At 63.2% G+C, this 114,908-nt stretch carries 101 protein-coding genes and 1 riboswitch (2 of these 102 cut by a window edge); of the genes, 55 read left to right on the forward strand and 46 right to left on the reverse strand.

Annotation, left to right across the window (positions count from 1 at the left end):
• From RPF88_RS15110 to RPF88_RS15120, 3 genes are all read right to left on the reverse strand, one after another.
• Positions 1-726: the 5' portion of an ABC transporter permease gene (locus tag RPF88_RS15110; protein WP_063167637.1), read on the reverse strand. It extends 144 nt beyond the left edge of the window; the window shows 726 of its 870 coding nt (coding positions 1-726); its start codon is at positions 724-726; its stop codon lies off the left edge, out of view.
• Positions 723-1,607: an ABC transporter permease gene (locus RPF88_RS15115; RefSeq protein WP_063167636.1), complete on the reverse strand. Its 885-nt coding sequence runs from the start codon at positions 1,605-1,607 to the stop codon at positions 723-725. Before RPF88_RS15115 ends, RPF88_RS15110 begins: the two co-directional genes overlap by 4 nt.
• A gap of 104 nt (positions 1,608-1,711) precedes the next feature.
• Positions 1,712-2,992, reverse strand: a complete 1,281-nt coding sequence (locus tag RPF88_RS15120; RefSeq protein WP_063167635.1) for an NAD(P)/FAD-dependent oxidoreductase — start codon at positions 2,990-2,992, stop codon at positions 1,712-1,714.
• Positions 2,993-3,229: 237 nt separating this feature from the next.
• On the opposite strand from RPF88_RS15120, the gene RPF88_RS15125 reads away from it, so the two are divergent.
• The 6 genes from RPF88_RS15125 to RPF88_RS15150 all read left to right on the forward strand — a co-directional run bounded on the left by RPF88_RS15125 (position 3,230) and on the right by RPF88_RS15150 (position 9,320).
• On the forward strand, positions 3,230-4,387 hold the full coding sequence (locus RPF88_RS15125; protein WP_063167634.1) for a fumarylacetoacetate hydrolase family protein: 1,158 nt from the start codon (positions 3,230-3,232) through the stop codon (positions 4,385-4,387).
• 76 nt (positions 4,388-4,463) lie between these two features.
• Entirely contained in the window at positions 4,464-5,009 is a 546-nt protein-coding gene (locus RPF88_RS15130) for a hypothetical protein (RefSeq protein WP_064995104.1), read from the forward strand.
• Between the two features lie 321 nt (positions 5,010-5,330).
• Entirely contained in the window at positions 5,331-6,266 is a 936-nt protein-coding gene (locus tag RPF88_RS15135) for a substrate-binding domain-containing protein (protein WP_337122662.1), read from the forward strand.
• Between the two features lie 114 nt (positions 6,267-6,380).
• Positions 6,381-7,367: an ABC transporter permease gene (locus tag RPF88_RS15140; protein ID WP_013532869.1), complete on the forward strand. Its 987-nt coding sequence runs from the start codon at positions 6,381-6,383 to the stop codon at positions 7,365-7,367.
• 3 nt (positions 7,368-7,370) lie between these two features.
• The gene (locus RPF88_RS15145) at positions 7,371-8,162 is read left to right on the forward strand and encodes an ATP-binding cassette domain-containing protein (RefSeq protein WP_063167632.1); all 792 of its coding nucleotides are present in this window, start codon (positions 7,371-7,373) and stop codon (positions 8,160-8,162) included.
• Positions 8,163-8,297: 135 nt separating this feature from the next.
• A complete protein-coding gene (locus RPF88_RS15150; protein WP_063170185.1) occupies positions 8,298-9,320 on the forward strand; it encodes a LacI family DNA-binding transcriptional regulator in 1,023 nt (340 codons plus the stop codon).
• A 330-nt stretch (positions 9,321-9,650) separates the two neighbouring features.
• Here the strand turns inward: RPF88_RS15150 and RPF88_RS15155 are convergent, their stop codons facing one another.
• The gene (locus RPF88_RS15155; RefSeq protein ID WP_013532873.1) at positions 9,651-10,241 is read right to left on the reverse strand and encodes a TetR/AcrR family transcriptional regulator; all 591 of its coding nucleotides are present in this window, start codon (positions 10,239-10,241) and stop codon (positions 9,651-9,653) included.
• Between the two features lie 241 nt (positions 10,242-10,482).
• Here RPF88_RS15155 and RPF88_RS15160 point away from each other — a divergent pair, with 241 nt between their 5' ends.
• Genes RPF88_RS15160 through RPF88_RS15170 form a run of 3 tightly spaced genes read left to right on the forward strand, consistent with a single transcriptional unit; the run spans position 10,483 to position 15,074 of the window.
• Positions 10,483-10,737: a hypothetical protein gene (locus RPF88_RS15160; RefSeq protein WP_024502614.1), complete on the forward strand. Its 255-nt coding sequence runs from the start codon at positions 10,483-10,485 to the stop codon at positions 10,735-10,737.
• The gene (locus RPF88_RS15165) at positions 10,731-13,907 is read left to right on the forward strand and encodes an efflux RND transporter permease subunit (protein WP_024502613.1); all 3,177 of its coding nucleotides are present in this window, start codon (positions 10,731-10,733) and stop codon (positions 13,905-13,907) included. Before RPF88_RS15160 ends, RPF88_RS15165 begins: the two co-directional genes overlap by 7 nt.
• 15 nt (positions 13,908-13,922) lie before the next feature.
• Positions 13,923-15,074: an efflux RND transporter periplasmic adaptor subunit gene (locus tag RPF88_RS15170; protein WP_013532876.1), complete on the forward strand. Its 1,152-nt coding sequence runs from the start codon at positions 13,923-13,925 to the stop codon at positions 15,072-15,074.
• Between the two features lie 22 nt (positions 15,075-15,096).
• Here RPF88_RS15170 and RPF88_RS15175 read toward each other — a convergent pair whose 3' ends face one another.
• Entirely contained in the window at positions 15,097-15,522 is a 426-nt protein-coding gene (locus RPF88_RS15175; protein ID WP_275955645.1) for a LysR family transcriptional regulator, read from the reverse strand.
• A gap of 132 nt (positions 15,523-15,654) precedes the next feature.
• On the opposite strand from RPF88_RS15175, the gene RPF88_RS15180 reads away from it, so the two are divergent.
• The 7 genes from RPF88_RS15180 (at position 15,655) to RPF88_RS15210 (ending at position 24,569) form a co-directional block, all read left to right on the forward strand.
• Positions 15,655-16,347 (forward strand): GntR family transcriptional regulator, encoded by a 693-nt coding sequence (locus RPF88_RS15180; RefSeq protein WP_063167630.1) that lies wholly within the window; start codon positions 15,655-15,657, stop codon positions 16,345-16,347.
• 35 nt (positions 16,348-16,382) lie between these two features.
• The gene (locus RPF88_RS15185; protein WP_063167629.1) at positions 16,383-17,489 is read left to right on the forward strand and encodes a mandelate racemase/muconate lactonizing enzyme family protein; all 1,107 of its coding nucleotides are present in this window, start codon (positions 16,383-16,385) and stop codon (positions 17,487-17,489) included.
• Position 17,490: 1 nt separating this feature from the next.
• Positions 17,491-18,675, forward strand: a complete 1,185-nt coding sequence (locus RPF88_RS15190) for a mandelate racemase/muconate lactonizing enzyme family protein (RefSeq protein WP_063167628.1) — start codon at positions 17,491-17,493, stop codon at positions 18,673-18,675.
• Positions 18,676-18,922: 247 nt separating this feature from the next.
• On the forward strand, positions 18,923-20,587 hold the full coding sequence (locus tag RPF88_RS15195; protein WP_013532880.1) for an ABC transporter substrate-binding protein: 1,665 nt from the start codon (positions 18,923-18,925) through the stop codon (positions 20,585-20,587).
• 100 nt (positions 20,588-20,687) lie between these two features.
• Complete coding sequence (locus tag RPF88_RS15200) at positions 20,688-21,671, forward strand: ABC transporter permease (RefSeq protein WP_181172681.1); 984 nt, start codon at positions 20,688-20,690, stop codon at positions 21,669-21,671.
• Positions 21,668-22,546: an ABC transporter permease gene (locus RPF88_RS15205; RefSeq protein ID WP_027163828.1), complete on the forward strand. Its 879-nt coding sequence runs from the start codon at positions 21,668-21,670 to the stop codon at positions 22,544-22,546. Before RPF88_RS15200 ends, RPF88_RS15205 begins: the two co-directional genes overlap by 4 nt.
• Positions 22,539-24,569: a dipeptide ABC transporter ATP-binding protein gene (locus tag RPF88_RS15210; protein ID WP_063167627.1), complete on the forward strand. Its 2,031-nt coding sequence runs from the start codon at positions 22,539-22,541 to the stop codon at positions 24,567-24,569. Before RPF88_RS15205 ends, RPF88_RS15210 begins: the two co-directional genes overlap by 8 nt.
• A gap of 33 nt (positions 24,570-24,602) precedes the next feature.
• Here RPF88_RS15210 and RPF88_RS15215 read toward each other — a convergent pair whose 3' ends face one another.
• Positions 24,603-25,505: a LysR family transcriptional regulator gene (locus tag RPF88_RS15215; protein ID WP_063170184.1), complete on the reverse strand. Its 903-nt coding sequence runs from the start codon at positions 25,503-25,505 to the stop codon at positions 24,603-24,605.
• A 112-nt stretch (positions 25,506-25,617) separates the two neighbouring features.
• On the opposite strand from RPF88_RS15215, the gene RPF88_RS15220 reads away from it, so the two are divergent.
• From RPF88_RS15220 to RPF88_RS15250, 7 genes are all read left to right on the forward strand, one after another.
• Positions 25,618-27,273 carry an ABC transporter substrate-binding protein gene (locus RPF88_RS15220; RefSeq protein WP_063167626.1) on the forward strand — a complete coding sequence of 552 codons (1,656 nt, stop codon included), beginning with the start codon at positions 25,618-25,620 and terminating at the stop codon, positions 27,271-27,273.
• A 17-nt stretch (positions 27,274-27,290) separates the two neighbouring features.
• On the forward strand, positions 27,291-28,160 hold the full coding sequence (locus RPF88_RS15225) for a DUF427 domain-containing protein (RefSeq protein ID WP_063167625.1): 870 nt from the start codon (positions 27,291-27,293) through the stop codon (positions 28,158-28,160).
• An 80-nt stretch (positions 28,161-28,240) separates the two neighbouring features.
• A complete protein-coding gene (locus tag RPF88_RS15230) occupies positions 28,241-29,005 on the forward strand; it encodes an SDR family oxidoreductase (RefSeq protein WP_013532887.1) in 765 nt (254 codons plus the stop codon).
• A gap of 419 nt (positions 29,006-29,424) precedes the next feature.
• Positions 29,425-30,399 carry an ABC transporter substrate-binding protein gene (locus RPF88_RS15235; RefSeq protein ID WP_027163833.1) on the forward strand — a complete coding sequence of 325 codons (975 nt, stop codon included), beginning with the start codon at positions 29,425-29,427 and terminating at the stop codon, positions 30,397-30,399.
• Between the two features lie 77 nt (positions 30,400-30,476).
• A complete protein-coding gene (locus RPF88_RS15240; RefSeq protein WP_063167624.1) occupies positions 30,477-31,562 on the forward strand; it encodes a quaternary amine ABC transporter ATP-binding protein in 1,086 nt (361 codons plus the stop codon).
• Positions 31,559-33,541, forward strand: a complete 1,983-nt coding sequence (locus tag RPF88_RS15245) for an ABC transporter permease (RefSeq protein ID WP_337122663.1) — start codon at positions 31,559-31,561, stop codon at positions 33,539-33,541. The genes RPF88_RS15240 and RPF88_RS15245 overlap by 4 nt, the downstream gene beginning before the upstream one ends.
• Positions 33,542-33,570: 29 nt before the next feature.
• Entirely contained in the window at positions 33,571-33,948 is a 378-nt protein-coding gene (locus tag RPF88_RS15250) for a GFA family protein (protein WP_063167622.1), read from the forward strand.
• A 13-nt stretch (positions 33,949-33,961) separates the two neighbouring features.
• On the opposite strand, the gene RPF88_RS15255 is transcribed toward RPF88_RS15250, so the two are convergent.
• The gene (locus RPF88_RS15255) at positions 33,962-35,320 is read right to left on the reverse strand and encodes an NAD(P)-binding domain-containing protein (RefSeq protein ID WP_013532892.1); all 1,359 of its coding nucleotides are present in this window, start codon (positions 35,318-35,320) and stop codon (positions 33,962-33,964) included.
• 318 nt (positions 35,321-35,638) lie between these two features.
• Between RPF88_RS15255 and RPF88_RS15260 the strand changes: the two genes are divergently transcribed.
• On the forward strand, positions 35,639-36,355 hold the full coding sequence (locus RPF88_RS15260) for a helix-turn-helix domain-containing protein (protein WP_013532893.1): 717 nt from the start codon (positions 35,639-35,641) through the stop codon (positions 36,353-36,355).
• 54 nt (positions 36,356-36,409) lie between these two features.
• Here the strand turns inward: RPF88_RS15260 and RPF88_RS15265 are convergent, their stop codons facing one another.
• The 4 genes from RPF88_RS15265 to RPF88_RS15280 form a co-directional block, all read right to left on the reverse strand.
• Positions 36,410-37,450 (reverse strand): heme-dependent oxidative N-demethylase family protein, encoded by a 1,041-nt coding sequence (locus RPF88_RS15265; RefSeq protein ID WP_063167621.1) that lies wholly within the window; start codon positions 37,448-37,450, stop codon positions 36,410-36,412.
• 9 nt (positions 37,451-37,459) lie between these two features.
• A complete protein-coding gene (locus tag RPF88_RS15270) occupies positions 37,460-38,425 on the reverse strand; it encodes a PDR/VanB family oxidoreductase (RefSeq protein WP_063167620.1) in 966 nt (321 codons plus the stop codon).
• On the reverse strand, positions 38,422-39,018 hold the full coding sequence (locus tag RPF88_RS15275; protein ID WP_063167619.1) for a dimethylamine monooxygenase subunit DmmA family protein: 597 nt from the start codon (positions 39,016-39,018) through the stop codon (positions 38,422-38,424). Before RPF88_RS15275 ends, RPF88_RS15270 begins: the two co-directional genes overlap by 4 nt.
• A gap of 142 nt (positions 39,019-39,160) precedes the next feature.
• Positions 39,161-40,294: an aminomethyltransferase family protein gene (locus RPF88_RS15280; RefSeq protein WP_063167618.1), complete on the reverse strand. Its 1,134-nt coding sequence runs from the start codon at positions 40,292-40,294 to the stop codon at positions 39,161-39,163.
• Positions 40,295-40,580: 286 nt separating this feature from the next.
• On the opposite strand from RPF88_RS15280, the gene RPF88_RS15285 reads away from it, so the two are divergent.
• The 16 genes from RPF88_RS15285 (at position 40,581) to RPF88_RS15360 (ending at position 58,158) form a co-directional block, all read left to right on the forward strand.
• A complete protein-coding gene (locus tag RPF88_RS15285) occupies positions 40,581-40,868 on the forward strand; it encodes a hypothetical protein (protein ID WP_013532898.1) in 288 nt (95 codons plus the stop codon).
• 12 nt (positions 40,869-40,880) lie between these two features.
• Complete coding sequence (locus RPF88_RS15290) at positions 40,881-41,258, forward strand: hypothetical protein (protein ID WP_013532899.1); 378 nt, start codon at positions 40,881-40,883, stop codon at positions 41,256-41,258.
• A gap of 35 nt (positions 41,259-41,293) precedes the next feature.
• On the forward strand, positions 41,294-41,455 hold the full coding sequence (locus tag RPF88_RS15295; RefSeq protein ID WP_013532900.1) for a hypothetical protein: 162 nt from the start codon (positions 41,294-41,296) through the stop codon (positions 41,453-41,455).
• A 14-nt stretch (positions 41,456-41,469) separates the two neighbouring features.
• Positions 41,470-42,873, forward strand: a complete 1,404-nt coding sequence (locus RPF88_RS15300; protein ID WP_024502594.1) for an APC family permease — start codon at positions 41,470-41,472, stop codon at positions 42,871-42,873.
• Between the two features lie 45 nt (positions 42,874-42,918).
• Entirely contained in the window at positions 42,919-43,608 is a 690-nt protein-coding gene (locus RPF88_RS15305; protein WP_024502593.1) for a hypothetical protein, read from the forward strand.
• Positions 43,605-43,928 carry a hypothetical protein gene (locus tag RPF88_RS15310; RefSeq protein ID WP_063167617.1) on the forward strand — a complete coding sequence of 108 codons (324 nt, stop codon included), beginning with the start codon at positions 43,605-43,607 and terminating at the stop codon, positions 43,926-43,928. The genes RPF88_RS15305 and RPF88_RS15310 overlap by 4 nt, the downstream gene beginning before the upstream one ends.
• 105 nt (positions 43,929-44,033) lie before the next feature.
• Positions 44,034-44,930: a class II glutamine amidotransferase gene (locus tag RPF88_RS15315; protein WP_063167616.1), complete on the forward strand. Its 897-nt coding sequence runs from the start codon at positions 44,034-44,036 to the stop codon at positions 44,928-44,930.
• Positions 44,931-44,934: 4 nt separating this feature from the next.
• A complete protein-coding gene (locus tag RPF88_RS15320; protein WP_013532905.1) occupies positions 44,935-45,660 on the forward strand; it encodes a GXGXG domain-containing protein in 726 nt (241 codons plus the stop codon).
• 6 nt (positions 45,661-45,666) lie between these two features.
• Entirely contained in the window at positions 45,667-46,995 is a 1,329-nt protein-coding gene (locus tag RPF88_RS15325; protein WP_063167615.1) for an FMN-binding glutamate synthase family protein, read from the forward strand.
• A gap of 61 nt (positions 46,996-47,056) precedes the next feature.
• Positions 47,057-48,364 carry a type III glutamate--ammonia ligase gene (glnT, locus tag RPF88_RS15330; RefSeq protein WP_063167614.1) on the forward strand — a complete coding sequence of 436 codons (1,308 nt, stop codon included), beginning with the start codon at positions 47,057-47,059 and terminating at the stop codon, positions 48,362-48,364.
• A 36-nt stretch (positions 48,365-48,400) separates the two neighbouring features.
• A complete protein-coding gene (locus RPF88_RS15335; RefSeq protein WP_013532907.1) occupies positions 48,401-49,654 on the forward strand; it encodes a sarcosine oxidase subunit beta family protein in 1,254 nt (417 codons plus the stop codon).
• Between the two features lie 16 nt (positions 49,655-49,670).
• Entirely contained in the window at positions 49,671-49,946 is a 276-nt protein-coding gene (locus RPF88_RS15340) for a sarcosine oxidase subunit delta (protein WP_024502588.1), read from the forward strand.
• Positions 49,946-52,927, forward strand: a complete 2,982-nt coding sequence (locus tag RPF88_RS15345) for a sarcosine oxidase subunit alpha (RefSeq protein WP_063167613.1) — start codon at positions 49,946-49,948, stop codon at positions 52,925-52,927. Before RPF88_RS15340 ends, RPF88_RS15345 begins: the two co-directional genes overlap by 1 nt.
• A complete protein-coding gene (locus RPF88_RS15350) occupies positions 52,920-53,543 on the forward strand; it encodes a sarcosine oxidase subunit gamma (RefSeq protein WP_337122664.1) in 624 nt (207 codons plus the stop codon). Before RPF88_RS15345 ends, RPF88_RS15350 begins: the two co-directional genes overlap by 8 nt.
• A gap of 146 nt (positions 53,544-53,689) precedes the next feature.
• The gene (locus tag RPF88_RS15355) at positions 53,690-56,059 is read left to right on the forward strand and encodes a DUF1989 domain-containing protein (protein ID WP_063167612.1); all 2,370 of its coding nucleotides are present in this window, start codon (positions 53,690-53,692) and stop codon (positions 56,057-56,059) included.
• A gap of 389 nt (positions 56,060-56,448) precedes the next feature.
• Positions 56,449-58,158 (forward strand): APC family permease, encoded by a 1,710-nt coding sequence (locus RPF88_RS15360; protein ID WP_337122665.1) that lies wholly within the window; start codon positions 56,449-56,451, stop codon positions 58,156-58,158.
• Positions 58,159-58,226: 68 nt separating this feature from the next.
• On the opposite strand, the gene RPF88_RS15365 is transcribed toward RPF88_RS15360, so the two are convergent.
• The 4 genes from RPF88_RS15365 to RPF88_RS15380 form a co-directional block, all read right to left on the reverse strand.
• Positions 58,227-61,373 (reverse strand): efflux RND transporter permease subunit, encoded by a 3,147-nt coding sequence (locus tag RPF88_RS15365; RefSeq protein ID WP_013532913.1) that lies wholly within the window; start codon positions 61,371-61,373, stop codon positions 58,227-58,229.
• 199 nt (positions 61,374-61,572) lie between these two features.
• Positions 61,573-62,724, reverse strand: a complete 1,152-nt coding sequence (locus RPF88_RS15370) for an efflux RND transporter periplasmic adaptor subunit (protein WP_063167611.1) — start codon at positions 62,722-62,724, stop codon at positions 61,573-61,575.
• Positions 62,725-62,780: 56 nt separating this feature from the next.
• Positions 62,781-63,386: a TetR family transcriptional regulator gene (locus RPF88_RS15375; protein ID WP_013532915.1), complete on the reverse strand. Its 606-nt coding sequence runs from the start codon at positions 63,384-63,386 to the stop codon at positions 62,781-62,783.
• A 453-nt stretch (positions 63,387-63,839) separates the two neighbouring features.
• A complete protein-coding gene (locus tag RPF88_RS15380) occupies positions 63,840-65,480 on the reverse strand; it encodes an acyl-CoA synthetase (RefSeq protein WP_063167610.1) in 1,641 nt (546 codons plus the stop codon).
• Between the two features lie 190 nt (positions 65,481-65,670).
• On the opposite strand from RPF88_RS15380, the gene RPF88_RS15385 reads away from it, so the two are divergent.
• Together RPF88_RS15385 and RPF88_RS15390 are read left to right on the forward strand one after the other, a co-directional pair.
• Positions 65,671-66,636, forward strand: a complete 966-nt coding sequence (locus RPF88_RS15385; protein ID WP_013532917.1) for a sugar-binding transcriptional regulator — start codon at positions 65,671-65,673, stop codon at positions 66,634-66,636.
• A gap of 91 nt (positions 66,637-66,727) precedes the next feature.
• Positions 66,728-68,782, forward strand: a complete 2,055-nt coding sequence (locus RPF88_RS15390; protein ID WP_063167609.1) for a bifunctional aldolase/short-chain dehydrogenase — start codon at positions 66,728-66,730, stop codon at positions 68,780-68,782.
• Positions 68,783-68,834: 52 nt separating this feature from the next.
• On the opposite strand, the gene RPF88_RS15395 is transcribed toward RPF88_RS15390, so the two are convergent.
• From RPF88_RS15395 to RPF88_RS15410, 4 genes are all read right to left on the reverse strand, one after another.
• Entirely contained in the window at positions 68,835-69,680 is an 846-nt protein-coding gene (locus RPF88_RS15395) for an acyl-CoA thioester hydrolase/BAAT C-terminal domain-containing protein (protein ID WP_063167608.1), read from the reverse strand.
• 101 nt (positions 69,681-69,781) lie between these two features.
• On the reverse strand, positions 69,782-70,834 hold the full coding sequence (locus tag RPF88_RS15400; RefSeq protein ID WP_023808755.1) for a substrate-binding domain-containing protein: 1,053 nt from the start codon (positions 70,832-70,834) through the stop codon (positions 69,782-69,784).
• A gap of 51 nt (positions 70,835-70,885) precedes the next feature.
• Positions 70,886-71,881: an ABC transporter permease gene (locus tag RPF88_RS15405; protein WP_013532921.1), complete on the reverse strand. Its 996-nt coding sequence runs from the start codon at positions 71,879-71,881 to the stop codon at positions 70,886-70,888.
• 79 nt (positions 71,882-71,960) lie between these two features.
• The gene (locus RPF88_RS15410) at positions 71,961-73,472 is read right to left on the reverse strand and encodes a sugar ABC transporter ATP-binding protein (RefSeq protein WP_063167607.1); all 1,512 of its coding nucleotides are present in this window, start codon (positions 73,470-73,472) and stop codon (positions 71,961-71,963) included.
• Positions 73,473-73,607: 135 nt separating this feature from the next.
• On the opposite strand from RPF88_RS15410, the gene mtnK reads away from it, so the two are divergent.
• Both mtnK and mtnA read left to right on the forward strand, forming a co-directional pair.
• Positions 73,608-74,882, forward strand: coding sequence for an S-methyl-5-thioribose kinase (gene mtnK / locus RPF88_RS15415; RefSeq protein WP_063167606.1), 1,275 nt, complete (start codon positions 73,608-73,610; stop codon positions 74,880-74,882).
• Positions 74,879-75,973, forward strand: a complete 1,095-nt coding sequence (mtnA, locus tag RPF88_RS15420; RefSeq protein WP_013532924.1) for an S-methyl-5-thioribose-1-phosphate isomerase — start codon at positions 74,879-74,881, stop codon at positions 75,971-75,973. Before mtnK ends, mtnA begins: the two co-directional genes overlap by 4 nt.
• Positions 75,974-75,983: 10 nt before the next feature.
• Here mtnA and RPF88_RS15425 read toward each other — a convergent pair whose 3' ends face one another.
• Positions 75,984-76,523, reverse strand: coding sequence for an Lrp/AsnC family transcriptional regulator (locus RPF88_RS15425; RefSeq protein ID WP_013532925.1), 540 nt, complete (start codon positions 76,521-76,523; stop codon positions 75,984-75,986).
• A gap of 49 nt (positions 76,524-76,572) precedes the next feature.
• On the opposite strand from RPF88_RS15425, the gene RPF88_RS15430 reads away from it, so the two are divergent.
• The 3 genes from RPF88_RS15430 (at position 76,573) to fba (ending at position 79,803) form a co-directional block, all read left to right on the forward strand.
• Entirely contained in the window at positions 76,573-77,742 is a 1,170-nt protein-coding gene (locus RPF88_RS15430; RefSeq protein WP_063167605.1) for an MFS transporter, read from the forward strand.
• Between the two features lie 66 nt (positions 77,743-77,808).
• Positions 77,809-78,023, forward strand: a riboswitch (FMN riboswitch).
• 77 nt (positions 78,024-78,100) lie between these two features.
• Entirely contained in the window at positions 78,101-78,574 is a 474-nt protein-coding gene (locus RPF88_RS15435; RefSeq protein ID WP_063167604.1) for a 6,7-dimethyl-8-ribityllumazine synthase, read from the forward strand.
• A 164-nt stretch (positions 78,575-78,738) separates the two neighbouring features.
• Complete coding sequence (gene fba, locus RPF88_RS15440) at positions 78,739-79,803, forward strand: class II fructose-bisphosphate aldolase (protein ID WP_013532928.1); 1,065 nt, start codon at positions 78,739-78,741, stop codon at positions 79,801-79,803.
• A 57-nt stretch (positions 79,804-79,860) separates the two neighbouring features.
• Here the strand turns inward: fba and ftsZ are convergent, their stop codons facing one another.
• Positions 79,861-80,898, reverse strand: coding sequence for a cell division protein FtsZ (gene ftsZ / locus RPF88_RS15445; RefSeq protein WP_337122666.1), 1,038 nt, complete (start codon positions 80,896-80,898; stop codon positions 79,861-79,863).
• A gap of 483 nt (positions 80,899-81,381) precedes the next feature.
• Between ftsZ and RPF88_RS15450 the strand changes: the two genes are divergently transcribed.
• A complete protein-coding gene (locus tag RPF88_RS15450) occupies positions 81,382-82,737 on the forward strand; it encodes a glutamine synthetase family protein (RefSeq protein ID WP_063167602.1) in 1,356 nt (451 codons plus the stop codon).
• 6 nt (positions 82,738-82,743) lie between these two features.
• Here RPF88_RS15450 and RPF88_RS15455 read toward each other — a convergent pair whose 3' ends face one another.
• The 4 genes from RPF88_RS15455 to RPF88_RS15470 form a co-directional block, all read right to left on the reverse strand.
• Positions 82,744-83,541: an aspartate/glutamate racemase family protein gene (locus RPF88_RS15455; protein WP_063167601.1), complete on the reverse strand. Its 798-nt coding sequence runs from the start codon at positions 83,539-83,541 to the stop codon at positions 82,744-82,746.
• Positions 83,538-84,809 (reverse strand): dicarboxylate/amino acid:cation symporter, encoded by a 1,272-nt coding sequence (locus RPF88_RS15460; protein WP_245441278.1) that lies wholly within the window; start codon positions 84,807-84,809, stop codon positions 83,538-83,540. The genes RPF88_RS15455 and RPF88_RS15460 overlap by 4 nt, the downstream gene beginning before the upstream one ends.
• A 92-nt stretch (positions 84,810-84,901) precedes the next feature.
• On the reverse strand, positions 84,902-85,741 hold the full coding sequence (locus RPF88_RS15465) for a substrate-binding periplasmic protein (RefSeq protein ID WP_063167599.1): 840 nt from the start codon (positions 85,739-85,741) through the stop codon (positions 84,902-84,904).
• Positions 85,742-85,947: 206 nt separating this feature from the next.
• Positions 85,948-86,637, reverse strand: a complete 690-nt coding sequence (locus tag RPF88_RS15470; protein ID WP_337122667.1) for an SDR family NAD(P)-dependent oxidoreductase — start codon at positions 86,635-86,637, stop codon at positions 85,948-85,950.
• A gap of 371 nt (positions 86,638-87,008) precedes the next feature.
• Here RPF88_RS15470 and RPF88_RS15475 point away from each other — a divergent pair, with 371 nt between their 5' ends.
• Positions 87,009-88,124: an anhydro-N-acetylmuramic acid kinase gene (locus RPF88_RS15475; RefSeq protein ID WP_063170182.1), complete on the forward strand. Its 1,116-nt coding sequence runs from the start codon at positions 87,009-87,011 to the stop codon at positions 88,122-88,124.
• On the opposite strand, the gene RPF88_RS15480 is transcribed toward RPF88_RS15475, so the two are convergent.
• Genes RPF88_RS15480 through RPF88_RS15490 form a run of 3 tightly spaced genes read right to left on the reverse strand, consistent with a single transcriptional unit; the run spans position 88,121 to position 91,886 of the window.
• On the reverse strand, positions 88,121-88,543 hold the full coding sequence (locus tag RPF88_RS15480) for a GNAT family N-acetyltransferase (RefSeq protein ID WP_063167597.1): 423 nt from the start codon (positions 88,541-88,543) through the stop codon (positions 88,121-88,123). The genes RPF88_RS15475 and RPF88_RS15480 overlap by 4 nt on opposite strands.
• Positions 88,540-89,931 (reverse strand): sigma-54-dependent transcriptional regulator, encoded by a 1,392-nt coding sequence (locus tag RPF88_RS15485; RefSeq protein ID WP_063167596.1) that lies wholly within the window; start codon positions 89,929-89,931, stop codon positions 88,540-88,542. The genes RPF88_RS15480 and RPF88_RS15485 overlap by 4 nt, the downstream gene beginning before the upstream one ends.
• Positions 89,928-91,886, reverse strand: coding sequence for a sensor histidine kinase (locus RPF88_RS15490; RefSeq protein ID WP_063167595.1), 1,959 nt, complete (start codon positions 91,884-91,886; stop codon positions 89,928-89,930). Before RPF88_RS15490 ends, RPF88_RS15485 begins: the two co-directional genes overlap by 4 nt.
• A gap of 169 nt (positions 91,887-92,055) precedes the next feature.
• Between RPF88_RS15490 and RPF88_RS15495 the strand changes: the two genes are divergently transcribed.
• Entirely contained in the window at positions 92,056-93,384 is a 1,329-nt protein-coding gene (locus RPF88_RS15495; RefSeq protein WP_063167594.1) for a dicarboxylate/amino acid:cation symporter, read from the forward strand.
• Between the two features lie 67 nt (positions 93,385-93,451).
• Here RPF88_RS15495 and RPF88_RS15500 read toward each other — a convergent pair whose 3' ends face one another.
• From RPF88_RS15500 to RPF88_RS15555, 12 genes are all read right to left on the reverse strand, one after another.
• On the reverse strand, positions 93,452-94,480 hold the full coding sequence (locus tag RPF88_RS15500; RefSeq protein ID WP_024502565.1) for an ROK family protein: 1,029 nt from the start codon (positions 94,478-94,480) through the stop codon (positions 93,452-93,454).
• On the reverse strand, positions 94,477-95,199 hold the full coding sequence (locus tag RPF88_RS15505) for a ribulose-phosphate 3-epimerase (protein ID WP_013532941.1): 723 nt from the start codon (positions 95,197-95,199) through the stop codon (positions 94,477-94,479). The genes RPF88_RS15500 and RPF88_RS15505 overlap by 4 nt, the downstream gene beginning before the upstream one ends.
• The gene (locus tag RPF88_RS15510; RefSeq protein WP_063167593.1) at positions 95,196-96,029 is read right to left on the reverse strand and encodes an alpha/beta fold hydrolase; all 834 of its coding nucleotides are present in this window, start codon (positions 96,027-96,029) and stop codon (positions 95,196-95,198) included. The genes RPF88_RS15505 and RPF88_RS15510 overlap by 4 nt, the downstream gene beginning before the upstream one ends.
• Entirely contained in the window at positions 96,029-96,847 is an 819-nt protein-coding gene (locus RPF88_RS15515) for a sugar phosphate isomerase/epimerase family protein (protein WP_063167592.1), read from the reverse strand. The genes RPF88_RS15510 and RPF88_RS15515 overlap by 1 nt, the downstream gene beginning before the upstream one ends.
• Positions 96,847-97,923 (reverse strand): Gfo/Idh/MocA family protein, encoded by a 1,077-nt coding sequence (locus RPF88_RS15520; RefSeq protein ID WP_063167591.1) that lies wholly within the window; start codon positions 97,921-97,923, stop codon positions 96,847-96,849. Before RPF88_RS15520 ends, RPF88_RS15515 begins: the two co-directional genes overlap by 1 nt.
• An 11-nt stretch (positions 97,924-97,934) precedes the next feature.
• Positions 97,935-98,756 (reverse strand): sugar phosphate isomerase/epimerase family protein, encoded by an 822-nt coding sequence (locus RPF88_RS15525; protein ID WP_063167590.1) that lies wholly within the window; start codon positions 98,754-98,756, stop codon positions 97,935-97,937.
• A 63-nt stretch (positions 98,757-98,819) separates the two neighbouring features.
• The gene (locus tag RPF88_RS15530) at positions 98,820-99,662 is read right to left on the reverse strand and encodes a carbohydrate ABC transporter permease (protein ID WP_013532946.1); all 843 of its coding nucleotides are present in this window, start codon (positions 99,660-99,662) and stop codon (positions 98,820-98,822) included.
• Between the two features lie 5 nt (positions 99,663-99,667).
• Positions 99,668-100,564, reverse strand: a complete 897-nt coding sequence (locus RPF88_RS15535; protein WP_337122668.1) for a carbohydrate ABC transporter permease — start codon at positions 100,562-100,564, stop codon at positions 99,668-99,670.
• Positions 100,565-100,702: 138 nt separating this feature from the next.
• Positions 100,703-101,950, reverse strand: coding sequence for an ABC transporter substrate-binding protein (locus RPF88_RS15540; RefSeq protein ID WP_024502559.1), 1,248 nt, complete (start codon positions 101,948-101,950; stop codon positions 100,703-100,705).
• Positions 101,951-102,060: 110 nt separating this feature from the next.
• A complete protein-coding gene (locus RPF88_RS15545; protein ID WP_063167588.1) occupies positions 102,061-103,206 on the reverse strand; it encodes an ABC transporter ATP-binding protein in 1,146 nt (381 codons plus the stop codon).
• 89 nt (positions 103,207-103,295) lie between these two features.
• A complete protein-coding gene (locus RPF88_RS15550; RefSeq protein WP_063167587.1) occupies positions 103,296-104,246 on the reverse strand; it encodes a PfkB family carbohydrate kinase in 951 nt (316 codons plus the stop codon).
• A 3-nt stretch (positions 104,247-104,249) separates the two neighbouring features.
• Positions 104,250-105,050, reverse strand: coding sequence for a class I fructose-bisphosphate aldolase (locus RPF88_RS15555; protein WP_023756676.1), 801 nt, complete (start codon positions 105,048-105,050; stop codon positions 104,250-104,252).
• Between the two features lie 162 nt (positions 105,051-105,212).
• Between RPF88_RS15555 and RPF88_RS15560 the strand changes: the two genes are divergently transcribed.
• The 3 genes from RPF88_RS15560 to RPF88_RS15570 all read left to right on the forward strand — a co-directional run bounded on the left by RPF88_RS15560 (position 105,213) and on the right by RPF88_RS15570 (position 108,354).
• Complete coding sequence (locus RPF88_RS15560; RefSeq protein WP_013532952.1) at positions 105,213-105,974, forward strand: DeoR/GlpR family DNA-binding transcription regulator; 762 nt, start codon at positions 105,213-105,215, stop codon at positions 105,972-105,974.
• A 267-nt stretch (positions 105,975-106,241) separates the two neighbouring features.
• Positions 106,242-107,390: a Gfo/Idh/MocA family protein gene (locus tag RPF88_RS15565; RefSeq protein WP_013532953.1), complete on the forward strand. Its 1,149-nt coding sequence runs from the start codon at positions 106,242-106,244 to the stop codon at positions 107,388-107,390.
• A 10-nt stretch (positions 107,391-107,400) separates the two neighbouring features.
• Positions 107,401-108,354 carry an alpha/beta hydrolase gene (locus tag RPF88_RS15570; protein WP_082826663.1) on the forward strand — a complete coding sequence of 318 codons (954 nt, stop codon included), beginning with the start codon at positions 107,401-107,403 and terminating at the stop codon, positions 108,352-108,354.
• On the opposite strand, the gene RPF88_RS15575 is transcribed toward RPF88_RS15570, so the two are convergent.
• Complete coding sequence (locus RPF88_RS15575) at positions 108,351-109,385, reverse strand: LacI family DNA-binding transcriptional regulator (protein WP_063170181.1); 1,035 nt, start codon at positions 109,383-109,385, stop codon at positions 108,351-108,353. The genes RPF88_RS15570 and RPF88_RS15575 overlap by 4 nt on opposite strands.
• Positions 109,386-109,724: 339 nt before the next feature.
• Between RPF88_RS15575 and rsgA the strand changes: the two genes are divergently transcribed.
• Complete coding sequence (gene rsgA / locus RPF88_RS15580) at positions 109,725-110,765, forward strand: ribosome small subunit-dependent GTPase A (RefSeq protein WP_063167585.1); 1,041 nt, start codon at positions 109,725-109,727, stop codon at positions 110,763-110,765.
• Positions 110,766-110,784: 19 nt separating this feature from the next.
• Here the strand turns inward: rsgA and RPF88_RS15585 are convergent, their stop codons facing one another.
• Positions 110,785-111,318: a sterol desaturase family protein gene (locus RPF88_RS15585; RefSeq protein WP_027163878.1), complete on the reverse strand. Its 534-nt coding sequence runs from the start codon at positions 111,316-111,318 to the stop codon at positions 110,785-110,787.
• Positions 111,319-111,491: 173 nt separating this feature from the next.
• On the opposite strand from RPF88_RS15585, the gene RPF88_RS15590 reads away from it, so the two are divergent.
• Positions 111,492-111,962, forward strand: coding sequence for an NUDIX domain-containing protein (locus RPF88_RS15590; protein WP_027163879.1), 471 nt, complete (start codon positions 111,492-111,494; stop codon positions 111,960-111,962).
• 10 nt (positions 111,963-111,972) lie between these two features.
• Here RPF88_RS15590 and pobA read toward each other — a convergent pair whose 3' ends face one another.
• The 4 genes in view from pobA to pcaH are tightly spaced (at most 19 nt apart) and all read right to left on the reverse strand, a layout consistent with a single transcriptional unit that may run on beyond the window.
• Complete coding sequence (gene pobA / locus RPF88_RS15595; protein ID WP_063167584.1) at positions 111,973-113,145, reverse strand: 4-hydroxybenzoate 3-monooxygenase; 1,173 nt, start codon at positions 113,143-113,145, stop codon at positions 111,973-111,975.
• Positions 113,145-114,197, reverse strand: a complete 1,053-nt coding sequence (locus RPF88_RS15600) for a 3-carboxy-cis,cis-muconate cycloisomerase (RefSeq protein ID WP_063167583.1) — start codon at positions 114,195-114,197, stop codon at positions 113,145-113,147. The genes pobA and RPF88_RS15600 overlap by 1 nt, the downstream gene beginning before the upstream one ends.
• 19 nt (positions 114,198-114,216) lie before the next feature.
• Positions 114,217-114,831, reverse strand: coding sequence for a protocatechuate 3,4-dioxygenase subunit alpha (gene pcaG, locus RPF88_RS15605; protein WP_063167582.1), 615 nt, complete (start codon positions 114,829-114,831; stop codon positions 114,217-114,219).
• Positions 114,831-114,908 carry the final stretch of a protocatechuate 3,4-dioxygenase subunit beta gene (pcaH, locus tag RPF88_RS15610; protein ID WP_013532962.1) on the reverse strand. 678 nt of this gene lie beyond the right edge of the window, so 78 of the gene's 756 nt are visible here — the last part of the coding sequence; the start codon falls outside the window, past its right edge — the gene reads right to left on this strand; the stop codon is at positions 114,831-114,833. Before pcaH ends, pcaG begins: the two co-directional genes overlap by 1 nt.

The following is a 114,908-nucleotide window of genomic DNA, read 5'->3' on the forward strand; positions in this document are numbered from 1 at the left end:
AGTGCCCAGTGCCATCACCGTCGGCAGCGACCGGGGAAAACGCAGCTGGCTCCAGATGTAGAGCGGCAGCGTCGGCTCGGTGCCGGCCAGGAAGAACACGACGATGAATTCATCGAAGGAGATCAGGAAGGCCAGCATGAATGCCGAGACGATGGCCGGCAGGCTGAGCGGCAGCATGACCCGCCGGAAGGTCGTCCAGTCGGAGGCGCCGAGATCGAGTGCCGCCTCGCGAATGGTTTTCGGGATGGCGGCGAAGCGGCTGCGCATGATCACCACGGTCGTCGGCAGCGCCACCAATATATGGCCGAGAACGATGGCGACGCGCGATGGCCCCAGACCAACGAGGTTGATGAGGATCAGCAGCGATATGCCGACGATGACGCCCGGGATCAGGATCGGCAGCCTTGCGATGGCGCTGATGGTGGCGGCCAGCGGCGAGCGGCCGTAGAGGTCCATGTAGGATACGGTTATGCCGCACAGCGTCGCACCCGTGGCGGCGAAGGCGCCGATGGCGAGGCTGTTCAAGAGTGCACCGGTCAGCGCCGAATTGCCGAACAGCGTCGCGTACCATTGCAAGGTAAAACCTTGCAGCGGAAACGCTGCCTGGATCGAGTTGTTGAAGGAAAACAGCGGGATCAGCAGCACCGGCAGATAGAGAAAGACCAGATAGGCGGCGATATACATGCCGAGCCAGCGGCCACCTCCGTGCGTGCGTGCAGTGCTCATGTGCGGCTGCCAAATCTGCGGTCGGCGAAGCGCGCGACCAGCACCACGCACAGGATGACCAGCATGACGGCGACGGAGAGTGCTGCGCCAAACGGCCAGTCATTGGCCTTGCCGAATTGCGCCTGGATCAGCGTGCCGATCATGGTGCTGGCCGGGCCGCCGACGAGCGCCGGCGTGACATAGTCGCCGACGGTCGGCACGAAGACGACGAGGGCTGCCGCCAGCACGCCCGGCATCGAATTGGGCAGCACAATCCGGCGGAAAGAGGTGAATGGCCGCGCGCCGAGATCGGAAGCGGCCTCGATCAGCGATTTCGGGATGGTGTCCAGCGCCACGTAGATCGGCAGGATGGCGAAAGGCGCATAGGCGTGCGCCAGCGTGACGACGACGGCGGCCGGCGTGTTGAGAAAGGCCAATGTCGGCTCGGACCAGATGCCGCTTTCGATCAGCGCCGAGTTCAAAACGCCATTGTAGGCGAGCACGATCTTCCAGGCGAAGACGCGCAGGAGATAGCTGGTCCAGAACGGCAGCGTCACCAGGAACAGCAGCAGGCCGCGCCGCCGGCCGGTATGGAAGGCAAGGTAGTAGGCGACGGGATAGGCAGTGACGACCGTCGCCAGCGTGACCAGAGCGGCAATGATCAGCGAGCGCAGCGTCACCGTCCAGTACAGCGGATCGGACACCACGGTGACGAAGTTCGCGACGGTGAAACCGGCGCCGAGCAGCGAACCGTCATTGCCGCGGAAGGCGAGGAAAAGCACGAGGCCAAGCGCAAACAGGATCAGCAGGAAGGTGACCAGCGCGCCCGGCAGCAGCATGGCGACCCGGAAGCCCTGGGAAGACCGGGCCTCTGGCGCTGATGTTGCAACTAGGGTCGACATCGACCTGCCTATTGGAAATTTGAAATTGGCCTAGAGTTTTTCATATCCATGAAACTGTCAAGCAGAATCCCCTAACGGAACTCCAAGGAGATAAAGCGCCCTGGTCAGCGCTCCAACGCATCGAGCAGGCGATACCAGGCGATGGTCGCGGCGACGCCGACCTGGCGGAAGGCGTGAAACGGGATCGGCCGGATCGGCGAGACCGGGAAAGGCAATTGCCTGGCGTCGCCACTTTGGAGGTAGCCGGCGATGCGCTCGCCAAGCGCAGTCATCAGGCCGACACCACGACCCTGGCAGCCGACCACGGCGAGCAGGCCTTTCTCCGGCTCGTGGATGTGCGGCAGGTGGTCCGGCGTCATCGCAACCCGGCCGAACCAGCGCTTCTCGATGGGAACGCCGGACAGCGAGGGATAGAGCCGTACCAGCGCACGCTCGAGATGCGCCCAGTCGCCGGCGCTCGTCGGCAGCGCCATGCGGCCCCGTCCGCCAAGCACCAGCCGGCCGTCGGCGCTCTTGCGGTAGTAGACGAGGATGCGCCTGGAGTCCGACACCGCCTGCCCTTCCGGCAGGATCGTGGCCGCCAGATTGGACGGCAGCGGCGCTGTGGCGATCTGAAAGGAATGCAGCGGCACGATCGTCTGGGCGAGACCGGGGATCAGACCGTCCGTATAGGCGTTTGTCGCCAGCACGACCGCCTTTGCCTGCAATTCCAGGCCATTTTCGATCAAAATACGCCAAACACCGGCGGCATTGGCGAGCCGCACGACCCTTTGGCGCTCTGCTATCCTCACGCCAGTCGCGGTCCCGACCCGGGCAAGTTCAGACGTGTAGGCGAGCGGATCGATCACACCGGCGCGGCGGTCGAGCCAGCCGCCGAGATAACCCTGTGCGCCAGTCCTGGCTGCGGTCTCCGCTGCGTTCAGCAACCGGACGTCGGCACCGCGCGCGTGCCATTGCCGGTCGCGGTTCGTCGCCGCCTTCAGCGCGGCCTCGGTGTGCGCCGCCTGGATCCAGCCATTTCGAACGAACGGCACCGCCAGATTCTCGTCGCGGATCAGCTCGAACACCGCGTTGGCGGTCGACGCCGCGAAATTGACAAGCGCCTCGCCGCGCTCCGGGCCAAAATGCTCCAGCAACCATTCCGGATCGTATTTCAGGCCGGGAATGACCTGGCCGCCATTCAAGCCTGATGCGCCCTGGCCGATCTCGCCGGCGTCCAGCACCTGCACCGACAGGCCAAGCCGGGCGGCATGCAAGGCAGTCGACAAGCCCATGATGCCACCGCCAATGATGGCGAGATCGACCCGTTCGCCATTGGGAAGCGATTGAAACGTGGAAGCTGCCTGCGGCCTGCGCCAGATGGGATCGGAGAATGCTGTCGCCAAGGGTCACCTGAATGCGCTGCGATTGGTGAAAATCCTAGTCAGAATTTCACAATTTTGAAAGAGCACCATGGCTTTCGCCTGTGGACTGCCGCCGAGACGACCGGAGACCCAGAGTTCCGATCGCCTGCGACGGGATAGACCTTTGACGGGAATCCGGTGAAAGTGCCACGCCGATCCGGCTAGCCCACATTGTCGATCACTTCACCACATTGCCGATCACTAAGAGGACAGAGCGCCATGACGAACCCGACCCACCTGCCCAGCGAGGGCCTTTTTGTCGGACGCGCCAGAAGCAGCGGTGCTGCATACCCGCTGGTCGTCACGGTTCGCGATGGCACGGTCTTCGACATCACCTCGCGTACGGCACCGACCATGCGCGACCTTTGCGAGATGGCCGACCCGGCTGGGCATGTCCGCTCGGCCGAAGGCAGACCGATCGGTTCGCTCGATGACATCGCCGCCAACAGTTTTGAAACCGGGCGCGATCCAGCAAAACCCTACCTGCTCTCCCCGGTCGACCTGCAGGCGGTCAAGGCATCGGGCGTCACCTTCGTCGTCAGCCTGCTGGAACGGGTGATCGAGGAACAGGCGCGTGGTTCGGCTGAAAAAGCCGATGCCATCCGCGCCGACATTGCCGGACTGATCGGCCACGACCTGTCGAAGCTGAAGCCCGGTTCGCCCGAAGCGATGGAGATCAAGGCCAAGCTGATTTCGCGCGGCGCCTGGTCGCAATATCTGGAAGTGGGCATCGGCCCCGATGCCGAGATCTTCACCAAGTGCCAGCCGATGGCCTCGGTGGGCTTCGGCGCCGATGTCGGGCTGCACCCGGTGTCGACCTGGAACAATCCGGAACCCGAGATCGCCATGATCGCCGCCTCCAGCGGCAGGATCGTCGGCGCCACTATCGGCAACGACGTCAATCTGCGCGACGTCGAAGGGCGTTCGGCGCTGCTGCTCGGCAAGGCCAAGGATAACAATGCCTCGGCCTCACTTGGCCCCTTCATCCGCCTGTTCGACGAGAAATTCTCCATCGATGACGTCAAGCGTGCCGTCGTGCGCCTGAAAGTCGAGGGCGAGGACGGGTTCTCGCTGGAGGGCGCAAGCTCGATGGCCGAGATCAGCCGCTCGCCGGAGGAACTGGTCGCCGCGGCCATGGGGCCGCACCACCAGTATCCGGACGGGCTGGCGCTCTATCTCGGCACCATGTTCGTTCCGTCCAAGGATCGCGGCGAGAAGGGCAAGGGTTTTACCCACAAGGTCGGCGACATCGTCACCATCTCGTCGGAAAAATTCGGCGCGCTGGTCAACCGCGTGCAGCTGTCGCCAGACTGCCCGCACTGGACCTACGGCGCCAGCCATCTGATGCGGGAGCTGGCGAAGGCCGATCTTATTTAGCCAAGCCTTGGCCCAGGGCCACCATCAACGCAATGTTGGCGCCTTATTACTCGTGACCTCGTCGGACTGGAATCCAATGACGATACTTGATGTTCGCCGGCACACCATGAGGCGCAAGCCTGGCGCGCACCTTTCTCGAGAAGGAATCGAACTAGCGCGGTTTGTAGCCCAAGGGGCTGACTCTTATGAACTTGTTGTCACAAGCGAAATTCCACGGGCAATCGAAACCGCAATTGCGATGGGTTTCGAAGTAAATGAGTTGATTGCCGAACTTGGAATTCTTCCCAAAAATATACTCGAAACGATCTCGTGGCCGAGCCCGTTGGCGGAGGTAGAACGTGTACTCCGATCGGACGTAGACTGCATTGCATTTGCTAACACCCAAGTGCGACTGTGGACGAGCATAGCTGCCCGAGTTCCCAACGAAGCGACGGGCTTATTGGTGACGCACGGTGGGATCATCGATCTCGGCGTTGTCGCGTTCCTGATGGCCAGCAAACGTCCTATCGAGGGAGAAGCCATCGGATACTGCGAGGGGCTCCGACTAGAGTTCACCAGCGGAAGACTCACCAATGCCGAAATGCTGCGAGTGCCCGAGCATCTGCATTTGTCGGATACCTAACGGAACAAATCGCCTTGCTCGCCTGGCGGCCGATCGGCTGTGGAGCAACCTGCGCGCCGACCATGACGAGGACTATCTGCTCGGCTAGCCTCGACACCAATTATCCGACAGTCGGAAAATCACCTCAACTGATGCAATCTGATGGGACGGCTGATGACGCCCCGTCAGGCGCCCACTACACCTGCAGATGGAGGCCTGGCAGATGGAGGCTTGCCATCCGTCGAAAAAGGGGATGCTCTGACGCATCCGATCGGCGCTGGCAAAAGACGCAAAACAAGGGACGGATTTTGAACTGACGATCTACAAACGGGAGGAAATCAAATGCTGACACGGCTAAGACGCGTTCTATACGGCCTGTTGGTGGCGCTGATGGTGGTACCAGCAGCGGCACAGGCCAAGACGTTCTACTGGATTTCGCATGGCGGTCCGGCCGATCCGGTCTGGACCTACTTCCTGGCCGGCGCCAAGCAGTGGGCCAAGGACACCGGCAACACGGTCAACACCTCGTTCCACAACGGCGATGTCGCCTCGCAGCAGGAAGCGGTTCGCGCCGCCCTCTCCGCCAAGGCCGATGGCATCGTCACCACGAGCCCCGATCCGGGCAGCCTGATCGAGATCGTCAAGGAAGCGCGTGCGGCGAAAGTGCCGATCATCAATTTCAACACGCCTGATCCGAAAGCCGATTTCAACGCCTATGTCGGCGGCGACAATGTCACCTTCGGCAAGCATTGGGCACAGTATCTGGTCGACAAGGGCCTGGTGAAGAAGGGCGACTTCGTCTGGATGCCGGTCGAAATCCCCGGCGCCACCTATGGCGTGCAGGAAGAGGAAGGCATCAAGAGCGTCTTCGAGCCGCTCGGCATCACCTATGAAATCACGGAAGCGACGCTTGATCAGGCTGAAGTGATCAACCGCATGGTCGACTACCTCACGGCGAACAAGGCCAAGGTCAAGGCGATCATCGGCCTAGGCGACCTCGTCACCGGCTCGATCAAGCGGGTGTTCGACCAGGTCGGCATCAAGCCGGGCGAAATCCCGGTCGTCGGCTGGGGCAATTCGCTCGACACCACCCAGGAAGTGCTGAACGGCTATGTCAATGCCGGCCAGTGGCAGGACCCGCAGGCGACCAGCTATGTCGCGCTTTCGCTGGCCAATATGGCCGCCGGCGGCATTCCTCCGGGCTTCAACGTCATCACCGGCGCGCTCTATGAAAAAGACACCGCGCAGATCTACGACGACATCCTGTCCGTCAAGTAACATCCAATCTCAACAGTCGCGGCCGCCCAACGGTCGCGACTGGCTCTCCATTTCGCCGAGCCCTTCGCAGGCGATGTGCAACGCTCAGCCTTCCACTCATGTCGCGGATTGCCTGTGGAAAATCATTCGCTCGTCCCACGCCTGATCGCACGGCCGGAATTCGGCCCTTTCGTGCTGCTCGTCGTCGAGATCGCCGTTTTCTGGAGTTTCAACCACGACTTCCTGTCGCCGCAGAACATCTCCAACACGCTGGCTTTCACGGTCGAGCTCGGCCTGATCGCGCTGGCGATGACGCTGTTGATGACGTCCGGCGAGTTCGACCTCTCGGTCGGCTCCCTGTTCGGCTTCTCGCCGGTCTTGATGTGGACCCTGTTCAACAGCGGCCTGACCTCGCTCGAAGCCGGCTTTGTCGCCGCGCTGCTGGTCGCCGCCTTCATCGGGCTGGTCAATGGCTGGTTCGTGACGCAGCTCAAGATCCCATCCTTCCTGGTGACGCTCGGCATGCTGCTGGTGGTGCGCGGCACCGCCCTTTTCGTCACCGACGGTTTTCCCCAGCGCACCTGGAGTGCGGAGGGCAGTTGGCTGGCGGAAGCGCTGGTCGGCGACTTCTTCATCGGCCCGTTCCGCATCTACATGTCACTGTTCTGGTTCATCGCCGCGGCGATCGCGCTCGGCTACGTACTGACGCAAAGCCGCACCGGCAACTGGATCCAGGCGGCCGGCGGCAACCCGAGCGCGGCGCGGGCGCGCGGCGTCAATGTCAGCGGGGTCAAGATCGGCCTGTTCGTGCTGTCGTCGGTCATGGCCTCGCTTGCCGGCGTCATCTCTTCGTTGCGCACGTCCGCCGCCAACCCCAACAGCGGTACCGGCTATGAGTTGGAAGTCATCGCCATGGTGGTGATCGGCGGTACCGCACTTACCGGCGGGCGCGGCACGATCATCGGCACCGTGCTCGGCATCCTGATCCTGCGTGTGATGCGCAACGGCATCGTGCTGATCGGCGTGCCTGGTCTTGCCTATAACATCTTCATCGGTGCCATCATCCTCGGCATGATGGCACTGCATTCATGGCTGGAACGCCGGCATCAGGCGGGGACTTGAACCATGGCCGAGCCACTGATCCGCATGACGAACATCCGCAAGTCCTACGGCCGCGTGCAGGCGCTGGAGGATGCCAATTTCCATGTCAATGAACGGGAGATCGTCGGCTTGCTTGGCGACAATGGCGCCGGCAAGTCGACGCTGATCAAGGTGCTTTCGGGTGCCGTTCCGCTGACCAGCGGCGATATCTTCATCCGTGGCAAGAAGGTGAGCCTGCGCAGCACCAGCGACGCCATCGCCCATGGCATCGAGACGATCTACCAGGACTCCGCACTGGTCACGCAACTGTCGATCGCCCGCAATCTGTTCCTCGGGCGCGAGCCGATCAAGCCGCCGCGCTTCCTCAACCGGATGGACCAGGAGGCGATGAACACGGTTGCCCGCGATTTGCTCAAGCAGGTCGGCATCACGAAGAACATCCCGCCGACGACGCCGATCGGTTCGCTTTCCGGCGGCGAGCGTCAGGCGGTGGCGATCGCGCGCGCCATGCATTTCGACAGCGACCTGATCATCCTCGACGAGCCGACCAACAATCTCGGCGTCGCCGAAACACAGGGCGTGCTGAGTTTCGTGCGCAGCGCCCGCGATTCCGGTCACTCCTGCATTTTCATCGCCCACAACATCCACCATGTCTTCCAGGTGGTCGACCGCATCGTCGTCATGCGCCGGGGCAAGGTGGTCGCCGACGACATCGACCCGAAGACGACCAGCGTGGCGGAGGTAGAGCGGATCATCACCGGCATGTCGGACAAGGAAATCCGCGATGCCATCACCGATGGCAAGCCGTCGCACTGACTGTCGGGTGATGGCGGCAATCACCGCTGCCTCAGATCGCATCGCTTGTCTGGCGCGGCATCGCAGGGCGCATAGGTAGCGGCATGAAAGCCACCGTCTCGGATATTGCCCGCAATGCGGGCTGTGGGTAGCGGCATGAAAGCCACCGTCTCGGATATCGCCCGCAATTGCGGGCTGTCGACCGCAACGGTCGACAGGGTGCTGAACAACCGGCCGGGTGCGAGTGCGGCCAACCGCCAGCGCGTCATGGAGGCGGCCAAGCAACTCGGCTACCTGCCGGTCGCCGATCAGGTGACGCTGCCCTCGCGGCCCGCCCACCTCGAATTCCTGCTGCCGATCGGCAGCAATGCCTTCATGCGCGATCTCGCCGGGCATATCGAGGACTACGCCGCGCGTCTGCCGCTTGTCGCCTCGTGCCGGATCCACAATCTCGCCGGTATCTCGCCGAACGCGCTGCAGAGCGCTGTCGAAAACCTGTCGCTCAGGGCCAATGGCGTTGGCGTGATCGCTGTCGATCATCCGCGTACGCGCAACATCCTGCGCGACATCGTCGAAGCCGGCATGCGTGTGGTGACGCTGGTGTCCGATGTTCCGACGGCACCGCGCGCGGCCTATGTCGGCATCGACAACCGGGTGGCGGGACGAACGGCGGCGCTGCTGATGGGACGCTTCCTTGGCGGCCGCACCGGCCATCTGGCGATGGTCGTCGGCTCACGTTCCTATCGCGGCCACGAGGAACGCGAGATGGGTTTCCGCTCGGTGCTCAATGAGGAGTTTCCCAATCTGACCGTCAGCAGCGCCGTCGAGATCAACGACGAGCCCGATGCCAGCTACACCGAGACCATGAAGGCACTGCACGACGAGCCAGAGTTGCTCGGCATCTATTGCGTCGGAGCTGGACATTCGGGCGTTGCAAAGGCGATCCGCGAGGCCAGGCCGAACCGCAAGCCGGTGTTCATCTGCCACGACCTGACCAAGGACACGCGCGGTCATCTCGTCGACGATCTCGCCGATGTCGTCATCGACCAGAATGCGCGGCTGATCGCCGAGCAGTCGGTCATTCGCCTGCTCGGCTCGATTGCCTCCTCCGCACCCTATCTGACGCGCAAGTTCATCGAACCGCGCTTGATCTTCAGGGAAAACGTGCCGGTGCAGTGAAGCAGGCGGCCTGCAAAAATGCCTGTTGCCGGATTTGTATGATAATTGGCACGGCAAATCTGCACAGCAGCTATGCAAGTTTCTTTGTTGCCGAATCGTTGGGCAACTCGTAGGTTCTGGTTGTCGGCCATCTACTCCTCCCAGATGCGATGCCGACGCTGAATGGGGTGCACCTCCTCCCGCGCCACATTCGAAAATCGAGCCCGCTGCCACCTCCTCCCGGCAGCGGGCTTTTTTCGTTTGGCCGCCGGAGTTTCCATACCGCCTGGGTCAACGGCGTACGCGGCCCTCCGTCATAGAGCCGTAACCCGCCAACAATCGTGGCGAATCTCAACCGGCGGCAGCGCCCCGGAACGAAACGATCAGCCCTTCGGCCATGCGCACGAACTGGGTGCTCGGACCTTCGGTACCCACGGTCTGCACGCTGACACGCGCGCCCTCGAACAACAGCGACAGCGTATCGGCGAGCAGTTCGGCCTGACCAATGCCGGCATCCCGACATAGCGTCACAAGGCGCGCGCGCTGGGCTTCCTTGAGCTCCTTGATCACCAGCCTGGCCGGATGGTCCGGCTCGGTCAGCTCAGCGGCGGCGTTGGCCATGTCGCAGCCGCGGCCGTCCGCATTGAGCATGGCAGCCGCCTTGCGAACCCAGGCATGCAGTTGGGCAAGCTTGTCACCAGGGAATTCGGCCTCGAATGCTTCCCACATAGCGCCGGCCTTGGCCGCATTGGCGCGCAGGCATTCGACGATCAGTTCGTCCTTGGATTCGAAGTGACGATAGAGCGTCATCTTGTTCGTGCCGGCAGCTTCGGTGATGGCGTCGACGCCGACGCCCTTGATGCCATGCTTGTGGAACATGTCGCGTGCCGTCTCCAGGATCCGATCCCGGGGACGAGAGCGCTCCACGATGCCGTCTGCCATCATGATCTCCTTTCGTTTCCAAAAAACCCTCGGCCACCTCTTGACTAGGGTGTTACCGGTCTGTAACTTCCAGAATGTTACTTACTGGTAACACCTATATCGTCCACCGTCAATAACAAGGCCGTGAACGGCCCTGCCAGACGAGAGGGGCGAGAAACTGCCAATCATGCGGCCTCGGCCGGTGAAGAGATGAAAACGGTTCGCGAGCACGGGCTGCGAATCGACAGACAAGGAGCCGGCCATGCCACAGCGCCGCGATCTTACCATAGATGAAGCCGTCCGGGATCCGATGATCCGGCTGGTCATGAAAGCCGATGGCGTCGACCCGCGCGCCTTCGAGACGATGTTGCGCTCGCTCGCCGATACGCAGCGTGGCGAGGTGCCGTTGCTGCGTTCGCGGGACGGCCTCGGTGACAAGCGCGGCCAAAGGCTGTCCAGGGTTGCCAGCGCCTTCGGGCGGGCAACAGCAGCCGGAGAGGCGTGCGTGTCGTGGTAAACTTTTTCATTCACCGTCCGATCTTCGCCTCGGCGATCGCCATCATCATGGTGCTCGCCGGGTCGATTTGTTATTTCCTGCTGCCCGTCTCGCAGTTTCCCGACATCACGCCGCCGCAGGTCGTGGTCAGCGCCCATTATCCGGGCGCCAGCGCACAAGTGGTGGCCGACACGGTGACGACGCCGCTGGAGCAGCAGATCAACGGCGTGCAGGGCATGACCTACATGTCGTCGACGAGTTCCAATGACGGCTCCTCGACCATCACCATCACCTTCGATGTCGGCTATTCGCTGAGCACCGCCGCCGTCGACGTGCAGAACCGCGTCTCGCAGGCCGCCTCGTCGCTGCCGGCGATCGTCAACCAGGGCGGCGTGACGATCAAGAAGCAGAATCCGAACTTCGTCCTGATCGTCAACCTGACTTCGCCCGACAGTTCGGTCGATCCGGTGGCGCTGAGCAACCTTGCCTATCTGCAGGTGGTCGACCCGCTGAAGCGGCTGCCCGGCGTCGGCGACGTGCAGATCTTCGGCGAGCGGCGCTATTCGATGCGCGTCTGGCTCGATCCCGACAAGCTCGCCAATCTCGGCATCACCGCCGTCGATGTGCAAAACGCCATCGCCGAACAGAACGTCCAGGTGGCGGCCGGCAAGATCGGCCAGTCGCCGGCACCCGCCGGCACCGCCTTCGAGATGCAGGTCAACGCCGTCGGCCGCTTGAGCGATCCCAAGGAATTCGGCGACATCGTCGTGCGCGCCAACACCGATACCGGCTCGCTGGTCAGGCTGCGCGACGTCGCCCGCATCGAACTCGGCGCGCTGCAATATTCGTCGTCTGCCTTCTTCGGTAAAGACCCGACCGTGGTGCTTGCCGTTTACCAGATGCCCGGCTCCAACGCGCTCGATCTGCAGCAGCGCGTCAAGGACAAGATGCAGGAGCTGTCGGGCCGTTTCCCGAAGGGCGTGTCCTATGCGATGCACTACGACACCACCCGTTTCGTCTCGGCGTCGATGCATGACGTGCTGATCACGCTCGGCGAAGCGCTGGTGCTGGTCGTCGCCGTGGTGTTCCTCTTCCTGCAAAGCTGGCGCACGACGATCATCCCGACCATCGCCATTCCGGTGTCGCTGGTGGCGACGCTGGTCGTCATGGAGATGCTCGGCTTCTCGCTCAACATGCTCTCCCTGCTCGGCATGGTGCTGGCGATCGGCCTCGTCGTCGACGACGCCATCGTCGTGGTCGAGAATGTCGAACGACAGCTGGAGGCCGGGCTCAAACCGCTTGCGGCGACCAAGGCCGCAATGACCGAGGTCACCGGCCCGATCATCGCCACCACCGCGGTGCTGATGGCGGTGTTCGTGCCGGTCGCCTTCATTCCCGGCGTCTCCGGCAAGCTCTACAACCAGTTCGCACTGACGGTGGCGATCTCCGTCGGCATCTCCGCCTTCAACTCGCTGACGCTGAGCCCCGCGCTCAGTGCCGCCTTCCTGCGGCATCGCGGCGAAACGCAGTTCGCCCCGTTCCGCTGGTTCAACACCGGCTTCGACAGGCTGTCGCACGCCTATGCCAATGGTGTGCGCATCCTCATCCGTTTGCGCTGGATCATGCTCGGCCTGTTCGCGGCGGGGCTGGTCGCCACCTACTTCGTCTGGCAGCGCCTGCCCTCGACCTTCCTTCCGGTCGAGGACCAGGGCTATTTCTTCGTCGTCATCCAGTTGCCCGACGGCGCATCGCTGGAACGCACCGACGCGGTGGCGCAGAAGGCACGCGACATCCTGCAGGCGACGCCCGGCGTCGACATCGTCGGCTCGATCAGCGGCCTGAACTTCCTGACCAGTGCCGCGCAATCGAATTCGGCGGTCGAATTCGCCATCCTGAAGCCATGGGAGGAGCGGGGCCCCGACCAGAGCGCATCGAAGCTCGTCGCCGATGTGCGCGGCAAGCTGATGCAGATCCCGGAAGCCTTCGCGCTGAGCTTCGATCCGCCGTCGATCCCCGGTATCGGCACGACGGGCGGCTTCGAATTCGTCGTCGAGGATCTGACCGGCCGCGGCAGTTCAGCCCTCAACGATGCGACGCAAGCCGTGATCGCCGAGGCGCGCAAGCAGCCGGAAATCAACCCGCAGCAGCTGTTCTCGCCGTTCTCGACCTCGACGCCACAGTTCAACTACGACCTCGACCGCAGCAAGGCCAAACTGCTCGGCCTCAACCTGCCCGATGTCTTCAACACGCTGCAGATCTATCTCGGCTCGCTCTACGTCAACGACTTCAACCTGTTTGGCCGCACCTTCCGGGTGACCATCCAGGCCGACAAGGATGCACGTGCAGGTGCCGCCGACATTTCGCGGCTCTATGTGCGCAATGCCTCCGGCGGCATGGTGCCGCTCTCGACGCTGGGCAAACTCGTGCCCTTCGTCGGCCCGGAGACCGTGCCGCACTACAACAACAATGCCTCGGCCTCGATCAATGGCGGCGCCGCACCGGGCTTTTCCTCCGGCCAGGCGGTTGCCGCCATGGAACGGGCCGCTGCAACCGCGCTGCCAAGGGATTTCGGTTTCGAATGGACCGGCATCACCTTCCAGGAGCTCAAGGCAGGATCGATCGCGTCCGTCGTCTTCGGCCTCGCCATTGTCTTCGTCTTCCTGATCCTGGCGATGCAGTATGAGAGCTGGGCGATGCCGTTCATGGTGCTGTTGGCGGTGCCACTGGCCCTGTTCGGCGCCTTCGCAGCGTTGTTGCTGCGTGGCATGCAGATCGACGTCTACTCGCAGATCGGCTTCGTCATGCTGATCGGCCTGGCGGCCAAGAATGCGATCCTGATCGTCGAATTCGCAAGGCGACGGCGCGAGGAAGGCCTCAGCATCGTCGACGCGGCGATGGAGGCGGCACGGCTCAGGCTGCGGCCGATCCTGATGACGGCCTTCGCCTTCATCCTCGGCGTGCTGCCGCTGATGTTTGCGACCGGCGCCGGTGCGGCAAGCCGGCAGTCGATCGGCACCACCGTGTTCGGCGGCATGGTCGCGGCGACCATCCTGTCGCTGGTGTTCGTGCCGGTGTTCTACGCGGTCATCGAACAGCTGCGTGAACGCCGCGGCAAAGACGAGCCCACCTCTCAAGACAATGAACCAACTGCTGAGCACGCTTTACCGCCCCTGGCGGAAGCGGCCGAATAAGATTGGAGACTGATCATGCGTAAATGGAAAATCGCGTTGGGAACGGCTGTCGCGCTGGGTGCGATCTCGGTGGCCAGCGTCCACCTGCTCGATATGGGCAATCTCAGCCTCAATGCCGGCACGGCAGGTGCGGCGCCCGCCCCGGCGGCGTTCGTCATGCCGGTGCCGGTGGTCAGCGTCGTCAAGAAGACGATCCCGATCTACCTCGACTATGCCGCGCGGACAGAGCCGATCCGCAGCATCACCTTACAGGCGAGGATTCCCGGCTATCTGCAGGAGCAGACCGCAGCCGACGGCGTCGACGTCCGGCAAGGCGATCTTCTCTACAAGATCTCGCCTGACGACTTCCAGGCGGCGCTCGACCAGGCCAAGGCCCAAGTGCAGCGCGACACGGCGACGCTCGACTATGCCCGCTCGAATCTTGGTCGCGGCACCGAGCTCGCCAAGAGCGGCTACCTCGCCAAGGACGGCTTCGACCAGCGCACCAGCACCTTGCGCGAAGCGCAGGCATCGCTGGCGCTGAACCAGGCGGCGGTCCGCACGGCAGAGCTCAATCTGAGCTACGCTGAAATCCGGGCGCCGTTTGCCGGGCGCCTTGGCCGCAACCAGGCCTCGGTCGGAACGCTGGTCAGCGTCGCCGGCACCGTGCTCAACACGCTGGTGCAGCTCGACCCGATCTACGTCACCTTCAACCCGAGCGAGACGGATCTGACCGAGATCGAGCAAGCCCGTGCGAACGGCCCGATCGAAGTGGATGTCCTGCTCCCCGGCCAGACCGAGGCAAGCCAGAAGGGCGAGCTTACCTTCATCGACAATTCGGTCGACCGCTCGACCGGCACGATCACGGCGCGCGCGACGATCGGCAATGGCAAGTTCACGCTGCTGCCGGGCCAATATGTCCGTGTCCGGCTGCATGTGAGAGAGCAGGCCGATGCGCTGATGGTGCCACAGACGGCGCTGGGCTCAAGCCAGCTCGGCAAATATCTCTATGTCGTCGGCAAGGGCAATACGGTCGACCAGCGGCTGGTTTCGCTCGGACCGACGAGCGGCGATCAGGTCGCCATCCTCAGCGGCGTCGCCGAGGGCGACCAGGTGATTACGGGCAATCTGCAGAAGATCGGCCCCGGAGCGCCCGTATCGCCGATACCGGAAAAGCCGGCCACCTGAACACCCCCGTCAGGATCCGGCTTCAGCGCGGCGCCCCGGCCTTCCCACAGGTCGCGGGCGCCGCTCGACTGAGCAGTTCCACCAGACCGGCAACATCGGCCCGGTCGGCCTTGGCCGGCGGCATGAATGCACAATAGGGGTGCCCGAGGTGCACCGAGACGAGGAGAGCGCAATCAGCCGACCGGCCTCCAGATCGGCGTGCGCCATGACCCGCTGGCCAAGCGCGATGCCCAGGCCGAGCCTTGCCGAGGCGATCGGCGTCGGTGAGCGCGATGCGGTTGCCGCTGCGCACGAACAGCTGCTTGCCGAACCAGGTTTCGAGATTGCGTATCTGCTGGCTGACCGCCGCCGACGAAACGCCGAGTTCAGAGGCGGCCAAAGTGAAGCCGCCGGCACGGGCGGCAACTTCAAAAGCCTTGATCGCATTCAGCGGCGGCAACCGTTCCACAGCGGCTCCATATGACTCGCCAGAGGGAATTTCGAAACGGTCTCTGCAGCGTTGGCCAATCAATTGAGATAGCCTCTTGTTAGATTGTCGACAATCTGCTTGTCTTGCTTTCGGTTTCCTGGGAGTGGCCGAATGGCGAAAGCGGATTTCAGTCCTATCGCGGATACGACGCGACGCGCCGAGATCGTTGCGCTGTTGCGGCGCGCGATCCTGACCGGCCAGCTCGCGCCCGGCCAGAAGCTCAACGAGCTCCGTATCTCCGAACAGATGCGGGTCAGCCGCGCGCCGCTGCGCGAGGCGATGCGCGAGCTGGTCCAGGAAGGGATCCTGACCAGCATCCCCTATGCCGGCACCTTCGTCATCGAGGTCACAGCCAAGGACATCGACGATGCCTATTCGTTCAACAAGGTGATGGACGAGCTGGCCATCGAGCGGGCGTGGCCGCTGCGTGACCAGCGCTTCTTCGACGAGCTCGACCGGCGCCACGAAGCCGTGAAGCAGGCGACCCGCGCATTGGACACGACACGCCAGATCGAAACCGCGCTGCAACTGCATGGCCTGATCTACGAATGGGCCGACAATTCGGTGCTGCTGGAAACCTGGCAGCGGCTGACCAGCCGGCTGCAGATGTATTTCGCGCTCCACCAGCATGCCCGCAACGAGCCGGTGCCGGCCGAAGACGTTCACGAAACCTATGTGCGGTTGCTGAAGGGCAAGGACATGCGTGCGGCCCAGCGCCATGCCAGGGAGCATATCGATCTCGACTTCGAGGAGTTGCTTGCCTACGCGCGCAGCCTCGAACAACGCCCATCGAGGGGCGCCTGACCCGTTCCCAACACCACAGACAGCGGACAAGACACGTGCAGATCGAGACCATCAAGGCCTACCACGTCATGCAGCCCTTCGTTGACGGGCTATACCGCATGTCGAAGGGGCGCGAGGCCGACGCCTTCGACGCCGTGATCGTGTCCATGACATCAGACAGCGGCATCACCGGCTGGGGCGAGATGGCGCCGCTCGGCAATTTTTACTCGGCCGCCTTCCCCGCCGGCGTTCGCGCCGGCGTGGTCGAGATCGCGCCGCATCTGATCGGCCGCGATCCGCGCGGGCTGGCCAGCATCGGGCGGCTGATGGACACGGTGTTCAAGGGCCATCCCTACATCAAGTCGGCGCTCGACATGGCCTGCTGGGATCTGGCGGCGCGCGCAGCCGACGTGCCGCTGGTCACGCTGCTCGGCGGCAAGGAAAGCGACACCGCGGAACTCTACAAGGTCGTCACGCACGGGAGCGTCGACGCCATGGCCGCGCTGGCCAAGCGCATCGTCAAGGACGGCTTCCACCGGCTGCAGGTCAAGGTCGGCGGCAATGTCCATGACGACATCGAACGCGTCATCGCGGTTGCCTCCTCGGTGCCGAAAGGCACGGTCATCTTCTGCGACGCCAATGCCGGCTGGACTCCCTATCAGGCGCGCCAATTCGCCGATGCCACGCGCGCCATCGACTACACGTTCGAGCAGCCCTGCACCACGATCGATGAAAACATGTCGGTGCGCCGCATGCTCGACAAGCCGATGGTGCTCGACGAATCCGTCACCTCGCTCGAGGCGATGCTGGAAATTCATCGCCTGGGCGCGGCCGACGGGCTGACGCTGAAGATCTCGCGCCTTGGCGGCGTGACGAAGACACGCCAGATCCGCGACATTGCCGTCGACCTCGGCTTCATGATCACGGTCGAGGACACGGGCGGCGCCGAGATCGACACCGCGGCGATGGCGCATCTGTCGCTGTCTACGCCGGAAGAGCGCCGGCTGCACGCCATCGCCTTCCATGAATGGGTGACGGTGCGCACGGCATCGAACATGCCACCGGTCACCGGCAGCCGCATGGGCATTCCAGACGGGCCGGGTCTCGGCATAGACGTCGTTCCCGATCTGCTCGGCGCGCCGTTCTTCGAGGTCGGGCGCTGAGATGAAAATCCGCAGCATCAAAGCCACGCCGATCAATTTGCGCCTCGAAGCGCCCTATGCCTGGGTGTTCGGCGAACTCGACGGATTTTCACCGACCGTCGTCGAAGTCGAGACCGAGGATGGCCTGGTCGGCCTCGGCGAAGCGCCGACGCCAGCGGCGGCCGCGATCATCAATGATGTCCTGGCGCCGCGGCTGGTCGGGCGCGATGCCTTCGACATCGCCGGCGCCGAGCATGTCTGCCTGCCCTTTTGGACCGGCGTGCAGTCGATCAACGACCGCACACGCATCATGGCTTTCGGCGCCATCGAGATGGCTTTGTGGGACCTGCGCGGCAAGGCGTGGAACCAGCCGCTCTACCAGTTGCTCGGCGGCGCCGTACGCAAGGATATCCCGTTCACCGACTATTTTTCGCTGCGCGGTGATGGGCCAAAGGTGAAGGGCGAGACGACGCCCCAGGAAGTCGCCGACTATTGCGTCGAATTGCATGAGACGCATGGAACGACTTTCTTCGAAGGCAAGTTCTCGACCGAAGATCCGAAAATCTCGCTCAGGATGGTCGAGCTGATCCGCAGGAAACTCGGCGACGATGCGATGATCCGTATCGATTCCAACCAGGCCTATTCGCTCAGCACCGCGCGGCGGCTGGCGCGCCCGCTGGAAGAATTGGGCGTGCGCAACTGGGAGGATCCGGTGGCGACCATCGAGGAGATGCGCGAGTTGCGGCGCCATTGCTCGATCCCGTTCTCGACCCACAACATCGACATTGCGCGCGCCATGGAAACCAAAGTGCCGGACGCGTTCGTCGGCAACCCGACGACGCATGGCGGCATCGGCCGGCTGTTGCGCTTCGTCGGCGCCTGCGAGCATGCCGGGATCGATTTCTGGTGCTACAGCGGCGACAGCGGCATCGGCAGCGCCGCCTATCTGCATCTGTGCGCGGCACTCGGCTGGATCAGGGAGCCGAACCAGTCGCTGTTTCGCATGCTGCCGATGGATGTCACCGAGGAAGGACCGTTTTCGCCGAAAAACAATGTCGTGCGCGTTCCGGAAGGTCCCGGTCTCGGCGTCACCTTGTCGCGCGAAAACCTCGCTGCCTGTCACAGAGACTTTACCGAGAAAGGACCGTGCAACAAGTATCATGACCCGGCAAAGCCCGGAACCTATCGCCGTTTGCCGCTGAACTAGATGACGGCTAGCGGCCAAGACCGACGGCCAGACACGAGAAGCCAACCGCCGCGATTTCGGTCGGGAAGGTTGGACAAAGACGGTGGAAGCCGTGCAACCAACAACCCCGAGCGTCCACGCCACGACTGGATGGACCGGACAAAACCGCATGCTAAAGTTCCGGTAGACAGGCCTCCGGTGCCGGGAAAATGGAGCAATCCACGAAAATTTCGTCAACCATAAGAAATAGGGGAAAGGGTAAAAACCCATGAGCAAGAACCACAGCATTCTCGACCTTATCCGGCGCAATCGCACGCCGCTTGAAAATCACCTGATCGACGGCCTCGTCGACGGCCGTGTCAGCCGCCGCGACTTCGTCCGTCACGGCAGCCTGCTCGGCCTGTCGCTGCCGCTGCTGGGCCGCATCGGCATGGCCGCCGGCCTTGGCGGCATGCCGTCGCTGGCGCGCGCCCAGGGCGCGCCGGGCGCCACCATCCGCGTCGCCAGCAGTGTGCCGGCGGCGACGATCGACCCGGTCAGCATTGCAGACGCCGGCGGCCTGCTGATCATGCAGCAGGTTGCCGAATTCCTTTGCGTCGACGGCCCCGATCTGGTGCTGCAGCCGGCCTTGGCCGAAAGCTGGAAGCCGAACGACAACGGCACGGTGTGGACCTTCAAGCTGCGCAAGGGCGTAAAATTCCACAGCGGCGGCGAGATGAAGGCCGACGACGTCGTGGCCAGCATCGACCGCCTTGCCGACCCGGCCAACTCGTCCAATGCGCTGTCGGTGTTCACCGGCATCCTGCAGAAAGGCGCTTCAAAGAAGGTCGACGACTACACGGTGGAATTCCACCTCGATGCGCCGAACGGCAACTTCCCCTACATGCTGTCGTCCGACAACTACAACGCCGTCATCATCCCGGCGAGCTACAAGGGCGACTACGAAAAGAGCTTCGACGGCACCGGGCCGTTCAGAATTGAGAAATACACGGCAAAGGTCGGCGCGTCCTTCGTCCGCAACGAGGACTATTGGGGGCCGAAGGCCTTGCCCGAGCGCACCGAATTCACCTTCTTCACCGACATGCAGCCGCAGATCCTGGCGCTGCAGGGCGGACAGGTCGACATCATCAACCAGATGCCGGTGCTGGCCGGCGTCGCTCTGCTCAACGATCCGAACATCGACATCATCAGCCTGAAGTCGTCGGCCCATCAGCAACTGCACATGCGCTGCGACGAGGGTCCGTTGAAGGATGCGCGCGTGCGCCGAGCCATTGCGCTCTGCCTCGATCGCGACAAGCTGGCCGCCGGCCTGATGAAGGGACGCTCCGCCCTGGGCAATGACAGCCCGTTCGCCGCCGTCTATCCTTCGACCGATACGAGCGTGCCGCAACGCAAGCAGGATATCGCCCAGGCCAAGCAGCTCATGGAAGCAGCCGGCCTTGGCCAGGGCTTCAAGATAACCCTGACCACCGAACGCTACCTGGAAATCCCCGAATACGCCCAGCTCATCCAGAACTGGGTCAAGGAGATCGGCGTCGAGCTCGACCTCAACATCCTCGACCAGAGCGGCTATTACGGAGACGCGGTGTTCGGCAAGTCGAACTGGCTGGATTCGGTGATGGGCATCACCGACTACGGCCACCGCGGCGTGCCGAACGTCTATCTTGCGGCACCGCTGAAGAGCGAAGGCACCTGGAATGCGGCGCATTTCAAGAACAAGGACTATGACGCGCTGGCGACCAGCTACATCGCAGCACTCGACCTCGAGGCGCAGAAGGCCGACGCCGGCAAGATCCAGAAGCTGTTGCTCGAGGAAACGCCTGTTATTTTCGGCTATTTCTACGACTATCTGACGGCGACGGCGAAGGGCGTGGCCGGCGTACAGCCGACCGCCATGTCGCAGCTGTTCCTCGACAAGGCATCGAAAGCCTGAACTAACTCTTTGTTGGAGCATGACCTTTTCCGAAAACCGGTCCCCACTTTTCGGGATCATGCTCAAAGGGAAAGCCAATCCTCTAACAGCCAGCTCCCGCATGGGGCTGGCTCCACAAGGAGTCTTAGCCATTCTCTCCTTCCTTGCCCGGCGTGTCTCGCTGTCGCTGGTGACGCTGTTCCTGCTCAGCATCATGGTGTTCCTGGGCGGCCAGGTGCTGCCCGGCAACGTCGGGCGCGCCATATTGGGTCCATTCGCCGACCAGCGCGCGGTCGACGCGCTCAATCACACGCTCGGCGTCGATCGCCCGCTGCTGGCACAGTACTGGGGCTGGATCTCCAATTTCGTCCAGGGCGACATGGGCACGTCCTACATCTTCCGCTCGCCGGTCGCGCCTTTCGTCATCGATGCGCTCGGCAATTCGATGAAGCTGGCGGCGGTCGCCTTCGTGCTGGTGGTACCGATCGGCATCCTCGGCGGCGTCGTCGCCGCGCTCAACCTCAACCGCCCGCTCGACCGCATCATCAGCCTCGGCGGTCTGTCGGTGACGGTGCTGCCGGAATTCGTCACCGGCATCATCCTGATCCTGATCTTTGGTGTCTGGCTGCGCTGGCTGCCGATATCGGCCGCATGGCCGCGCGACGCCGGCTTCTTCACGCAGCTCTACTACCTGATCCTGCCGTCGCTGCCGCTGTTCCTGGTGCTATTCGGCTACATCGCCCGCATGGCGCGCTCCGGCATGATCGAAGCGCTCGATTCCGACTACACGCGAACGGCCGTGCTGAAGGGCCTGCCCTGGCGCACGGTGATCTGGCGCCATGTGCTGCGCAATGCGCTGCTGCCGACCATCACCGTTATCGCCACGCAGACCGGCTACCTCATCGGCGGCCTTGTCGTCATCGAAACGCTGTTTCGCTACCAGGGCATCGGCTCGCTGATCTTCACTGCCGCGCGCGGCAAGGATTTCCCGATGCTGGAATCCGGCATCCTCACCATCGGCATCGTCTATGCCGTGGCCACTCTTGTCGCCGACTTCCTCTATTCCGTGCTCAATCCGCGCATCCGGCTGGGGTCAGACCAATGAGCACCATCCAGACCACCTCCTCGACACCCGACGACACGCGCCCGCGCGGCCCGCTGGCCGAGGTCTTCTTCTCGCTGCTGCGCTCGCGAACATTCCTTGTCGGTTTCGCCATCGTGCTGTTCTGGGTTGCCTGCGCGCTGTTCGGCGAGCACTTCGCACCCTACGACCCGCTCGCCGACGACATCATCAACGCGCTGGCGCCGCCTTCTTCCGAACACTGGTTCGGCACCGACCAGATCGGCCGCGACGTCTTCTCGCGCGTCATCGTCGGCTCGCGCGACATCCTGACCGTCGCCCCGCTGGCGACCTTGCTGGCGACAGTGGCCGGCACGGCGCTCGGCCTCGTCACCGGCTATTTTCGCGGCCTCGTCGACGATGTCGTCAGCCGAATCCTGGAAGCCTTCATGGCGATCCCGGTGGTCATCGTTGCGTTGCTGGCGATCGTTGCGCTCGGTACCTCGAAGACGACGGTCATCGTTGTCATCGGCTTAAGCTTCGCGCCGATCATCGCGCGCACCGTGCGCTCCGCGGTGCTGGCCGAGCGTGAACTCGACTATGTCGCTGCCGCGCAGCTAAGGCATGAAAGTGCCCTGCATACGATGTTCGTCGAGATCCTGCCCAACGTCATTCCGCCGATCCTGGTCGAAACCACTGTGCGGCTCGGCTATGCCATCTTCGCCGTCGCCACGCTCTCCTTCATGGGTTTCGGCATCCAGCCGCCCTCTCCCGACTGGGGGCTGTCGATCTCCAACAATTACGGCATGATCGGCGGCGGCTTCTGGTGGACGGTGCTGTTCGATGCGCTCGCCATCGCCTCGCTGGTCATCGGCGTCAATCTGGCCGCCGACGGCGTTCACGGAGCGCTCAATGACTAACTCCGCCAAGGCCGAAAACGCACTCGAAGTCACCGATCTTTCGGTTGCCTACCGCGTCGCCGGCCGCAACCGCGCCGTGCTGCGTAACCTCAGCCTCACCATCGGCCAGGGCGAAGCCTATGGGCTGGTCGGCGAATCCGGCTGCGGCAAATCCACCGTGGCGCTTACGGTGGTGCGCTATCTGCCGAGAAACGGTTCTATCACCGGCGGCACGATATCGCTCGACGGCCAGAACGTGATGAAACTCGACGCCGAGGCGCTCAGGCGGGCGCGGGCCGAAAGCGTCTCCATGGTCTATCAGGACCCGGGCAAGGCGCTGAACCCGTCGATCCGCGTCGGCCGTCAGTTGACCGAGATTTTTGAACTCGGCGGTATTTCGGGACAAGCGGCCACCGACCGGGCGATTGCGATGCTCAATCGCGTGCGCATCTCCGATCCGATGAGCGTGATGCAGCGCTACCCGCACCAGCTTTCCGGCGGCATGCAGCAACGCGTGGCGATCGCCATGGCGCTGGCCAACGATCCCTCGATGCTGATCCTCGACGAGCCGACCACCGGCCTCGATGCGACGGTAGAGGCCGAAGTGCTCGACCTGATCGCACAGCTGCGGCAAGAACTGTCGGCCTCGATCCTGTTTATCAGCCACAACCTCGCCGTCGTCTCCAACATGTGCGACCGCGTCGGCGTGCTCTATGCCGGCATGCTGGTCGAGGAAGGGCCGACGGAGGTCGTCTTCAACGACCCGCGCCATCCCTACACCGTAGCCTTGCTGCGCTGCCTGCCGCGCGGGGGCCAGCGCAAGGACCAGGGCCGCCTCGATACCATTCCCGGCTTCCTTCCCGGCATCGGGGTCGACATCAAGGGCTGCGCCTTCGCCGATCGCTGCGCGCTCGCCGACGACCGCTGCCGCAGCGAATTGCCACCGCTCTACGATCTGGGCGGCCGGCTGTCGCGCTGCTTTCATCACGACAAGGCGCAGGCGCTGCCGCGTGCGACACCGAGCGATGTGGCGCCTGTACCAAGGGCGGCGGCAGCGCCGGTGCTGCGCGTCACCGGGCTGAACAAGACCTATGCCAGCCATGGCCATGCACTGCGCGCCGTGAAGGACGTGTCCCTCGACCTGCGGCCTGGCGAAACGCTCGGGCTGGTCGGCGAATCCGGCAGCGGCAAAACGACCTTCGCCAGGCTGCTGCTCGGCCTTGTGCCGCCGGACGCAGGCGGCACGATCGAGCTGGAAGGCAAGGCGCTGGCGCCCAGGCTGGAGAACCGCAGCGACGACCAGATCAAGGCGATGCAGATCGTCTTCCAGAACCCGGACTCCGCACTCAACCGATCGCATTCGATCCGGCATCTGATCGGACGCGCGCTAAAGCGGCTGGCGGGCCTCTCCGGCAAGGCGCTGGAGGCTCGTCTCAACGACCTTGTCCGCTCGGTGCGGCTTACGGACCGGCATCTGGCTGTAAAACCGCGCCAACTGTCCGGCGGCCTGAAGCAGCGCGTCGCCATCGCCCGCGCCTTCGCCGGCGTCCCGCGCATCGTCGTCTGCGACGAGCCGACCTCGGCGCTCGACGTCTCGGTGCAGGCGGCCATCCTCAATCTGCTCGCCGACCTGCAGTCGAAGGAAGACGTCAGCTACATCTTCATCTCGCATGATCTGGCCGTGGTGCGTTACCTCTCCGACAAGATCGCCGTGCTCTATCTCGGCCGCATCATGGAGCTCGGACCGTCGGAGCAAGTCTTTTCCGGGCCGCATCATCCCTACACAGAAGCGCTGCTGTCGGCCGTGCCCAAACTCGACCAGACCGAGACGGCGCGCATTCGTCTCGACGGCGAAATCCCGAGCGCCACCAATCCGCCGTCGGGCTGCGTGTTCCACACGCGCTGCCCGCGCAAGATCGGTCCGATCTGCGAACAGCAGGAGCCGCCGCTGAGCGAGGCCCAGCCCGGCCATTCGATCCGCTGCCACATTCCATATGCCGAACTGGCCAGGCTGCAGAGAGCGGCCGTGACCGAGCCGGCATAGCGAGCGTCACCATCACCCGCGTGGCTTGGCCGGTCAGATCTGGCCGGCCATGCTGAGAGCACGGTCGCCTTCCGAAAAGCCCTGCCCTTCGGCCCAGTCTCTGGCCAGCGTGCGCAGGCCTGTGAGCGCGACATCCAGAACATCCGACGAGGCGGGGTTCGAGGGATAGGCGAGGTAGATCGGCCGCTGGAACACCGGCGTATTGTCGATGCGCCGCATCTCGCCGCGCTCGATATGACCGCTGACGGCGCTGAGCGGCAGATAGGCGGCGGCCTGCTGTGACAGCACGTGCTGCAGCCCGATGAAGACCAGTCCGGCCGATATGGCGGGCTTGACCATGCCGGCAAAGGCGCGGTCGTGCTCGATGCGGAACTCCAGCCCCCAATCCATCAGAATGTAGTTTTCGGTCCACGGCCTGGTCTGCGCGGCATGCTGGACAAGCACGACCTGATCGACCGCCAGCGTTTCGTAGACGATGCCGGGATGCGGTCGCGGCAGGTAGAGGATGCAGATGTCGAGCAGGCCTTCCGCCAGCTGGTCGATCGCCGAGTCCGGGAAGCTGCCCTCCAGCCGCAGCGCCACGTTCGGCCGCCTGGCGCGCATCCACTCGACCCATGGCGAGGTGATGCGGTCCCACAGATAGGCAGGCGCGGTCAGCCGCAGCAAGGTCTCGTAGCCATCGGGAACGGCGATGTCCTGCCGCGATTGCTCCCAGGTGCGGGTGATGGAAGAGGCATGTGGCAGGAACTGCCGGCCGGCCGGCGTCAGCGTGACGCCATCGCGGTCGCGCACGAAAAGCCGGCGGCCCAACTGCTCCTCCAGCCCCCTGATCCGTGCGCTGACGGTGGACTGCGCGAGGTTGAGCCGGCTGGCTGCGACGGTGAAGCTGCCATGGGTGGCGACTTCGAGAAAGCTGCGCAGATTTTCAGTGTCCATGCCCACCTCTGCATCGAAAATTTCGATGACCCCTATCAAAAAATATCGCTTTCCGGCGGCAGTCAACAATGAACTAGATGGCCGAACCCCAAGACACGCGAGGAATCCAGCCATGCCCAAGCATTTCCGGATGATCGACAACGCTCGCAGAACGCTCACTGCAATCGAAAATTCCGCTGTCGACGAATTGCTGGCCGGCAGGATGGACCGCCGCGACTTCCTGCGCCATGGCAGCGTGCTTGGTCTCTCACTGCCGTTCCTGGGCAGCCTTGTCGCGGCCGCCGGCCTCGGCACGCAGCAAGCACGCGCGGAGGGCAAGCCGGGCGGCACGGTGCGCGCCGGCGTGGCGACGCCGGGCGGCGCCATCGATCCCGTCACCTATTATGACAGCGGCAGCTACCAGCTGGTTTTCCAGACCGCCGAATTTCTCTGCATCACGCAGCCGGACCTCACCTTGAAGCCGGTGCTGGCGGAGAGCTGGGCGCCGAACGAGGACGGCAGCGTCTGGACGTTCAAGCTGCGCAAGGGCGTGAAATTCCACAATGGCGAGGATTTCAAGGCCGACGACGTCGTCGCGACCTTCGACCGGCTGGCCGACCCCAAAGGCGCTTCTAATGCACTTTCCGTGTTCAAGGGGCTGCTGTCGAAAGGCGGCACCCGGAAGGTCGACGACCACACCGTCGCCTTCCATCTCGATGCGCCGAATGGCAGCTTTCCCTATTCGGTGTCGATCGACAATTACAACGCCGTCATCCTGCCGGCGAGCTACAAGGGCGACTACGAAAAGACGTTCGAAGGAACCGGGCCATTCCGGCTGGAGACCTACACGCCAAAGGTCGGCGCGACCTTCATCCGCAATACCGACTATTGGGGCGAGAAGGCGCTGCCTGACCGGCTCGAATTCAAATTCTACGGCGACGTGCAACCGCGCATCCTGGCGCTGCAGGCCGGCGAGGTCGACATCCTCGACGCCGTTCCGCTCGATGTAAGCCAGGTGGTGCTGAACAGTCCTGATATCACGGTGCTGCGTGTCGCTTCGACCGCGCACCGGCAGCTTCACATGCGCTGCGACACCGGCCCCTTCACCGACAAGCGCGTGCGCCAGGCGCTGGCGCTGTGCATCGACCGCTCCAAGCTGGTCGACGGGCTGTGCCGCGGCATGGCGGCGACCGGCAATGACAGCCCCTTCGCACCCGCTTTCCCCGCAACCGACAAGACGGTGCCGCAGCGCGTCCAGGATATCGCCAAGGCCAAGCAGTTGCTGGAGGCGGCGGGCCTTGCCAGTGGTTTCGACATCACGCTAACGACGCTGCGCTATTCCGACATTCCCCGCTACGCGCAATTGTTCCAGAATTTCGCCAAGGGAATCGGTGCCCGCATCTCGCTCAACATCGAAGACCAGGACAAATATTACGGCAAGGCGGTGTTCGGCCAGTCGGACTGGCTGGACAGCCCACTTGGCATCACCGACTACGCCCATCGCAGCGTGCCGAACGTCTTCCTGAAGAGCCCGCTGGTCAGCGACGGTCCGTGGAATGCGGCGCATTTCAAGAGCCCGGCCTATGACGGCATGGTCACCAGCTATCTCAAGGCGCTTGATGTCGGCGCGCAACGCGCTGCCGCCTCCGACATCCAGAAACTGCTGCTCGACGAGACGCCTGTCATCTTCAGCTATTTTCCCGATCTGCTGGTGCCGGTGCGCAAGAATGTCAGCGGCTTGCCGCCGATCGCCGCCGGCCTGCTGCTCGATCGCGTGTCCCTGAGCTGATCGTGCCTCAACGCCCGATGACAAAAGAAACTAAACGGGAGACTACCATTCGCAAGCCTCATCTGCGCGGCCGCGGGCCGCATTTTCCGCTGCTCGACAGCATCGTGCAGTACGACTTCGAGCCGGGCTACATAGCCTTCACCATGCCGACGCAGAAGCGCCTGCGTGTGCAGGTGGGGTCAATGACCGTGGCCGATACGACCAACGCCTTGGTGTTCTACGAATCCGATCATCTGCCGGTCTACTATTTTCCGATCGGCGACGTTCGCGAGGAGTTCCTGCTGCCGAGCAAGACCACGACAGAGGACCCATTCAAGGGCACAGCCACCCACTATTCGCTCAACACCGGCATCACGCTGGTCGAGGACGCGGCCTGGCGCTATCTCGATCCGGTCAAGGGCTGTCCGCCGATATCGGACTACATGTCGTTCACCTGGAGCAAGATGGGGCACTGGTTCGAGGAGGACGAGGAGATCTTTGTCCACGCCCGCGATCCCTTCCGCCGCGTCGACTGCCTGCCGTCGTCGCGGCGCGTGCAGGTCATCCTCGATGGTGAGCAGGTCGCCGATTCACGCCGCGGCGTGTTCCTGTTCGAGACCGGCCATCCAGTGCGCCACTATCTGCCAATCGCCGACACGCGGCTCGATATGTTCGCGCCCAGCCGCTACATCTCGCGCTGTCCTTACAAGGGCATCTCCAACTATTATCACGTGACGACCAAGGCCAAGCGTCACGAGAACCTCGTCTGGTATTATCCTGAGCCGGTGCACGAGGCGGAGCGCATCAAGGGGCTGGTCTGTTTCCACCACGAGCTGGTCGACAAGATCCTGGTCGATGGCGTCGAAATCCCGAAGGAAGCCACGGCCGCGTCGAGCGGTTATTTCTAGGCATCGACGCCGCTTGCGCGCGGGCGCTTGATCGAAGCACGGGTCAGCGCATACCCTCCCTGGGACAGGGAGGACACTCGATGGATCTTTTCAAGCTGGATGGCGATGTCGCGCTGGTCACCGGCGCCGGCAGCGGCATCGGCCAGGCCATCGCGATCGGGCTGGCCGAGGCAGGCGCCGACATCGCCTGTTTTGGTCATGCGTCGAAAGGCGGGCTGGATGAAACGGCGCACCGGATCACGGCACTCGGCCGCAAGGCGCTGGTGCTGAACGGTACAGTGACATCGCAGAGCGATCTGGCGGCGGCGATCGATCGAGTCGAGAGCGAACTCGGTGCGCTGACCGTTGCGGTCAACAATGCCGGCATTGCCGGCTCCGAACCCGCCGAGACGATGCCGCTGGAGACGTGGCAGAAGGTGCACGAGGTCAATGTCGCCGGCGTGTTCCTGTCCTGTCAGGCCGAAGCGCGCAAGATGCTGGTGCGAGGCAAGGGCTCGATCATCAACATCGCCTCGATGTCGGGCACCATCGTCAACCGGGGCCTGACGCAGGCGCACTACAATTCTTCGAAGGCCGCCGTCATCCACATGTCCAGGAGTCTCGCTATGGAGTGGGCCGATCGCGGCCTGCGCGTCAATGTCGTCAGCCCGGGCTACACACTGACGCCGATGAACAAGCGGCCTGAGGTGGCCGAAGAGGTGAAGATCTTCAAGCGCGACACGCCGATGGGGCGGATGGCGGCGCCGGAGGAAATGGTCGGACCGACGGTGTTCCTGGCCAGCCGCGCAGCGAGCTTCGTCACCGGCCTCGACCTGATTGTCGATGGCGGCTACGTCTGCTGGTAGAGGTTCAACTTCGCCTGCAGTCTGAATTTATACGCCTCGCGCGGTGTTAGTCGTTGCGCGACATGAACCTTGATATATATAATTTCATCCCATGAAACTGGCTTGGCGAGATGGCGCTTGCCGGGTCGACAGCCGAGAACATGAGACCTTGATGGCTCGCACCTTGCAAGGCGCCGCAAGACTGGCAATCGATCCGCAGATGACCGCCCCCGCAGCGATCCGTCGGCAACCATGACGCCGACACTGCAGTCCTGTTCCATCATCACTAGAATTGAGCACCATCTTGCCTGCGTCGGCCAAAGCCGGGGCAACAATCTGGCGCCGACGGCCTTGCGCAAAGACCAGCCTTTCCAACACAATCAAGAAAAGCCGCAAGAAGGGAACGAACGATAATTTTCACAGCTTGAAGGAGAACAAGCATGTCACTTCGCAGTGTGATTTCGAACTTAACAATGGGAACCTTCGCACTCGCCGCGGCGAGTGCACTGACACCTTCCGCCCAAGCCGCCGCACCAGAATCCAACGATCCGATCAAGATCGCGCTGTTCGACTGGACCAGCGTCAATCTGAACGCCAAGATCCTTGGCGGTATCCTGGAAAAGCTCGGCTATACCGTCGAGTATCCCACGGCCGACTACCTCTCCAGCCTGACCACGGGCCTCACCAATGGCGATCTTGATGTCGGCCTGGAGTTCTGGGACACGACCGCCGGCGAAGCCATGAAGGCCTCCGATGCGACCGGCCAGACCGAACGGCTGGGTAAGCTCGGACCCAAGGCCAAGGAAGAATGGTGGTTTCCGGAATACATGAAGGAGAAATGCCCGGGCCTGCCCAATTGGGAAGCGCTGAAGGACCCGAAATGCGCCGAAGCCTTCTCGACGGCGGAGACCGCACCGAAGGGACGCTATCTCGGCGGCCCGGTGACATGGGAAGGCTTTGACGACGAGCGCGTCGAGGCGCTGAAACTGCCCTTCACCGTCATCCATGCCGGCACCGACGCGGCGATGTTCGCCGAGCTCGATTCCGCCTATCAGCGCAAGGCGCCGATCATGCTGTGGATCTATTCGCCGCATTGGGCGCCTGCCAAATACAAGGGCGAGTGGGTTGAATTCCCGGAATACACGCCCGAGTGCTACAACGACCCGAAATGGGGCGTGAACCCCGACGCCAAATATGACTGCGGCAAGCCGCATGGCGAGATCTGGAAATACTCCTGGTCCGGCATGAAGGACAAATGGCCGGTCGCCTACAAGGTGGCCAAGGCCTACACGATCGACACCGATGAGCTCAACAAGATGAGCGGCGAGATCGATCTCGGCGGCAAGACACCGGAGGACGTCGCAGCTGCCTGGATCGCCGCCCACGAGGCCGACTGGAAAGCCTGGGCGCAGTGATCGTTCCGACTGGAAAAATGAGACCCGGCTGCTGACCAGCCGGGCCTCACTTGTTGATATTCCAGAGGGACGTTCGAATGACGGACAGGACTGAACAGGAGCCAAACACGGCGGGCGCGCCAAAAGACGCCCGTCCGGTAAAGCTTGCCTGCCGCAATGTCTGGAAATTGTTCGGATCGAACGCGGCCAATTTCATCCGCGAACGTGACGGCAAGGCCAGCATAGCCGACGTCACGGCTGCCGGGCTGGTCGGCGCGGTGCGCGCCGTCGACCTCGAAATCCGCCAGGGCGAGATTTTCATCATCATGGGCCTGTCGGGCTCCGGCAAGTCGACGCTGGTGCGCTGCATGTCGAGGCTGGTCGAGCCGACCCACGGCAAGGTCGAATTCGAGGGCAATGACCTGCTGAAAACCTCCGATGCAGCACTCATCGAATTGCGACGACACCGCATGGGCATGGTGTTCCAAAATTTTGCGCTGTTGCCGCATCTCAACGTGCTGGAGAACATCGCCTTCCCGCTCAGCATCCAGGGGCAGGACCGGGCGACACGCGAAGCAAGGGCGCGCGAGGTCATCGAGCTTGTCGGCTTAAGGGGTCGCGAGCATTTCTATCCGCGCGAACTGTCCGGCGGCCAGCAGCAGCGTGTCGGCATCGCCCGCAGCCTGGCGACAAAACCGGAAATCTGGTTCCTCGACGAGCCGTTCTCGGCGCTCGATCCGCTGATCCGCCGCGAGATGCAGGACGAGCTGATGCGGTTGCAGATGATGCTGCACAAGACCATCGTCTTCATCACCCATGATTTCGACGAGGCCATCCGGCTGGCCGACCGCATCGCCATCATGAAGGATGGCGAGGTCATCCAGATCGGCACGCCGGAGGAACTGGTGGTCAATCCGGCGACCGACTACGTCGCCGAGTTCACCCGCGACGTCGACCGCGCCAAGGTGATCTCGGCACGCAGCCTGATGCGCGCCTGCGACGGCTCGGAGCACGGCGGAACGGTGGCGCCGGAGGCCAAGATATCCAGCTTTTCCGCCAGCATCGTTGCCGCCAACAAGCCGTTCGCGGTCGTCAACGGCAGCGGCAAGCCGATCGGCGAGGTGACGCCGCAAGCGGTGATCGATCTGCTGGCCGGCATTGAGCGTTCCGGAGCCGGCACATGACGGTGACGGCAAGCGCCGGCGAAACACGGTCGCGCCCGGTTCAGGTCTGGCTGCTCGTCTGGGCGGTGGCACTCGCGGCCGTGCTTGTCGTGTTCCTGTTGCGAGACCGCCTGTCCTGGGCGGTCAATTATCCGGCCAGCGCCGTCGTGCCGGTCGCCGATTGGGTCAGCGCGCTGATGCGCTGGATCAAGTCGAACCTGTCGTGGCTCACCCGCTCGATCACCGCGGTGCTCGGCGTTCCGCTCGATTTCGCGCTCAATCTGCTGGCCAAGAATTTCAAGATCGGTCGGGGCGCAGAAGCCTATGTCCTGCCGCGGCTGTCCTGGGTCGGCGTCTGCGCTGCCGCCTTCATCGCGGGGCATGCCGCCGGCGGCAGAAAACTCGGCCTGCTGGTCGGCGGCTGCTTCCTCTACATCGCGCTGTTCGGCCAATGGACCAGCGCCATGCTGACGCTTGGGCTGATCTCCATCGCCGTGCCGTTCTGCATCGTCACCGGGCTGTTCGCCGGCATCTGGGCGTGGCGCAAGCCGTGGGCCGAAAGGCTCATCGTCTCCCCTGCCCTCGACCTGATGCAGACGATCCCGACCTTCGCCTATCTCATCCCAATGCTGCTGCTGTTCGGCAACAGCCCAGTCTCGGCGATGATTGCGACCGCCATCTTCGCCACCCCGCCGATGGTGCGAGCAACGATGCTCGGCCTATCGCGGGTGCCGTCGGAGATCGACGATTTCAGCGAAATGGCCGGCTGCACGGCGCAGCAGAAACTGTGGCGGGTGCTGCTGCCGTCGGCGCGGCCGACATTGATGGTCGGCGTCAACCAGGTCATCATGCTGGCGCTGAACATGGTGATCATCGCTTCGATGATCGGTGCCGGCGGCCTCGGCTACGACGTGCTCCTGGCGCTACGCGCGCTGAAGGTCGGCGAGGCGATGGAAGCCGGCCTTGCCATTGTGGCACTCGCCATCGCACTCGACCGGCTGAGCCAGGCCATCGCGCACAGCCAAGCAAAGGGCCATGTCCATCAGGAGGTAAGCCCGAGCCTCTGGCGGCGCTACCCCAACCTGACGCTGGCCATCGCCATCCTTGTCGTGACAACACTGTCCGGTCTGTTCGTGCCGGCCTTGGCAGTGGTGCCGAAAGCGATCACTTTCACCACGGCGCCGCTGTGGAAGGCGGCGGTGAACTGGGTGACCATCAATTTCTTCGACACGATCGAAGCGTTTCGCGTGGCGCTCATCCTCAATCTGCTGAACCCGCTGCGCGCCTTTTGCGAGGGCTTTCCGTGGCTCGGCGCCGTCTTCCTGCTCGGCCTTGCCGGCTATCAACTCTCCGGCCTGCGTCACGCCGTCCTCGTCGCCGCGCTGACCGCCTTCTGCGCCATCACCGGCCTGTGGGAAAAGACCATGGCGACGGTCTATCTCTGCGGTATTTCGGCCTTCATCGCCTGCCTGATCGGCATCCCGATCGGGCTGATGGCTTCGCGCAGCGACCGGTTCGAGAAGATCGTCACGCCGGTCATCGATACGCTGCAGGTGCTGCCATCCTTCTGCTTCATCATCCCGGTGGTGATGCTGTTTCGGGTCGGCGACGTCACCGCGATGATCGCGACGATCGCCTTCGCCGTGGTGCCGGCGATCCGCTACACCAATCACGGCATCAGGCAGGTGCCGCCGGCGCTGATCGAGGCGGCCAAGGTGTCGGGCTGCACGCCGCGCCAGACCTTCTTTCGCGTGCAACTGCCGCTGGCGCTGCCGGAAATCATGCTGGGCGTCAACCAGACGATCCTGATGGCGCTGGCAATGATCATCATCTGCGCCATGGTCGGCACCCGCGATCTCGGCCAGGAAGTGTTCATCGCGCTGTCCAAGGCCGATTCCGGCCGCGGCATCGTCGCCGGTCTCGCCATCGCCTTCATCGGCATCGTCGCCGACCGGCTGTTCAACGCCTGGACGGCGAAGGCGCGCGCAAGGCTGGGTTAGGATTAGCCGCCCCGATACAGGAGAGAATGATGACTGGCCGGATCGCTCACTGCACCTGCGGCCAATTGCAGATCCGCTGCCCGCAAGAGCCGGCCAAGGTCTCGCTTTGCCATTGCCTGGACTGTCAGCGGCGGACCGGCACTCCGTTCGGGATCGCCGCTTTCTTCGATGCCGCCGAGACCGAGATCAGCGGCTCATTCCAGACATTCCAACGCGATTCCGACAGCGGCTTTCCCGTCACCTTTCATTTCTGCGGAACGTGCGGCTCAACGGTCTTCTGGTATCCGTCACGAAAACCGGCGGCGGTAGCCGTCGCAGTCGGCTGCTTCGGAGACCCGGCATTTCCGGCGCCGACGCAGTCTGTCTATGGCGAGAGTCGCCACGGTTGGGTCGAGGCGCCGGCCTGACGGCGCCCACTCGTTATTCCGCCGCAACGCCCTTCACCTCAAGATAGCTCTCCATCGAATCATCGAGCGCCTGCAGCCACGGCGTATGATGCAGCGGCGCCATGGTGCCGGTCATCAGCGAGCGGTAGGCGTGGTCGCGGAAGCTCATAATGTCTTCGCCCTTGTGGTGTTCCCATTCCATGAAGGTCTGGTTGACCGCCTCGACGTCGAAACCGGGATAATCGGTCTGGTCCATCAATTCCTTGGTGTAGTCGCCCTGGAACCAGATCATCTGCTCGGCGTCTTCCAGCGTTTCCTCACGCGCGCGCCACTTCGCGCCGTGAGCGGCCATCGCCTCGGCCGAGGGCAGCTTGATGCGGCCCATGATGACGTCGCGGGCAAACCAGGCCTGCGCGTCGAACATATTGAAGGTGTAGAACTGATCCTGCATGCCGATATAGGAAAGCTGTGGGTTCTTCTCCCAGACGACGCCTTCATAGAGATCGAGCGGCCACATGCGGTTGGCTGTCTTGAGCTTCAGATCGTCGGTCAGGAAGGGGAAGGAATGCAGGTACCCGGTGCACAGGATGATGGCGTCGACATCCTTGGTCGTGCCATCCTTGAAATGCGCGGTTTTGCCGACGACCTTCTGCAGCAGCGGCACCTCTTTCCAATTCTCCGGCCATTTGAAACCCATCGGCTTCGAGCGGTAGCTGGAGGTGATGGATTTGGCGCCGTATTTGTAGCATTGCGAGCCGATGTCCTCGGCCGAATAGGAGCGGCCGATGATCAGGATATCCTTGCCCTTGAACTCCATCGCGTCGCGGAAATCATGGCTGTGCAGGATGCGGCCATTGAAGGTGGAGAAACCCTCGAAATAGGGCACGTTGGGTACCGAGAAATGCCCGGAGGCGACGACGACATTGTCGAACTCTTCCGAGTAGGTGACGTCGTTGGTGCGGTCATGCGCGGTGACGGTGAATTTCTTCGTCTCGTCCGAAAACGTCACCATGCGCACCGGGCTGTTGAAGCGCACCCATTTGCGCAAGCCTGATTTCTCGACGCGCCCCTTGATGTAGTCCCACAGCACGGCGCGCGGCGGATAGGAGCCGATCGGCCGGCCGAAGTGCTCCTCGAAAGTATAGTCGGCGAATTCCAGGCATTCCTTTGGTCCGTTCGACCAGAGATAGCGATACATGGAACCGTGCACCGGATCGCCATGCTCGTCGAGACCGGTGCGCCAGGTGTAGTTCCACAGGCCGCCCCAGTCCGACTGCTTTTCGAAGCAGACGATCTCGGGAATGTCGGCGCCCTTGTCGGCCGCCGATTTGAAGGCCCTGAGCTGTGCCAGGCCGGATGGGCCGGCTCCGATGACGGCAACGCGACTTTTCATGGCAGGCCTCCCGATCTGGTTTCGACTTTTGCCTTGACGCAACTCCCAAGGGGAAAGCGCTATGCGCTTTTTCCGGAATTGCTCTTACGAAACAAATTTCACTCACAGGGACAGTAATTGGCCCTTTCGTGCTGTCAACAGCCCGGTGCGGAAACAACGTTCCGCCGATGTGGATTTCCCGCAAAAAACCGGACGCGGCCAAACGCCGGATCGTGCGCATGTGCTTTCAGGCGACTTGCCGTCGCAGTTGCGCTGCTGTATCGGCACCTGACATGTTCACCTAGAGTGAAATAAATCCGCAGGAGTGCCGGGGGCGACATGGCGAAGAAGGTTTCCGATTCCAAGGCTGGTCCAGCCGGTGCAAAGGCCAAGCCGCAGCCAAAGGTCTCGGCCGACGGGAAAACCATCCGCGCGCCGCTGACGCAGAACCCGCATGCCATTCGCGACACGCGCGAAAAGGTGCTGGAGGTGGCGATCGGCCGCGAGGTGCGCGCCTTCCGCAAGAAGCTCGGCATCACCGTCGCCGATCTGGCGGTCGCCACCGACATTTCGCTGGGCATGCTGTCGAAGATCGAGAATGGCATCACCTCGCCGTCACTGACCACCTTGCAGGCGCTGTCGCGGGCGCTCGGCGTCCCGGTGACAGCCTTCTTCCGCCGCTTCGAGGAAGAGCGCAGCGCCGTTTTCGTCAAGGCCGGCCAAGGCCTCGATGTCGAGCGCCGCGGCACGCGCGCCGGTCACCAGTACAATCTGCTCGGCCATATCGGCTCCAACACCAGCGGCGTCGTCGTCGAGCCCTATTTGATCACGCTGACCGAGGATTCCGACGTGTTTCCGACCTTCCAGCATGAGGGCATGGAATTCCTCTATATGCTCGAGGGCGAGGTCGTTTACCGGCACGGCAGCAATCTCTACCCGATGAAGCCCGGCGACAGCCTGTTCTTCGACGCCGACGCGCCGCACGGGCCGGAACAGCTGACGAAACTGCCGATGCGGTATTTGTCGATTATCTGCTATCCGCAGAGCGCGGGTTGAGCGGGACTCGATCTCCCCCCACGAGGGGGAGATCGGCAGCTTCGCGGGCGTCGCTCAATCCGGCCCGAACCCAGGGCTCGTCGGGCTGCCGTCGTCGAGCTTCGACAGCCACTCGACCAACGTTGACCTATATCGGGTCAGGCCCTTGTAGTTGCCGAGTTCGTCGGGCAGGTCGCGGATGACACGGTGCAGGCGCCGGGCCCATTTTGGTTGCGTCACCAGCTCATCCATCTTGATCAGATAGCAGCGGATCGGAAAGACGATGCCGTTCGAGCGCGGCAGGCGCCAAAAACTCTGCAGCTCGACGCGCAGATGCACTTTGTCGCCGACATTCTCCGGCGTCACCGTAGCCCGGTCCGGACCCCATTTGTGATAGTTTTCGGGGCTGGTGTCGAGGCGCGGATTGATGGTCATCGTCCAGTTCAGGCGCCTGGCCGGCTTGCCTTGCTGGATGTTGGTGAGGAATTTCAGCGCCCTGACAAAAATCCCCTTCTCATGCGCCAGCGGCACCGGCGCGTGCCATTCGAAAAAGTTCATGCCGATGTCGAAATCGAGCGACCAGTCGGCTTGGGTGGTGACCATGCCGGCATCCATCCACAGATTGCCGTCGCGCTGGTCGAGGATGCAGAAGTCGCCCTGGCTCTGGCGGGTGATGTACTCCATCGGGCCGTAAGGCAGCGTCGAGGTGTCGCCGAAGGTGAAGGTGTCGTCGATGCCGAGCGGCCGGTTGATCCAGCGCCAGCGGTCGCCGTCGCGGGTCAGTGTGAAATGTTCGGGATAGCCCAGCGCCTGCTGCTCCATCAGCAGTTCCAGCAGGTCCCAGCCGGCCAGCGTCATGTGCGGCAGCGACTGGCAGCGCAGCGGGTCCTCGGCCAGCACCAGCGCCCGGTCCTGCATCTCGGCGACATAGTGCTCGTCGACGTCGATCAGGTTTTCCAGCACGCTGCCTTTCGGCCCGACGACATGCGGCTCGATGTTGACCGCATACATGTAGGCGTCTTCGTGGAAAGGGAACGGGAAGCGCCTGATGTGCTCAGGGCTGTTCCTGAAGGTGAAGTCGTCGCGGAACGTTTCCTTGCGAAAGGTGATGCCCATGATTTCCTCCTAGCGCTCCAGGACCAGCGACCGGCCCTCGAAGCGCGACACGCACGGCATGATCTTCTTGCCCGAACGGTGCTCTTCCTCGCTCAGCCAGTGGTCGTTGTGGATGAACTTGCCGTCGCAAGAGATGACGTTGGTTTCGCACTGGCCGCAGACGCCGCCGCGGCAGAGATAGGGCGGATCGACGCCGGCCGCTTCGATCGCTTCCAGCAGGCTCTGCTGCTCATCGACGCGGATCGTCTTGCCGCTGACGGCAAGCGTCACGTCGAAAGGCAGGCCAGGCTGGGGGGCCGCGAAATGCTCGAAATGCACGGTTTCCGATGGCCAACCGAGGCTTGCCGCGCGATCACGCACCCAGTTGATCATGCCGGCCGGGCCGCAGACATAGAGATGCGTGCCGAGCGGCTGCGTCGACAGCAGCCGGTCGAGTTCGATGCGCTCGTCAAGGTCGTCATGATAGAGCCTGACCCGTCGGTCGTAGCGCTCGCGCAGCACATCGGCATAGGTGCCGAGCGATGCGGTGCGGCAGGTGTAGTGCAGTTCGAAATTGCCGCCTTCCGCCGCAAGCTGAGCGGTCTGCGCCATGAACGGCGTGATGCCGATGCCGCCGGCCAGCATCAGATGTTTTTTGGCGCGCAGGTCGAGCGAGAACAGATTGACGGGATAGCTGACCACCATCTCCATGCCGGGCTTGACGTTCCGGTGCATGAACAGCGAGCCGCCGCGGCCGACATCGTCGCGGCGCACCGAGATCGTGTATTCGCGCGTGTCGAGCGGCGAGCCCATCAGCGAATAGGGGTTGAGCCTGGTGCGTTCGCCGTCGCGCATCTCGACCACGACATGGGCGCCGCCGGAAAAGGTCGGCAGCAACTCGCCGTCGCGCCGGCGGAAATGGAAGCGGGTGACGAGGTCGTTGACCGGGACGACGTCGCTGACCACGACATCGAGTTTTGTTGTTCCGGCGCTCATCGGAAAACCTCCTCCATCGGAGGAATCTCGCTGCGATCCTCGGCGTTGATGCAGACGCCCTGGAACGCCGCGATGCGCCTGGAATAATGATCGCGCACCAGAAGCAGCAGGCCGCAATGCGCGCAGGTCGCCGGCTGCGTCGTCACATTCTCGGTGATGCCCTTGCAGTGGACGCATTGCATGCGCCGCGCCAGCGAACCGCGGTGCTCGGTCTGGATCGAAGTGTGGTCGATGCCGGCTTCAAGCGCCACCTGCATCGCCTGGCCGATCAGGCCCTCAGTGCCGGCGAGATAGAGGCGCAGGCCCATATGCGCATTTGCCAGTGTCTGCCTAAGCCGTGGCAGCAGGCTGGCGAAGGATGGCGACAGATGAAACTGCACCGGTCTCAGCGCTTCGAGGGCTGCGGTGTGTTTGCCGTCAGGCCCGGGAATGAAGACGATGTCGGCGTCGTCGAAAAACCCGGGCGGCGCCCTCCCGGCCATCTCCGCTATCGCCAGCGCCCCTTCCGCATCCGCGATAAAAAGATGATGCTTGCCGGGCTGCGGAGACAAGGTTCCGTAAACAGGCCGGCTGATGATGCTTTTGGCTGCCATTTAAGTCTTCGTGCCTTCGAGCGCTTCACCGTTTCATAGAAACGGCGGACCGCTCTATCTCTTTGCTTTGACGCAATTCCGGACGGAAAACCGTTTCACACTTTTCCTGGAATTGCTCGAACCCCTCGCCGTCGACTATGCCTCAACCTTTCGCCGTGCGCTTGGTCTTCTTGGGATCGTCGAATGGCAATGGCTGGGCGGTGGCCTTGATGGCGCCGCTCCTGTTGCGGATTTCGAGCTTGGTGTCCTTGACCGCGCAGTCGACGTCGAGGCGGGCGATGCCCATCGATTTCTCGACCAGCGGCGAATACATGGCGCAGGTCACCACGCCCACCTTCTTGCCGTCGCGATAGACCAGCGCACCCTCATCGGCCGGCTCCTTGCCGTCGAGCAGAACGCCGTAGATCTTGAAGCGCTCCTTACCCTTGAGGCGATAATGCTCCTCGGCGCCGCGAAAGCCGGTCTTTCCGGGGCTGACGGTGAAGTCGAGGCCGAGTTCCCACAGCGTGTCGCCGGGTCCTTCGTTCTCGAACGGGTATTTCTGCGAATTGTCGTAGGGGTAGAACAGCAAGTAGCTTTCCACCCGCAGCATGTCGAGGGTGGTGAAGCGGCACGGAATGATGCCGGCGCTCTTGCCCTCGTCGAGAATCCTGTCCCAGATCGTGCCGGCATCCTGGCCGCGGCAGAAGATCTCGTAGCCGCGCTCGCCGGTGTAGCCGGTGCGCGAGATCATGACGGGCAAACCGAACAGTTGCGTCTGCATATGATGGAAATAGTTGAGGTCGCGAATGCCCGGCACGTGCTTGGCCAGATAGTCGACGGCGGTTGGCCCCTGCAGCGAAAGATCGTGCAGATTGTCGTCGAAGCGCAGCGACACGTCGCGGCCCATAGCCGCCCGCTGCAATTCTTCATGGCCGGTGCCCGAACCATGCACGACCATCCAGGCATTGGGGCCGGTGCGGTAGAGGATGCAATCGTCGGTGAATTTTCCCGCCTCGTTCAGCATGCAGGCATAGGCCGACTTGCCGGGATAGATCTTTTCGACGTCGCGCGTCGTCGCCAGGTCGATCAGGTGTGAAGCATGCGGCCCGGTGATGTGCACCTTCTTGAGGCCGGAGACATCCATCAGGCCAGCCTTGGTGCGGATGGCGATGTACTCCTCGTCGGCATCCTTGTCGTAGGTCCAGGCGGTTCCCATGCCGCTCCAGTCTTCGAGCTTCGAACCGAGCGCTCGGTGGCGATCCGCCAGGGTCGAAAATCTCCAGGATGCCGTCATCCGCTCGTCCTCCGTTTCGATAATGCTCTGCTGTTCCCTGCCCCCTGCGCAGTGGCGGGAGCTTTGACCGAATATTGATCGCAAACGCCAGGACGCCGCAATACCCATAAGCAATTAATTTCATTGTCAGGCAAAATCCACCGCGCAAAGCAAACAGTTAACCTCACGTAAATCGCGCTTGACAATTGCGGGATTCGGACTGAATTTATGAAAAAAATTTCACTCTCTTGAAAGAGGGCAGCGGCCGGCCAATTCGGGGCCTGGCGTTGGAAAAAGGGGAAAACCGATGTCAGACATGCAACAGCGCATCGAAGCGCTGTACCGCTCCGACGTGCGCGGATCTGCGCTCCTGATCGTCTGCCTGTGGGCGACGATCCTCTTCGTCCTGCTCATGACATGGCCCTACATCCCGCACAGCGGCATCAAGGCCGTGGTCGCGATCGCCGCCGCCGCCGTGCTGATCTTCAACACGGCCGCCATCCTGGCGATGGTCAAGCACTACAAGGAAGACAAGGAATTCATCTACGGGCTCGACATCAAGAACGCCGACGCATTCCGCAACCGCAAGTCCTGAGGGGTAGAAGAAATGTCCCGCTACACGCCGCCGGAGCAGAGCAAGGCCGGGCAGGTTTTCGACATCGCCGTCGTCGTCGTCGCCATTTTCGTGGCGCTGTGGCTGCCGCTGAAACTGGGCCTCGCCGGTGCGGCGAAATCCATCGACGCGCTCGACGCCAAGACGTGGGAAGCGCTCGGCCAGAACCCGACCATGGCCTCGATCTGGGAAAAGCTCGGCTACACGCCCGAGACCGCGCACGACATCATCCAGAACCGCTTCCATTATGTCATCGACTGGCCGACGCTGATCATAATGGCTGCGGTGCTGATAGGCTATTTCGTCTTCCTGTTTCGCGCATCCGACCGCGAATATCGCGACGTCATCAACGAAAAATTCGACGACAAGTAAGAGTTCTGAGGACGATTTAATTCGGGGACACGATCATGTGGGTGGCACTCTCTTACGCATGCTGGGGCATCTCGATCGTGCTCGCTTTGTGGATGCTTTACGACTGGTTCAAGGTCGACACGACCTTCTCCGAAGAGGTGCTGACCTCGTCGCGCGAAGGCGAACTGGAAGCCACTTCCGAAAAACACCGGATCTGAGTGAGGATTGAACAATGACGATCGCACTTGAACCGGCTGCCCCGGCTGTCCAAGGGGACAGAGTTTCACTCCTGCGCGTGCTCGGACCGGCCCATGTCTGGGCGCTCGGCGTCGGCATCGTCCTGGTCGGCGAATTCACCGGCTGGAATTTCTCGGCGGACAAGGGTGGCGCGCTGGCCGCGCTCATCGTCTGCTGGGTCGTCGGATTGCTCTACACCTCGGTCGCGATGATCGATTCCGAGGTGACATCGACCGTGGCCGCCGCTGGCGGCCAGTATGCGCAGGCAAAGCACATCGTCGGACCGCTGATGGCGTTCAACGTCGCGCTGTTCCTGGTCTTTGCCTACACGATGCTCGAAGTGTCCGACGCCATCCTGCTCGGCGACACCATCGTCGCCAAGGCCGGCGTCGAAGGGCTCACCCACAATTCCTTCATCGCCGCGACCATCGTCGTGCTGGCGTGGCTGAACTATCGCGGCGTGCTGATGACGCTCAACGTCAACTTCGTCATCACCGCGATCGCCTATATCTCGATCGTCATCCTGTTCTTTTCGGTCAGCCCGTGGACGCAAGGCGCGGTGCTGAAGCTGAACGAACTGGTCACCCCAGGCAATGCGCTTCCCTATGGCTGGATCGGCGTCATCGCCGCCTTCCAGTTCGGCATATGGTACTATCTCGGCATCGAAGGCACCACACAGGCCGCCGAGGAAGTGCGCTCCCCGGCCCGCTCGCTGCCTTACGGCACCATGGCCGGCATGATCACGCTTTTGATCGCGGCGGCCATGACCTGGTATGTCTGCGCCTCCCTGATGCCCTGGGAATATCTCGGCATCACCTACTATCCACTGTGGGACGCCGGCAAGCTGACCGGCAGCCCGCTGCTCGAGAACCTGTTGTTCGTCGCCACGCTGCTCGCCGCGCTGGCGTCGGCCAATGGCTGCATCAACGATGCGGCGCGCGCCTGGTTCTCGCTCGGCCGCGACCGCTATCTGCCGACATGGTTCTCGGCCGTGCATCCGAAATATCGCACGCCCTATCGCTCGATCCTGTTCCTGCTGCCGATCGCGCTGGCCTTCGCCTTCATCGCCGACCTCAACCAGGCGATCACCTTTTCGATCCTGTCGGGGGTGCTGCAATACACGTTCATGAGCATCAACATCATCATGTTCCGCAAGAAATGGCCGCTGGGCTCGATCCGCCGAGGCTACACCCACCCCTTCCATCCGATCCCGGCCATGGTGCTGTTCTGCCTGTGCGTGGTGACCTTCTTCGCCATCTTCCTCGGCTTCGGCTCGCAGCTGATCGCCATGGTCGCCTTCTACTTCCTGATCTCGCTGTGGTTCCACTTCTACCGTTACAAATTCGTGCGGCGCGGCGACCAGTTCACCATGCCGTGGCCAAAGCCGCAGGGTTATTGATGGGAGTAGGCCCGTCCGGATCCCGGGCGGGCCTGGCATGAGAAAATGTCCGATCTGACATCAGCACTGCTGGCCGGGGCCATTGTCCTGGTTGTCGTTCTCCACCTTGCCTGGCAAGCGCGTGCCAGCCGCAGCAGGGCATCGATGGCGCTCGCCGTCGAGCAGGACCGCATCCGCACAATCATCGCCGATGCTGCCAATGTTTCGGATGGCACCGCCGGCGTCATCACCTGGGAAGGATCCTGGAACAGCAAACGTGTCCAGGTGCGCACCATCGTCGATACGCTGGCGACGCGCAAACTGCCGGCGCGCTGGCTCAGTGTTTCGATCACCGAAGAGGTCGCGGTACCAGCCACCTTCGACATGATGATGCGGCCGGGCTCGCCGACGACCTTCTCCAATTTCGATCATCTCGAGCATACGCTGCCCAAGGCTCCGGGATTTCCCGCCGAGTCGGTGCTGCGCACCGACCGCAGGGCGGCGCGCTTTCCGCAAGGCCTGATCGCCAGCCATATCGAGATCTTTTCCGAAGGGCGCGCCAAGGAACTGCTGATCACGCCCAAGGGTATACGCATCGTCTGGCTTCTGGCCGAAGCCGAGCGGGCGCGCTATGGCGTTTTCCGGCAGGCCGAATTCGGCGACGCCGCACTCGATCCCGCGCTGATCGAAAGGCTGCTGATGTCGGTGTCGGCGCTTCGCGACGCGATCAACAAAAGCGAACGGCAGGCCGCATGACCAGTTCCGCCACTGCACCCGCCAATCCCTATCTGGTTCTCGGCGCCGCAATCGTGCTGCCGGGAAGCGGGCACGTCATTCTGGGCGTGCCGGTGCGCGGCCTTCAATTCCTTTTCTTCATGGTGATCCTGGCATGGGTGACGGCCAAGATCGCGCCGCCCGATGCCAGCTTCGTCGGCCGTCACGCCGGCGGCTTCCTGATCTATGCTTTGTCGATCCTGGACGCCTACAAGCTCGCCCGCATCCGCACCGCCAAATGGGTTCACAACGCCCGGCAAGGCAACGATAGTGGGCAGAGCGGCATTGAGACGCATAGGTAATTAGAGGAATATTTTTTTCATACGATTGAATTTGCGGACCTCATTCGATACATCATTTTCAGAGTTGCAAACGATCTCTTAGCTACAAAACGTCGGGAGGCTGACATGTGTGGAATTGTCGGACTGTTTTTGAAGGACAAGTCGCTGGAACCCCAGCTTGGCGCGATGCTGTCGCAGATGCTGATCTCGCTCAGCGATCGCGGTCCCGATAGCGCCGGCATCGCCATCTATGGCGCGCCGTCCAAGAATGAGGCCAAGATCACCATCCAGTCGGCCAAGCCCGACCGCGATTTCCGCGGCCTCGAGGCGGAGCTCGCCAAGGCCATCGGCACGCCGGTGACGATCGCGGTGAAATCCACCCATGCAGTCGTCAGGACCACCCCCGCGAAGATCGATGAAGCGCGCGAAACCATCCAGGCGCTGCGCCCCGACATCCGCATCATGGGCGCCGGCGACGTGGTCGAGATCTACAAGGAAGTCGGCCTGCCCGAGGCAGTCGTCGATCGCTTCGATGTCCGCAAGATGACCGGCACACATGGCATCGGCCATACCCGCATGGCGACGGAATCGGCGGTGACGACGATGGGCGCGCATCCGTTCTCGACCGGCGCCGACCAGTGCCTGGTGCACAATGGCTCGCTGTCGAACCACAACAATGTCCGCCGCGAACTGATCCGCGAAGGCATGACCTTCGAAACCGAGAACGACACCGAAGTCGCTGCCGCCTATCTCTCGTCACAGATGGCGCATGGCAAGAATCTCGGCGAGGCGCTGGAAGGCACGCTCTCCGACCTCGACGGCTTCTTCACCTTCGTCGTCGGCACCAAGAACGGCTTTGGCGTGGTGCGCGATCCGATTGCCTGCAAGCCAGCCGTGATGGCCGAAACCGACCAATATGTCGCCTTCGGCTCGGAATATCGCGCGCTGACCAAACTGCCCGGCATAGACAATGCGAGGGTCTGGGAACCCGAGCCCGCAACCGTCTATTTCTGGGAGCATTGAGTTCATGCCGGCAACCACGCTTTCAAAAACCGCGGCACACGACCCTCGGGTCTTCGATCTCGACCAGTTGTCGCTGCGCGAACTCAACCAGGCGCTGCACAATCTGGCTCCCGGCTCGAACGAAACGGCATGGGAAGTGCTGAACCCGAAAGGCAGCCATTCGGTGGCCGTTGGCGTCGACCAGCCTGTTGCCATCGATGTGCGCGGCAGCGTCGGCTATTACTGCGGCGGCATGAATTCCGGCAGCACCATTACCGTGCATGGCTCGGCAGGGCCTGGAGTCGGCGAGAACATGATGTCGGGCTCGATCACCATCAAAGGCGACGCCAGCCAGTATGCCGGCGCCACCGGCAAGGGCGGCCTGCTGGTCATCGAAGGCAACGCCTCGTCGCGCTGCGGCATTTCGATGAAGGGCATCGATATCGTCGTGCATGGAAATATCGGCCATATGTCGGCCTTCATGGCGCAGTCAGGCAATCTGGTGGTGTTGGGCGATGCCGGCGATGCGCTCGGCGATTCCATCTACGAGGCGCGGCTCTTCGTGCGCGGCAAGGTCGACAGCCTCGGCGCCGACTGCATCGCCAAGGAAATGCGGACCGAGCATCTGGAATTGCTGCAGGGCCTGCTCGACCGCGCCGGCGTCACCGGCGTCAAGCCGTCGGAGTTCAAGCGCTACGGCTCGGCGCGTACCCTCTATAATTTCAATATCGACAACGCCGACGCGTATTGAGGCAGCATGACCTACAGGAACCCGCCGACGACGCCGCGCAAATCCGCGACCTTCGACGACTACACGCTTTCCGAGATCCGCCGTGCCGCGGCGACCGGCATCTATGACATCCGTGGCGCCGGCGCCAAGCGCAAGCTGCCGCATTTCGACGACCTACTGTTCCTCGGCGCCTCGATCTCGCGTTACCCGCTCGAAGGCTATCGCGAGCGCTGCGACACATCGGTCGTGCTCGGCTCTCGCCATGCCAAGAAGCCGATCGAGTTGAAGATTCCGATCACCATTGCCGGCATGAGCTTCGGCTCGCTGTCGGGTCCGGCCAAGGAAGCGCTCGGACGCGGCGCTACCCTGTCGGGCACCTCGACCACGACGGGCGACGGCGGCATGACCGAGGAGGAGCGCGGCCATTCCAAGCAACTGGTCTATCAATATCTGCCGTCGCGCTACGGCATGAACCTGCGCGATCTGCGCCGCGCCGATGCGATCGAGGTCGTCGTCGGCCAGGGCGCCAAGCCGGGTGGCGGCGGCATGCTGCTTGGCCAGAAGATTTCGGATCGTGTCGCCGAAATGCGCACGCTGCCGAAAGGCATCGACCAGCGCTCGGCCTCACGCCATCCCGACTGGACCGGACCCGACGATCTCGAGATCAAGATCCTCGAATTGCGCGAAATCACCGACTGGGAAAAACCGATCTACGTCAAGGTCGGCGGCGCGCGCCCCTATTATGACACGGCGCTTGCCGTGAAGGCCGGCGCCGATGTCGTTGTCGTCGACGGCATGCAGGGCGGCACCGCCGCCACCCAGGAAGTGTTCATCGAAAATGTCGGCCAGCCGACGCTTGCCTGCATCAGGCCGGCCGTGCAGGCGCTGCAGGACCTCGGCATGCACCGCAAGGTGCAGTTGATCGTCTCCGGCGGCATTCGCAACGGCGCCGATGTCGCCAAGGCGCTGGCGCTCGGCGTCGACGCGGTCTCGATCGGCACGGCGGCCCTTGTCGCGCTCGGCGACAACGATCCGCGCTGGGAGGCGGAGTACAACGAGCTTGGCACCACGGCCGGCGCCTATGACGATTGGCACGAGGGGCGCGACCCCGCCGGCATCACCACGCAGGATCCGGAACTGATGAAGCGGGTCGATCCGGTGACTGCCGGGCGCCGGCTGGCGAACTACCTCAAGGTGATGACGCTTGAGGCTCAAACGATCGCCCGCGCGTGCGGCAAGAACAGCCTGCACAATCTCGAACCCGAGGACCTGGTCGCGCTGACGATCGAGGCAGCCGCCATGGCCGGCGTGCCGCTGGCCGGCACCAACTGGATACCGGGGAAGAACGGCTTCTGATCAACGAAGGGCCGATTCCCGCATACTCGGGAACAACAATCGATAAAAATGGGGAACTACCGTGGCAACTGATCTTGCTGAATTCGCAAGGGCGAAAAACGTCAAATATTTCATGATTTCCTACACTGACCTGTTCAGTGGCCAGCGTGCCAAGCTGGTGCCGGCGCAGGCGATATCAGACATGCAGAAGGACGGCGCCGGCTTTGCCGGTTTCGCCACATGGCTGGACCTGACGCCGGCGCATCCCGACATGCTTGCGGTGCCGGATCCGGATTCGGTGATCCAGCTGCCGTGGAAGCCTGAGGTCGCCTGGGTGGCGGCCAACTGCATCATGGACGACAAGGAGGTCGACCAGGCGCCGCGCAACACACTGAAGCGGCTGATCGCGGAAGCCGCCAGCGACGGCATGCATGTCAAGACCGGCGTCGAGGCCGAGTTCTTCCTGATCTCGCCTGACGGCAAGACGATCTCCGACGAATACGACACGGCCTCAAAACCCTGCTACGACCAGCAAGCGGTGATGCGGCGCTACGACGTCATCGCCGAGATCTGCGACCACATGCTGGCGCTCGGCTGGGGCGCCTATCAGAACGACCATGAGGACGCCAACGGCCAGTTCGAGATGAACTGGGCCTTCGACGACGCGCTGGCGACCGCCGACAAGCACTCGTTCTTCAAATTCATGGTCAAGTCGATCGCGGAAAAGCATGGCCTGCGCGCGACCTTCATGCCGAAGCCCTTCCAGGGCCTGACCGGCAATGGCTGCCATGCGCATATCTCGGTCTGGGACAAGGCCGGCAAGACCAACGTCTTCGCCGACAATTCGATGGAGCTCGGCCTGTCGGCCAAGGGCAGGAATTTCCTCGGCGGCATCATGAAACATGCCTCCGCACTGGCCGCGATCACCAACCCGACGGTGAATTCCTACAAGCGCATCAACGCGCCGCGCACCATTTCGGGCGCGACCTGGGCACCGAACACGGTGACCTGGACCGGCAACAACCGCACCCACATGGTGCGGGTGCCCGGCCCCGGCCGCTTCGAGCTGCGGCTGCCGGATGGCGCCGCCAATCCCTATCTCCTGCAAGCGGTCATCATCGCCGCCGGCCTCGACGGCATTCGCTCGAAGGCCGATCCTGGCAAGCGCTACGACATCGACATGTACCAGCATGGCCATACGGTAAAGGGCGCGCCAAAACTGCCGCTCAACCTGCTCGACGCCTTGCGCGAGTTCGACAAGGACAAATCGCTCAAGGCGGCGCTGGGTGAGGATTTCTCGTCGGCCTACCTAAAGCTGAAGCACCAGGAATGGAATTCCTATGCTTCGCACTTCACGCAATGGGAGCGCGACCACACGCTGGATATTTGACCACCAGCGCGACGCGAGCGACCTCGGAATGAACTGATGAAATATTCGATCTTCTCGCTCGCTCGTGCCGCCCTGTCCGGCCACAAGAACTGGCAGCGCACCTGGCGCGACGCCACGCCGAAGGATCGCTACGACGTGGTGATCATCGGCGGCGGCGGGCACGGGCTGGCCACCGCCTGGTTCCTCGCCAGCGAGTACGGCATCAAGAATGTCGCCGTGCTCGAAAAAGGCTGGATCGGCTCCGGCAATGCCGGCCGCAACACCACCATCATCCGCTCCAATTACGGTCTGCCCGGCAACACCGGCTTCTACGAATTGTCGATGAAGCTGTGGGAGCGGATGGAGCAGGACCTCAACTACAATGCGATGGTCAGCCAGCGCGGCGTCATCAACCTCTACCATTCCGATGCGCAGCGCGACGCCTATGCGCGGCGCGGCAACACTATGCGCATCAACGGCATCGACGCCGAACTGCTCGACCTCGCTGCCGTCAGGAAGATGATCCCGTTCCTGAACTTCGACAATGCGCGCTTTCCCGTGCAAGGCGGGCTGTTGCAGCGGCGCGGCGGCACGGCGCGGCACGATGCGGTGGTCTGGGGCTATGCGCATGCGGCGAGCGAACTCGGCGTCGACATCATCCAGAATTGCGAAGTCACCGGTTTTGTCAGGGACGCCAATGGCAAGGTGACCGGCGTCGAGACGTCGCGCGGCAAGATCGGCGCCGGAAAGGTTGGCATGGCGGTCGCCGGCTCCTCGTCGCGCGTCGCAGCAATGGCCGGTCTGCGCCTGCCGATCGAGAGCCACGTGCTGCAGGCCTTCGTCTCCGAGGCGATCAAGCCGCTCATCCCGGGCGTCATGACCTTCGGCGCCGGCCATTTCTACGTCAGCCAGTCCGACAAGGGCGGCCTCGTCTTCGGCGGCGATATAGACGGCTACAATTCCTACGCCCAGCGCGGCAACATGCCTGTGATGGAAGACGTCTGCGAGGGCGGCATGGCGCTGATGCCGATGATCGGCCGCGTGCGCCTGCTGCGCCAGTGGGGCGGCATCATGGACATGTCGATGGATGGTTCACCGATCATCGACAAGACGCCCGTCGACGGGCTCTATCTCAACGCGGGCTGGTGCTATGGCGGCTTCAAGGCGACGCCAGGGTCCGGTTTTGTCTTTGCGCACCTCCTGGCTCGCGACGAGTCGCATGAAGAAGCGGCACGGTTCCGCCTAGACCGGTTCCGAACTGGCGCCATGATCGACGAAAAGGGCCAGGGCGCCCAACCGAACCTGCATTGAAGGCGGTTTAGAAGAAATGCGCATTGCCTGTCCTTTCTGCGGTGAACGCGAACTCGGCGAGTTCACCTATCTCGGCGACGCCAAGCCGGTGCGGCCCGAGGCCGGCGCCTCGGAAGACGAGGTCTTCGACTATGTCTATCTGCGCGACAATGTCGCCGGCGCGACCAGCGAATATTGGTACCATGGCGGTGGTTGCCGGGCTTGGCTGAAGGTCACCCGCAACACGCTGACGCACGAGATTTCCTCCATCGAACCGGCGGCTGGTGCCGGCGCTGCGAAGGTTGGTGCGTGATGGCCGGCGCGCAGACACACCGGCTCGGCAATCGCGGGCTTGTCGACCGCTCGGCACCGCTGAACTTCCGTTTCGACGGCAAGGCTTTCTCCGGCTTCCAGGGCGACACGCTCGCCTCGGCGCTGATCGCCAACGGCGTCAAGCTGGTCGGCCGCTCATTCAAATACCATCGCCCGCGCGGCATCCTGACTGCGGGCTCGGAAGAACCCAATGCGCTGGTTGAGCTGCGCACCGGGGCACGGCGCGAGCCGAACACCAAGGCGACGACGGCCGAACTCTATGACGGGCTCGAGGCCGCCAGCCAGAACCGTTGGCCGTCGCTGCGCCACGACGTGATGTCGGTCAACCAGCTGTTCGCGCCGATCTTCGTTGCCGGCTTCTACTACAAGACATTCATGTGGCCGGCGAAGTTCTGGGAAGCGATCTATGAGCCGGCGATCCGCCGCGCCGCAGGCCTTGGCCGTGCCGCCGGCCTTGCCGATCCCGACCACTACGACAAGGCATGGGCGCATTGCGACGTGCTGATCGCCGGCTCCGGCCCGGCTGGTCTGGCCGCGGCGTTGGCAGCCGGCCGCGCAGGCGCCCGCGTCATCCTGTGCGAGGAGGATTTTGTCCTCGGCGGCCGTCTGCTGTCGGATGGCGGAATGATCGACGGCGAACCTGCGGCCGAGTGGATTTCGCGGACGCTGGCTGAACTGGCTGGTATGCCCGACGTCCGCGTCATGACCCGCACGACGCTGTTCGGCGTCTACGATGGCGGCACCTATGGCGCCATTGAGCGGGTCAACGACCATTTGCCCTCGCCGCCCGAGCACCAGGTGCGCCAGCGCCTGTGGCGGATCGTGGCGAAGCGCTGCGTCGTGGCAGCCGGCGCCATCGAACGGCCGATCGTCTTTGCCGGCAACGACACGCCCGGCGTGATGATGGCCTCCGCCATGCGCACCTATGTCGCGCGCTACGCCGCTACACCGGCAAAGCGGATCGCACTTTTCACCAACAATGAGGACGGCTGGCGCACCGTCGAGACGGCGCTCGGTGCCGGCCTGCAGATAGCGGCGGTCATCGATGCACGGCCCGAAATATCGCCGGCGCATCGTTCGCTGGCCTCGAAGGGCGGCTTCCCGGTGCTGCACGGTTCCGTCAGTGGCATCGACGGCGGCAAGGATGGCGTCAGGAAAATCGCGGTGTCGCTGACCGGCGGCGCGCGCGCCGAGGTCGAAGCGGACGGGCTCGCCGTTTCCGGCGGCTGGAACCCGGCGGTCGGGCTGACCTCCTATCATCGCGGCCGGCCGAAATGGCGCAGCGACATCTCCGCCTTCGTGCCCGACGGCGCGCCTCCAGGCATGGTCGCCGCGGGTGCCGCCAATGGCGATTTCGGGCTCGGCGCCTGCCTGAGCCAGGGATTTGCCGCTGGCGCGGCAGCGGCCCGTGACACGGGGCACAATGGTACGGCGGGCGCCGCGCCTGCCGCCGATGACGAGGCTTTTTCGCTGACGCCGCTCTGGCATGTCGCCGGCAAGGGCAAAGCCTTTGTCGACCAGCAACACGACGTCACCGCGTCCGACATCGAGCTGGCGCAGCGCGAGGGTTTTGAATCGGTCGAGCATCTGAAGCGCTACACCACGCTCGGCATGGCGACCGACCAGGGCAAGACCTCGAATGTCGCCGGCCTCGCCATCATGGCTGCGGTCAGCGGCCGTTCGATCCCCGAGACCGGGACAACGATCTACCGGCCGCCTTACGTGCCCGTCGCCATCGGCGCCTTCGCCGGCCATCACCGCGACGAGACTTTCCATGCGACGCGGCTGACGCCGTCGCATCACTGGGCCGTGGAACAAGGTGCTGTCTTCGTCGACACCGGCCTGTGGAAGCGGGCGCAGTGGTACCCCCGCGCGGGCGAGAAGGACTGGCTGGAATCGGTGACGCGCGAGGTCAAGGCGGTGCGCTCAGGCGTCGGATTCTGCGATGTCTCGACGCTCGGCAAGATCGACGTGCACGGTCCGGATGCCGGCGCCTTCCTCGACCGCGTCTACATCAACACCTTCTCCAGTCTTGCAGTGGGCAAGGCGCGCTACGGTCTGATGCTGCGCGAGGACGGCATCGTCTATGACGACGGCACCACGTCGCGGCTGGCCGAAGACCACTATTTTCTCACCACCACCACGGCCAAGGCCGGTCTGGTGATGCAGCATCTCGAATTCTGCCGCCAGGTGCTGTTCCCGGAGCTCGACGTGCAGCTCACTTCCGTCTCCGACCAGTGGGCGCAGTTCTCGATCGCCGGACCGAGCGCGCGGGAGTTGCTGAAACAGATCGTTGATGAGTCCGAGGACCTTTCCAACGAAGGCTTTCCGTTCATGGGCGCGCGCGAAGTGACGTTGCGCGGCGGCCTCAAGGCGCGGCTGTTCCGCATCTCGTTCTCCGGCGAAATGGCCTTCGAGATCTCGGTACCGGCACGCTTCGGTGATGCGATGGCACGCAATCTGATGCTGGCCGGCGCGCCATTCGGCGTGACGCCTTACGGCACCGAGGCGCTCGGCGTCATGCGCGTCGAAAAGGGCCACATCGCCGGACCGGAACTGAGCGGCACGACGACAGCGGCCGATCTTGGTCTGGGCAAGATGATGTCGACCAAGAAAGACTATATCGGCCGCGTCATGGCCGGACGCGAGGCGCTGGTAGCCCCAGATCGCCAGGTCGTCGTCGGCATCAAGCCGACGGACGAGACACGCCGGTTGCGCTCCGGCGCACACATCATCCCGAAGGGGCAGACGCCCGGCCCCGGCAACGACCAGGGCTATGTCACCTCGGTCTGCTTCTCGCCGACGTTGGATCAGTGGATCGGGCTCGCGCTTGTCGAACGCGGCCGCGAACGCATCGGCGAGATCGTGCACGCGCATGATCCATTGCGCGGCGAAGACTATGACGTCGAACTCTGCAATCCCGTCTTCTACGACCCGGATGGAGGGCGCCAGCGTGGTTGAGTTTTCCTGGGTTTCTCGCAGCCCACTCGAGCATGCGCTTGTCACCGGTACAGATGGCGCACGCGGTATCGAGGCCGGCATTTCGCTGACCGAGATCCGCAATTTTGATCTGATCCAGGTGATGGCGCGGCGCGGCCAGGCGGCCGAGCTGGGACAAGCCGCCAAGGCTCGGTTTGGTGTTGCTGTCCCTGATGCGCCGAAGGCGGTGCGGACTTCGGACGCAACGCTGATCTGGTCGGGACCGGACCAGTTCTTCGTGCTGTCGAAGGGCGGCAAGCACACGATGCAGACGCTGGAGCCCGCATTGTCCGGCTCGCTGTCGGACCAGTCGCATGCGCGGGTTCTGGTCAGCATCTCCGGCGCCAAGGCGCGGACAATGCTGGCGAAACTGTCGTCGATCGATTTGCATCCCGATTCGTTTCCGGTTGGCGCCGCCGCCGCGACGTCGATGGATCACACCAGCGTCACGCTCTGGCGCGACAGTGATCGGACGGATGGGCAGGCGGTGTTCAACGTTCTGATGTTTGCGACGTTTGCCGAGAGCCTTTGGCATACGATGCTGGATTCGGGCGCGGAGTACGGCGTCGACATCAACCATACAGAGAGACTGGCTTAGCCTTGGCTAGTCTTCCCTTCTCCCACAACAAGGGGAGAAGGCAAAGCGCGCCACCTCCGCCTTGCCAAACCCAACCGCACTGCTATTCTTGCTGCTAAAATAATTTCACGCACAGGCAAACTTGTTTCTCGAACCGCAAGGCTGAGATGAGCCAGTCGCCCTACCCCGCAATTGCTGCCGGACCGCCCAAGCCTAGCCTCATCCTGAGGCCGGGCCAGATCGCGCTGCCGCCGGGCATGGAGCGTTATACGATCCAGGGCAACGGCGCGGTGCTGATCGACATCGAGGCCGGCGACGCGATCACCGTGCGCAATGTCGAAGGCGGCCAGGCCTGCGAACTTCTGGCCTGGGACAGGACCGGCGCGACCGATCCCGGCATTTTTGGTGAAGCATCGAACAGCAACGCTGCCGGCATCAAAGCGCTGCTCATAGAGGGCGACGACAGTCTCGCATCCCTGCGGAGCGGGCTCGCCCGCCGGCAGGTGCAGCTTGACCACGCCAGGGCGGTGCGGGTGTTCGGCGTCACGACACCGGCCGGCACCGAGCAGGCTTTCACCGTCGCACGCGATGGTGCGGTGCTGATTGCCGCCCCCGGCGGGCCGATGCTGGTCGATGGTCATGACACGGCGACACCGCTGACCGTCTTCGTTCGCCGCGCCACGATCCGCCCGGCGGCGAAATCGGTATTGGCTGATCCGCTTGCCGACCCGGTGCTCGATTTGCGCGTCCATTCGGCGACCGCGGAGGCCTATTTCGTTGGGGCTGGCGACTATCTGCAGATCATCGATGTCGACGGGCGCCAATGCACCGATTTCCAGTGCTTTTCGGCGCGCAAGCTGGACAGGGGACTGGATCATCCGCTCGACGTGACGACGACGCGCACGCTCATGGGTGCGAGCTACCCGATGCCCGGCCTGCATTCCAAATACTATGACCAGGACATGGAGCCGCTGGTCGAGGTGGTGCAGGACACATGCGGCCGGCACGACGCCTTCGCGCTCGCCTGCGCCGCCAAATATTACGACGACATCGGCTATCCCGGACACACCAACTGTTCGGAGAATTTCAACGGCGCTCTGGCCGGCAAGGGCGTCAATCCCCGCGCGGGCTGGATGGCGATCAACTTCTTCTTCAACACGGCGATCGACGCGCATGGCGTCATGGTGTCCGACGAGCCGTGGTCGCGGGCGGGCGACTATGTGCTGCTCAGGGCGCTCACCGACATCGTTTGCGTTTCCTCCGCCTGCCCCGACGACACGACGCCGGCCAATGGCTGGAACCCGACCGACATCCATGTGCGGACCTATTCCGGCCAGCACAAATTCTCGCGAGCGATCGCCAGACGCATGACGCCCGATTCGGAACCGAAAATGACCCGCGAGACCGCTTTTCATTCGAGCTTTGCCAAGCACACCCGCAACTTTCAGGAGTACAAGGGCTATTGGCTCGCCAATTCCTTCGCCAAGGACGGGCCGATCGCCGAATACTGGGCCTGCCGCCAAGACGCGGTGATCATGGACCTGTCGCCGCTGCGCAAGTTCGAGGTCACCGGCCCGGATTCCGAAGCGCTGCTGCAATACACGCTGACCCGCGACGTCAAGAAGCTTGGCGTTGGCCAGGTGGTCTATTCGGCCATGTGCTACGAGCATGGCGGCATGATTGATGACGGCACCCTGCTGCGGCTGGGCAAGGACAATTTCCGCTGGGTCGGCGGCGACGATCTGTCTGGCGAGTGGCTGCGCGAGACGGCGACAAAACTCGGCCTCAATGTCCTTGTGCGTTCCTCCACCGACCAGATGCACAATGTCGCCGTGCAGGGACCGAAGAGCCGCGACATCCTCAGGGAGGTGATCTGGACCTCGCCGCTGCAGCCGTCGATCGACGAACTCGAATGGTTCCGCTTCGCCGTCGCCCGCATTGGTGGCGGCAACGGCATTCCGGTCGTCGTCTCGCGCACCGGCTATACCGGCGAGCTCGGCTACGAGATCTGGTGCCATCCGCGCGACGCCGAAAAAGTCTTCGACGCCATCTGGGAAGCCGGCCAGCCTCACGGGCTGAAGCCGATGGGACTGCAGGCGCTGGACATGGTGCGCATCGAGGCCGGGTTGATCTTCGCCGGATACGAATTTTCCGACCAGACCGATCCGTTCGAGGCCGGCATCGGCTTCACCGTGCCGCTGAAGAGCAAGACCGACGATTTCGTCGGCCGCGAGGCGCTGATCCGCCGCAAGGAGCACCCGCAGACGAAGCTGGTCGGTCTCGACATCGACGCCAATGTCGACGTCGGCCATGGCGATTGCGTGCATGTCGGCCGTGCCCAGATCGGCGTGGTCACGTCAGGCATGCGCTCGCCGGTGCTGAACAAGACCATCGCGCTGGCCAGGCTCGATGTCACCCATTCGGCTGTCGGTACCGAGGTCGAGATCGGCAAGCTCGACGGCCATGCCAAGCGGCTGCCGGCGCGAGTCGTCGCCTTCGCCCACTACGATCCGCAAAAGACCAAACCGCGTTCCTGACGGCCCTTCCCTCCCAAGACAGTGAGGCCGTGCTGCAGTTCGTGATAGGAATTTTTTCTTGACCTGCTGAGGGCAGCTATGCTACATATTCGTCCATGGTGCTGATTTGCGCCGCGACCCGCCTCCGGCGGGTTTTCGCTTCCTGACCCTTGGTCCTTTTCCGAACAATCCCACCGCGGCAGTGTGAAGCCGACATGTTTCGCAAGCGTGATGTGCACGGCGCGACAAATCGCTTGACCTGAAAGCGCGCCGGATCAATCTTCACTGTTAAGAAAAAAATGCGACTGAGTGGAAACACCGACAGCCGCCCAAAGCATGCGTCGATGATGAAGCCTCGCGAAGTCGCGGCCGTCACGAACGGGGAACATCAAAATGGGGAACAAAGACATATGAGCACGATAACGACTGTCCTGGAGCCGCTTGCCGAAGGCAAGTTGCACCGAAATATCGACTGGCGCGGCGCCTTCTGGGTGGCGAGCGGCGTGCCGGCCCTGGTCCTGTTCTCGATCGGCGGCATTGCCGGCACGACCGGCACGCTGGCCTTCGCGATCTGGATCTTCTCCATGATCATGGGCTTCCTGCAATCCTTCACCTATGCCGAAATCGCCGGCCTGTTTCCGAACAAGTCGGGCGGCGCGTCGATCTACGGCGCCACCGCCTGGCTGCGCTATTCCAAGTTCATCGCGCCGCTGTCTGTCTGGTGCAACTGGTTCGCCTGGTCGCCGGTGCTGTCGCTCGGCTGCTCGATCGCCGCCGCCTACATCCTCAACGCGCTGGCGCCAGTGCCGCTGTTCACCGAAACCTCACCCAATGTCGTCGCCTATATCGCCGCGCATGCCGGGACGAGTGCCGCCGACGCCATCACAGCGGTGACCGCGGCGGCGACGCCGGCAATCCGCAACTGGACGCTTTACAGCCACACGCTGGGACCGGTCTCGTTCACCTTCAACGCGACCTTCTTTATCGGCGCAGTGCTGATGCTGATCATCTTTGCGATCCAGCATCGCGGCATTCTCGGCACCGCCAATGTGCAGAAATATATCGGCCTCTTGGTCATCGTCCCGATGCTGATCGTCGGCGTGGTGCCGATCGTCACCGGCCAGATCAACTGGGCGAATTTTTCGCCGCTGGTGCCGCTGGCCGCAGCCTACGCGCCCGAGCCCGGTGCCTGGAACATCGCCGGCTGGACGCTGGTGCTTGGTGGTATGTTCATCGCCGCCTGGTCGACCTACGGCTTCGAGACCGCCGTCTGCTACACATCCGAGTTCAAGAACCCCGGCACCGACACGTTCAAGGCGATTTTCTATTCCGGCCTTCTGTGCATGCTGCTGTTCATCCTGGTGCCGTTCACCTTCCAGGGCGTGCTTGGCCTCAACGGTATGCTGGCGACGCCGATCGTCGACGGCTCCGGGGTCGCCGACGCGCTGGCCGGCATGGTCGGCGGCGGCGCGCTAGTCCACAGCCTGTTGGTGATGCTGATGATCCTGGCGCTGGTGCTGTGCATCATGACGGCCATGGCCGGCTCTTCGCGTACGCTCTACCAGGGCTCGGTCGACGGCTGGCTGCCGCGCTATCTCAGCCATGTCAACGAACATGGTGCGCCGACACGGGCAATGTGGACCGATCTCGTCTTCAACCTGATCGTGCTGGCCATCGCCTCGGCCGACGCGACGAGCTTCTTCTTCATCCTCGCCGTGTCGAATTGCGGTTACATCATCTTCAACTTCCTCAACCTCAACGCCGGCTGGATCCACCGCATCGACAACGGCCATATCGCACGGCCCTGGAAGGCGCCGAGCTGGCTGCTCGGGATCGGGGCGATCTTCGCCTATGTCAACGCGATCTTCATGGGCGCCGGTGCCAAGGTATGGAACCCGATGGCGCTGTGGGCCGGCCTGATCACGGCAGCGCTGATCATCCCGGTGTTCTGCTTCCGACACTACATTCAGGACAAGGGCAAGTTCCCCGACCACATGCTGGCCGATCTCGGCATGACGGGGGCCGACCTCTCGGTCAAAAAGGCGGGCATGCTGCCCTATCTGACGCTGGTCGCCGGCGTGGTGGTGATGCTGCTCGCCAACTGGTTCTTCGTCATCTGACCTCATAAAAATAAAAAGGATCGGGCGCGCTTCGGCGCGCCCGATCCTTTTCGACTGGCGTGATCGATCTATTCGGCGGCCAGCGCCAATTGCGGCTTTTCGGCTTCCTGGCTCAGTTCCAGATCGTCCGTCCGTCCCTCCGCCCCGCGCTTTTTCGGCTCCCGGCCGAAGAACAGGGCGTAACCGGCCGGCAGGACCAGGATGGTCAGCACCGTGGCAACCAGGATGCCGCCCATCATGGCGTAGGCGAGCGGACCCCAGAAGACGCCGCGCGAGATCGGGATCAGCGCCAGCACCGCCGTCAGCGCCGTCAGCGTGATCGGCCGGAAACGGCGAACGGCCGAACCGATGATGGCCTCGTAGCGGTCCATGCCCGCGGCGATGTCCTGGTCGATCTGGTCGACCAGGATGATCGAGTTGCGCATGATGATGCCGAGCAGCGCGATGACGCCGAGAATGGCGACGAAGCCGAACGGCGCACCGCTGATCAGGAGTGCCGCGGCAGCACCGATAATGCCAAGCGGACCGGTCGCCAGCACCAGCATCGCCTTGCCGAAGTTCTGCAGCTGGATCATCAAAAGCACGACAATGACGGCCAGCATGATCGGTGCCTTGGCGGCGATCGAAGCCTGGCTTTCCGCCGAATCCTCCGCACCGCCCTGGATTTCGATCTTGTAACCGGGCGCCAGACCCGCACGCAGGTCCTTCATGTCGTTGTACATCTTGGTGACGACGTCGTTGGACTGCACGCCGTCGGGCAAGGTGGCGCGCACGCTGATGGTCGGCAGGCGGTCGCGGCGCCATTCGATGCCTTGCTCCAGCACCGGCACCACCTTGGCCACCTGCGACAGCGGCACGAAACCGCCGAAGTCGGTCGGGATATAGACCGAGTCGACCGAGGACAGCAGGCTGCGGCTGGCATTCGGCTCGCGGGCGACGATGGACACCGTCTCCTCGCCGTCGCGGAAGTCGTCGAGCGGCGCGCCGGACATCGTCGCCTGCAGCATCTGGCGGATGCGCTGCGAGGTAACGCCGAGTGCGCGGGCACGATCCTGGTCGATGACCAGCTTCATCGCCGGAACCGGCTCCAGCCAGTCATCATGCACGGCGCCAAGCAGCGGATCTTCACGGAACTTCGCCTTCACCTGGTCGGCGATGCGGCGCACCTCCTGGCGATCCGGCCCCATGACGCGCATCTGCACCGGCCAGCCGGTCGGCGGACCGAGGAACAGACGATCGACCTTGGCACGGATGGACGGGAAGTCTTGCGCCAGAACGGTGCGCAACTTGACGATCAGACGCTCGCGAGCCGGTTCGTCATTGGCCATGACGAGCAACTGGGCAAAGTTGGGGTTGCTCAGCTGCTGGTCGAGCGGCAGGAAGAAGCGCGGCGCGCCCTCGCCGATATAGGTGGCGATGAAACGCTTGTCCTTGTCGTCCATCATCTTGGTCTCGAGCGCCTTGGCCTGCGCCTCGACTTCCTTGATGCTGGTGCCTTCCGGCAGCCAAAGGTCGACGAGGATTTCCGGCCGCGACGATTGCGGGAAGAAGTTCTGCGGAATGAACTGGAAAGCCCACAGGCTGGTGCCGAAGGTGACCAGCGTCATCACCAGGACGATGATGCGATGGCGCACGGCCCAGCTGACGGTGGCACGAAGCCGGCGGTAGAAACGCGTGTCGAAGACATCGTGATGGCTGCCGGCATGCTTGCGCTGCTTGAGGATCATGTTGCCGAGCCATGGCGTGAAATAGACCGCGACGAACCAGGAGACGATCAGCGCGATGCCGACGACATAAAACAGCGTGCGGACATATTCGCCGGCGGTCGAGGCCGCGAAGCCGACCGGAATAAAGCCGGCCGTGGTGATCAGCGTGCCGGTCAGCATCGGGAAGGCGGTCGAGGAATAGGCGAAGCTCGCCGCCTCGACCTTGACCATTCCCTCCTCCAGCTTGCGCTCCATCATCTCGACGACGATCATCGCGTCGTCGACCAGAAGACCGAGCGCGATGATCAGCGCGCCGAGCGAGATGCGCTGCAGGTCGATGCCGAGCTCGTACATGATGGCGAAGGTCGCGGCCAGCACCAGCGGGATGGCGATGGCGATGACCAGGCCGGAACGCCAACCGATCGACAGGAACGAGACCACGAGCACGATCAGCAACGCTTCGCCAAGCGCATGCATGAACTCCGCCACCGCATCGGTGACGACGCCCGGCTGGTCGGAGATCTGGTCGACCGCAACGCCGTAGGGCAGCGCCTCTTCGAAGCGCTTGTAGGTGGCCTCGACATCCTTGCCGACATCGGTAACCTTGAAGCCCTTGGCCATGACGACGCCCAACTGCACGCTGTCGTGACCGTTGAAGCGGTACTTTCGCTGGAACGGATCCTGCAACCCCGAACTCACCGTGGCGATGTCGCCCAGCCTCGTGACCTGACCGCCGGCGCGCAGGCGCAGGTTCCTGATATCCTCGACCTTGCCGACATCGCCCTCGACGGAAATGCGCACCGAGTTGGTGCCGGTATCGACGGAGCCGGCCGGGTCGACATTGTTCTGTCCCTTGATCGCATTCTGCAGATCGGTCAGCGTCAGGCCCCGTTCGGCCAGGGCCTTGGACGAGACGTCGATATAGAGCTTTTCAGGCTGGTCGCCGATGATAACGGCTTTTTCGACGCCGGGCGTCGTCAAAAGCATGTCGCGCGCCTGGATGGCGAACTTCTTCAGCTCGGGATAGCTGAAGCCGTCGCCGCTGATCGAATGCAGGGTGATAAAGGTGTCGCCGAATTCGTCGTTGAAATAGGGGCCGAGCAGACCTTGTGGCAAGTCACCGGCAATGTCACCGACCTTCTTGCGCACCTGGTAGAACGCGTCGGTCACCTCGGCGGTGTTGGTGTCGCCCTTGATCTGCACGGTGATGATGGCGCTGCCGGCGCGGGTGAAGGAGCGCACGAAATCGAGATGCGGCGTCTCCTGCAGCTTGCGTTCGATCTTGTTGACGACCTGGTCTTCCATCTCCTGGATCGAGGAGCCCGGCCAGATCGCCTGGACGACCATGACCCGGAAGGTGAAATCGGGATCTTCCTTCTGGCCCATGCGCATCAGGCCGAGCGCGCCGGAAATGATGATCAGGCCGAACAGGAACCGCGCAATGGCGGGATGGCCGATTGCCCAGCGCGACAGGTTGAAGGGCCGCTTCTCTTCCGTGGAATTGGTCATCGACGCTGGTCCATCTATCTAGCGCAACAAAATCGAGGGTTCGTAGTGGCTTCCGGGCGGCAAGGCTCTCCCAGCGGAGAAGCACTCATCGCGGTGGGACGCGAAATCGATGTGGGGGTTACATCAATCGAGCGTCTCGGTCGGGCGCCTGCCGCCCGGAAACCAGCGGCTGCGGGAACGCGCAGCCGGTTGTCTGTCGTCAGCGCACCTGCTTGGCGTCGCCGTCCGCCGCGGATGCCGATTGCAGCGCCGTATCACCGGCGAGCTTCACCTTGAGGTTCTCGGTCATGAATTGCGTGCCGGCGGCGACCACGACATCGCCGGGTTTCAAACCCTCCGCGACACGCACGCCATCGGCGGCGAACTCGGCAACCTTGATCGGACGAGCATGAACGGTGTCGGCGCCACGATCGACGGTCCAGACGATCGATTGGGTGCCTTGCTCGGCCAGTGCGCTCAGGGGGATCGAGACCAGCTGCCGCTCATTGGCCGCCGTGGCTTCGATGCTGGCGGTCATGCCGAGCAGCACACGCGGATCGTTGGGCAGGCTGACGCGGACGGCAAAGGTGCGTGATTGCGGATCGGCGCTGCCGGCGACTTCGCGGACCTTGCCGTCGAGCGCCAGCGCATCGTCGGACCAGAAGCCCGCCTTGACCGCCTTGCCCGGCTTGAATTCGGCGATTTCCATTTCGGGGACGGCGATCAGCACTTCCTTTTCGCCGTCGACAGCGACAGTGACAACCGGCGTGCCGGAACCGACCACCTGGCCAACGTCGGCGCTGACCGTGGTGACGATGCCATCCCTGTCGGCCTTGAGATCGGTATAACCGACCTGGTTCTTCGCCTGAGCCAGTGTCGAAAGGGCGGAATCACGGGTGGCGACCGCTTGGTCATAGGTCAAGGTCGCCTGTTCGAGCTGTGATTTCGGGGCAAAATTCTTGGCAAAAAGCTGCTCGGCACGCTTGCGGGCGAGTTCCACGGTCTCGACCTGCCGCTCGGCGGCATCGAGCGCTGCCTGCGCGCTCTTGACCGAAAGGTCGTAGTCAATGGGATCGATGCGGGCGAGCACATCGCCCGAGGCCACATGCTGGCCGATATCGACGAGGCGCTCGGTGATCTTGCCATTGACGCGGAATGCCAGAGCGCTCTCGGTGCGGGCCCTCACCGACCCGGAATAGGAGAGCGTGCGGGTGTCATGTACCTTCGCGATCTCGACAACCTTGACCGGGCGGATGATATCCTTGACTTCGGTTTTTTCCTGGCTGCAGCCGGCAAGCCCGAGAGTGGCGGTGACAAGCAGCACCGGGCCTACAGCGGGCAACCTGCCGATGATTGAACTGAACGAAGACACGCGCGTACTCCCGAAATGGAGATGAATCGTTGAAACCGGCGCCCGGCGGGCGGAGGCTACTTCAAGGCCTTGATTGCATAGTCGACGAGGTCGTCAGGCATTGCCCGGTTGGTCTTGGCAAGGCATTGCGCCACCATCTGCGGATGACACAGGATGACGGTCGCGGCGCCGAAACAGCGAGACGCGATAACCGGATCCTGTTTTCTGAACTCACCGGCCTCGATCCCGTCACGAATGATTTCCGCGAACAGGTCGTGAATGCTGTCGACATGCTTGTCGATCACACCCCAATCCCGTTCGAGGGCGACGATGACCATCTCGTGGACCTTCTGGTCGTCGAGCATGACCTCCATCGTCATCTTGTATTGCGCATGCACGTAGCGCCGGAGCCGCTCCTCGGCGCTGATCGGCAGGCGCGAAATCTCGTAGGCCATCTTGTAGCTGGCGCCGAGCATCCGGCCGCAGACGGCCTGGTGGATTTCGACCTTGGAGGCGAAGAAACGGTAGATGTTGGCCGGCGACATGCCGAGCTCACGCGCAATGTCGGCGACATTGGTCTTGCCGTAGCCATAGTGCCGGAACAGGCGCTCGGCGCAATCGAGAATGCGCGTTACATTTTCCTGTCGGGCGGCTTCGGCGACTATGGTGGCGGCTTCGGACATGATCCTCTATCGATTTACGAGTGACGAATTTTGATTTTCATCACTCGTAAATCGAAAAGAAGGACCTGTCAATGCGGATTCGGTATACACGTACGAATGGTGACAGATGGTGACAGTGAGAAGGTGGAATCGACGATCGCCGTTAGCGGCTGGCCCTGATGAATTCGTCATCCTAGGGCGAAGCAAGGAGCGAAGCGACGCGGCGCAGACCCTAGGATCCATGCCGCGACGTTGGTCAAAGAGTGCGACGGATCAACAGGTTTACACCGGTCAGCGAGCTGTAGCCTGCAGCCGCCATTCTCGACTGTCGGAGCTCGGCCGCAAGGTGACGGCATGGATCCCTTGGGCTGCGGAGCAGCTCCAGGGTTTCCGCGACGTCGCTCGCGACTGCTACACCCTAGGATGACGAAGCCCGCGACAAATTGTCGAGGCGAAGCATGGGTGGCGATGCAGCTAAGCCCCCTTGGCCATCTCGCGTAGCCGGAATTTCTGGATCTTGCCGGTCGAGGTTTTCGGGATTTCGGCGAAGATGACCGCCTTCGGCACTTTGAACCGGGCAAGCAGCGCGCGGCAGTGATCGATGATCTCGGCTTCGGTCGCGACCTTGCCGGGTTTCAGCTCGACATAGGCAACAGGCACTTCGCCCCATTTGTCGTCGGGCCTGGCGACGACGCCGCAAGAGGCAACCGACGGGTGCTTGTAGAGCGCGTCCTCGACCTCGATAGAGGAAATGTTCTCGCCACCGGAGATGATGATGTCCTTGGAGCGGTCCTTGAGCTGGATGTAGCCATCGGGGTGCATGACGCCGAGATCGCCGGAATGGAACCAGCCGCCGGCGAAGGCTTCGTCGCTCGCCTTGCGGTTTTTCAGGTAGCCTTTCATGACGATGTTGCCGCGGAACATGACCTCGCCGATTGTCTCGCCGTCGGCCGGTGTCGTCCGCATCGTCTCGGGGTCCATGACCGTCAGGCCTTCGAGCGCTGCATAGCGCACGCCCTGCCGCGCCTTCCTGGCGCTGCGCTCGCCCTTTTCGAGATCATCCCAGGCGCCGTGCCATTCGTTGACGACCGCCGGGCCATAGGTCTCGGTCAGGCCGTAGAGATGGGTGACGGCAAAGCCGGCATCCGCCATCCCCGACAGCACGGCTTCCGGCGGGGGTGCTGCAGCCGTGTTGAAAGTGACCGTCTGCGGAAATGCGCGCTTGTCCTCGTCCCTGGCATTGATCAGCACCGACATGACGACCGGCGCGCCGCACAGATGGGTGACGCCCTGATCGGCGATCGCATCGTAGATCGGCTTCGGCCGCACCCAGCGCAGACAGACATGGGTGCCGGCCTGGACGGCGAGCGTCCAGGGAAAGCACCAGCCATTGCAGTGGAACATCGGCAGCGTCCACAAATAGACCGCGTGCTTGGCCATGCCGGCATGGATGGTGTTGGTGTAGGCCATCAGGGCCGCACCGCGATGGTGGTAGACGACGCCCTTCGGATTGCCCGTCGTTCCGGACGTGTAGTTGAGCGAAATCGCATCCCACTCGTCGTCGGGCATCGACCAGGCGAAGTCCGCGTCGCCGCCTGCGACAAATGCCTCATAGTCCAGTGAGCCTACCCGCTCGCCCTTTGGGTACGGCGCGTCGGCGGCGTATTCGGGATCGTCATAGTCGATGACCAGCGGCTTGACCCTGGCCAGTTCCAGGGCCTGCTTGACGACGCCGGAGAATTCGCGGTCGACGATCAGCAGCTTGGTCTCGGCATGATCGAGTTGGAAAGCGATGACCGCCGCATCGAGGCGGGTGTTGAGCGAATGCAGCACCGCCTTGGTCATCGGCACGCCGAAATGCGCCTCCAGCATCGGCGGCGTGTTTGACAGCATGACGGTGACGGTGTCGCCCTTGCCGATGCCGCGCTTCTGAAGGGCCGAGGCAAGCTTCAGCGACCGCTGCCAGAAAGTGCGATAGTCGATGCGCTGGCGGCCATGGATGATGGCGATATGGTCGGGATAGGTCTTGGCCGCGCGCTCCAGATAGGTGAGCGGCGTCAGCGGCTGATGGTTGGCCGCGTTCTTGTCGAGATCCTGTTCGTAAGGATTGCCCATCCCATGCTCCCCGCGATTTTCTTTCAGACGTTCTAATCACAGGCTCGGGCCGCGTCACCACAAACGATGCCACGACAGAGCGCATTCGGCACAATGATGAACCAGATTCGGCGCAAGCGGGAGCATCGCATACCTCTGCCCAGTTTGACTTTTGTCGAGAGCCGTGAATAATGTCAGCTGAGGAGACGGCATGGCGATCCGACCGGCAGAACAACTCATCCACAAGGCCGCCTGGCTCTACTATGCCCATGGCCTGCGGCAGGACCAGGTGGCGAGCCAGCTTAACATTTCCCGTGCCTCGGTCGCCATGTACCTGCGCAAGGCGCGCGAGACCGGCATCGTCAACATCTCGACTTCGACCCAGCTTTTCACCGACGACGTGCTGGCGCGCAAGCTCGAGGATGCGCTGAGCCTCGACGCCGTCTGGATCGCGCCGGAGAATGATCATATTGCCGACCCGTCGACGGAAATCGCCGTGCTGGCGGCGAGCGTCTTTCTCGAACTGGTCAAGAAGGGCGACCGCATCGGCGTCGCCTGGGGCCGCACCGTCTATATGATTGCCGACGTCATGTCCTATGCCGACCTGCAGGATGTCACGGTGGTGCAGCTCTGCGGCAATCTCGGCGCGCCCTATTCCTATCGCCCCGACCAATGCACTATGGAAATCGCGCGGCGGCTCAACGCCAAAGGGCTCAATTTCTACGCGCCGCTGGTGCTGTCTACGGAAGAACTTGCGCGTGCGCTGCGTGCCGAGCCGGTGATCCGGGAACAATTGTCGGGTGTCGGCGAATGCGACCTGGCGTTATACTCGGTCGGCGCGGTCGACGCCGACAGCCATCTGGTCAAATGCGGCGCGCTGACGCCAAGCGAAATGGCGGATCTGCGCAGCCAAGGCGCTGCCGGCGTGATTGCCGGGCAGATCATAGACGCCGAGGGCAAGGTGCTCGACTGCAGTTATAACAGGCGGGTGATCTCCGCCGAGCTTGCCTCGCTGCGCGCCATCGCCAGGCGGTTGGTGGTGGTGCAGGAGGACAGCAAGTTCGAACCGCTGCTCGCGGCGATCGCCGGCGGCCTTTGCACGCATCTGGTGGTCGGCGCACACATGGCGCAGCGGCTCCTGGATCATGCGGCTGCCACGACAGAAAAGGCCTCCTAGGAAATCCCCTCTCCGTCGCCGGCGCATTGTCATCAAAGCGTCGCGGCATTGCTGTTTCACCATCAAAGACAAACAACCGGACGAAGCGAACATGAAGAATTTGTGGAATGACGAAGCAGCCGAAAAACTCGTCGCAGACTACGCGAAAAAGGGTGTCGGCCGCGACCTGGCGCTGCGCGTCTACACGACCCGGCTGCTCGGCGGCGAACCACGGCTGGTCCTGCATGGCGGCGGCAACACCTCTTGCAAGACGACGGCAACCGACCTCGTCGGCGACCAGTGGGACGTGCTGTGCGTCAAGGGCAGCGGCTGGGACATGGGCGTCATCGAGCCGCAGGGCCTGCCGGCGGTCAAGCTCAAGCCGCTGCTCAAGGCGCGCGCGCTGAACAGGCTGGCCGACGAGGACATGGTTGCCCTGCAACGCGTCAACCTCATCGATCCGTCCTCGCCCAACCCGTCGGTCGAGACGCTGCTGCATGCCTTCCTGCCGCACAAATTCGTCGACCACACGCACTCGACCGCCATTCTCGCCATCGTCGACCAGGAGGACTCCAAGCCGCTGGTGACCACGGTTTTCGGCGCCAAGATGGGCTATGTGCCCTACATCATGCCCGGCTTCGACCTCGCCAAGGCGGCTGCCGACATCTTCGACGCCGATCCTGATGTCGAGGGCCTGATCCTCGACAAGCATGGCATCTTCACCTTCGGCGACGATGCGAAGCAGGCCTACGACCGGATGATCCATTATGTGAACGTCGCCGAGGACTTCATTGCCGCAAGTGGCAAGCCGAAGGCGGCAAAGGCAGCCTTGCCAGCAAAGCTCGCGACGCCGGCGTCGATCGCGCCGATGCTGCGCGGCGCGGTGGCGGTAGCGCGCGGCGAAGGCCGCTTCGACCGAATGGTCAGCGATTTCCGCACTTCGCCGGCAATTGTCGATTTCATCAATTCAGCCGAGATCGCCGATTATGCCGGGCGCGGCGTCTCGACGCCCGATCTGTCGATCCGCATCAAGACCGGGCCGATGGCGCTGCCGGCGCCCGACGCGGACAAGGCCGGCGACTACAAGGCGGTGATCAAGAGCCATGTCGACGCGTTCGCCAAGGATTATCGCGCCTATTTCGAAACCAATGATGCGCTCGACGACGTCAAGCGCACCATGCTCGACCAGATGCCGCGGCTGACGCTGGTGCCCGGCCTCGGCATGTTCGGCCACGGCCGCACCCTGAAGGACGCGAAGATCGCGTCGGATGTCGGTGAGATGTGGATCGAGGCAGTGCGTGGCGCCGAGGCCGTCGGCCGGTTCCATCCGCTTTCCAAGGCCGACCTGTTCCCGCTCGAATACTGGTCGCTGGAACAGGCCAAGCTCGCCTCCAACAAGCCGAAGCCGCTGACCGGCCAGGTGGTGCTGATCACCGGCGGTGCCGGCGCGATCGGTGCAGCGACGGCAAAGCTGTTCGCCGACAATGGCGCCCATGCCGTCGTCGTCGATCTCGACGCCGAAAAAGCCGCCGATGCAGCGAAGAAAGCCGGCAACAATTCGATCGGCGTCGCCGCAGACATCACCGACCCGGCACAGGTGCGTGCCGCCTTCGACAAAGCGGTCGCCGTGTTCGGCGGTGTCGACATCCTGGTTTCCAATGCCGGCGCCGCCTGGGAAGGCCGCATCGGCGAGCTTGACGACGCGCTCCTGCGCAAGAGTTTCGAGCTCAATTTCTTCGCCCACCAATCGGTGGCGCAGAACGCCGTGCGCATCATGCTCGAACAGGGCACAGGCGGCGTGCTTCTGTTCAACACCTCCAAGCAGGCCGTCAACCCCGGCCCGAAGTTCGGCGCCTATGGCGTGCCGAAGGCGGCGACGCTGTTCCTGTCCAGGCAGTACGCGCTCGACTATGGCGCGCATGGCATCCGCTCGAACGCCGTCAACGCCGACCGCATCCGCTCGGGCCTTTTGACCGACGCCATGATTGCCAGCCGCTCAGGCGCGCGCGGCGTGTCGGAGAAGGACTACATGTCCGGCAATCTGCTCGGCCAGGAAGTGACGGCGCAGGACGTGGCGCAGGCCTTCCTGCATCATGCGCTGGCCGACCGCACCACCGCCGACGTGACGACCGTCGACGGCGGCAATATCGCGGCAGCGATGCGGTAGGGAAACCGGCCGAGACTGACGCAAAACAGGCGAAGGTATTCGGGATCTGCAGCTACAGCAGTTCTCGGATGCCTTCCCACGCCATTCTGCCCAACCGTGATTCGGCCTCGTCATTGCCGCCATGTGCATGCAATGTCGAGCGTGGTGTGTTCTCGCCAGGCAAGAGAATGCGATGCCCCGCATCCGGCGATGACACGAGATGTGTGATCTTGCCTGCTTCGCTGCGCCGCCGAACAATTTCTGTCGCGAACCATAGCGAGGGCCACAGCGCATCGTCGCCGCCTGCGACCAGCAGGATCTCGGCCGATGCGGTCTCAACGGGGATGGTCGCCGCAGCCGCTTCCTGCCTGAAGGTTTTCAAGCAATGTTCGAAGAGTCCCCTGTAGGATACCAAGCCATCCACGTATTCTGGTGTCCAGTTTGGATCCGTCGGCACAAACGGCAGGGGGATTCCGTCGAGCGACCATGAGGATCGTTCAGGCCAGCTGACGCCATCCGGGCCAGCACCAATATTTCCCCAAATCACCGATGACGGGCTGATGGCGACCACAGCGTCGATGCGCGGGTCATGGACCGCCGCAAGCAGTGAGGCCTCGGCACCCTTGGATGTGCCGACATAGACGATGCGGTGGCATCCTGTTTCAAGGAGACAATCGGTTGCCGCGAAGAAGGTTTCGAGGGGAATTTCGCATATTCCGGGAGGCTGGCCCTCACCGCCGAACCATTGCAGGGCCAAAGCCGACGAGCCCTCGTTTGCAAAGAGCCGTGCGCGCCCGACATCGACGCGGCCACTCGACCCACCCAACACCACGACACCCGTGGTGGCCTGCGGGCATCGAAACAAGGTTCCGGCGACGGCGCCGGACAGGTTTTCCTCGATTGCCGCCTGAGCTTCCATATACGCACCGAACCTTGGGCCGGAGCCTGGCGCCGGCTGCAGATATTCAGCAAAAAGGCCGCCTGCAGCAAGCGGCTGCAGGCGGCCTTCGATAGCGAAAGTTACTTGGCGTTCGGGTTCGGCATCCAGGCCGGCATCGCGACATCGGCGTGGGCGAACTGCGGCAGCTTGGCCGACAGGTCCTCCATGTTCTTGATGTCCTTGTCGATGAGGTCCTTCTGGGTGATCAGTGTCGGCGGCACGACGACGTTGTGGCCGGGGTCTTCACCGGCCAGCAGCTGTGCCAGCGCACGCACCGAGACCTGGCCGACGACGGCCGGGTTGGTCGCGGCGGTCGCGGCCCAGGCGCTGTCGGGCTCGCGCATCGCAGCGATGTCCGAGGTCGAAATGTCGGCCGAATAGATCTTGATGCCCTTGTTCAAGCCCGCTTCGTCGACAGCGATCTTCACGCCCTTGGCGAATTCGTCATAGGGAGCGAACATCACCTTGATGTCGGGATGCGCCGTCAGCACCGAACGCGCCTGGTTGGCGACGGAGTTGGCGATCGGATTGTCGAGCGTGCCGAACATCGCGACTTCCTTGATGCCGGCATATTTCTTCTTGACGTCAACCCAGGTCTCGTTGCGGCGGTCGAGCGGCGCGATGCCGGCGACATAGACATAGCCGGCATTCCAGCTCTCGCCATTGTCCTTGACCGCCTGCTCGAGCGCGAGGCGTGCCAGGTCGCGATCGGACTGTTCGATCTGCGGGATCTTGGGGTTTTCGACATTGACGTCGAAGGCCACAACCTTGATGCCGGCGTCGACCGCACGCTGCGCGGCGTCCTTCATCGATTCCGTCAGGCCGTGCTGGATGATGATGCCCTGCACGCCGAGCGCGATGGCCTGGTCGACCATGTCGGACTGAAGAGCCGCATCCTGGCGGCTGTCGAGGACGCGCAGGTCGATGCCGAGCGCCTTCGACTGCGCCTCGACGCCCGAGAGATAGGCCTGGAAGAAGTCGCCGGTCGAGAGATAGCGCACCAGCGCGATCTTGACGCCGGGCTTGTCGAAGGGCGCCGGCTTGTCCGCGGCAAAAGCCGGGACCTGCATCAGCATAGTTGCGCCGGCCAATCCGAGCGCCACCTTCCCCAGAAGTCTTCTTGTAATGCTCACTTTGTTTTCCTCCACTCTTGTTGAACTCGAAAATCCTGTTCCGGTCGAAAGCTATCTCCTGCCCCTGCCCGAAAGCGCAAAGGTGAAGACAAGGGCGACGACCAGAACCACGCCCTTGATGAAATCCTGCGTGTAGTAAGGCGCGTTCATCATCGTCAGGCCCTGAAGCAAGATGCCGACGAACAGCGCGCCGATGGCGGTGCCGAAGGCGTTCGGCTTGGCGGCACCCAGCACCGCGTAGCCGATCAGCGCTGCGGCAACCGCATCGAGCAGCAGATTATTACCCGAGGCGATGTCGCCGCGTCCAAGCCGGGCAGCGAGCAAAATGCCCCCGATCGAGGCAAAAACACCTGAAATGACGTAAGCCCAGATCTTGTATGCCTTGACAGGCGCGCCGGCGAGTTCGGCGGCGCGCTCATTGCTGCCGACGGCATACATCATGCGGCCGAAACGGGTGTATTCGAGGAAGAACCAGATCAGCACGGCGAGCACGAGCAGCACCACCACCGACACTGGAATGAGGTTCGGGATGAAGAAGTCGAAGCGGTGGCGGCCAAGCGCCAGGAAGGCGTCGGAGAATTTGCCGTTGGCGACCGAACCATCAGGCATGGTCATGCCGGTGGCGATCGAGCGGCCTTCGGTTGGAATGCGCTGCAGGCCGACGAGCAGGAACATCATGCCGAGCGTCGCCAGCAGATCGGGCACACGCATGTAGACGATCAGCCAGCCATTGATCAGGCCGACGATGGCGCCGATGAGCAGGCAGACGACGACCGCGACAAGGGCGTTCTGCTCCAGCACCACCATGACATAGGCGGCCGCCATCATGGCTGAGGTGGCGACCGAGCCGATCGACAGATCAAAACCTCCGACGACCAGCGTGGCGGTGACGCCGAGCGCCAGCACGCCGGTGATGGCGACCGACTGGAAGATGAAAACCGCACTTTGCGGCGAAACGAAACCGTCGGCGGCGATCGAGAAATAGGCGACGAGCCCGAACAAGAGCACGATGAATCCGTAGCGGATGGCGTGGTCGCGCAATGTCATTCGGCGCTCCCGCGCGCTGCTGCCGTTTTTAGCCAATCCGAACCCATGCTCTTTCCATTCCCATTCCTAACGCCCGCGCTCAGGCGGCACTGTGCAGCGGCCCGCCGGCGACCTCGGCCAACAGGCGGTCGAGATCGACATCGGCATTGCGGTGCTCGCCGACGATGGTCTGTTCCGACATGACCAGGATGCGATCGGCGGTCTCCAGCGCCTCGTCGAGTTCGGTGACGAACAGCAGCGTGGCGCGTCCGTTTGCACTGGCCCTGAGCTTGGCGGCGATGTCGCGCCGGGCGGAAATATCGACGCCCTGAAACGGCTCGTCCAGAATGAACAGTCTCGCATGCTGGGCCATCCAGCGGGCGACCATCACCTTCTGCTGGTTGCCGCCGGAGAGCTCCGACATCTCGTCCTTCTCGGAGCGGCAGACGATGCCCAGCTCCTCGATCTGCCGGCGCGCCGTGGCGCGTTCCAGACGGCGCTTGAGAACAGCGAAACGTGACATGCGCTTGTGAAACGGCAGGCTGATATTTTCCTGGATGTTGAAGCCGCCGACGATGCCGTTCTCGCCGCGGTCCTTGGCAACGAGGAACACGCCGGCGGCGATCGCCTCGCCGGCTGTTTCAGGCGCATAAGGCCTGCCGTTCAGCGTCATTGTGCCGGCCAGCGGCTGGCGCACGCCAAACAGCGTCTCGGCAAGCGCCGTCTTGCCGACGCCGACGAGGCCGGTGATGGCAACGACCTCACCGTCGCCGAGCGTCAGCGAGATCGGCCGTGCGCCTTGTGCGATGCGCAGCCCGTCTATCTTGAAGACGGCATTGGCCGAATCCCTGACAACAATCCGGTCGAGATGGATCTTGCGGCCGAGCATGGCGTTGACCGCGCCTTCATAGTCGAGCGGTTTCTTGTCGAAAATGCCTGAGATGATCCCGTCCCGCATGGATACGATGCGGTCGGCCAGCCGCCTTATGTCCGACATACGGTGCGAGATGTAGAGGATGGCCACGCCTTGCTCGCGCAGCCTGTCGATCAGGGCAAACAGCCGATCAGCCTCGGCGCTGGAGAGCGATGAGGTCGGCTCGTCGAGGATCAGCACTTTCGGCTTGTGCGCCAGCGCGCGGGCAATCGCCACCATCTGACGATCGGCCAGCGAAAGATCACTCACCCGCGCCTTCAAATCGATGGCCAGCCCCATGCGGTCGGCAACCGTCTTGGCCTCTCGCCGCACGCGCATTGGATTGAACAGGGTCGGCGCACCGCTGCCGCTCAGCCGGTCCAGCGTCAGGTTGGTGGCGACGTCGAGATCGGCGACGACACCGTCGTTGATGTTCTGATGCACGGTGACGACGCCGGCGCGGATCGCCTCGGCCGGGGTTTTCGGCGCGAAATCCTGGTCGGCGAGCGCCATCGTCCCGCCGCCGCGTTCGTAGACACCAGAGATGATCTTGACGAGGGTGGATTTGCCGGCGCCGTTGGCGCCCATCAGCACGGTCACTTCACCGGCATGCAGTTCCAGCGAGACGCCGCCAAGCACCTCGTTATGGCCAAAGGATTTCCTCAGTCCCTCTACGCGGAACACGGCATTGCCGACCATGCGTTCCTCCCTGACATGACGCTATGGGCTGTATCGGCAATTGTCAACACGATTGACAATTGCCAGATCGCTTCCTAGCTTGGCCCGGCCGCCACGCCTCCGTTATGTTGGAAGCGCATATGCGGGAGGATAACGATGACTGAAGAATTGCCGTTCGAAGCCCTATCGGTCGAAACCCTGGCTGCACGCCTTGGCGGCAACGAGGCGCTGTGCGCGAAGATCGGCAAGGACACCGGCGCCTGGAAGGTCCGCGAGGTCGGCGACGGCAATCTCAACCTGGTGTTCATCGTCGAGGGCGCCAGCGGTGCGGCCGTGGTCAAGCAGGCCCTGCCCTATGTCCGCCTGGTCGGCGACAGCTGGCCGCTGCCGTTGAAGCGCTCCTTCTTCGAATATCACGCGCTGACCAGGCAAGAGGCGCGCGCGCCGGGCTCGGTGCCGGCGATCCATTATTTCGATGAAGGTCAGGCGCTGATCATCATGGAATATCTTGCGCCGCCGCATATCATCCTGCGCCGTGCCCTGATCGACGGCCGCCAACTGCCGAACATCGCCCGGGATATCGGCCTGTTCATGGCCCGCACGCTGTTTCGCGGCTCCGACCTGCATATGACCGCCAAGGACCGCAAGGCCGATCTGGCGCTGTTCGCCGACAATGCCGAGCTTTGCGACATCACCGAAAACCTCGTGTTCTCCGATCCCTATTTCGATGCCAAGATGAACCGGCACACCTCGCCGCAGCTCGACGGCCTGGTCGCCGAACTGCGCGCCGACCGCGACCTCAAGGTCGAGGCGCAGCGGCTGAAGCACATCTTCGCCGCCAATGCCGAAACGCTGCTGCATGGCGACCTGCATTCCGGTTCGATCATGGTCACCGACACGGAGACCCGGATGATCGATCCGGAGTTCGCCTTCTACGGCCCGATGGCTTTCGACGTCGGCATGCTGCTTGCCAATTTCTGGATGTCCTTCTTCTCGCAACGCGGTCACGAACAGAAGGGCAAGCGCGACGCCATGCGCGCCTATCTGCTCGGTGTGACGGTCGAGACCTGGGCGGTGTTCCGCGCCGAGTTTTCGCATCTATGGCGCAGCGAGCGCACCGGCATGCTCTACCAAAAGAGCCTGTTCGAGGACCAGGGCGACATCCTTGCCTCAGAGCAGGCGCTCGACCATGTGCTGCACCAGATCTGGACCGATCTGCTAGGCTTTGCCGGCGTCGAAGTGCACCGGCGCATCCTCGGTCTCGCTCACAATGCCGATTTCGAGACCATTGCCGACGAGGATCTGCGCGCCAGTTGTGAAGCAAAGGCGCTGAAATTCGGCCGCCACCTCGCCGTCAACCGGCGCCAGATCCACAGCATCGACGAGGTCAACCAACTGGCCGCGCTGATCGAACAGGAGAGCAGCATTTGAACGTCGGCGACCGCCACTATCGCACCATCTGGCTGAGCGACGATGGCCGTTCGGTCGATATCATCGACCAGCGCTGGCTGCCGCATGATTTCCGCATCGAGAGGATCGGCACGGTTGCCGGCATCGCCACCGCCATCCGCGACATGTGGGTGCGCGGCGCGCCGCTGATCGGCGTCACCGCTGCCTATGGCGTCGCCATGCAGATGGCCGACGATGCGTCGGATGCAGCGCTCGACGCCGTGTGGGAGACCCTGCACGAGACGCGGCCGACCGCGATCAATCTGCGCTGGGCGCTGGACGAAATGCGGCGCTTCCTGCGGCCTTTGCCTACCGAACAACGCGCTGCAGCCGCCTATCGGCGGGCCAGTGAGATCGCCGACGAAGATGTCGGCCTCAACCGCGCCATCGGCGAGAACGGTCTCACCATCATCAAGGCGATCGCGGCGCGCAAGCAGAAGGGCGAGCCGGTCAACATCCTGACCCATTGCAATGCCGGCTGGCTGGCGACGGTCGATTACGGCACGGCGACCGCGCCGATCTACCTGGCCACAGAAGCCGGCATTCCGGTCCATGTCTATGTCGACGAGACGCGGCCGCGCAACCAGGGCGCCCAGCTGACCGCCTGGGAGATGGCCGGGCACGGCGTGCCGCACACGCTGATCGTCGACAATGCCGGCGGCCATCTGATGCAGCGCGGCGCAATCGACATGGTCATCGTCGGTACCGACCGCACCACCGCCGACGGCGACGTCTGCAACAAGATCGGCACCTATCTCAAGGCGCTCGCCGCCGCCGACAACGACGTGCCGTTCTATGTCGCGCTGCCGTCGCCGACCATCGACTGGACGGTGCATGACGGACTGGCCGAAATCCCGATCGAGCAACGCTCGGCCGACGAGGTCTCGCTGGTCTGGGGCAAGACCGCCGCCGGCGAGATTGCCCAGGTGCGCATTTCGCCTGAGACGACGCCGGCGGCCAACCCGGCCTTCGACGTGACGCCGGCGCGGCTGGTGACCGGCCTGATCACCGAGCGCGGTGTCGCCAAGGCCTCGCGCGAGGGCCTGAAGCAGATGTTTCCCGAGCGGGCGTAGCCGCTCGCTTCTAGTACAGAGGCTCGGCCATGTGCTTGGGTGTCGGCCAAGTCTCGGTGATACCCGGCTGCACCGGCCGCTCCAGATAGGTCGAGAGCACCACATAGCTGCGCGTCGAGGTGACGCCCGGCGTTTCGTAGAGGCGCGCCAAAAGGCCTTCGAGGGCCCTGGTGTCTTCGGTGCGGACCTTCAGCAGCATGCAGGTGTCGCCGGCGACGGTATGGATTTCCTCCACTTCGGGATATTGCGAGACCGCCATCAGTTCCGGCGTCTTTCCCCAGCCCCTGGTGTCGATATGGACAAAGGCGAGCAAAGGCTTTTTCACCGCCCGGGGATCGATGATGGTGACCGTGTTGCGGATGGCGCCGCTGCGCCGGAGCCGTTTGACCCGCTCATGCGCTGCCGGTGGCGACAAGCCGACGCGATCGCCGAGTTCGGCGTAGCTGATCGTGGCATCATCGACCAGGACACCTAATATTCTTCGGTCTATCGCGTCGAGATCGCGGGCCGCCGGCCTGTTCTGCAGAATGCCATCTGTTTCTTCATCCATGGCGAAATTCCTGGTTCTCCGCTGAATAGAATACGGCCATTATGCCGATATGTCGAACATTGATCAACTTGCACCATTGACTGCCCGAGCCCCGATCCCGGCGCTTGCCTATCTGTTGACGGGCTGCATCGCGGTCATCGGCTCGAACTCGCTGGTGCTGGGTCCGATTGCACCGGCTGTCGCCTCGTCGTTCGGGACCAGCGTGCCGGCCGTGATGATTGCGGCGGCCGCGTTCGGCCTCGGCACCTCTGCCAGCGCGCTGTTCCTGGCGCGCTACATCGACCGGCTCGGTGCTCGCAGAATGCTGCAGGGCGCACTGCTGCTGTTGGCACTGGCGCTGGTCGCCAGCGCCGCGGCACCCACGGTGATCATGCTGGTCGCCGCACAGCTGCTGGCCGGCATCGCCGCCGGCGTCGCCATGCCGGCGATCTATGCCAGCGCGGCGGCCATCGCCCCACCGGGCAGGGAGAGCGGCACGATCGGCGTCGTGCTGACCGGATGGACGCTCAGCATGGTCGCCGGCGTCTCGCTGTCGGCCGTGCTTGCCGATCTTGTGCATTGGCGCGCCGTTTTCGTGGCGGTCGCGGTGCTTGCGGCCCTTGCATGGATGGGACTGACAGTGACGTCGCTCAGCGACACCAGGAAGGCCGGACCGGCGCCCGCCCCGCTGGAAGCGCTCGGCATTCCCGGAATCCTGCCGCTGCTGGTCGCGTGCGCGGCCTTCATGACTTCGTTCTACGGCGTCTATGGCTATCTCGGCGACCATCTTCATGTCGGGCTTGGACAGCCGGTGAGTGCCAATGGCCTGGCGGCGCTTGCCTACGGCATAGGCTTCGGCACCGCTGCTCTGCTCGACGGCGTCATCGACAGACTGGGTGCGCGGCGCGTCATGCCGTTTGCCTATCTTCTTGTCGCCGTCGTCTACGTCGCGATGGCGGCGACGAGCGACAGTTTCGGGCTGACCTTGACCATGGTGGCAATCTGGGGACTGGCCAATCATTTCGGCCTGAACGTCCTGGTGATGCGCCTGTCGGCGCTCGATCCGTCGCGGCGCGGCACGATCATGGGGCTGAACAGTGCGGTGACTTACCTCGCGGTCTTTGTCGGCACCACCAGCTTCGGGCCGCTTTATTCCAACTTCGGCTTTGCTGTCTGCGTGATGGTTGCAGCACTGCTCATGCTGATCGCCGCATCGGCGGCGGCGTGGCGCACGCGGTAGTCGAACGTGCTTGGCCCAACCTTCTCACGGTTGACAGCAGCGTCCTGCCCTTTCATACAAAGCCGTTAATGTTCTCAGGGCGGGGTGAAAGTCCCCACCGGCGGTAAGGGTTTCTACCCAAGCCCGCGAGCGCTTTCCGGTCCACGCATCAATGCGTGGATTCTTAAGTGCTAGAGCGTCCTTTACGCGTCCAAGGGACGCGTGGCGCTCTAGTGGAAAGGTCAGCAGATCCGGTGTGATTCCGGAGCCGACGGTTACAGTCCGGATGGAAGAGGACGAAACGGAAGCCGGCCCGCTTTTTGCGGGCTTAATCCGTATCGTGCGTCCTGATTCTGGTTCGAAACGGAAGGATGGACCCATGAATCAGCATTCCCATAAAGACTATGAAACGACCCGCATCGCCGTTATCCGCGCGCGCTGGCATGCCGACATCGTCGACCAGTGCGTACAGGCCTTCGAAGCTGAACTGGCCTCTCTGGGAGACGAGCGCTTCACCGTCGACATCTTCGACGTGCCCGGCGCCTATGAAATTCCCCTGCATGCCAAGACCCTGGCCGGGACCGGCCGTTATGCCGCGATCCTCGGCACAGCCTTTGTGGTCAATGGCGGCATCTACCGGCATGAGTTCGTCGCAAGTGCTGTCATCGACGGCATGATGAACGTGCAGCTGTCGACCGGCGTGCCGGTGCTGTCGGCGGTGCTCACCCCGCACAACTACCACGACAGCGCCGAGCACCACCGCTTCTTCTTCGAGCACTTCACTGTCAAGGGCAAGGAAGCGGCGAACGCCTGCGTGCAACTCCTGGCGGCGCGGGACCTGATCGCGGCCTGAGGTCGTCAAACTGGCCGGATTTCAACCCTGCAACAAGAATTGCGATCGAGAAGCGCTCCGAAGGTTGCGGTTCCCTTGAAATCCCGCCAGAAGCATCAAGGGCCGACCGGCAAACCGGCCGGCCCGCGACGTTGCGCTTGAAACCAGATACGGGAGACTATTGGGTGGCTCGCATAACACTGAGACAATTGCTCGACCACGCCGCCGAATACGGCTATGGCGTGCCCGCTTTCAACATGAACAACATGGAACAGGGCCTCGCCATCATGGAGGCCGCCGAGGAGACCAAGTCGCCGGTCATCCTGCAGGCTAGCCGCGGCGCGCGCGCCTATGCCAATGACGTGGTGCTGGCCAAGCTGATCGACGCGCTGGTCGAAATCCATCCCGACATTCCGGTCTGCATGCATCTCGACCATGGCAACAACGAAGCCACCTGCGTCACCGCGATCCAGTACGGCTTCACCTCCGTCATGATGGACGGATCGCTGAAGGAAGACGGCAAGACGCCGGCCGACTACGCCTACAATTCCGGCATCACCAAGCGCGTCGTCGACATGGCGCATTGGGGCGGCGTGTCCGTCGAAGGCGAGATCGGCGTGCTCGGCTCGCTCGAGAGCGGCGGCGGCGAGCAGGAAGACGGCCACGGCGTCGAAGGCGCGATCAGCCACGACCAGCTTTTGACCGATCCCGAACAGGCGGTCGAGTTCGTCAAGGACACCCATGTCGATGCGCTGGCGGTGGCCATGGGCACCAGCCATGGCGCCTACAAATTCTCGCGCAAGCCGGACGGCGCGGTGCTGGCCATGAACGTCATCGAGGAGATCCATCGCCGCCTGCCGAACATGCACCTGGTCATGCACGGCTCGTCCTCGGTGCCCGAGGATCTGCAGGAGATCATCAACAAATATGGCGGCCAGATGAAGCCGACCTGGGGCGTGCCGGTCGAGGAGATCCAGCGCGGCATCAAGCACGGCGTGCGCAAGATCAACATCGACACCGACAACCGCATGGCGCTGACCGGCGCGATCCGCAAGGTGCTGACCGAGAACCCGAGCGAGTTCGACCCGCGCAAGTATCTGACACCGGCCATGGCCGCCATGCGCAAGCTCTGCAAGGAGCGCTTCGAACAGTTCGGCACCGCCGGCAACGCGCAGAAGATCAAGCCGCTGCCGGTCGCCGAAATGGCCAAGCGCTACAAGTCGGGCAGTCTGGACCCGAAGTTCGGCTGAGCTGAACGCTGGTATCGAGGGCAGGAGCGCGGCAGCGCCCTGCCCGTTTACCGAACACTATTGAAGCGTGCGCGCCGGCGGCTGACCGGCGTGGTCGCGCGCGATGCCGGCGTCGGCATCCTCGGCGCCAAAAGCACGGTCGAGGCCCGTCGCCACGACCGAGACCCTGAAGCGGCCTTCCATGCCCTTGTCGAAGATGGCGCCAACGATGATGTCGGCATCCTCGTAGACCTCTTCGCGAATGCGGGTGGCGGCCTCGTCGACTTCAAACAGGGTCATGTCCCTGCCGCCCGATATCGAGACCAGCACGCCCTTGGCGCCTTTCATCGACACTTCGTCGAGCAGCGGGTTGGCGATCGCGGCTTCGGCCGCCTTCATCGCGCGGCCTTCACCGGAAGCCTCACCGGTGCCCATCATGGCGCGGCCCATGTCGCGCATCACGGATTTGACATCGGCGAAGTCGAGATTGATCAGGCCTTCCTTGACGATGAGGTCGGTGATGCAGCTGACGCCGGCATAGAGCACCCGGTCGGCAATGACGAACGCATCGGCGAAGGTGGTCTTGGCATCGGCGATCCTGAACAGGTTCTGGTTCGGGATGACGATCACCGTGTCGGCGCTCTCGCGCAGCCGCTCGATGCCTTCTTCGGCCATCTGCATGCGGCGCCGGCCTTCAAAGGTGAACGGCTTCGTGACGACGCCAACCGTCAGGATGCCGGCTTTGCGCGCCGCCTGGGCGATGATTGGAGCCGCACCGGTTCCCGTGCCGCCGCCCATTCCGGCGGTGACGAAACACATATGCGTGCCGGCCAGATGATCCATGATCTCGTCGAGCGATTCCTCGGCCGCGGCGCGACCGATCTCGGGAAGCGATCCGGCGCCCAGCCCTTCGGTGACATGAGCGCCAAGCTGGATCAGCCGCGTCGCCTTGGACATAGTCAGCGCCTGCGCGTCGGTGTTGGCGGCGATGAATTCGGTACCCTGAAGCTGCTCGGCGATCATGTTGTTGACGGCATTGCCGCCGCCGCCGCCGACGCCGATAACGGTGATCTTGGGTCTCATCTCGGAGATTTCGGGCTTCTTGAACTCGGCCATGCCTGTTTCTCCTTCGTCAATTGCGCGCGCTTCACGACCCACCCGCAGACTGCCTTGGGCATATTGCAATCGAGCGGCATGACGCGAATCAGTCCGTTGCGATGGGTACCCCAAAAAGCCAGACAGCGGCCAGAGGTGCAAGTGCATCCGAGGTCAAGATTTGTGATGACCGTTTTGCACAGCGTGGCTCGGGCGCTGCGTGCGCCAGATCTTACCGCAGCGAACTCGCCGCTCCCGCCGATAGCGGCTGCGCGCTGGTTTACCGTCTCGTGCTTGGCATTCCGCCCTCCAACCTCTATGTTGCGATCGCAGATCGCGCAATTGGTTTTGAAATGCCTCCCGACATACCAGCTAGTGACTTGAAAAAATAAGGAAAAGCGCTTGGCGACAGCCACGTCTGTTTTCCTAAAACTCACCAGCTATTTTTACCAGGGACGTGCGGCCGGTCAGGCTGCGGCACCTTCGAAAACCAGAGGTTTTAAATTGAGCGATGCAATTGCGGACGTTTTGAACTGGCTTGAAAGCAGAACCGACATCCAGAGCCTCAGGGCGGCGGTGTGCGACCTCAACGGTATCATGCGCGGCAAGCGCATTCCCGTCGAGCAGGCAAGAAAGGCGCTGGAAGGCAAGCTGCGCATGCCTTTTTCGCTGATCGGACTGGATGTCTGGGGCGAAGACATCGAAGGCAACAGCCTGGTTTTCTCGACCGGCGATGCCGATGGACTGTGCCAATGGACCGGGCGCGGCATTCTGCCGGTGGCCTGGACGGCGCATCCGACGGCACTTGTCCCGCTGTGGCTTGCCGACGAAAGCGGCGCGCCCTATCTCGGCGACCCGCGACGGGCGCTGGCCCGCATCCTCGATCGCTACAAGGCCCTGGGCCTGACCCCGGTCGCGGCAACGGAACTCGAATTCTACCTCGTCGATCCGCAATCGCAGCGGCCGGTCGGCCCTGTCTCGCCGGTGACCGGACGCCGGCTCGATTCCGACGCGGCGCTGTCGATCGACGAAATCGACGATTTCGAATCCTTCATCCATGACGTCTACGAGGCTTGCCGGACGCAAGGCATTCCCGTCGACACGGCCATCGCCGAAAACGGCGTCGGTCAGTTCGAGATCAATCTGAACCATGTCGCGGACGCGTTGCGGGCGGCTGACGATGCGGTGCTGTTCAAGCGCACGGTGAAGGGCATTGCCCGCAAGCACGGCTTTGCCGCCTGCTTCATGGCCAAGCCCTATGGCGACCGGGCGGGCAACGGCTTTCACGTTCATTTCAGCCTGGTCGACGGTGAAGAGCGCAACGTCTTCGACGACGGCACCGACCAGGGCTCGGAGACCATGCGCCATGCAGTCGGTGGCCTGCTTGCGGCAATGGCCGAGAGCACGCTGGTATTCGCGCCGCACTTCAATTCGTACCGCAGGCTGCGCCCAAGATCCTATGCGCCAACCGCGGTCGCCTGGGGCTATGAGAATCGCATGGTCGCGATCCGCATTCCGGGCGGGCCGACCGCTGCTCGCCGTATCGAGCACCGCGTATCGGGAGCCGACGCCAACCCCTATCTGGTGCTCGCGGCCATATTGGGCGCCGCGCTGACCGGCATCGAAAGACAGTTGTCGCCAGGTGATCCGATCGGCACAGACGGCCAGGGACTTCCGCCGGCAAAGCTGCCGCCGGACTGGGCATCCGCGATCGCCGCCTTCGAGAGCGGGACGCATGTGGCGGAGATTTTTCCAGCCATCCTGCGCGACTCCTTTGTGGCCTGCAAACGCCAGGAGCTGAACACGTTCGCGCTCAATGTCAGCGATTTCGAGATCGAGACATACCTCGAGAGCGTCTAGATCGGGTTACGCCAGTACGGCCAAGCTGCCGCGCATCGGCCAATCATGTCCTGGCGGCCGCGATACGGTCGGCAGCCCTCGGGCTTCCTGCGTACCGAACCCTAATCGCGTCAGGCAGGCTCGCGCCAGGGCCGCATTGCTGTCGATGACGAGCAATCCATTCACGTCGTTGAGGCTGGCGGCCACCACCGACAGTTCGGTGCAGCCGAGCAGGGCGGCATCGGCGCCGGCCGCTTGCGCGATGTCGAGCGCGCGCTCGGTTTCAACCGCCGCATCCGCGATCGAACCCGCCTTGACGAGGCTGATCGCGCTGTCGACGCACGCCTGAAATTCGGTGTTCGAGGGAAGGCAGAGCTCAAATCCCGCCGCCGACATCCTGTCCTGATAGAAGCCGGAGACCAGCGTGCCCTGGGTGGCGAGAACAGCAACCCGGCCCCGCTCCAGGCTACGACGCGTCTCCGCCACCACGGCGTCGCCGATATGGATGATTTCCGCGCGCGAATTCGCCGCCAGTTGGTCGTACCAATGATGGGCGGTGTTGCACGGCATCGCGACGCAGGCGACGCCGAGCGCATTGAGCGTCGCGACCGCCGCTTTCAAAGGCGCCAGCGGGCCGTCATGGCCGGCAAGGATGGCTTCGGTCCTGTCGGGCAGCTGCGGTACGCTGAGGATCACGGCAGGCACATGTTCGTTGTCTCTGAACGCCTGGGTCATCCGGGTCAATTTGAAGTAGAAGTCAGCCGATGCAAGCGGCCCCAGGCCGCCGATAATGCCGAGCTGGGGACGGATGCTGTCGTCGATCATCCGGCAGGCTCGGCTTCGAGCTGTTCCGAGACGGTTTCAGGCTGTGTCGCCTCCCTGTGGCTGGGAGCGATCATTGCCGTGCTCGCCGCGACGGTGCAGACGCTGGCCAGCGTCATGAACGTGTCCACGGCCGCATCCACCGCGACGAACAAAGCGAACGCCGCCTCGAAGGGAAGCTTCAGGTAGCCGCAGACGATGGACATCTGCGACAGGATGAGCAGGCTGCCCATGCCGCCGGTGGTGAGCGCGAGAAGCGCCGAGATGATGCCGACGAGCACGAGGTCGGGGACTGCAAGCGGATGGCCGTAGAGCTGGGCGATGAACAGCGCACCCGAAGTGTAGAGCAGCGCCGGGCCTGTACGCAGCAAAGCCGCCTGCAGCGGCACCAGCAGTTCCACGACCACCAGGCTGAACCGCAGGCGCTCGCTCAAAAGGTTGATGACCCACGGCAGCGAGGCGACCGTAGAGCGTGTGGTGATGGCCACCATGAGAAGGGGCTGGCAGGTCTTGATCGTCGTCCAGTAGCTTCGTCGCGACCGGATGGCGATAATGGCAAAGGCGCCGGCAACGAATATGAGGCAGGAAAAACCCATCACCAGCAGGTAACCGCCCATCAGCGTGAGCGGCTTGGTTCCGGTCGACGCGGTCTGGTCCGCGATCAGGATGAAGGTTGCAAAGGGCAACCCCCAGATGAACCAGTTGGTCAGCACCGTACAGGCCCTGTAGACCGCGTTGAGCGCCTGCGTCAGGCTCATGGACGAGGGCTGGGGAATCTTCCCCATCGCGAGCCCGAAAAGCAGGCAGAACAGCAGAACCTGGATGGTCTGTCCCGAGGCCAGCGCATTGAAGACGTTGTTCGGCACCAGGTCGAGCAGGATCGAATGCCCGCCGCTGGGATCCCCATTGGAGGGCGGCGGCTGGAACGGGAAGGCGAGATCGGTGGACACGCTGCCTTGCGAATTGATGAACTCGCCAAGCTCGATGCGCGACTGGGGATTCTCGATCTGGCCCGGCTGCAGGATCAGCGACAAGGTGCCGCTCACCAGCACGGCCAGGAACGACACGACCAGCACGGCCATACCCACCTTACCGAGGTAGCGGACCGATTTCGGGTCCTGGACCATCGCCGTGATGGAGAAGATGACCGATGAGACCAAATAGGGCAGGACGACCATCTTTAGGAAATTCAGGTAGAGTTGTGCGACAGGGCTGATCGCATGGGCAAAGTCTGGATAGTAGAGGCCGCACAGGATTCCTGCAGCAATCATCGCAATCGTCGTCACCGGCGATCGCAAGATACGCCTTGCCGCGAGACGCCAATCGAAAGGCAGGGGTCCGGCTACGTCGGAGATGGCCATTGTCAGGCTTTGCTCCCCAGGCGATAGCGGGCGATGATCTCGTCCGTGTTGAGAATCTGCTGACCCCGCGCGAGGTCGAGATACAGATCGACAAAGGCCGCGAGATGCGGATTGTCCGGCCGCACGCCGACTGCGATCGTATCGACCTTGTCGGTCAGCGTGATGGAGCGCGCTACGACTGTCATCGACGGATCGTCGACCATCAGCTTCTTGATCTCGAAATCATCGCGATAGGCCATGTCGATCGTCCCGTTTCGGATCGCATCGATGATCAGGTCCCAGCTTGCCAAGCGATGGATTTGCGCATGTGGGAAAGTCGTGGCCGCATAAGTGGCGAAGGAAGAGCCCTCGATCACGCCGAGATCACCTGAGAAATCACGGACAATCTGTTCTGGCGGCTTGCCTTGCGCGATACGCGCCAGGTTGAGGCGGTTGGCGATCAGCCCTTGCCGCAGCATGGCGTAGGGGCGGGAATAGATGATCGACCGGCCGCGCTGAAGCGTCCTGCTGAGCTTGCCAATCGCCATGTCGGCCTGTCCGGAACTGACCTGTCTGACGATATCGTCGAACGTTGCGGCGGATCGGTCGAACACCGGCTCGACCCCAAGCGCCGCGGCGATGCCGTGGGCCAGTTCCATGTCTATGCCATTGTCCCCCGATCCGTCGGCCGGGAAGAACGGATTGGAAGCGAAGGCCGGCATTGCGATGCGCAAGGCATCGCCGCTCGCGATCGGCGTTGGGGCGTTCTCCGCCTGCTGTCCTGGAGTGTTGGCCGCCCGGGCTTGCGAGATCAGCAACCCGCCGCTCCCGGCCGCAAGCAGTGTACGACGTGTAACCGGCATACGCGTTCTCAATTAGACCGGGAAAGCCAGCAAGATGCACAACCGACGTTAAACAAACGTATATATTACACTGCGCTTTTTTATGTATTGGATAAGCAGCTCAGCGCCACAAAATATTAGTATCACCTAATGTAAAAGGAATGGCGGAAGGATCGCGTTACTTCCCGCCAGGCGATTAGTTGGCCCCTAGGCGATCAGCTGCACTGTCAAAACGTCTCTGCCCAGGGCCGCAGCTCAAGCTCCGAGCTCCAGGCGCTGCGATGCTGGCGATGGGTTGTAAGATAGGCCTCGGCGATGGCGTCCGGCGATAGACGGCGGTCCGGCCGGCCGGGATCGGCCACCTGTCCGGCCGGCTCGATCTGGCCGTCGATGATGAAGTGGGCGACGTGGATGTTCTGCGGAGCGAGCTCGCGGGCCATGGACTGCGCCAGGCCGCGCAGGCCGAATTTCGGCATGGCGAAGCCGGCTGAGCCGGGAAATCCCTTCACACTGGCGGTGGCGCCGGTGAACAGGATCGATCCGGAACCCCGCCCAAGCAGCCGGCGCGCCGCCTGCTGGCCGACCAGGAAGCCGCCATAGGCGCCGACCAGCAATGCCTGTTTGACCGCTTCGGCATCGAGCTCGGCGATCGGTCCGCGGGTGCGCGCGCTGGCGTTGAACACTGCAAGCGCCAGCGGGCCGGCCTTGTCTGCAGTGTCGAACAGGCTGGCGACGGACGCGACGTCGGCAACATCCGTCTCGACGGCCAGCGCACCGGTTTCGTCGGTCAGAGCGCTGAGCTTCTCGAAATTGCGGGCGGCCAGAACCACGCGAAAGCCTTCCTGGGTGAGAAGGCGCGCAAGCGAGGCGCTCAGACCAGCGCCGGCGCCTGCAATGACGGCCACATCGGATGCCATGATTTTTCACTCCTTGCGGATTTCGGCGGAAGCGTTCGCCAGATCAGGCAAGGTCGCGCCTTCGGGGCTGACAGGCAAGAGGTGGCATCTCGGCGGTTGTTGAGCCAGACGGCTGCAGAACCAACGTTGCGCGGTCCAGCATCGCCTGTGGCGCTACGAAGGCCGCTCGGCCTTCAGCACCGAGACCGCCGCTTCGACAGTGGCAAGGCTTGGACCTTGCCCGCCAACCGGATTCATCCGACCGATATTTTGACGGTAGAATCGTCAGGCTTCGCAAAGCTATCGGCGATCTCATCGATGGGGACTGGAGCATGGTCCCGAAAAGTGGGAAACGGTTTTCGGAAAAGATCATGCTCAACGAGGAAACGACTATGGAACCAATCTGGGCCGTCGGCCTGATGACCGGCACGGTGCTGGACGGCAACATCGACGTCGCGCTGATCAAGACCGATGGCGAACGCATCGAGGATTTCGGCACCTACCGGCTGATGCCCTATCCCGCGTCGATCCGCTCGCTGCTGGAAGAGACGCTGACGGAGGCGCGGGGGTGGAGTTTCGTTGGGCCGGAGCCGGCGATCTTCCGCACCGCGGAGGATGCCCTGACACGCGCGCAATCGGCGGCCGTCAAGGAGTTGGTCGAAGGCTATGGCATGACGATGGCCGATATCGGCATCGTCGGTTTTCACGGCCAGACCGTTCTGCATCGTGCGCCGCAGGTTGGACGGCTGGGCCAGACCCGGCAGCTCGGCGACGGTGAGCTGATGCATGCCATACTGGGCACCAAGGTCGCATACGATTTCCGCTCGGCCGACATGCGCGCCGGGGGGCAAGGCGCGCCGCTGGCCGCGGTCTATCACACCGCGCTGATGCGCAGCGCCGGTGCCAATGGCGAGGTCGCCGTACTCAATCTCGGCGGCGTCGCCAACATCACCTGGTGGGACGGCGCTGACAATGTCGTCGCCTTCGACACCGGCCCCGCCAACGCGCCGCTCAACGATTTCATCAAGTCGAAGGGGCTCGGCGAGATGGACCGCGACGGCGCGCTTGGCTGGGCGGGAACGGTCGACGAGGCCCGGCTCGCCAAGCTGCTGCAGCACCCTTATCTGAGCAAAGCCTACCCGAAATCGCTGGACCGTTTCGACTTCGGTGCCGCGATGGCGGACGGCCTGAATGCAGAGGATGGTGCGGCCTTGCTCACCGCGTTCACCGCCGGCGCCGTCGGCAAGGCACTCGACCTCTTGCCGCACCGGCCGAAGAAACTGGTGGTCAGCGGCGGAGGTCGCCATAATCCGACCATGATGGCGATGCTGGCCAGCCGCGCCGGCGTCGAGGTGGTGCAGGCCGAGAGCCTGGGCTGGAGCGGCGACGCGGTGGAGGCGGAATGCTTTGCCTTCCTCGCGGTTCGCGTGCTGCGCGGCCTGCCGATCAGTTTTCCGAGCACGACCGGCGCACCGCGGCCGATGCAGGGCGGAAAACTCGCCGGTTAAGCCAGTTTCTTCTGCAGGAAGATGCGGCTGCGGCCGACGGGGAAGTCGGCAAGTGTTCCAAAGGGCTGATAACCCTGGCGCTGATAGACCTTGGCGGCATTCGGATTGAAGGTGTCGATCCAGGCGTTTTGACAGCCGCGCGCCACCGCTTCATGTTCGGCCGCGTCCAGCATCTTGCCGGCCATGTGCTGGCCACGCAGCCGCTCATCCACCCAGAGCCATTGCACATAAAGCCATCCCCAGGCGGTGTAGCCGGAAATGCCGGCGACGACCGCGCCGGCGTCGTCGCGCACGAACACCGCAAGCGCATGCCTTTCGGACGCGCCGACATCGCCGTCGTTGAACGCCGTCAGCCTTTCGCTGAGAAAAGTGAGGTCTTGCGGCGAGGGATTTGCCGTCGTTTGCAGTGTCGTGTTCATCGCTTTTCCGAGATGGGTTGCGTATCGGCATCGCCGCCATTGCGAAATTCGGACGCGGCAATGCCGTAGCGCTTGAGCTTGTCATAAAAGGTCTTACGCGGCACGCCGAGCACGTCGATGGCGGCGCGCACGTCGCCGCCATGGTCGCGTAGCGCATCGCGGATCAGTTGCGCCTCATAGTGGCCGACCCGTTCGGGCAATGCTGCCGCAGGCTCCGGCGAATGCGCGCGAACCGTTTTCATCTCCTCGTCCGGGCCGAGACCGAGCGCGACGCGATCGGCGAAATGGGCGAGCTCGCGCACATTGCCCGGCCAGTCATGCGACTGGAGATGATCGCTGACGGCTGCATTCACTTTGGCGACAGGCCGGCCAAACCGTTCGGCCGCCTTGCCGAGGAAATGCCCGAACAGCATCGGGATATCGCCGCGGCGTTCACGTAGCGGCGGAATGCGCAGCGTCACCACGTTGAGGCGAAAATACAGATCCTCGCGAAAATCGCCGCGCTGGTCCGGCCGCCCAAGATCGACCTTGGTCGCTGCGACGACCCTGAGATCGATGCGCCGTATCTCGTTCGAGCCAAGCGGCGTGAGGCTGCGCGTTTCGAGCACGCGCAGCAGCTTGACCTGGAGCGCAGGCGGCATGGATTCGATCTCGTCGAGAAACAGCGTGCCGCCGCTCGAATGCTCGATGCTGCCAATCCGCCGCCGCTGCGCGCCGGTGAACGCGCCAGCCTCGTGGCCGAACAACTCGCTCTCTATGACCGTCTCCGGCAGAGCGCCGCAATTCAGCGCGACGAAGGGTTTTGCGCGCCGCCGCCCCCATCGGTGCAGGAGGTCCGCCACCACTTCCTTGCCGGTTCCCGTTTCTCCCTCGACCAGCACATCGACATCCATGTCGGCGATCTGGCGCAAGGTCTCGCGCAACCGCTTGATGGCAGGCGCCTCGCCGATCAGCGGCAGGCCGTCGGCGGCCAATGCCGCGGCTTCGCGCAGCCGCCGGTTTTCCATCACCAGCCGCCGCTTCTCACTCGCCCGTTTCAGCGCCTCGACAAGGCGTTCTCCGGCATAGGGTTTCGGAATGAAATCGTAAACGCCGTCCTTGAGCGCGGCCACAGCGAGATCGACGTCGCCATGCCCGGTAACCAGGATCACCGGTATATCCGCGTCGATCGCTTTGATGCGATCGAACAGCTGCAGACCATTCATGCCTGGCATGCGGATATCGCTGACGACGACGCCCTCGAAATTCCTGTCGACGACGGCAAGTGCTGCCTCGGCGGCGTCGAGTGCGACCACCGTGAAGCCGGCAAGCTCGAGCAATTGCGTGGTGGCGTGAAGGAGGTCCGCATCGTCGTCGACGAGCGCGACCAGCCCTGATCCGTCTGTCATTCAATTCGCCTCAAATCGATGGTGAAGGATGCGCCGCTGCCATTGCCGGGATCGAGCCGCAGCGTGCCGCCCAATTCCTGGGCGATCTCCTGCGAGATCACCAGCCCCAGGCCAAGCCCCTTCTCCTTGGTGGTCTGGAACGGCATGAACAGATTGCCGGCCGCCTCCGGACCAAGGCCGGGTCCATTGTCGCGCACCGAAATCAGCACTCGATCACCGCGCTCGGCGAGTTCGATCTCGATGCGCGGATCGGGCTGGTCCTTCATCGCGTCCAATGCATTTTGCAAAAGATTGACCAGGATCTGCTCCAGCCGGATGCGGCTCGCCATGACCACCGGCGAGGCATTGCCGCGCGGCCTGACGATGGTGACGCCGGAATCGCGTATGCGGCCTGACAGCAGCGACAGCGCGCCGTCGATCGCCTCGCGCACCGGCAGCGGCGAAGCGGCGACGCCCGGCCGGCGGGCGAAAGTGCGCAAGGTGCCGGTGATCGCGCCGATGCGTTCGGTCATCGAAACGATCGATGTCAGATTGCCGCTGGCCGATCCGGTCTTGCCGCTGTCCAGAAAACGACCTGCATTCTCCGCATAGGTGCGGATGGCGGCGACCGGCTGGTTGATCTCATGCGCCACGCCGGCGGCGATCTGGCCGAGGATGGAAAGCCGGTTGGCCTGGGCGAGATCGTCGCGCAGTCGGCGGACCTTGGCTTCGGCATTCTCGCGCTCGGCGATTTCGCCGGCAAGTGCGGTGTTGGAGCGCGTCAGCTCGGCCGTTCGCGTGCTGACCCGGCTTTCGAGCTCGGCATTCATGCGCGCCAGCGCTTCCTGCCGCAGCCTGCGCGTTCGCCGGCGCCGGGTCAGCACGTAGGCAATCAAGCCTAGAAGCAGCAAGCCCAGGAGCGTGGTCAGGCGCGCCGTATTGGCGGCCGAGGAGAGAGCAGCGTCGGCGGGCGTCAGCAGCCACAGACGCCAGCCTGGGACTGCACCGGGCAAATCCTGCACCACCTCGACGAACTGGCGTGGTTTTCCGGCGTTGTCGATCGTCGCCAGGCCATCGCCGGCGCCGCGTCTGAACGGCAGCGGCTCGAAGGCAGCATCGGCCAATTGCAGTTGCTCATGGGCGGCGGCCACGTCCTCGGCCGACAGTGGTGCCAGCGCACGAAACCGCCAGTCGGGCTGGCTGGTGGCCAGCACGACGCCTCGTTCATCGGTGACAAAGACAAGGAAACCGCTGGAACGCCAATTTGCCTCGACGCCGTCGAGCTCGACCTTCAACACCGCAACGCCAAGCGGCTTGCCGTTATCGTCGACGCGGCTCGAAAGGTAGAGTCCCGGCCGTCCGCTGATCGTGCCGAGGCCATATTGGCTGGCAGCACCTTTCGCCATCGCCTCCTGAAAATAGTGCCGGAAATTATAGTCGATGCCGACAAAGCTGGTCGGTTCGCCGGCATTGCTGGCTGATATGGCGATGCCTGCCGTATCGATGACATAGATGGCGGAGGCCGAGGCATCGCCGGCAATCGCCTTGAGCTTGTCGTTGAGGGCCGCTTCTTGCATCTTCCCGGCCCGGCGCAGCGCGCCCCGCACAGCATCGTCGCGGGCCAGCACCAAGGGAACCAGGCGCTGCTTTTCGATTTCGCCGGTCAGCGTTCCCGCCGCCAGCGGCAGAGCGGCAAGTGCTGTGTCGCGCAGATTGTCGGCCGCCTGGCCGGAGGCGATGCGCCCGGCGATGGCGATCGCGCCAGCCAGGACGGCAAGGGCTGCGACCACGGCAAGCCAGCGGCCGTCGCGCAGCCGGGCCACCGCCTCGCGCAGCAACTCACGGCCGGCAAACCCTTGGGATTCGCTATCGGTGCCTGCCTGCGGCGTCTGCCCTCTCCCTTTTCTTCGCGGCTTTCCGGTCAGTGTAATGCGAAAATCCGCCCAGGCAAACGCCACTTGTGCGGAAATCCGCACAAGTATTGTCCGCGCGACCTCTGACAAAGGCGGAAATCCGCGATTCCGGCCTTTCCCCGATCTGGCACGACGCTTGCAAAACTGTTTTCAGCGGCGTGCGACCGGAGCGCCGCGATGGGAGAAGTCACGCAGGCGATCCGTTTTCGCCCATCCGGCCAGGGAGAGTTCGATGCACATCGCAGACCAATCAGGCGCGCTTGCCGCGCAGCGCAAACCTTTCTATGCCCAACTCTACGTGCAGGTGCTCGTCGCGATCACCGTCGGCATCCTGCTCGGCCATTTCTATCCGTCGGTCGGCGAGAGCATGAAGCCGCTCGGCGACGCCTTCATCAAGCTGGTCAAGATGATCATCGCCCCGGTCATCTTCCTGACCGTGACAACGGGCATTGCCGGCATGAGCGACCTGCAGAAGGTCGGGCGTGTTGCCGGCAAGGCGATGCTCTATTTCCTCACCTTTTCGACGTTGGCGCTGATCATCGGCCTTGTCGTCGCCAATGTCGTGCAGCCGGGCGCCGGCTTCAACATCGACCCGGCGACGCTCGACGCCTCGACCGTCAACACCTACGCCGCCAAGGCGCACGATCAGTCGGTCACCGGGTTCCTGATGAACATCATCCCGTCGACCATCGTCGGCGCCTTCGCCGACGGCGACATCCTGCAGGTGCTGTTCTTCTCGGTGCTGTTCGGCATCGCGCTGGCGCTGGTCGGCGACAAGGGCATGCCCGTGCTCAACTTCCTGCAGGCACTGACGACGCCGATCTTCAAGCTGGTCAGCGTGCTGATGAAGGCCGCCCCCATCGGTGCCTTCGGCGCCATGGCCTTCACCATCGGCAAATACGGCATCGGCGCGGTCATCAATCTCGCCATGCTGGTCGGCACCTTTTACGTGACGTCGTTCCTGTTCGTGTTCATCGTGCTGGGTGCGGTCTGCCGCTACAACGGCTTCTCCATCCTGTCGCTGATCCGCTACATCAAGGAAGAGCTGCTTTTGGTGCTGGGCACCTCCTCGTCGGAGGCCGCCCTGCCCTCGCTGATGGAAAAGATGGAGAAGGCCGGCGCCAAGCGCTCGGTGGTCGGCCTGGTCATCCCGACCGGCTATTCCTTCAACCTCGACGGCACCAACATCTACATGACCTTGGCGGCGCTGTTCATCGCACAGGCGACCAACATCCACCTGTCGATGGGTGACCAGATCCTGCTGCTGCTGGTGGCCATGCTCTCGTCCAAGGGTGCCGCCGGCATCACCGGAGCGGGCTTCATCACCCTTGCCGCCACGCTGTCGGTGGTTCCGGCGGTGCCGGTCGCCGGTATGGCGCTGATCCTCGGCGTCGACCGCTTCATGTCGGAATGCCGGGCGCTGACCAACTTCGTTGGCAATGCCGTCGCCACGCTGGTGGTGGCGCGCTGGGAAGGCGAACTCGACGAGGCCAAGCTGGCGAGGGCGCTGGCGGGCACGGCTGATGACAGCCTGCCGGCGGATGTCGTCCCCGCCGAGTAACCACGTGTGGCTTATGCGTAAAAGGCCGGAGGCATGCTGCCTGCGGCCTTTGTCATGCAGTCGCACGTCAGACGGTGCCGATCTTGCTCAGTGGTGTGTCCGGATATGTGCTTGGGCCGACAGGCATGCGGGCTGCCAAAGTGCCCTCGTCGTCGAACAGCACAAGGCTGGCGGCGCCGACGAGCCCGGCATGGCGGCCGAGCTGTGCTGGAACGACCGGTACGTCGCGATAGGCGCGCATGGCCCGCTGCCTGATGGTTGCCTCGATGGTCGGCGCCATCAGGTCGAGCCCATTGGCGATGCCGCCGCCGACGACCAGCACATCGGGCGAATAGAGATGTAACAGGTTGGTGAAGCCGACGCCCAGCCAGCGGGCTTCCTCGTCCAGCAAGGCCGAGGCAAGATCGTCGCGCAGCCGTGCCGCCTCGACGACATGGCGGCCGGTCACCTCCGCATCCGCTGACAGGCGCCGCAAGGCCGAGCCGTCGCCGGCGGCCGTGGCGGCGGTGGCGCGGCGGCCGAGCGCGGTTCCCGAAGCGATGGCCTCGAAGCAGCCGATAACGCCGCACACGCAACGCTCGCCCTCATTGGTGATGGTCATGTGACCGATCTCGGCGGCAAGGCCACGGCGGCCATGCAGGATGCGCCCATCGACGACGACACCGCCGCCGATGCCGGTCGACACCGTGACAAAGACCAGCGAGCGAGCGCCATGGCCGGCGCCGAAGCGCCATTCGCCGAGCGCCGCGGCATTGGCGTCGTTCTCCAGACGGACCGGCAGGCCGAGCCGCCGCTCGAGGATGTCGGCAAGCGGCACATCCAGCCAGCCGGTGAGTGTCGGCGGGCCGACGGCGATGCCGGCCAGCGGATCAAGCGGTCCCGGCGCACCGACACCGACGCCGACGACCGACAGTGCCGGGGCTTCGGCATGGACGGTCGCCGCCAGCGCCTCGATCTGGCCGATCACCACGTCTGGACCGGCCTGCGCCTGCGTCGGCACCGCTGCGAATGCCAGGATCTTGCCCTCACGGTCGACCAGGGCGGCGCGAAGCTCCGTCCCGCCAAGATCGATCGCAAGGGCGGCTTCCGTTGTCATGCCGCGACCTTCAAGCCGTGCAGCCAGCCGATGCGGCCGGCGAGGTCCTTGTCACCGAAGGCGAGCGAACCGAGAACCACGGTTTCGGCCCCGGCGGCACGCAGCAACGGCACGGTCTCGTGGCGGATGCCGCCGTCGGCCGCCAGAACCACTTGCGCCTCGCGGCCGGCCTTTCTCAGGATGGCGCGGGTAGCGCCCAGCCTGTCGCAGGCCTTGTCCGACAGGCTCTGTCCCTTGACGCCGATTGCGGTTCCAAGAAGCGTTACGAAGGCGACTTCCGGGACGAAGGCCGTCACCGCTTCCACAGGCGTCTCCAGCCTGAGCACGACGCCCGCCTCGGCGCCGAGCTCCCGCGCCAGCCGCACGGCGCGCAATCCCGCTTCGCCATTCTCGGCATGGACGCTGATCATGTCGGCGCCGGCTTCGATGAACTGGCGCGTCTGCGCCTCGACGATTGCTTCATCGACCATCAGGTGGACATGGATGGGCTTGGCCGTCAGCCCGGCGATGCGGGCAACGAGGTCGGGGAAGAACAGGAAGGACGGGGCGAAATGACCGTCCGCCACATCGATATGATGAAGATCGACATAGGGTTCGATGCGCTTCAAGTCGTTCTCGAAATTGGCAAGATTGGCAGACCAGAGCGAGAATTCGGCGATCATGCGATCGCGTGGCAGTTCGGCGATGGCGGCCGGGCCGGAGAGAGATTTCGAGATCATGATTGGTCCTGCTTGTCAAAATTTGTGTTGAGAAAGCTGCCGATGGCGGCGCGGATTTCGGCGAAATGGCGCTCCTTGTCGGTGGCCTTCGGCGTCACCTCGACAAAGGCGGCATTGGGGATGGTGTCTGCAAGGCTGCGCGCGGTGGCCAGCGGATGGACGAGATCGATGCCGCTGCCGATGACGAGTGTCGGGAGCGCGAGGCCGGCGGCCGCTGCCCGCGTCACGCCGGGCCCATCGTTTGCGATCGCTCGCATCACCTCGGCGAAAACATTCGCATTGGCGCGCGCGAAAAAGCCGAGCAGGGAAGCAAGATTGTCCGGCGCCTCGATGCGAAAGCGAGCCGCCGTGGCGGAGGCCGCAAACGCATCGCGCGCGTCATCCAGCGGACGGCCGCGGATGAGCTCCGCCACTTCCACGTAAGGGCGCATGTTTTGCGATGCCGCGTCGAAAGCCCAGGCAGGGCGAACAAGCACGAGACCTGTGACCCTATCCGGGTGCCGGGCCGCAAGCCGCAAGGCGATTGCCGCGCCCATCGAGATGCCGCCGGCGACGAAACGGTCGAGGCCGGCGGCATCGGCGGCAGCCAACACGTCGTCGGCGAACATCTCGATCGAAAAAGGACGCTTGCTGCCGGCGCCGGAGCCGCCCTGAGCGCGACATTCGACGGTCAGTCGGCGGTATGAAGGACCATCGGGAAAGTTCTGCGCTACTTGTGCCGCATCACCGCCGAGGCCGTGCTGGAAGACGACGGGAGGCCTGCCCTGCCCCGTGTCGAAGACACGAAGCGATGCATCGTCGCGAAGCAGGATCGCCGGCGCGGCGCCCATCAGAGGAGTCCCCGCAGAAAGGCTGCGACGCCGGGGGCTTCATCGGCGGACAGCCCGTGGGTGACGAGCGATCCGTCGAAGCCCGCTGCCTTCAGCCGTGAAACAAAATGCGGAAAATCGACGATGCCTTGTCCGGCGGTGGCAAAGCGGCCGTCACCAGAGCGATCCTTGGCGTGCGCCATGGCGATATGGCCGGCAGCCTCGTCGATCGCGGCGGCGACGATGGCGCGCGCTTCGTGTGGCGTCGCGTGCTCGAACAGGTTCGCCGGATCGAGCACGATCTTCAGATGCTTCGATCCCATTTCGGCGATCAGCCTGGTCGCGTCCCTGGCCGAGGTAACGATGTTGGCCTGCTCGGGCTCGATGCCGAGATCGACGCCGGCGTCTTCGGCAAGCGCCAGCGCTTTCTCCATCTCGGCGGCCATGTCGGACCAAGCGGCCGGCGTGCTATTGTCGGGATGATACGCCCATTGATCGGCGGCATTGCGCGAGCCGGTGCAGAGCGTGACCAGCGGAATACCGAGGGCCGCCGCCGCCTCGATGACGACGGCAAGACGGCGAAGACCATCGTCGCGCACAGCCTTGTCGGGATGCGCCATGTTGTAGGTGCCCGACAGCGCGGCCAGCGAAACGCCTGACGATCGCACTGCGGCACGGACGGAAGCGATGGCATCTGCCGGCACGACATCCGGCATCGACGGCAGGCCGGCGCAGGCGAGATTGAACTGCGTCGTCTCATAGCCAGCCTGCTTAACCGCCGTCAGCACGGCAGCCGGCTCTGTGCCGGCAAATGTCTTGGCGAAAATGCCGAGACGCATCAGACCGCTCCCGAAACCGAGGCGAGTTCGACCCGTTCACCTGTCTCGACCGAACGCGCGATGGCGACCATGGCGCGGATCGAGGCGATACCGTCCTCGACATTGGCGCCGCGCATCGGCGTGCCGTTCAGGACTGTATCCGCTAGGCCTTCCAGTTGGCGGCGGAAGAAGTGGCCGTCGGCGCCGAGCGGCTTGTGGGCGGTGGCGGTCTTCTCGTGAAATATCTCGACCTCGCTGGCGCGGAAGTACCAGGGGTTGAAGGTTTTCGCGATGACGGAGCCGTTCTCGCCATAGAGCTGAAAACCTTCGTGCCAGTCCATGCGCACGGCAACGGTCAGGTCGAGATGCCCGAGCGCGCCGCTGGCGAACTCGGTCTCGACGAACCAGCAATAGGCGCCGAATTTCTCATTGAGGCGGGCGCGCACGGCAACGATATCGCCGCACAGGAAACGCGCCGTATCGACGAGATGCGAGCCGTGCGCCAGCATGAAATATTGCCTGAGATCAGCCTTGGGATTGCCGGTCGGCTTCTTCGCCAGCTTGCTGGTGACCGGCAGCGGCTGAATGGCATCGGTGTTGGTGTAGCGATGGGTGGAATCGCAGTACCAGGCCTTCAGCGCCAGCACCTCGCCGATCTCGTCGCGGACGAAGTCGTGCGCGGCCTCCAGCGCCGGGTCGAAGCGCTTCATATGCCCGACCTGCAGCACCTTGCCCGAGCGCCTGACCGCCTGGGCCAGCGCCTCGCCTTCCTCCACCGAGGTGCCGATCGGCTTTTCGCACAGGACATGCTTTCCCGCATCGAGCGCCTTGATCGACATCGGCACGTGATAGGCGTCCGACGTGGCGACGATCACCGCTTCCAGTTCGGGATCGGCGAGCATGGCGTCGTAGTCGGCATACATCTTTTGCGGCTCGTAGGTGGCGCCCATGCGGGCGAGCAGATCGGGTGCCGCGTCGCAGATGGCGTAGAGGTCGGCATTCCCAGCCTTCACGCAGGATTGCAGATGCGCGAACTGCGCGATGGGGCCGCAGCCGAGCACACCGACCCTGAGGCGTCTGTCCTGTTTCTTGATCATCGTCTCGTTCTTCAGGCGCCCAAGCTGCGCATTGTCTGGCGGTTGGTTTTTACCGCGCCGGCGGGATCGGCGGCGGCCGTTTCGGATTCCTCCTCCAGCACCAGCCAGCCGTTGAAGCGCGGTGCGGTGTTGGCGATCTCGATCACCGCCGGCGTGTCGCAGACGCCCTTGCCGAGCATGGCCCAGCTGCCGTTGGCATCGACGTCCTTGAGGTGGATGTAGCGGATGCGGTCGCGGTAGGTGCGCAGCGTATCGGACATGTCCTTGTGGCCGCGCAGTATATGGCCGGTATCCGGTACCCAGCCGACCAGGTCGGGGTCGAGCAAGGCAAAGATCGCGTCGTAATCGGCGCGGTCGAACAGCAGCGTGTTGTGGTGCGAGCTGGGATGCACCGCGACCTGAACACCGTCCCTGCGGCCAAGCTCGCCGGCCTGGTTGTAGACCTCGGCCGCGATGGCGAACTTCTCGTCGCGCGGGCCGTCGGACACCACCGTGGCCGAGCCCATCGACACCAGCGCATTCGGGAAGGCGGCGGCGAAATCGATCCAGCGTTTGGCGGTTTCGAGGTCGGCGCCGATCTCCTCCTTCGACGTAAAACCGCTGTGCGAGCCAAAGGCGAAGGAAACCAGCGTCAGCCCCCACGCCTTCAGCGCGGCGGCGAACTCCTCCGGCTTGTTGCCATAATGTCCGATCATGGTGTCGGTGATCTCGATGCCGGCATAGCCACCGTCAGAGATCGCCCTCAGCAGATCGTCGGGGCCGCCGGTGAACCGGTCTCCCAGCATTTCCCAGGTGAAGGTCTGGCAGCCGACTTTGAGGTCTTTCACGTTCATCCTTTCAATCCTTGATACCGCTTATTGATTGATGCCACCCTGCGTCGCCGTGGGATGAACATCCTACTTGACCGAGCCCGCGGTCATGCCGGCGAGGAAGTATCTCTGGGCAACGAGGTAGATGAGCAAGAGCGGTAGCGAGCCGAGCACGCTCATCGCCATCATCTGGTTCCATTCGAAGGCATGCTGCCCCATCAACAGCTGGATGCCGATCGGGACCGTGCGCATGGACGTCGACTTCGTCAGCGTCAGCGCAAAGAGAAATTCGTTCCAGCACAACAGGAAGGTGTAGACCGACGTCGCCACGATACCCGGCAGTGAAATCGGGACAATCACCCGCCAAAGCGCGGTCCAGCTGCTGCCGCCGTCGACAGCCACGGCTTCATCGAGATCGCGGGGCAAGGTGTTCAGATATCCCGTCATCAGCAGGATCGCGTAGGGCAGCGTAAACACCAGGTAGGTCAGGATCAGTGCGACATAGGTGTCGAAGATACCGTATGAGACGACAAGCCCGAAGAAGGGGATCAAAAGTGTGATCGGCGGAATCGTCTGCGTGCTGATGATGATTGTGTTCAGGCTGCCCTTGCCGCGGAAATTGAAGCGGCTGAACCCGTAGGCCGCCAGCAAGGCGATCAGCACCGTCAGCACGGTCACCGCTCCCGCCACGAAATAGCTGTTGAAGAAGAAGCGCAGCTTTACCGGGTCGCCAAGGATGGCTGCATACGCTTCCAGCGTGAACGCCTTTGGCAGGATGGTTGGCGGCAGGGCAAAGATTTCGGTATTCGATTTGAACGAGCTGCTCAGCATCCAGTAGATCGGGAATGCCGCGAAAAAGAGCCCTGCTGCAAGCGCTACATGGAGCGCCACGGTGATCAGCCTGTCTTTCGGCGTGTGCCTTTTCCTCATGGTGATTACCGAGCCTTTTGATAGCGAATATAGAACAGCGTCAGGCCGAGAGAGATCAGCAGGATGACCACGGCGCTGGCCGAAGCCTGCGACAGGTTGTAGCTCGAAAATGCCAGCTTGTACGTGTAGGTGCTGAGGACCTCGGTCGAGTAGATCGGGCCACCGCCCGTCGTTATCCAGATTAGCGGGAAGACCTGCATGGTCCAGATGAAGTCGAGCAGCGAGATGCTGATGATGATCGGCATCAGCTGCGGAATGGTGATGAAGATCAGCTTCTGGTAGGCTTTCGCCCCGTCGATATCGGCGGCCTCGTAGAAATCCTTGGGAATGCCCTGCAAACCCGCGAGCAAACTGACCATGAAGAGCGGGTAGCCCGCCCAGATATTGGCAAAAGTGACTGCATGCAGCGCGGTCTCAGGCGAGGAAAACCATTCGACCTTGGAACCGATGATGCCGATTTGCATGAGAATACTGTTCACGACACCGTTCGGCTCAAGCAGGAGGCGCCAGATCACGGCGATGATCACCGCGGTGAACAGCCAGGGCAGTATGTAGAGCACACGCAGAATATTGCGCAGCGTCGGATTGATGCGGTCGCTGTTCAGCATGAGCGCGAAGACCATGCCGATGGTCATGTGGAAAATGACACTCATGCATGTGAAGTAGAGCGTGTGCCACAGCGAAGCCCAGAACACGGGGTCGTCGAAGATCGCCTGGTAGTGCTTCAGTCCGGCAAAGGATGGGTCACGACGCAGCACCGCGCTGTTCTGGAACGAGTAGGCAATCACCGTCACCATCGGCAGCAGCATCAGGAGCCCGATTATGAGCAGCGCGGGCGACAGATAGAGGTAGGGTGCGACCGCTCGTTTGAGCTTGTGGTGGGAGCGCTTTTGCCGGGTCATGTGCCAACCTTGGGATACGCCTTCAAGGGAAGGTAAGCTTTCGAAAACAAGTCCACTCAGAATGCCGATCCGTTGTTGCCGGGTGGCCTGCCCGAAGTCAGGTCACCCGGTCGAAGACAGCAAACGGGAACAGGCCGATCAGAATTTCGCCATCCAGCCCTTCTGAGCGGCGGCGGCGGCTTGTTCCGGAGACTGCTCGCCGGCGAGCATCTTCTGGGCTTGCACGTCGAACTGGGTCATCAGGTCTTCAGCCACCGGCAGGCCCGTGAACTCATTGGCGAGATGACCGGTCTTGAAGATTTCAAAAGCCTTGCCGAAAGCCTTGTCCGAGGTCACGAAATCGGGCTTGGCGTTGACGTTGCCCGGGAAGGCGTTTGCAAGCGACACGAGCTTGGCGTTGACCTTTTCACTCATCAGATATTGGACGAGTTTCCAGGCCTCTTCCTGATGTTTCGAAGCCGCAGAGATGCCGATGCCCCAGGAGGCATAGGGAAGGCCGCGCTTGCCGGTATAGTTTTCCACGACAGGGACCGGGATGAGGTCGAAGTTCAGCTTGGGATTGCGCTTGCGGATGAGGTTCACATGCGCGAGCGAGTCGATCATCATCCCGACGCGGTTGTTGACGAACTCCTCGACCTTTTCCTGCTCGGTCTTGGTGGCGATGCCGGGCGAGATGGTGCCGGCGTCATTGAGTGATTTGACGAAAGTGAGCATATCCACCACCGGTTTGCCCTCAAGGTCCGGCTTGCCGCTCGCCATCATCGACTGGCCCGAAGCCCAAACCCACGACATCATGTCGTTCTGGACGCCGGATGGCGTTTGCAGCGACAGGGGCAGCACCCAGCCATACTGGTTCTGGTCGGCGTGCGTCATCTTCTTGGCGGCTTCGAGAAACTCCGCACGGGTCGACGGCAGCTTGGTCACGCCCGCCTTGGCGGCGAGGTCCAAATTCACGAAGACCGGATAGACGAACGAAGCCACGGGAAACATCACGGCCTTGCCGTCCACCTTGATGATATCCGCGACCTGGCTCTTGTCGAAACCGCTCGCATCCATCATCGGATTCATGTCGGCGAGTGCGCCCTGCGCATTCAGATTGTTCACCCAGGCGCCGTCGAGACCGACGACGTCGCTGAGCGTTCCGGTTGCAGCACCAACCGAGATCTGGTCTCGCGTGGTGGCGTAGGGGCCGCTGACCAGCGTCACCTTGATTCCGGGGTTTGCCGCCTCGAACTCGTCCATAATTGACCTGAGCGAGCCAGCCGGCAATTCGGGCTCCCACCATTGGGTGAATTCCAGCGTCGTATCCGCCATGGCGCCGGTTGCGCCAAGCAACCATGCGGCCGCGGCTATTTTCAGCATCGCGGATTTAATACGAAACGTCATTTTCTCCTCCTTCTTTATATTCGCCCGCACAATGCGGCCGATCGTCTGATTATTCAGAAGTCTTCTTACGCAGGCGCCTCACCCTCGCCCGCGGGTCTTATCGCTGATATTCAGATTGCCAGATGCGTCTCGGGGTCGAAGAAATGGAGCTTGGCATCATCCAGGGCCAAGCTGATTTCCGAGCCGGAGCGGACTGTGCTGACCGGTTCGAATTTCGCCACCGCATTCGACGCCAGGCCGAAATCCTGCACCGCGTCAGGGTCGCCGGAGTCCACCCGGACCGCGTCGATGTTGAGATGGACGATTTGTTCGGATCCGAGTTCTTCGATCGAGGTCACCTTTGCCGGTATCGTCTGATACTTGCGGCCGGATTCGAGACTGCTGTCATAGAGATCCTCCGGTCGTATCCCGAACACGACCTTGCGCCCCGCATACGACCTCAAGCCCGGCCTGCGCACGAAGGCTGCATCCTGCAGCCGGATGGCCAAGGCGCCGGACATCAGTTCGTCGCCCGTCAGGGTTGCCTCGAAAAGATTCATCGAAGGAGACCCGATGAAGCCAGCAACGAAAGCGTTCACCGGCGATTCATAGAGCCTCTTGGGTGCGTCGACCTGCTGCAGCACGCCGCCTTTCAACACCGCGACCCTGTCGCCCATCGTCATGGCTTCGGTTTGGTCGTGGGTCACATATATGGTCGTTACGCCGAGCTGCTTTTGCAGACTGGTGATTTCGGCGCGCATTTGAACACGCAGTTTCGCGTCCAGATTGGAAAGGGGTTCGTCCATGAGAAAGGCTGCCGGCTCGCGCACCATGGCGCGGCCCATGGCAACCCTTTGACGCTGTCCGCCTGAAAGGTTCGCGGGTTTGCTGTCCAGCAGAGACGTCAGTTGAAGGGTTTTGGCGATCTCGTCCACGCGCTTTTTGCGCTCGGCCTTCGGCTTGCCTGCCAGCCGCATCGAAAAGCCAATGTTTTCGAACACGGTCATATGCGGGTAGAGAGCGTAGCTCTGGAAGACCATCGCAATGTCGCGGTCCTTGGGCGGCATGTCGACGACGTCGACCCCGCCGATCCGAAGGCTGCCGCTGGTGACGTCCTCCAATCCCGCGATCATCCGCAACGCGGTGGATTTGCCACAGCCGGACGGCCCGACGAGAATCAAGAACTCGCCGTCCTTGACCGACAGGTTCAATTGGTCGATTGCGTGAAAATTGTTCCCGTATGTCTTGCAGATATTCTCAAGAACGACTTCTGCCATATTCCTCCCTCCACAAGTCTAAGCCACTGATTTTTATGATTGTCCTCGGCTTACGTTCACCTGCGAAATTTTTCCTCGGATAGTTCGGGCTATGTTCCGGTATCAAGCCGCGCATATTTCAGTTCGACTGCCGACGGCGCGTTCGTCGATGCCAGGAGTTCCTTGACCTGGTCGTCGGTCGGAAGCGCCTCGCGCCCGCCCCGCCCCGTTATCGAAAGGGCCGCCGCCGCGGCCGCGAATGCGACCCGGCCTGCGGTGTCGGCCCCGCGCGTCAATGCAAGGGCATAGGCGCCATGAAAGCAGTCACCGGCGCCGGTCGAGTCGACGACGGCAACCCGTTGCGGAGGCAGGTGCCAGAGCCCTGTCTCGTCGCGTCCGCGATAGAAGACGCCTCTGCCGCCATCCGTCAGAACCACGGCGGACCGCGACGGCAACCACAATGCATCGAGTATCTCGGCCGGCGAGTGGCGGCCGGTGGCGGTCCGCGCAAAGCCCAGCGGAAGAATGAGATGGTCGCAGAGCCCGATCAGTCTCTCGGTGGCCGGGCCGTGGCTCCATTCGACATCGCCGAGGATCGCAAGGCCGAGATCGCGAGCCCGAGCCACGACATCCAGCGACCCGATCCCGTAACTGTCGACGATCAGGACAGTCGCGCGGCTGAGAACCTCGTCCGGAAAGTCCGGCGCGGTGCCCAGCATCGCTTCGTCGTCATACGCGATGAACCGCTCCCCATCCGAACCGACGGTGATCCGCGAGCGCACCGGGCGCGCGTGCGGGTGGCGCGGCGCGAACGCGGTTTCAACGCCGCTCGCAACGAGATCGCACAACACGGCGTCGTCGGCGGCACTGCCCAGCCATCCGACGAACCCGGCGCTTCCGCCGAGCCGCGCGACGGCGGCAAGTGCCGTCGCGACGTTTCCCCCGAAAGCTCGGGCACTTTGCAAAACCTTCCCCTTGCCCGCCGACAACGGCTGATCGACATAGACGATGTCGTCGATCGCAATAGCTCCGAAGCCGAGGATTGAAGGGACGGCGGGCATCGTTCAGGCACCCGCCTTCGCCAAGGCGTCTTGCGCCGAAAGGCCGTCATGGATGACGCCCCGAAAGGCGATCGCTGCCTTTTCCGGATCGCCGTGCCCCCAGAGATTGCGGCCCACCACGGCACCGCGCGCGCCTGCACGGATGGCGTCCGCCGTCTGTTGAAGGGCGCCGAGCAGCGTGTCGGTCTTCGGACCACCAGCGATCACAACCGGCACCGGGCAGGTCCGAACGGTCTCTCGGAACGACTCGAAATCGCCCGTGTACCCGATCTTGATCACATCGACGCCGGACTCGTAGCCGATGCGTGCCGCATAGGCGATCTCGTCGGGGGTGAAGACGATTTTTGCCCCGTCGGTGAAATCGCGAGGGTAGATATGCGCTACCACCGGCATGCCGTAACGAGCCGCCGCGTTCACCGAATCGGTCAGCCAGCGTATGTATTTTCCCTCGGTCGCGCCGCGCACCGGAATGGCCACGGCCAACGCATCGGCGCCGGCGCGCACCGCATCCTCGGGCGTTGCAATCAGTTCACTGATGCGATCGTCTGGGGTGAAGCAGCCGGCCTGGATCACCAGGGAAGCCTTGCCCGCATATTGCGGCCACAGATGGCGCGCGGTGCCAGGCTGGATGCTGACGTAGTCAGGTTTGCCTACCATGACGCGTGCAAGCGCACCCGGCAGGTCGGCAAGACCTCCTTTGCGCACGTCGCCATAGCCGACAAAGTGGTCGACCGCGCCGCCAAAAAGATTCCCCGATGGATGTGAGAAGAGGCGCGCCAGGCGCACCTTGGTTCCGAGGCTCATGAGTCCAAAACTCTCCAATTGATTGATTTCAAAATCCTGGACCCAGTGTTTGCGAAAGAAATAACAAATGCAATCTTTCGAAAGCTTTCGAATTCGCCTATTTTCGGTAGAGTGAACCGAGGCCAGGGCGATCGCTTGGCGCATGGAGGCAAGGACAGGCCAATGTTGTCAGAGCAGAGACGCCAATCGATCCTGGGTGAAGTGCAACGCAGCGGACAGGTTCGCATCAAGGACCTGTCAGACGATTTTGGCGTGTCGGAAGTCACGGTGCGCTCCGACCTCGAGATACTGGATCGCAAGGGACTGCTGACCAAGACCCGCGGAGGCGCGGTGACCCGGACCACGGATTCGACCACGGCCGCGTTCGCCCGGCGGATGCAAACAAACCTCGATGCAAAGAAACGCATCGCCCGGGCAGCGATAGACCTGTTCGAGGACAACCAATCGGTCATCTTCGATGGCGGCTCGACATTGATGCAGGTTGCCATGCTGTTACCGCCGCTCAGCAATGTCGTGGTCGCGGCCACGGCGATGAATATCGTGCAGCATCTGATGCATCGGCCCGGGCTCGACGTTCACATGATCGGCGGCCGGGTCTACCCGGATACGGTAAGCACGCTGATCACCGATGCCGACACGGCTCTCGGCGGCTTGGTAGCGCATCAGGTCTTTGTTGGAGCGCATGCAATTGACTCGTCACTGGATGTGGTCGACGTGAACGAAGACATGGCGCGAACCAAGCGAAACCTCGTGCGCATGGCCCGGCGCGTTGTCCTCCTTGCGGATTCGAGCAAATGGGGCGTCAGCGGAACCTCCAAGGCCTTTTCGCTGTCGAGCGTCGATGTCGTGATCACCGACGATGGCCTGTCCGGCCCAATACGCAGCCAGCTTGATAGGACAGGGGCCAAGGTGATCTATGCCTGACCCCGTCGAGGTCCCTGGCCGCGGCGGAAATATCCGATGCGCGCATGACCCACGGCATCCGCATCGGCGGTCGGCCGTTTTTTCATGTCGGTCATTTTCTCCTCCCAGGACTGGCAGCCTCCCGATATCGCGCCAGCATTTTCGCATGTTGTATAAAAATTTTACGCGCGTCAATATTTAAAATGTTGTATAGCCCTTTGCGAAGGCGATCCGTTACTTCTGGGCGGATTCGGCAGACGGTGACCGCGTTGGGAGGTACGATCGAAAATGCACGGGATATCAACGACGAAACTCGGGATCGGCGTCATCGGATGCGGCAATATCTCGATGACCTATCTGCGCAATGCCGCTCTCTTCGGCGGCATCGAGTTGCGCGCCTGCGCCGATATCTCGGCCGACATGACGGCGCTGCGGGCGAAGGAATATGGCATACGGGCACTCGGCGTCGATGCACTGCTGGCCGACCCCGAGATCGATCTCGTCCTCAACCTGACCATTCCGGCGGCGCATTTCGACATTTCGTTTGCCGCCCTTTCGGCCGGCAAGCACGTCTTCACCGAAAAGCCGCTCGCCACCTCGGCCGCCGATGGACGGCGCCTGGTCGACGAGGCGCGGTCGCGCGGGCTGCTGCTCGGCTCGGCGCCCGACACCTTCCTTGGTGCAGCCGGACGCCGCGCCCGCCGGCTGATGGATGACGGCGCCATCGGCCGCCCGGTCACCGGCACCGCCTTCATGATGGGCCGCGGCATGGAGCACTGGCACCCCAACCCGCAGTTCTACTACCAGCCAGGCGGTGGCCCGGTGTTCGACATGGGCCCCTACTATCTGACCATGCTGGTCAATCTGCTCGGCCCGGTCGAACGCGTCATGGCGATGGCGACGCGCGGCCAGGAGGAGCGGCTGATCACTGCCGAAGGGCCATTCAAGAACACCACATTCAAGGTCGGCACGCCGACCAATGTGCTGTCGCTGCTGGAGTTCCGCTCCGGCGCAACCGTCACCTTCGGCGCCTCGTGGGATGTCTTTCGCCACTCCAACCATCCGATCGAACTGCACGGCACGGAAGGCTCGCTGCGCCTGCCCGACCCCGACACGTTCGGCGGCACCGTGTCGCTGTCGAAACGCGGCACCGACTGGAGGGATTTCGCCAGCGAAGGCGAACTCTATGGCGCCCGCAACTGGCCTTATGCGGCGCCCGATCGCGCCAATTACCGCATGCTCGGCGTCGCCGATCTGGTGCGCTCGCTTCAGACCGGCAACACGCCACGCGCCTCCGGCAATCTGGCGCTGCATGTGCTGGAGATCATGGAGGCTATCCTGCGCTCCGGTGAAACACAGGGCTCGGTCGCCATCGCGGGCGATGTCGTCCAGCCGGCCCTGCTGACCGAGGAAGAGGCGAGCGATCTGCTGGCCTGAGGGTATGATCATGACGCTCGATCCGGATGCGCTGCGCGTCCTCGACATGGCTCGTGCAGCCGGCGGCAAGCCATTCGAGACCGGCAGCGTGGCGGCGGCGCGAGCTGCCTACAACGCCTCGTTCCCGACGCTGCAAGGTGAGCATGAGCCGGTCGCGACGACCTTTGAACAGCAGATCGACGGGCCGAACGGCCCCATCGCTGTCCGCATCCATCGCGGCATCGACGCACTGCCGAGCGGGGCGCCGGCGCTGCTCTATCTGCATGGCGGCGGCTGGGTCATCGGCAATCTCGATTCACATGACGAGATCTGCCGCCTGATGGCCAATCTCGGCAACGCCGTCATTGTCTGCCCCGACTATCGCCTGGCCCCGGAGCACAAATTTCCCGCCGGGCTCGAGGATTGCCTGGCGACACTTCGCTTCATGGCCGAGAATGCCGTCGACCTGGGCATCGACAAGGTGCGCATTGGTGTTGCCGGCGACAGCGCCGGCGGCAATCTTGCCGCAGTGCTGGCGCTGCTCGCACGCGATGGGCTCGCTCCACCACTTGCGACGCAGATCCTGATCTATCCCAACACCGACGCGCGGCAGACATCGGACAGCTACCGGCGTTTCGGCGACGGCTTCGGCCTTACCGCGACGACCATGGCATGGTTCCGCGACCATTATGTGCGAACGCCCGACAATATCATGGACTGGCGCGTCTCGCCCTTGCTGGCGCCTGATCTTGCCGGCGTCGCGCCAGCATTCGTGGCGCTTGCGGGCTGTGACATCCTGGCCGACGAAGGGGCAGCCTATGCGGCGCGCCTGCAGGCCGCGGGCGTGCCTATGATCCTGCGGCAATGGCCGGGCCAGATCCATGGCTTCGTCTCGATGGGACGCCATATTCCCGCCGCCCGGCAAGCGGTGGTCGAGGGGGTGACGGCCTGGCGCCACTTCGAGGGATCGACGTCGACCGGTTAGGCCGACTGACGCATCACCAGGTTGGCACCGAGCTTGACGGTGCGCGCCATGCCCTGCTTCGGCGGATCGGCCTCGTCCAGCAGGGCCAGCAGGATCTCGACGCTGCGGCCGGCCATGGCGGTGAAATCCTGCGCCATGGTGGTCAGCGCCGGACAGGTGTAGCGGCTCAGCGGATGGTCGTCGTGGGCGGCAACGCGCAGATCGCAATCGGGCCTGCGGCCGACCTTCAGGCCGCGCGAGTACGCGGCCGCCATTACGCCAAAGGCGAGACGATCGTTGGCGCACAGGATGGTGCGGCCGGGCAAGGTCCCGGCCTCCAGCATTTTTTCCGTCTGCTCGTAGCCGATGCGTTCGAAGTCCCAGGTGTAATCGCGCGCGGCCTCGATGACGGCCGGCTTGAAGCCGGCGGTCTCCATCGCGACGATGTAGCTCTCCTGGCGTTCGCCGGAGTTGTGGTTGACATGCGGAATGTCGAGATAGACCGGCGGTTCGCCCGAGCGACAGAGATAGTCGACGATGGTCGACACGCTCTGCCGGTTGTCGTTGCCGACGAACGGCGTATCGCCCTCGATATAGGTGTCGAAATAGACGATCGGAATGTCCTGCCCGAGCTTGTCGAAGACGCTGCGGTCGGAGGCAAGGCCGAGCGGGGCGATGATCGCGCCGGCCACCTTCAGCGACAGCAGCGTCCTGACCGACTCCGCCTCCAGCTTCGGCGAGCCATGCGAGGAAATGACGATCGGCCAGTAGCCTTCGTCGCGGCAACGAAATTCGATGCGGCTGACCATCTCGGCGTAGAAAGGATCGGTGATCGTCGGCACGACGATGCCGATGTTGCGGGTGCGCTTGCGGTTGAGATTGCGGGCGAAAAGGTTCGGCTGATAGTCCGAGGAACGCAGGGCGGCTTCGATGCGCGCCCGCGTCGCTGGCTTCACGCTCGCCGGATCGTCGAAATATTTGGACAGCGTCGGGCGCGACACGCCGCATGCCTGGGCGAAGTCGTCCATCGTGCGGTGCGTCTTCTCCGCCATCGATATATTCCTGATCCCCTGCCAACGATCGGCCCCGCCCACAGTCATGCGGCCGTTGACCGGATGCGACAATGCTTGACGGAACTTATTCAGTCAATTTTCACAGTTCCCAATAGAACGCAAAAATATTCCATGCGTCAAATTATTTGTTAACGCTTCAAAACTGATGGCGTCATGGACTTCATTGTCAGTTCGACGAAGGGCTGCAGAAGCTTGCCGCTCAGCCCTCAGCTACGGGCCTGCTTGCCAAATGTCGCCATGCCGCCCATACACGGCTTGGAAATCACCCCACCCCGTTCGCCCCCCCTGCCAGGGATACCGTCCAATGTCCGTGACGCCGTGGTCAAAGCCGTGACGGATCACTCCACGCCATCGCTCGCCAGCCTGGGCTGGACCGAATTTTTCGGCGACCAGCTCGAGCCCGGCGAAGCCAATCTTGTCCCGACGCGGATCGCCACCGTCCACCGCGATCGCCTGACCGGCCTGTCCCAGGCAGGGCCGGTCGATCTGACGCTGGCGGCGCAGGCAAACACCGGTGACTATGCCGTCGGAGACTGGGTGCTGGTCGATGGGCATGAACACCTTGTGAAGCGCCGCCTGACCCGCAAGACCGTGCTGGAACGCCGCACCCAGGGCGGCGGCAGGGTGCCGCAGCTTGCCGCGGCCAATGTCGATACGCTGTTCATCGTCACCTCGTGCAATGCCGACTTCAATCCCGCCCGGCTCGAGCGCTATCTGGCGCTGGCCAACGAGGCCGGAACGACGCCGGTGATCCTGCTGACCAAGGCCGATACCGCTGAAGACGCCGAGACCTACCAGAAGCAAGCTGCGGCGTTGCAGCGTGGATTGCCGGTGGTGATGCTGAACCCCCGCACATCGGATGCGGCAACCGTCCTGGCTGCCTGGTGCGGTGTCGGCCAGACGGTGGCGCTGATCGGCTCCTCCGGCGTCGGCAAATCGACGCTGGTCAACACGCTGGCCGGATCGGCGCAGCAATCGCCGCAACAGACCGGGGGCATCCGCGAGCACGATTCCAAGGGACGCCACACCACCACGTCGCGATCGCTGCATTCCATCGCCGGCGGTGGCTGGGTGATCGACACGCCGGGCATGCGGACGCTGCAGGTCAGCGATGTCGGCTACGGCATCGACACGCTGTTTGCCGAAATCACCGAGCTTGCACCGCTCTGCAAGTTCCGCGACTGCACGCATGTGCACGAGCCGGGTTGCGCGGTTCAGACTGCCTTGAAGGCGGGGACGCTCGACCCGGAGCGCCTTGCCCGCTGGCGAAAACTGTCCGACGAGAACCAGAACAACACGCCGGTCCAGAGCGGGCCTCGCGGAGCCAAGACTTCCGGCGGTCGCGGAAAGAGGCGCTGAACGGCGAGGACTGAGGACTTCAGAGCTGCGCCGTGCCGAAAACGCGATCCCAGAATGCCGAAGTCACACCGAAATTGGCCGTTTCGTCGATGTGGTGATGCACCGCATGACGGCGCTTGAGCGTATAGAGATAGCTCGGATGCGCCGGGTGCCAGTGATGGATCATGTGGTGGATGCTGATGTACCACAGATATCCCAGCATCAACCCGCAGCTCACCGCGCTCGCGGTGGCGAAATCTGAGACCACCCAAACGGGCACAAACGCGACCAGCGCATGCACGCCGAGACTGAGCCAGGTTGGCGTGCCCACAGAACTGCGTTCCTCGACATGGTGACGGTCGTGCAGGTCCTTGACGTAAGGAATATGGTGAAGAGCGAACCTGTGCAGCACATACTCGATCAGCGTCCAGAGGCCGAGACAGGCGAGGACAGTGCCGATCCAGCCTGGCGCACTCTCTTCGCCAGCCTCGAGCAGCCCGGCCACTGCCAGCACGGCGATCACCAGCGGATACACCACGAAGTCGCTATAGTAGCCAATAAGACCGAGTTGCATCGTCACCTAGCCTTCGAGCCGCCAAATAAGCGATGGTATCAGATTGCCGGACTCGCGACCGAGGTGCAATGCAGACGCGCCTGACATAGCGTCGCAATCCCCTAGTGCAAGGTTCGCATCAACGATTCAAGGACCATCAGCAGGCTGCCGGCTTCGCAAATGGACGTACAAAAATGGCAAAACGCAGTGCGGGATTGCTGATCTATCGCCGCAGCGATGGCGATCTCAGGGTGTTGCTGGTTCACCCGGGCGGGCCGTTCTGGGCGAAGAAGGACGATGGCGCCTGGTCGATGCCGAAGGGTCTCGTCGGCGAGGATGAGGATGAGTTGACGGCAGCGCAACGCGAGACCGAGGAAGAGCTCGGCGTCAAGGTTGATGGTCCCTTCGCGCGGCTCGGCGACTACAAACAACCCGGCGGCAAGATCGTCTCGGCCTGGTCTGTCGAGGCGACCATCGACATCGACGTGGCCGCCATCAAGAGCAACATTTTCACCATGGAATGGCCGCCAAGGTCGGGATCCCTGAAGGAGTTCCCGGAGGTCGACAGAGCGGGCTGGTTCACCTTGCCCGAGGCCGAGGTGAAAATCCTCAAGGGGCAGCGCCCGATGCTTTTGGATTTTGCCAGGCAGCAAGGCGCCGGATGATCCGCAGCCCTCAATAGGGCAGGCCGACATAGTTTTCCGCGAGCGCGGTCGATGCGGCACGCGACTGCACGAGATAGTCGAGCTCGGCCTCCTGGATGCGCTGGCCGAACTCGGCGGTGTCGGGAAAACAATGCAGCATCGTCGTCATCCACCAGGAAAAGCGAACCGCCTTCCAGACCCGCGCCAGCGCCTTTTGCGAATAGCAGTCGATGCCAGCCGCGGATTTGTCGCGATAGAAGTCGCACAAACCCGAGAAGAGATAGCGCACGTCGCTGGCAGCGAGGTTCAGACCCTTGGCGCCGGTCGGCGGCACGATGTGGGCGGCGTCGCCGACCAGGAACAGCCGGCCGAAGCGCATCGGCTCGGCAACGAAGGAGCGCAGCGGCGCGATCGATTTCTCGAAGGATGGGCCGGTGACGACGCTTGCCGCCGTCTGCTCGGGCAAGCGGCGGCGCAGCTCGTCCCAGAAGCGCTCGTCCGGCCAGGCTTCGACGCGATCGTCCTGCGGACACTGCACATAATAGCGGCTGCGGTGCGTCGAGCGCATCGAGCACAGGGCAAAACCCCTTTCATGATTGGCGTAGACCAGTTCGTGATCGGCCGGCGGCACTTCGGCCAGCACGCCGAGCCAGCCGAACGGATACTGCCGCTCGAAGATTTTCAGCGCACGCTCGGGCACCGATTTGCGGCTGACGCCGTGATAGCCGTCACAGCCGGCAATGAAGTCGCAATCGATGCGATGCGTGACCCCGTCCTTGTCATAGGTCGCGAAAGGTGCGGCGCCGTCGAAATCGTGCAACGCGACATTTGCCGCCTCGTAGATCGTGGTCAGTCCGTCCGCATCGCGCTTGTCCATCAAATCGTGCGTCACCTCGGTCTGGCCATAGACGGTGACATGCCTGCCGCCGGTCAGTGCCTCGAGGTCGATGCGGTGCAGGCGTCCGTCGAAGGCGAGCGAGATGCCGGAATGCGGCAGTCCTTCCGCGTGCAGCCTTGCCGCCGCGCCGGCCTGTTCCAGCAATTCGACGGTGCCCTGTTCGAGCACCCCTGCCCGCACTCGGCCAAGCACGTGCTCGCGGCTCGCGCGTTCCAGAATGACCGTCTCGACGCCGATGCCGGCCAGAAGCTGCCCAAGCAGCAGGCCGGACGGTCCGGACCCGACGATGACGATTTGCGTGCGCATCAGTGGCCGAGACTTTCGACCTGTGCGGCCAGCTCAGCGGCAAGGCGGAGCGACGCGGCCGTCGCGATGACCATTTGCGGCAGCAATAGCCATTCCAGCGTCCAGGCAGCGCCCGAGCGCTCCTGCTCATGCACGAGCGCGTGATGCATGCCCGCAAGCTGCGTGGCGTTGAAGCGGGCAAGCGCCACCAGCGCTTCGGCCTTCACCGGGTTCTGCTTGTGCGGCATGGCCGAAGAGCCGCCGCCGCCGGAAAGCTCGATCTCGGTTCCACCTTGCGCCATCAGCGCGATGTCCTGGCCGAATTTGCCGAGGCTGCCTGATAGCAGCGACATCAGGCCGGCGAAATCGGCGAGTGCGTCACGCTGGTTCTGCCAATGCGGGGCGTCGCCAAGGCCGAGCTTTGCGGCCAGTGCTGCGCGCACCGCCGGACCTTTGTCGCCTAGCTTTTCCAGCGTGCCGGCGGCACCGCCGAACTGCACCACCAGCAGACGCCTCGACTGTTCCGACAATCTTTCCTGATGCCGTTGCAGTGGCGCCCGCCACGTCCTGACGCGGTCGGCCGCTTTGATCGGAATGGCTGGCTGCATGCGCGTCATTCCCGTCAGCGCCCTGCCGCCAAACCGCTCTTCGAGCGAGACGAGCCGTATAATGGTCTCGGTCAGGAGCAGGCCGAGATGCTCGACGATGGACTTCAGCCGAAACACCAGGCCGGTATCGATGACATCGTGGCTGGTTGCGCCGAGATGCACTTTGTCGCCATGCGGTTCGCCGACCGCCGCCCTGATCTGGCGTACCAGTTCCGGCACAATGACGCCGTCTTTGGCGACGGCAGCCCGCAGCAAGGCGGTGTCGGGCCGGAATGTGGCAAGTGCGGCCACGATCGCGGCGGCATCATCCTTGGTGATAATCCCGTTTTCAGCTTCCGCTTGCGCCAGCGCCCGCTCGAAGGCAAGCATCGCCTCGATTTCCGCCTCGATGGAAAAATGCCGGTTCGCCTCCTCGTCGCCGAGAAGAGCGGAGAGCAGTGGATGGTCGAAGGGCGATACGGTCATATCCTGCTCCTCCTGACCATCAGCTGTCGAAGAAGACCGTTTCCTTCTCCCGCTGGAGATGGATGTCGAAAACATAAATATCGCCGTTGCGCTCGGCGATCAGCGTCGGCACGCGGACGCGGTGCTCGATGCGCGCCAGGATCGCATCCCCGGCATTGGCCTTTTCCTCATCGGAAAAATACAGCCGTGTGTGCAGGCCGAGATTGATGCCGCGCGCGACGATCCAGAGGGTGATGTGCGGGGCCATCAGGCTTCCGTCCCTGAACGGCACGCGGCCCGGCTTGATCGTCTCGAACGTGCACAGACCGGTGTCCATGTCGGTCGGGCAACGGCCCCAGCCGAAAAAGTTCGGATCGGCCGCGCCGCGCAGTTCAGCCGGCGAATTGTAGAGCCCATCCGCATCTGCCTGCCAGATCTCGATCAGCGCATCCTTGAGCGGCGTGCCGGTACCGTCGAGCACCCGGATGCGCAGGCCGATGCGCTCCCCCTTGGTCTTGTCGTTGACCATGGTCGCACCAAGGTCGGTCGCATAGACGCCGCCGATGCCGCAGAAATTGGGCGTCAGCCCGATATGAACATAAGGTCCGGCGGTCTGCGAGGGGCTTTCCCTGAGCCGGTCGAGCGACTGGGCCATCAATTGCCCTCCAGCCTGTTTTCGAACAGCGACGCGCGGCGCCCGCGCAGCACGATGTCGAACTTGTAGGCGCGCGC

The sequence above is a fragment of the Mesorhizobium sp. ISC11 genome (assembly GCF_037162595.1).
GTDB classification, from domain to species: Bacteria; Pseudomonadota; Alphaproteobacteria; order Rhizobiales; family Rhizobiaceae; genus Mesorhizobium; species Mesorhizobium ciceri.

Excerpts from the sequence above, each read along its gene's own strand:
- RPF88_RS15495 (WP_063167594.1), top strand. The coding sequence starts at position 92,056 with ATGCACATCGCAGACCAATCAGGCGCGCTTGCCGCGCAGCGCAAACCT.
- RPF88_RS15480 (WP_063167597.1), bottom strand. The coding sequence starts at position 88,543 with ATGAACACGACACTGCAAACGACGGCAAATCCCTCGCCGCAAGACCTC.
- RPF88_RS15180 (WP_063167630.1), top strand. The coding sequence starts at position 15,655 with ATGGCGAAAGCGGATTTCAGTCCTATCGCGGATACGACGCGACGCGCC.
- RPF88_RS15190 (WP_063167628.1), top strand. The coding sequence starts at position 17,491 with ATGAAAATCCGCAGCATCAAAGCCACGCCGATCAATTTGCGCCTCGAA.
- RPF88_RS15500 (WP_024502565.1), bottom strand. The coding sequence starts at position 94,480 with ATGACAACGGAAGCCGCCCTTGCGATCGATCTTGGCGGGACGGAGCTT.
- RPF88_RS15125 (WP_063167634.1), top strand. The coding sequence starts at position 3,230 with ATGACGAACCCGACCCACCTGCCCAGCGAGGGCCTTTTTGTCGGACGC.
- RPF88_RS15600 (WP_063167583.1), bottom strand. The coding sequence starts at position 114,197 with ATGACCGTATCGCCCTTCGACCATCCACTGCTCTCCGCTCTTCTCGGC.
- RPF88_RS15200 (WP_181172681.1), top strand. The coding sequence starts at position 20,688 with ATGGGGCTGGCTCCACAAGGAGTCTTAGCCATTCTCTCCTTCCTTGCC.
- RPF88_RS15245 (WP_337122663.1), top strand. The coding sequence starts at position 31,559 with ATGACGGTGACGGCAAGCGCCGGCGAAACACGGTCGCGCCCGGTTCAG.
- RPF88_RS15355 (WP_063167612.1), top strand. The coding sequence starts at position 53,690 with ATGAGCCAGTCGCCCTACCCCGCAATTGCTGCCGGACCGCCCAAGCCT.
- RPF88_RS15150 (WP_063170185.1), top strand. The coding sequence starts at position 8,298 with ATGAAAGCCACCGTCTCGGATATCGCCCGCAATTGCGGGCTGTCGACC.
- RPF88_RS15590 (WP_027163879.1), top strand. The coding sequence starts at position 111,492 with ATGGCAAAACGCAGTGCGGGATTGCTGATCTATCGCCGCAGCGATGGC.
- RPF88_RS15515 (WP_063167592.1), bottom strand. The coding sequence starts at position 96,847 with ATGCGTCTCGGCATTTTCGCCAAGACATTTGCCGGCACAGAGCCGGCT.
- RPF88_RS15265 (WP_063167621.1), bottom strand. The coding sequence starts at position 37,450 with ATGGGCATCACCTTTCGCAAGGAAACGTTCCGCGACGACTTCACCTTC.
- RPF88_RS15130 (WP_064995104.1), top strand. The coding sequence starts at position 4,464 with ATGACGATACTTGATGTTCGCCGGCACACCATGAGGCGCAAGCCTGGC.
- RPF88_RS15375 (WP_013532915.1), bottom strand. The coding sequence starts at position 63,386 with ATGTCCGAAGCCGCCACCATAGTCGCCGAAGCCGCCCGACAGGAAAAT.
- RPF88_RS15320 (WP_013532905.1), top strand. The coding sequence starts at position 44,935 with ATGCCGGCAACCACGCTTTCAAAAACCGCGGCACACGACCCTCGGGTC.
- RPF88_RS15470 (WP_337122667.1), bottom strand. The coding sequence starts at position 86,637 with ATGGCATCCGATGTGGCCGTCATTGCAGGCGCCGGCGCTGGTCTGAGC.
- RPF88_RS15435 (WP_063167604.1), top strand. The coding sequence starts at position 78,101 with ATGAATCAGCATTCCCATAAAGACTATGAAACGACCCGCATCGCCGTT.
- RPF88_RS15535 (WP_337122668.1), bottom strand. The coding sequence starts at position 100,564 with ATGACCCGGCAAAAGCGCTCCCACCACAAGCTCAAACGAGCGGTCGCA.
- RPF88_RS15560 (WP_013532952.1), top strand. The coding sequence starts at position 105,213 with ATGTTGTCAGAGCAGAGACGCCAATCGATCCTGGGTGAAGTGCAACGC.
- RPF88_RS15585 (WP_027163878.1), bottom strand. The coding sequence starts at position 111,318 with ATGCAACTCGGTCTTATTGGCTACTATAGCGACTTCGTGGTGTATCCG.
- RPF88_RS15570 (WP_082826663.1), top strand. The coding sequence starts at position 107,401 with ATGACGCTCGATCCGGATGCGCTGCGCGTCCTCGACATGGCTCGTGCA.
- RPF88_RS15540 (WP_024502559.1), bottom strand. The coding sequence starts at position 101,950 with ATGACGTTTCGTATTAAATCCGCGATGCTGAAAATAGCCGCGGCCGCA.
- RPF88_RS15205 (WP_027163828.1), top strand. The coding sequence starts at position 21,668 with ATGAGCACCATCCAGACCACCTCCTCGACACCCGACGACACGCGCCCG.
- RPF88_RS15220 (WP_063167626.1), top strand. The coding sequence starts at position 25,618 with ATGCCCAAGCATTTCCGGATGATCGACAACGCTCGCAGAACGCTCACT.
- RPF88_RS15455 (WP_063167601.1), bottom strand. The coding sequence starts at position 83,541 with ATGATCGACGACAGCATCCGTCCCCAGCTCGGCATTATCGGCGGCCTG.
- RPF88_RS15235 (WP_027163833.1), top strand. The coding sequence starts at position 29,425 with ATGTCACTTCGCAGTGTGATTTCGAACTTAACAATGGGAACCTTCGCA.
- RPF88_RS15340 (WP_024502588.1), top strand. The coding sequence starts at position 49,671 with ATGCGCATTGCCTGTCCTTTCTGCGGTGAACGCGAACTCGGCGAGTTC.
- RPF88_RS15475 (WP_063170182.1), top strand. The coding sequence starts at position 87,009 with ATGGAACCAATCTGGGCCGTCGGCCTGATGACCGGCACGGTGCTGGAC.
- RPF88_RS15325 (WP_063167615.1), top strand. The coding sequence starts at position 45,667 with ATGACCTACAGGAACCCGCCGACGACGCCGCGCAAATCCGCGACCTTC.
- RPF88_RS15170 (WP_013532876.1), top strand. The coding sequence starts at position 13,923 with ATGCGTAAATGGAAAATCGCGTTGGGAACGGCTGTCGCGCTGGGTGCG.
- RPF88_RS15575 (WP_063170181.1), bottom strand. The coding sequence starts at position 109,385 with ATGGCGGAGAAGACGCACCGCACGATGGACGACTTCGCCCAGGCATGC.
- RPF88_RS15240 (WP_063167624.1), top strand. The coding sequence starts at position 30,477 with ATGACGGACAGGACTGAACAGGAGCCAAACACGGCGGGCGCGCCAAAA.
- RPF88_RS15300 (WP_024502594.1), top strand. The coding sequence starts at position 41,470 with ATGACGATCGCACTTGAACCGGCTGCCCCGGCTGTCCAAGGGGACAGA.
- RPF88_RS15250 (WP_063167622.1), top strand. The coding sequence starts at position 33,571 with ATGACTGGCCGGATCGCTCACTGCACCTGCGGCCAATTGCAGATCCGC.
- RPF88_RS15460 (WP_245441278.1), bottom strand. The coding sequence starts at position 84,809 with ATGATTGCTGCAGGAATCCTGTGCGGCCTCTACTATCCAGACTTTGCC.
- RPF88_RS15195 (WP_013532880.1), top strand. The coding sequence starts at position 18,923 with ATGAGCAAGAACCACAGCATTCTCGACCTTATCCGGCGCAATCGCACG.
- RPF88_RS15360 (WP_337122665.1), top strand. The coding sequence starts at position 56,449 with ATGAGCACGATAACGACTGTCCTGGAGCCGCTTGCCGAAGGCAAGTTG.
- RPF88_RS15290 (WP_013532899.1), top strand. The coding sequence starts at position 40,881 with ATGTCCCGCTACACGCCGCCGGAGCAGAGCAAGGCCGGGCAGGTTTTC.
- RPF88_RS15380 (WP_063167610.1), bottom strand. The coding sequence starts at position 65,480 with ATGGGCAATCCTTACGAACAGGATCTCGACAAGAACGCGGCCAACCAT.
- RPF88_RS15145 (WP_063167632.1), top strand. The coding sequence starts at position 7,371 with ATGGCCGAGCCACTGATCCGCATGACGAACATCCGCAAGTCCTACGGC.
- ftsZ (WP_337122666.1), bottom strand. The coding sequence starts at position 80,898 with ATGGCCGAGTTCAAGAAGCCCGAAATCTCCGAGATGAGACCCAAGATC.
- RPF88_RS15115 (WP_063167636.1), bottom strand. The coding sequence starts at position 1,607 with ATGTCGACCCTAGTTGCAACATCAGCGCCAGAGGCCCGGTCTTCCCAG.
- RPF88_RS15295 (WP_013532900.1), top strand. The coding sequence starts at position 41,294 with ATGTGGGTGGCACTCTCTTACGCATGCTGGGGCATCTCGATCGTGCTC.
- RPF88_RS15385 (WP_013532917.1), top strand. The coding sequence starts at position 65,671 with ATGGCGATCCGACCGGCAGAACAACTCATCCACAAGGCCGCCTGGCTC.
- RPF88_RS15555 (WP_023756676.1), bottom strand. The coding sequence starts at position 105,050 with ATGAGCCTCGGAACCAAGGTGCGCCTGGCGCGCCTCTTCTCACATCCA.
- RPF88_RS15510 (WP_063167593.1), bottom strand. The coding sequence starts at position 96,029 with ATGGGCGCCGCGCCGGCGATCCTGCTTCGCGACGATGCATCGCTTCGT.
- RPF88_RS15335 (WP_013532907.1), top strand. The coding sequence starts at position 48,401 with ATGAAATATTCGATCTTCTCGCTCGCTCGTGCCGCCCTGTCCGGCCAC.
- RPF88_RS15565 (WP_013532953.1), top strand. The coding sequence starts at position 106,242 with ATGCACGGGATATCAACGACGAAACTCGGGATCGGCGTCATCGGATGC.
- RPF88_RS15405 (WP_013532921.1), bottom strand. The coding sequence starts at position 71,881 with ATGACATTGCGCGACCACGCCATCCGCTACGGATTCATCGTGCTCTTG.
- RPF88_RS15430 (WP_063167605.1), top strand. The coding sequence starts at position 76,573 with ATGTCGAACATTGATCAACTTGCACCATTGACTGCCCGAGCCCCGATC.
- RPF88_RS15525 (WP_063167590.1), bottom strand. The coding sequence starts at position 98,756 with ATGAACGTGAAAGACCTCAAAGTCGGCTGCCAGACCTTCACCTGGGAA.
- RPF88_RS15275 (WP_063167619.1), bottom strand. The coding sequence starts at position 39,018 with ATGGCAGCCAAAAGCATCATCAGCCGGCCTGTTTACGGAACCTTGTCT.
- RPF88_RS15255 (WP_013532892.1), bottom strand. The coding sequence starts at position 35,320 with ATGAAAAGTCGCGTTGCCGTCATCGGAGCCGGCCCATCCGGCCTGGCA.
- RPF88_RS15395 (WP_063167608.1), bottom strand. The coding sequence starts at position 69,680 with ATGGAAGCTCAGGCGGCAATCGAGGAAAACCTGTCCGGCGCCGTCGCC.
- RPF88_RS15210 (WP_063167627.1), top strand. The coding sequence starts at position 22,539 with ATGACTAACTCCGCCAAGGCCGAAAACGCACTCGAAGTCACCGATCTT.
- RPF88_RS15155 (WP_013532873.1), bottom strand. The coding sequence starts at position 10,241 with ATGGCAGACGGCATCGTGGAGCGCTCTCGTCCCCGGGATCGGATCCTG.
- mtnK (WP_063167606.1), top strand. The coding sequence starts at position 73,608 with ATGACTGAAGAATTGCCGTTCGAAGCCCTATCGGTCGAAACCCTGGCT.
- RPF88_RS15135 (WP_337122662.1), top strand. The coding sequence starts at position 5,331 with ATGCTGACACGGCTAAGACGCGTTCTATACGGCCTGTTGGTGGCGCTG.
- RPF88_RS15550 (WP_063167587.1), bottom strand. The coding sequence starts at position 104,246 with ATGCCCGCCGTCCCTTCAATCCTCGGCTTCGGAGCTATTGCGATCGAC.
- RPF88_RS15485 (WP_063167596.1), bottom strand. The coding sequence starts at position 89,931 with ATGACAGACGGATCAGGGCTGGTCGCGCTCGTCGACGACGATGCGGAC.
- RPF88_RS15310 (WP_063167617.1), top strand. The coding sequence starts at position 43,605 with ATGACCAGTTCCGCCACTGCACCCGCCAATCCCTATCTGGTTCTCGGC.
- RPF88_RS15215 (WP_063170184.1), bottom strand. The coding sequence starts at position 25,505 with ATGGACACTGAAAATCTGCGCAGCTTTCTCGAAGTCGCCACCCATGGC.
- RPF88_RS15520 (WP_063167591.1), bottom strand. The coding sequence starts at position 97,923 with ATGATCAAGAAACAGGACAGACGCCTCAGGGTCGGTGTGCTCGGCTGC.
- RPF88_RS15390 (WP_063167609.1), top strand. The coding sequence starts at position 66,728 with ATGAAGAATTTGTGGAATGACGAAGCAGCCGAAAAACTCGTCGCAGAC.
- pobA (WP_063167584.1), bottom strand. The coding sequence starts at position 113,145 with ATGCGCACGCAAATCGTCATCGTCGGGTCCGGACCGTCCGGCCTGCTG.
- RPF88_RS15225 (WP_063167625.1), top strand. The coding sequence starts at position 27,291 with ATGACAAAAGAAACTAAACGGGAGACTACCATTCGCAAGCCTCATCTG.
- RPF88_RS15465 (WP_063167599.1), bottom strand. The coding sequence starts at position 85,741 with ATGCCGGTTACACGTCGTACACTGCTTGCGGCCGGGAGCGGCGGGTTG.
- RPF88_RS15280 (WP_063167618.1), bottom strand. The coding sequence starts at position 40,294 with ATGACGGCATCCTGGAGATTTTCGACCCTGGCGGATCGCCACCGAGCG.
- RPF88_RS15315 (WP_063167616.1), top strand. The coding sequence starts at position 44,034 with ATGTGTGGAATTGTCGGACTGTTTTTGAAGGACAAGTCGCTGGAACCC.
- RPF88_RS15270 (WP_063167620.1), bottom strand. The coding sequence starts at position 38,425 with ATGAGCGCCGGAACAACAAAACTCGATGTCGTGGTCAGCGACGTCGTC.
- RPF88_RS15160 (WP_024502614.1), top strand. The coding sequence starts at position 10,483 with ATGCCACAGCGCCGCGATCTTACCATAGATGAAGCCGTCCGGGATCCG.
- RPF88_RS15285 (WP_013532898.1), top strand. The coding sequence starts at position 40,581 with ATGTCAGACATGCAACAGCGCATCGAAGCGCTGTACCGCTCCGACGTG.
- RPF88_RS15305 (WP_024502593.1), top strand. The coding sequence starts at position 42,919 with ATGTCCGATCTGACATCAGCACTGCTGGCCGGGGCCATTGTCCTGGTT.
- RPF88_RS15230 (WP_013532887.1), top strand. The coding sequence starts at position 28,241 with ATGGATCTTTTCAAGCTGGATGGCGATGTCGCGCTGGTCACCGGCGCC.
- RPF88_RS15530 (WP_013532946.1), bottom strand. The coding sequence starts at position 99,662 with ATGAGGAAAAGGCACACGCCGAAAGACAGGCTGATCACCGTGGCGCTC.
- RPF88_RS15410 (WP_063167607.1), bottom strand. The coding sequence starts at position 73,472 with ATGGTCGGCAATGCCGTGTTCCGCGTAGAGGGACTGAGGAAATCCTTT.
- RPF88_RS15425 (WP_013532925.1), bottom strand. The coding sequence starts at position 76,523 with ATGGATGAAGAAACAGATGGCATTCTGCAGAACAGGCCGGCGGCCCGC.
- RPF88_RS15365 (WP_013532913.1), bottom strand. The coding sequence starts at position 61,373 with ATGACCAATTCCACGGAAGAGAAGCGGCCCTTCAACCTGTCGCGCTGG.
- pcaG (WP_063167582.1), bottom strand. The coding sequence starts at position 114,831 with ATGGCCCAGTCGCTCGACCGGCTCAGGGAAAGCCCCTCGCAGACCGCC.
- RPF88_RS15545 (WP_063167588.1), bottom strand. The coding sequence starts at position 103,206 with ATGGCAGAAGTCGTTCTTGAGAATATCTGCAAGACATACGGGAACAAT.
- RPF88_RS15345 (WP_063167613.1), top strand. The coding sequence starts at position 49,946 with ATGGCCGGCGCGCAGACACACCGGCTCGGCAATCGCGGGCTTGTCGAC.
- RPF88_RS15260 (WP_013532893.1), top strand. The coding sequence starts at position 35,639 with ATGGCGAAGAAGGTTTCCGATTCCAAGGCTGGTCCAGCCGGTGCAAAG.
- RPF88_RS15505 (WP_013532941.1), bottom strand. The coding sequence starts at position 95,199 with ATGATCTCGAAATCTCTCTCCGGCCCGGCCGCCATCGCCGAACTGCCA.